Below are 110,699 nucleotides of genomic sequence, written 5' to 3'. Positions count from 1 at the left end.
GGCCGAAATGACGGGCGGCGCGCAGGCGTTGCTCTCACCGCTGCCGCTGTCGGATACTGATCCTGTCCATCGTCCGTAGCTCGCAGTTCGCGCCGCCCACGGAGCCACAAGAGGGACGAAAGCCGCGGTTCTCGCGCACCTCGGGGCCGTGATCCCTAGCGAGGTCATTGCTCTTGCAGCCAACTTGAGTCGGGGACGGGGCTAGCCATGGAGCACTCTTAAAGGTTCAGGAATAGCGCAACTGAAAACTGAAATTCAAGCTGGCCTGCGTTTTGTACACAGCTGATCCACGTTGGCCGGCTTGCACTGGTGCCGAGTGAAAGGTAGCCCGTAATGTCTAAGTGTGCGGTGGTGTTCGTAAGCGCGGCTGTGGAAGAGATCGGTGAGGAGCGCTTGCCCGAAGTCATGCGTGCAGGCCGAGAGTTCAATGCCAAGTGCGGCTCGCGTGCAGTTGTATGCTTCGACGGCAGCAGGTTTTTAACGTATTTGGAAGGCACAGCGAGTGCGGTGGCTGCGAGCTCCGTTTACACCCAGTCCTTCACCCTGCATACCGAAATCGTTGAGCTGGCGCGGGGCTCCATCCAGCAGTTGCGGTTCCCTGCGCATGCGTTGCTCTTCCTGCCAGTGTCGGAGGCCGAGATGAAAGGGTTGATGAGGTCGGACTGGGTTAACTTCTCCCAGCGCTTCGGTGGGAAGTTCGTGCCTGAAACGGGAATGGAACGGCTTGCCGAATTGGTCAACAGTCGGATGAATGACATCCCGCGATGACGGGGTAGCGGACTTGCCTGTAGGTCCCGCGGTTGAGATCGGACAAGCGGAAGCACGGGCGTTGGCAATTTGGCACAGTCGATAGGGGCCTGCCATGCGGTTGGAATTGACTCACAGCCACATCTACCCTGGGGCCGCAGCGACCCTGAACGGAGAGCAGGCCGAATCGGGCGAGGGAATCACGTGCTTGGTCGAGCTCAGCGATGGCGTGGTCCTTTCGACCAATTGTCTGGTTCAAGACGGTGAGATCATTCTTTCCATGCCGAGCTACCTGACCGCCCGTGGTGCAAAGATTCCCGCTAAGGATTGGGTGCTGCGGAAGGACTTGGAAACCGGCGCTTGGAAGGCAAAATCAAAGGGTGCCGAGTAGCGCGTGTCGCTCTCCACGACCCGGCAGTTTTTTTGGTCTAAAGCAGTCATTGGAGCATGTCATGCCAAATCGTGCGGTGGTCTTTGTGAGCGAGGCCAGCCCCTACCTCTCCGCTGGCCGACTGGTTGAGTTGATGGCCGATGCTGAGCGGTTCAACAGGCAAGCCGGGGTGACTGGTGTGACCCTCTACGACGGGGCCCGCTTCCTGTCCTACATGGAAGGCGCACCGGACGGCCTTCGCGTTGCATACGCCAGGGCATCCGAAGCGCGCAGCCACCTGAACTTGATTGAGTTGGCACGCGGACGTGTCTCGCAACGCCGGCTGCCGCGGTGGCCAATGCGATTGTTTGAGGCCAATAAGGGCCAGCTGCAGAGCATCGCGATGGCGGGCTGGGCCGGCTTCGCGCAGCGGGGCGATGCGGAAGCAATGAATGCTACGGCGATGGATCTCCTTGTGCGATTCACAGGTGGGCCGGCTGCCTCGGTCTACGTTGGGCCCCTGTCTAGGCCACTTAGCAAAGGAGGGGCGAACTGAGCATTTAGGCAAGCGGTCTGCTACACAGGAACGAAGCGACGCTCGGAGTCACATTGCCGGCCGCCAGTGAGGGATGAATTGCTAGGTTGCAGTCGTCTGAGCCTGACTTTCCGCGTCGCAGGAAGGGCAAGCGTGGAACATACGGGATTGATTGCGGCCAGCGGCGTTCGCGTGCACACTGCTTTTGAACAGTCAGGGTTCGAGGGCCATGGGTACTTCCAAGCCGGGCAAAGATTTAGAACGGGTCACCTTGTCGGTGGGAGAGCACGTTTACACCTCCGAGATCTGGCGGCTCAGTGAAAGCCGTTGGGTTCTTCTCGCTGTCGAGGTCCACGGCGTGGGAGGGCGCTCGGATTTGAGCATCAAAGCGTCGTCGTGCCTCCATGCGTTGGACGCGGGAGAGCGGATTGCGTCTGAGATTCTCAACAACCCCAATGGCTGAATTGGCGTTGGAAGGTTCAATCGACTGAATGGATCCCAAGGACGGCAGATGAGCATTTTGAACGTGTTGCTGAGTGCCGATCACTTGGCTGTGACCGTCGATACCCTTGCGCAAGATGCTCAAACCGGGGCGCACTCAGAGGGCGCCAAGTTGCTTCTGCTGCCTCAGCACAACGCCGTCTTGGCCACGCGTGGGTCGGCCCAGTTCTTCCTAAGAATCTACGAGCTCTGTCTCCAAGCCAGTTTTCGAGCAGACTTCACGATAGAGCGGCTGTCCGGCGAGCTTGGCGGCGTGATTGATCGCCTCTGGCCAAACTACGTGAGCGCGGCGGCAGCCGCTGGCATACCCATCAGCGCTATGCACACGGAGTTGGTTTTGGGCGGCTGGTCGGCGCACGCCCAGCGCATGGTTGCCACCGCTTATGCAAAGTCCGAAGATGGCCGTCCCGCCGTGGTCCAAGCGCTGGTGGGAGGCTTGGCGTCGCCAGGAGAGCCCTTGCGGAATCAGCCAGCAGGCATGGGACGGGCGGAGTTGATGGCAGCAGGACGCTTGCAAGCCGCTTACCTCAACGGCGACAGCGAGCGGCCATTAGCGGGCGGTCGTCTGTTGGCAGCAATTCTCTCAAAGGGCCAAGCAACCGTTCTCGATCTGGGAGGTCTCTAGGGGGCAGGGCAAAGCGTCGATTTGCTCGGCCACGGACCTCAGTCCATGACGCAAGCCAAGCAGAAAGTCTGCATTGGAGCGTTGGCTGGGGAGGCACATGGATGTCGACGATCATGGGCATCAGGTGGGCCCATGCAAGGCGCACCGTGGTGGGATTGGCAGAACTGGCCACCAAAGCCCTGACCGCATACTCCAAGGCATTGGTTTTGCCCTCAGCGTTGGGCAGGCGCCTCTCGCACTCGCTCAGGCGGAGCTCCAACTTGACCAACGCCTCCGTCTCAGCCTTGTGCATACCCCTCCTCCATTGGCTGGCCACCGAATCGCGGTCTGGCAGCAGGGTGGCCCCAAGCTCAAGCGTTGGAAACCGGTGAGCGTTCCGCTTGACTGCACCGTCAATCGGCCCTTTCGGGCCAGCACACAGCGGTCCACTCTTCAATCACGACTCGCCATGCGCGGATGGTTAGGTTGGGGGCAAAGCTTTTCCAACCTCGCGCGTGCCACCGCCTAGCGGTTGTCACAGAGCGGGCAAGTGAGCACGGCGGCGCCGTCCAAGTCCAGCAGGCCATGCCCTGGAACCAATCGCAGTTGGCGGCCGCATTCCAGACAAGCGCAACTGATCCGCGTGACCTGCAAGAGCGAGCCGTCGGCCCGCCGCACACCCTCAACCTGATCGATGAAGAAACGTCCAATGTTGGGCATGAAGATGAACAAAAAGCTGAACAGAGCGGAATGCACATGATGCACCGCGACAACCCCACCGGAACCAGATGAGAAAATTGGATTCTGAAGAATTCATCTACGGGGTCGTCCGCGCAGTCCGCACGCCAGATACCGCTGTCCGATTCCTCTATTGCCGTCGCAGGAGCATGATAAAGAGGCGGGCTGCACGGCGACAGCCTTAGGCACAGGGAAGTCACCGAGCGGCGCTGTTGGAAAGCGCTGAGCCAGTTCGTTAACCAGCAAAAGGCCAGACCGGCGGCCAGTCGGTTGCGACCACTGCTGAGGGTGTGTGTCGCGCGTTGCCCTAAAGAGGCCGCCTGCTAGGGGTGCCGATCACGACGATGCCCTGAACTGCCGGGGCGTCACCTAGGGCGAGGGGGAGTCACCCCGTTGGTTCGGCGGCGCCAACTGGGGTCAGCGCCATAGCGGAGATTTTCACGATTGTCGCGTCCATCGGACGCACGGACATCTTGCTAGGGCGAACGTCAAGCGCCAGTGAACGCGCTCGGGTCGACCCGTGCGCGAGGGCTACCCAACTTGGATGGCGGCAAGCGCGTCTTTGGTTGAGAGAGGGCAGCCATAGTGCCACCCTTGGCCAATAGCCTCTGGAGCAATCCGGTAGAGCAGCAAATCTTGCGCCTCTGATTCGACGCCTTCTGCGATGACATCCAGCCCAAGCTCACGTGCGATGCGATACATCCCTGGCAAAACGGGCCGCAGGGGGGAGTCCTCGTTGATAGCGGCCACGAACATGCGATCGATCTTGATTCCTCGAAATGGCGATTGGGCGAGGTGGGAGAAGTTGGCGCTGCCGGTCCCGAAGTCGTCGATCAAGAACCGGTATCCCAGAACTGAGAGGGCCTGCATGTTGCTCTTTGCGGCAGCGGACACGAGTTCTTCCCGCTCGGTGATCTCGATGCGAATTTGCTCTGGCAACACGCCAAAATCGTTGGTGACGCTGCCGATGTAGCGAACGACGCACTCTTGGGCCATGTCCACGGGCTCGGCATTGATGCTTACGTAGAGGTTCCTATGCTCCCTCAGCGCGGGGGCGAGATCATTCATGGCACGGGCCAGCACGTATCGAAAAAGATCAGGACTCAGGCCGAATCGGTGGGCGATGGGCACGAAGATGGCCGGCGGGATTTCATCGTCTCCCGGCGGGCGCCAGCGGCTGAGCGCTTCAAATCCCACGAGCTCCCGCGTGCCAATTCGACGCAGTGGCTGGTAGGCCAGTTCGATCTCGCTGCGCTTCAGTGCAAGCACCAACCGTTGCTGGATGGTTTGCCGAGCCGTGATTTGGTGTTTGATCAGCAAGAACGCGAGCAACAGCCCTACCGAGGCACCCGCTGCCAGGATGGTGGTGAGCAACGCCGAGGGCAGTTCGGACACCACGTGCCTAGGGCTGGTAACGAACGCGCAAACGTCGGCCACCCGGCTGCAATGTTGAGCTTGGACGAGAGACGGGGTGCCGACGCGGCTGGTCGGGGACAAGGTGCGGAATGTAAACGATCGGTCCTTCGTTTCGATGCTGATGGAGCTGCTGCGCGCAGGGTCCAAGCTCTCGAAGGCAGACGGGGAGGACACGGTGAACGTGTCGCCTTGGGCGATCAGATTGGACCCGGTGTAGGGGGAGCCAACGAGATCCGACGCGTGCCAAAGCCGGACAGCGCCGCTGGAGAAGCGTGGGGCGGGGAGGGTGTAGGGGCGCGAGCGCCCCCAGAGAGCGCTGCAGACAAGGCGTCCGTCTCGGATGCGACCGATGTCGCTCATGTAGATGGAGCGGAACGCGATCTCCTTTAGTGAGTCGATGTCGGTGTCGGAGCAAGGCGGCTGTCCGATGCGAGAGGCTTGTTCGGCCGCTACGCGCCGGTTACGAGATATGGCCTCCGCGCGCGTCACCGCGGCTTCCGCCACTGCCTCCGCCCCTTCCTTGTCACGCACGTAGAGGATGGCTTGGGCGACCGCGAGCATCGCCAAGAGGCACACCGCCGTGGCTCCTATTACGGTCAAGACGTAGCGACGCCGATTTTCTCGAACGCTCAAAGCAACCCCCGATCTGAAACGCGCCATCGCTTCGCTTGGCTTCTCGCCTCATTTACCTTGTTACAGGTTTATCGGCAAGCTTTCCATGAACTTCAGCCCCAGCTCCACTGGCTTGCAAGCCTCGATCGAACAACCATGCATCTGCGTCTGAACTGTACAGCAATAGGCCGTGAGCCCGGCGATCGCCAGCATGGCCACCCAGGACCTGCTGGTGGCAGCGCAGCTCCAGGCTCGATACCTCAACGCCAGCATGAGGCGGACCGTCGCCGGCGGACGGTTGCTATTGGGCTTTTTGAAGCCTGGCCAGGCGGTGGTCAAAGACTTGGGCCCGATTTAGCCCTGCCAATTTCGTCAGTCGAACCGTTCAAAGCAATGCCCCAGTCGAGCGCCGGCTGACGGGCAAGTGCAGCCGCGCCTGCAGCGTGATCGGGCTTTTCTCCCAATTTTTAGCTTTAGTCAAAATAACCCCCTTGTGGGTTTCGCGTGTCGGTGTATCCCAAACGTATGACGTTCGCGATGCGTGCGTCTGACACCGACCAACGAAACGAAAGGGGGGACATGTTCATTGGATTCAGACTGACGAAGCGGCTGGTCGTCAACGCCGTGGTTGCCCTGGTGCTGGCGCGGTTGCTGTTCATGGGCATGGACGGCTTGGACCGGTTTTCCGACACGTGGAACCGCACCTTTGGGGCGAGCATGCCCAACGCCAGCGGGTTGCGCGGCGCCGTCAACGGCGCACGCCAGGTGTTCCCGTCGGGGCTGGACGAGTATGCGCGCCAAGCCGAACGGGACGCGGCCCAAAGCACCACGCTCATGGACGTGTTTGCCAGCGTGTTCGGACGCGTGAAAAACGAGGAGGTCATGTTGCCCTCCACCATCAATTCCGCTGGAGGGGAGGGCTCGATCTATGACCGCTACGACCATTGACTTTGAGTGGCTGTCCATTCTCTCCGGGTGGTCCTTGCTCAACGACAGCGCGGCGCTGCTGCGCACCCCCGGCCAACGCTGGGCTGGCTTGGAGGGATTGCTCATCGGCTACGTCCTCATCGCTGGACAGTGGTTCGTCCTGGCCACCATGGCTGGAGCGCTGGCATGACCACCGTGGGCGCGGTATTGGCCGCCATGTTGGCTACAGCGTTCCTGGCCGCTGCCCTGGGCCTGGCCGGTATCCATTGGGTCAATGCCCGCCACGCCAGCGGGGCGCTTCGTGTGCGTTACCGCTGGCGTGCCCAGATCCTTGCCGGTTTGGCGTTGGCGTGGGTGCTTACCCTCGCGAGGCTGTCCACGTGAGCCGGCCACCTTACATGCAGATGGCCGTTCGCGTGCCACGGCAGCTGAAAGAGCGGCTGGAACAGGCGGCAGCCCGAGAGGGGCTGCATGCCAGCGAAATGGTTCGCTTGTTGCTTTGCGAGGGCTTGGCACGCCGTGCGGCGATCAATGGGCAGGGGTCCTCACGATCCGGTAGTTGAGCAGCGGCCGAACAAAGTTGGCCGGCGTGGACTTGTCCAACGGTTGGGCGCGCACCTGGTATTGCCCGCTCTCGCACAAGCGCAACAACTCAGCTTCGTCGTGGATCTCGCGCTGACCATCCTTGGTGTTGCCCATCTTGGCTACCCGGAACGCCACGTTTCCCGTGTCTCGGTCCCTCATCCGCACCGGGACGATCACCCTTCCATCGGGGCGAACCAGGTGGAAGGCTCGGGCAAAACGGTCGCCGTTGGACGCCCTAGCTGGTGAAATCGGGTCAGGCGGCGTGGCACGCTGGATCGGTGCCGGTGCCGGTGCCGGTGCCGGTGCCGGGCGAGGCGGAGCTGAAAGGGGCTGCGCTGGGGCCTTGTGACCCAACGCTTGGCGCGCCAGCTGCTTCTTGCGGCCCGGTTCAGTGGCGGTGTCACCGTCGATCCAGGCTTGAAAGGTCCCGTTGGCCGGGCTGGGGTGCGACGCAAACACCCATGTCCGGCCTTGGGCGCTGAAGGCTACCTCGTTGATTTCTTGGAAGTCGTTGAATTGCTGGCGCATGAGCGCCTTGACCCCCTTCATGTAGGCATCGGTGGTCCCCAACAAGACCACGCGCTCCACACTGTCAGGCAACGGGTCCAGGTGGCGTGCCACGCATGTTTTCATGGCTTCCAAAGGCAACGACGAACGCATGGCCTTGGGCATGATGGTGCCACTGCTGACCAGCTTGCCGTTGTCCATCACCGACAACCCGCAGCGCACCAAGGAGGCGGCGCCCATGTGGCGGCTTTCGGCGGTCAGGGCGTCGTTGATCGTTTGCCCACCCAGATCGATCCCAAGCTCGCGCAATACAGCTGCGAGGCGAGGGCGCATAGCACCCGCGAAGGCGACCCCATCGAAGCTCCCGTGTTGGGCGGCGGCAATTTGGGTGGCCCCCTTGGAAAACCCCAGGACCAAGGTTTTAGGGACGCTGGTTCCCCAGTAGCCGGGATTGGCACGGAGGTGCCAGCCTCCCTCTACACGCACATCAAGTCCTGGTGCATGGCATGCGCGGCACGCCTGCCAGCCGTGGTGAGTTGTCATGGGGCCTCCGCATGATCCTTGAAGGCCCATACAGTTAAAGCACGTGCGAGCGGTATGCAAGAGCTTTTTGTCGGCTAAATGTGGCGGAAAAATGGGATGGCATGGGATGGCGTGCAATAGCTGCGTGGCAGCACGGTGTGGAGTAGCCTGACACCATCATACGAAGGTCAATGGCATGGATGATCCGGCTGAGTTGAACATGGAAGCGTGGCCGGCTGAGGTGGCCTTCGTGCCCTACGTCGGCCGCGGCTACTGGAAGGGAGTTGAAGGGCGCCGCGTCTTGCTACTGGGCGAATCCCACTACCGGGAGGCTGGGTGGACCGACGCCCCCGTTATCACTCGTCCTTTCACCCGCAAGACGTTCGGCGACATGGAGACTTGCAACAGGAAAGGTGGTGGCAAGTTCTTTGATGAGCTGGATCGCCTGCTGACTGGTCAAAGCAGACCAAATGTTGTGGATGCCGCCAATGCATGGCAGCACGTTGCATTTTGCAACTTGTCCCAGTGCTTCGCCGGCACGAGAGCTGGCCACCGTCCGTCTGGAACCGACTTCAACCATGGGGGGGCGAGTGCTGGTAGAGGTGGTCCTACCCATTCTCCAGCCAGACGTGATACTCGTTCTTGGGCGCACTGCTTGGCGAAGATTCGATCACGGGAAGCCGTCGGACCAGCCAAGCTTCCATGCGAGCCATGCCAACTCCGAGGGCAGGAGGCGGCACTATCTGGAGGAGCGCAACGTATGGTCTCTCGATTACGGCAAGGGATGGGCGTGGATGACTTGGGTCTACCATCCATCCTGGAACGTAGACCGCTGGGAAGTTCGTGCCGCAGCTCTGAGGCATCTTTTGAAATACGCGAATGAAGGGCAAAGGATATGACGCACAATTCGTTGAAGGATGCGATCCGCGATGCGCTGGAGCCGCGTGCTGCCACGCGGCAGCCCACGGCGTTGGACATCGCACAGGAGGCCAGAGAGGCCAAGGCCAGCCTGGAATCGAACATGTCCTGCATGGCCCGCATCACTGTTCCCGCCGGCAGCGAGCGTCACCGGGCGGCTTTCCAACTGTTGAGGGCCTCGATGGACTACGGGCGTGCGTTGCTGTTCCTGTTGGAAACCCATCCCATCGATCTTCCAGCGGTGGCCTTGGCAATGCACCGCTCCCAGATTGAGCAATTCCTGCGGGCGGTGTTTGTCCAGTTCCTTGCCGACGACGAACAGCTGGCGGACTTTCTCCAGGAAGATCGGGGCCCTCGAAGGAAAAACGAGAAAGGAAAGTGGGTGGCTATTGCCCTCAAAGACCTGGCCGCGGACGTGGAGCAGGCCATTGCACGCATCGGGCAGGACGATGAGCCTCAGAAGCTGGCTCGGACGGTGACCAATTCGTGGGACCCTCTTTGCGGGCTGGTCCATGGCGGGAAGGCCATTCGGGTGATGTATCAAGATCCCAATGGACAGATCGGGGCGCACGTGCCGGCAGCCATTCTGTTTCAGACCACCGTCAACGCGGTGGCCACCACCAACTTGTGCGTCATTGCAGCACTGACGGCGGTTGGGGTTGGGGCCTTTGAGGAAAGCCCCGTTGTTGAACAGTGCGCCAGCGGGATGTTGCACTACATGCAACGGAGGAAAGCCCGCATGGAAGAGCTGGCCTGGCCGCCTTAAAGGACCGGTCGCGTATTGTCGCGCTGCTCTGTATCCCCGCCAACGATCGCTGGCGGGGAGAGTTGCAATCGGAGGTCTGCGAATCCTCGGTTTAGGCGGTGTGCCTTCTGGCCAAGGTATTCCCAGGTTGAGTCTGCGGCGTCGGATGGAGGCTTTTCGTTGAGGATCAGCTGGGCCGATGCCTTGAATCTCTCAAGAAGTGCTGCTTCATGCCCCGGTGGGTCCAGTTCAACGCGGCTGCGGGCCTCCGCTGCGTTGAGCTCCAGCATGTTCAGTTCGATCAGCGTGGCCATGGCAATGGCTGACCGGGTGGGCTCCGTCCTATTGCGGCGGCAGAGGTGGGTGATCCATGTCCACATGGGGTCAATTCGTCCTTGTTCGCCGACGCCCTAATCCTTGACGGGCGGCAACAGCTGCTCGATGAGTGCGTTGCGCTTCTTCGGTGGCAGCTCACCCAAAGCGCCCAGCAGTTCGGCAAAACGTTCCTGCTGGGCCACGCTCTGCTCGCCCAAAGCCAAGATCGCATCGGCCATCGCTGGGCTGGTCGCCAAGAGATAGGCCGGGGGCACCTCCAAGGCCTGGGCCAGCTCGAAGAGGGCTTCCAGGCTGATCGACATGCCCTCGGATTCATACCGAGAGATGCGGGCCGACGCAGCGTCCTTGTCCATCCCCATCCGCACTCCGACCTCGCGTTGGCTAAAGCCCCGCAGGACGCGGGCTTGGCGCAAACGCGCGGCAACCACGGCTCGGGGAGCGGGCGGGGCGGCAGTCACGGGCTGAACGGATGCAATGCAGGCATGCGGACAGGATGACCCAGAGGCTACGCCCCGGGTAGACTCTACGTGCCACGTAAGTTGGCCGCAAGATCCCAAATCTATTGGTGGGAACAGGGGGTTCCATGAAGAGGGTCAGAAGAACCGTGCTGATCGGGGCGTTTGCCCTGACTGCAGCGGCTGGAGCGCAGGCACAATCGAGGGCCGGATCGGACCTGCTTCGCCACATCGGCCGAGCCATCCAAGGCACGCCGAAGGTGGTCAGCGATAGGTCGCGGAGCCCTTACCTTGAGCCGCCTGGGACCTACTGGGACCTGGATCAGGAAGGCTTGGAAGGGGTTCAACACCTGCGGGCCGGAGTGACGGCTGTCGGAGGCAGGGGCGTGGACACCTGCGACATGCAGCTGCTGGCAATGGCCCATTCGGCCTATCGGATCGACGCCGACAAGCGCCAGTGGTGCCTGAGGCAATGGTGGCTGATGGACACGAAGGCCCACGGCGCCAACGGTGTCTCGGGCAATGATCCGGCTGCCATCGAGCGCCGTTATGGCCCGGCCTTCGACGCGCGCCTGCAGCGCTTCAAGGCCATCCGACGGTTTGCGATTCGTCCCACGTTCCAAGCGCTGGGCGATGTCGCCTACCGAGCCGACCGTGGGGTGCTGGAGGGATTCATCCCCATGCCTCAGGTGTCCGCGGCCGGGCAAAGCGTCACCGGCAAGGGCTTTGTGCCGTGGGTCCACCGCACCGCCGGAGGAGTGTCCAGCCCACCCAACGCCGGCCGCTTCCACCTGCTGATCCGAATGAATGCCCAAGAGGCCGCCAACTTGGCGCGACAAGGTCGCAGCTACCGAGACGACCTGGTGGTGTTCTCCGTCAACCGGGTCTGGGTGGACGGCACGGTGCCGAAGATGGACGTGACGATAGAGAAGGTTCGGCTCGGATACCGCGACGAAACGATCGACGTTGATTTGACCCATACGCAAGGAGCTCCGGCATGAAAGCAACCCTCGTTTCCCTCGGCCTGATCACCGCAGGGTTGGCTGCCTGCAGCAGCAAAGCTGATCTTCCCACCATCGAACAAGTCGCCCACGCTTACGAGGCGCATGCCAATGCCAACCTCTCCAGTGAAATGGGCCAACGAATCGAGGTCCGGGGTTGGAAAGACCTCACCGCGGATTGCACCTCAACTGGTCCCCAGCGTGCCACGTGCGTGACCGGTGGAACGTTGGACGTGGTCGGGTTCCAGGGCGGGCAGCAGTTGAAGCCCGATCCCGTCCCCGTGCCGCCGGCTTACGACTTCGTCTTTGAGAAGCAGCCCACCGGCTGGGTGCCGGCCGGAGCCCAGAAGAAGGGCTGACCTTGCCAAGGACCGGAATCGCGGTATGCATTGAGGAACACCACTTTAAGGAGGTCCCATGTCTTACAACGCTCACCACACCCCCGGCGGTCACATGCAGTGGGGCTTGTTGGCCCCCGCCACTGTGATCCTTGGGGGAGCGGGCTTGCTGTTTCTTGCCGGGGCCCAAGAGATCGGCCAGAACGAGGGCTACGGCTGGCAGGCCGGCCTGGCAGCCGCTGGTGGGGCAGCCGTGCTGCTCTTGCTGGCGATTCTCTACGTGTTGAACTGGCGAGCGGCCCGCGTGCGCGCGGCAAGGGCCAGCGGGCTCCCGGTTTCGCCGCCCAAAGGTGGCTTTGGAAAGGGCGCCCTGGTGGGCTTGCTCGTCGTCGTTGCCCTGCAGCTGGCCAGCGTTGCTGTGGGCCTGCTCTACCCGGGGTTGGAGGAGAGCGAGCGAAACTTCTTCACCTCCGTGCCCCCGATGGCTCTGACGGCGCTCATGCCGGTGGCCCTCATCGTCGGTGGCATCGCAGGCAAGCTTTGGCGCTCCACCAGCCTGTAAGATCAATCCATGTCCTTTGGGGCCCCCGCGAGGGGGCCTTTTTTTGTGCCAAGAAAAGCTCAGTGCCGCCACCGGTCGCTTCGCGCCGGCTTCTGTAAAAGCGGGGGTAGGAAAAGAGCGGATGACGCCTTCGGCGCGATAAGTGATGTTAGGAAAAGCTGCGGCCTTAGCTCCGCAGTTTTTGATTTTAGTCAATATTTTGTCCACCAGAACCGTGGACAAATTTTCAGGGCGATCTACCTTGGATACATGGGAAGGCAATAGTGCCAACCGACAAACAAGGATCTCGCCATGAACCACACGATGCTCATCACAAACGACACCATCACCGTCAAGGAAGCTCACGAAGCTGCGCATGCCGCTGCCAGCACTTTGTTTGACCAGTTGTCTGGGTATACCTATTCGACCGGCGCGGCGGGCTATCCCGCGTTCCAGTCTTCCGCTGAAGACGCATTGCTGGCTTTCCTGCTGAACCGCAATTGGGCAGAGCTGGGACGCGAAGACGACGAGCTGCTGGCTGAGCAAACCGTCTCTGTCAATGTGCAGCGTCAAGAGGACGGGGAGCTCCTCTATGAAGTGGGGCTCGACATCGAAGGGTCGGATTACGGCACCAATTGCAAGGTCAAAGACCTGGCGACGCTGAACGAATGGTTCGATGAAGAATGGATCGACGTGGAGTGCGCGGAGTGAGACGTGCTGACAAAAGAATACTCGCGTAAGAACAACCAATGTCCTTTAAGGCCCCCGCCAGGGGGCTTTTTTTTTGAAAAAAACAAAGCCCAGAGCCACTGCCGGTCGCTTCGCGCCGGCTTCTGTAAAAGCGGGGGTGGGAAAGGAGCAGGTGACGCCTTCGGCGCGAGAAGTGATGTTAGGAAAAAGTGCGGCCTCAGTGTCGCAGTTTTTGCTTTTAGTCAAGATTTTGTCCGCTACAGTCGTGGACAAAACTCCAGTGCGATCTACCTTGAATTTGTGGATGGGCAATCGCGCCTTCCGAAAACCACCAAGGAAATCGACATGAAAATTCATCACCTCGTCAGCGACGGAAACCAAGCGGTCGCCATCACGCAATCGGCATCGAGTGGTGGTGGTTACGCGCACCCGGTGAAGCTCTCCGCCATTCGCTTCAACGTGCAAGACGCTGAAGCGGCGCTTGGCGAGCTCAACAAGTCTGGCCACCGTCACGAGAAGGCGTTCGAAGTGATCGAGCGTTGGGACGTCGATGCTCGCAACCAAGGGCCAAAGTCAAAGTTCGGTCGAACCCTTGCCGCCCTTGTGGACGAAGCGCAGGGCCACTTGAAGGGGCCGGTGATCTACGAAGCCAAAAGCATGCAGGAGGACACCGCGCGTGCGCTCAACGCCGCAGCGAAGCAAGCCAGGCTTTCGCAGGTCCTTCCTGCTACAGGTGGCCCGAGCATGATCATCGGTGGGGAAGTGTGGAACCCGCGCCAAGAGGCCCAGAGCCAAGCGCCAGCTCCGGCGGCGGCCCTGGAACCTCCCCGTCAGCGCGTGCGTCTGTGACCGCCGTCCAAGGAAAGAGAAGTGCTTAAACCCGTCCGTTCCCCAGACTTGGCCACCCTTCCGTCCTCCCGGGGCTACTCCCGTGATCTGGAGCGCTTGCAGGCGGCCGCCGCGCGCGTGCAGGTCACGCGAAACGAAGCCGTGCGCCAAGTGCTCGCCATGTATGCCGCCAAACCTTACCCACTGAGCAGGCGTCGGCTGGGTGGGGAACGGGACGTGCGGCTGGCCTACCTTCCGCTGCAGCGCAGCGTCTTGGAGGCAGTGGAGCAGGGCGCGGTGAACGCGGAGATTTCCACCGCGGAGGCGGTGCGCCAGATCATCCGTGACTACGTCGAAGGACAACTGCTACGGAACCACGTTCGGGGCAGCCGCCATGGCTGACCGCCGCCCACCACCGCCTGGAAGTCCGAGCGCCGAGCTGATTCACGCGTGCGTCGAAGGAAGCCTTTTCCGTGCTCTACAGGCCCTGCGGCAGGGCGCTAACCCCAACGCGTGGCGCCTCAACGAAGGTCCTGCGCTCCATTCCGCACTTGCCCGGCCCCGCATCGTCGAAGCCCTCCTGCAAGCTGGTGCGCACCCTCAAGAGAGGAACCACTGGTGCGAGCGCCCGCTGGAAAAGCTGGCGGCGGACTACCGGTTGAGCGACAACGCCGACGAGCGCAATCGCTTTGAGCAGACGGCATTGCTGCTGTTGCGGCTGGGTGGCAACCCTCATCGGGGCAGCCCGTTCTGGAACACGCCATCGCTGAACGCGGCGATGCCGCACGTGGTGGCCGCGGTGGAAGCCGAACAACGCGCGGTGCTCCTGGAGCAGGCGTGGGCAGCCCAAGGAAGCGTCAGTGCAAAGCGGGCAAGGCTGTAGAGCCAACGGCCCAACGCCGCCACCGGTCGCTTCGCGCCGGCTTCTGTAGAAGCGGCGGTGGAAAAGAGCAGGTGACGCCTTCGGCGCGAGAAGTGATGTTAGGAATAACTGCGGCCTTAGCTCCGCAGTTCTAGAAATTAGTCAAGATTTTGTCCACTGCAACCGTGGACAAATCTCTAATGCGATCTACCTTGGGGTCAGGAAGAGCGCAACGCTTTTTCCACCGACTGGAACCGCCGACATGACCCTTTCTCTTCTCGCCATCGCTGCCCCCATCGCCCTTCCGTTTAGCGTCTGGTTGGCCCAGCGCCTCGAAAGCTGCATCGACCGTGCCCTTTGGGCGCACTGAGGGAAACGCCATGACCACGCGTGCCGCCCGACACCGCTATTACCCTTACGAGCGCAGCGATGGCTCTGTGTGTTACCTGCCAAAGCTGTTGCACGAGGGGATTCAGCGCTACCCACGAACGATTGCGCACTACCACCTGGTGCAGTGGCTGGGGGTGTCCAAGTTGCTCAGCAAAGACGAATACAAGCAAATGGCGTGGCTGGGCTCACAGCGGGGCACGCTCCGAAACACCCATGATTCAACGCAGGCTCGTCTCACCGGCTGACACCCTGGCAGGGCAAAATGGATTCATGACCCACGCTGCTGCTCCATCCACCCTTCAAGCCCCGGCCTACGGCCTGCTGCTCGCCCACACCGAGTGCCATTTCTGCCACGCGCCGACGCCCACCGCCGCGATCTGGGTGCCCTCGTTCGAGGAGCACGACGACGAGGACCTGGTGGATCAGGGGGGGGGCCGTGCTGCGCTACATCGAGCGTTTGGACAAGAACACTGCCGCTTTCGTGGCGGGCCACGCGCCCTGGCTTCGTTTCACCGCCACCCTGACGTCAGGGCAAACCTACCTGGCCATCACTGCACCTGCGGGGCCCTCCAAGGGGACCACTTCGTGTTCTCGCCGGATGGTCCCTACTGGCCCCAGAACGATGTCGAGCTTGCACGCCTGACGTTTGTCCAGGGCCTTGGCCCGCTCACCGCTCAAGCATCGGCAGGACAGAGCGCCTGGATGGACCGGGTCCCTCTGGCCTGCGCCCAGGCCTGACGGTATTCCCAAGTTCAACCCCGAATCAGTGTGCCGCTCGCGGCACGCCATTCAAGCCCCATGCGCTGCGCGCGGCCCCATCGCCCGGCTCTCCGGTCAAGGGCCATTCCAGGGCCCGTGTCCTCGCTTCGCTGCGGGCCGCGCCAGCCCTTCCATTTCCTCCCTTGACCGCGCCGAGCGGTGGGGCGGTGGGTTTCCCATTCCAGGACATCCCGACCGGATGCCCTGGGCGGGCCATCACTGACAAGAGGAACTGCGCATGTTCGAACCTTCTGATCTCATCCATTCCTACGCCCGCGCCCAGGCGATCGAGGACGGCGTCTTGGTGGACGTGTCCGACGTGGCCAAAGAAGCCGGTTTCAAGTTGCCCGTGGCCATCACCCGCGCTGCGTGGGCACGCTACGTCGAAGTGCCCAGAGGGTTGGAACTGCGCGGCCAGTCGGTGGACGGCCGGCTCTGGGACGTGCTTTTCATGCTCCACGTGGCCATCAAGCGGCAACAAGGCAACGGTTCGGAGCTCCAGTTCCAACTCCACGTGGATCTGCCCGATGCCGGTGACTGGTTGTCAAACGAAGCCCACCCGGAGGCCGGGTCTGGGCTGACGCGGTCGACCCATCGCCTTGTCAGGTTCAAGGCCTTGTGCGGGCCTGGGGATGCCCCGGAGCCGGTGGTCACTATCATGCTGCCCAACGAGGATTGAGAAAGGGAGAGGGGCGGGACACCGGCCCTCATCGTTTTCCCGTGCTGGTCCCGCCGCTACCATGGTGGGACGACAAGGGAGGGGTAGGGGATGGAAAAGTTCGATTGGTCGAAGGTGGAGTTTGCACGCACACCCTGGCGGAGCCGGGTTATCCCGGACGCGCTGCCCATCCTCATCCGGTGGGCGCAGGAGGGCGAAGCTCATTCCTACAGCGACCTGGCCCAAGAGCTGCACGACACCTTCGGACACGAGATCAAACCCCGCAAAGACCTCTACGGCACCGTCGCCGGGGGAGTGGCCCAAGCCCTGCAGTGGCTCAGCAAGCGGTGGAAGGAGCCCATCCCGCCCCTCCATGCAATCGTCGTCAACAAGAACACGAAACACCCTGGCGAGGGTGCCATAACGATTTCGCCGGCCTACTTCGCGGGCAAGAAGTTGGACACCGAGGAAGAGCGCCGCGCGCACCTGCGAGAGGCGATGGAAGACGTTTTCACCTATCCCAATTGGGACCAGGTCGCCCGCGCTCTGGGAGCCACCATGCTGACCCCGTCCGCGGGGGCGGTTGAAGAGGTGGCAGCGGATGCGCCTCTTCCCCTTCCTAAAGTCCAGGAAGGGGGGCGGCCAGAGAGCGACGAGCACAAAGCGTTGAAGGCGTGGGTGGCCAGCCATCCCGAAGAGTTCGTGGACTTTGGGTACTTCCCCATGGGGAGCAACGAGAAGTTGTTGAGCTCGGGTGACCGACTGGACGCGCATTTCGATAACGGAAGACATCGCCTGACGGTGGAAGTTAAAACCAGCAAGTGCTCGGAGGACGAACTCCAGCGAGGCGTCTATCAAGCGGTGAAATACCGCGCCGTTCTCCGGGCCGAGCAGAAGGCCATCCGCCACGTGCCCAACGGGGAGGCGGTGCTGGTGTCCACGCGCGCTCCGAACGCGGAAACCCGTGCGCTCATCAAGCGGCTGCAGGTGCGTTTCCAGCAGGTGCCGCTGGAGGCGGAGCAAGAATGAAGCCTGAGGAACTGGAACAACGTATTCGCCAAATCGATGGATTCGTTCGGGTGCTCACGCAGGAGTGCCACATCCTCGACGAGCGCCGGCACATTCTGTCCCCACTCATTCAAGATCCCGAGATTCAGGCAGGGCTGAAAGCCAAGCTGGACAAGACGCCCGGCGCCAATGCGTGGAACCACTTGGCTCCGCTTCTTGGACAAGACCTGGTGCGCGATCAGTCACGGCTTTTTCTGGACAACGATCCCAGGTCGGGTAGCCTGACCAACCTGTGGAGAAAGCTGCAAGCAGATCCAGGCATCAGGGAGCACTACCGGGAGCGCTACGGGCGCATGTTCGATCACTTCCACGACGAACCGATCAGTGACCTGCCGCCCGAAAGCTCGGCTGTTTTCCAGGAGAAGTTCAGACAGAGCGATCGGGACGAAAATTACTCGCGCTTCGATAATGGCTGGGAAAAGGTCTCCAATGAAATGGTGATCCTTTCGGCTGATCCCGTGGCAGCGAAAATCAAGACCCTACGGGACAAGCACCACGCCCACCTGGAAATGCGCAAGCTGGACGAGGAGCCTGGCGCGTTTGACATCAACACGCTTGGGTTGACCTTCAATGAGGTCTTGGCTTTTGGCGATCGCTGTCAGGCCATCGTGGCAGAGCTGGGGCTGCTGCTGACCGGGACCAGCTGGGATCCACAGCAATACGCGGCGGTTCACGAAGCCCAGGGCAAGGCGATGTGGAAAACCCTGGCTGGGGTTTGACTTCGAGGCACAACAGCGAAGAGCCCAGAAGCCGCCGCAGGTGGCCAAGCCACCTGCCTTCTGAAAAGCACGCTTGGTGCGAGGGCATTGCCTCCGGTCGGTTTTGGAGATCCGAAGCTTTGCCACTTCGAACGTGAGGGATGCCCCCCGCCTTCTTTGCCGTCAGGGGCATTTGAATTCAAAGCCCACCCAGTCGCTCGCTCCCAGGTCTTGCCAGTAGAACCGCGCGCCTAGACCCACGACGCTGCACGAGCAAGCCGCCGGCCAAACCGCGGTGCCTGGGTGGTTGACGAAGCCGTAACCTGGCATCGGAGTTAAGTTGGCGCGCAGCGCGTAGACACAGGCTTCCAAAGCCGGTGTTGGGCGGGTCACGCCAGGTGGCTCTGGCGTAAACGTGGGGGTGTCGTTCGTTTCGTATTGCCAGGTGCATGCCAACGAGGTGGCTTGAAGCTCGGCCAGGGTCCGGGGAGCGTTGCAGAAGATCGCCCAGCCGTAGTGCCCTCCGTCTCCCCACGAATGCCAAGATCGCCCGGTGTATTCGGGAAACGTCGGGGGTGGTGCGTTGGGTGTGCATGTATTGGCCTCGTTGCGACGAACCCCCGTCTCCGCCCAATTTGTCCAAGTGGTGAACGTCGGGCTGGGCAGCGACCACGTGGTGGCCGGGCAGTTGTAAGACCCCATCCTGGTCCGCCGCTGCTCGGCCTGCCACGTGTGCGATCCACTTTGGCCTGCCGGGCAAGCGGCACTCGCGGCGACCCACTGGGTTTCGGCTTGTGGGAAAGGTGCTGGGCAAGCCGCGCAGGTGGTGTTGGTTTGCGTCCAAGCGTCCCACGAACCGGTGCCCGTGCATGAGAAGGTCCGCCGCTGGCCGATCGAGCCAAACTGACCTGCAGGGCATCCCACGTTGCGGGTCTCGGGAGCAGGGCACGGAGTGCAGGTGCTGCTGGTCGTGGTCCAACTGCCGGCCGTCGTGGACCCAGCCCACGCCTCGTAAACACTCGGGTCGGTTCCGCAGTGGTGACGGCGGTGTTGGAACACCTGGCCCACCTGGCCCACTGGGCAGTTGATCGTTCGGTTCTCGCTCCACTCTCGGCACGGCATCGTGGTGCTGATCGGCGGCGGCGTGACCGGCGGTGAAGTGGGCGGAGCCGGAGGCGTCACGCTCACCGGGGGAGCGGGCGGCGTGACCGGTGGGGGCGTCGTGGGCGGAACGCTTGGTGGCGGGGCGGTTGGGGGCGACACCGGCGTGGAAGGTGGCACCGGCCCCACGGGCCCCACCGGGAATCCCACGGGCGGAGAACCGGGTGGAGTGGCCGGAGGTGTTGCTGGCGGCAATACTAGAGGCGATCCGGTCCACTCGCCTCCCAACAATCCGCTGTGGTAGACGAAGACCACGCGCGATTTGTCCGCACACGTGCGGCTCAGCAATCCGACGTCGAGTTGGCCGCCGGTGTTTCGAATCACCGACACGTCCGACACCTGCGCGTCCCACACCCCGCCCGCGTTGGCCGCGACCAGGGCCACGCACGCTTGACGAGGAAGGCCGGCGTAGCTCACGGAGAACGAATCGCCGAAGCGATCCACGGTGTAAGGCTGGACGTCCACCGCGCCGCCCCACGCGTTGGTCAAAACGTTTTCCCCGGCGCCGAGCTGGGATTCAGGGGCCAATCCATCGACCACCACGGCCGTGGTGCTCACCCCGCGGAACGTTCCCACCACCCCAAAACTGTTTTCGATACGACGGGACAGCTCGCGCAGGTTGCGCGTCTCGCTGCCCACCTTGGCCTTTGCATCGACCTGGCCAAAGAACAGGAACATCGCGCCCGTGGCGGCGGTCACGGCCCCGAGCGCAAGCAAGGCCTCGGTGAGGGTGAAGCCCAGCGCGCTGCGCACGCCCTTGGAAAGGCGGGTGAGGGTGGGCGAACAACGGGGGCGGGTTGTGTGCGTCATGCACTCAGCATGCGATGCACCTGGGATTCCGCAAGCCCCTGTTTTTAGTCAAAAAAAGGTCGATTTTTCATCTTGACATTGCTCGGCGATCTGGTTGCATGAGGTCAAGTGAGTGGGTCGACCTACTCACGAACGTAGCTCCAAACAACCCAAGAGACCGCCACCATGATTGAAAGCCCCGCCAACTTGTCCCGCCTTATTGCTGGCCTTCCTTTCGCGCACATCCCTCCCACGGTTCCCGCGTTCCTGCCCGAAGGCAAGCTTCGCCGGCAAGCCCGCCTGGCGCGCGAGCAACGCCACTTCGAGCGCCAGCTGCGCAAGGAGCTGAAATGGAAATGACCACAGACCGGCGTGCTCAACGGCTTCTGGATGCCATCGAGCACCGCAACCCACAGGCTTTGAAGAGAACCATTGCGGCCATCCGCGAGGCACGTCTGAAGGCGTGGAGGGGCCTGACGGCTTTCCCGTCCTTGGACCACCCGGTGGGGCCCAACGGAATCACCGCTTTCCACGTCGCTTGCATGGCGTGGCACGTGAACCAGGATGACCCGGCCAAGCGACAGTGCTACGACAAGATGGCTGGAATGCTGGCTGAAGCCGGAGCGGACGTGTTCGCGGAGTTCGGTCCGGCAAAACAACGCTGGACGATCATCGAAGCACTGCATGGCGCTGCGCCACCGTCTGTCAAAGCATGGATGGCCTCTCAGCCGTTCGATCTGCATTGCTCGGCGTCAAACACCGCCCACACGCTGCGGTGGGACTGCCGTCGTCCAGCCGCCTTGTCGGAAGGATAGAAAATAATCCAAGGGCTGAACGGCCCGAAAGGGTTGCAAAAACATGCACTTGCGCTATGGCAGCGTCGGAGTAGATTCGATAGGAACCCCTATCTACTCACGAAAGGATGTCCTATGCGACTGTGCAACTTCTCACTCAAGGGTGGCGTCGGCCGCACGACGCTGGCCCTGAATCTAGCCGGGTGCTATGCCCGTGACCCCAGCCTGCGTGTGCTGGTCAATGACCGGGACCCCCAAGGCGGGGCCTGCGCGCTTGCCTCACTGTCGGACGAAACACCGTTCAGTGTCGGGCGATCGCGCTCCCCTGGCTTCGACGTGGAGATCACCGACACCCCGCCGCGTCTGCCGGACAACGAGGTGATTCCCGAGGCGGACCTCTACCTGGTGCCCACGTTGCTCGACGGGGCCAGCTTTCTTATCTTTCTGCGAACCGTGGATGTGCTGGAGAAGAAGGGAAAGCGTTACCTGCCCATCGCCAACCGGGCCAACGAGAAGCGGGCAGCCCATCGACGCCGCCTGGAGCACCCCAAGATGTCGGGCGCCATTCTGGTGCGGGATCGTGCGTTGTTTGCGGACTGCTACGAGGAGGGAAAGACCGTGTTCGACGCCAACGGCCGCTGGGCCCGGGTGGCCCAGGAGGAGATCCACGCCCTGGCGGTCCGGGTGCGCGATACCTTGGCCGCTGGTGCAGGCCGGAGGGCTGCGGCATGATGGAGCTTCCCTTGGTTTCCCTCCCAGATCCACTCATGGCCACTCGCAAAGCTCCTGCCAAGAAGGCTGCCACCAAGAAGGCCGCGGCGAAGAAGGCGGCCAAGCGCACGTTGGACGACGTCAAGGACGTGACCCATACCAAGCCCCGCCGGGCCAGCAAAGCGGACAGTCTGCCTGTTGCCCGCATCCCGGAGCATCTGTTGCTGGGGCCGGGCGACTACCCGGAGCGCAAGTCCTATTTTGACTACGACGACAGCCAGAAGGCGGGCAGCGTCGGAGGAAAGCGGGTTCACATGGTCATGCCCCGATCGGTCACCCTCCACGACTACCGTCGTCGGGAGGACGGGCTGCGCCACCACCGGGCCATGGTGACGATCCCACCAAAGCTCCGCGAGAACATCGCCAAGCTGTTTGGCTTCGACGATTCGGAAGACGCCGGCAGTGAAGTCGCGTTGACCACCGCCATGGTGGCGTTGGCCGACTACGCGGCGGCTTCGCTCATCAAGGACAAGACGCTGTTGATCGTGAGCTCGCCGGTGGACGAGCACGCGGAGGACCGCAAGGCGGCCCGAGTGGCGGTGCGGAATCTGGGGATAAGCAAGAACGGGAAGATTTACTGAGCGTGGCACTTGGCCCTCTGACTGCTGATCAAGAGAACGCCATTTGGGCCACGACTTGGCGTGTCCCAGGCATGACGGCTCAGCCGTTGACCGGTTGGTTGCTTCACTCGATGGGAATCTGGGCAGACAAGCGCACGCTTTCCGATCGGTTGCTCAAGATTTTTAAGGTCTCCGCCAAGACTTGGGAGGCTGGGATTCCACGCAGGCCTAAGAAGCGCCAGCAGGTCTGCGATGGCCTGGTTGCTTACGCCCGGCAAAGCCATGCTGAGCTGATGCCGGAGTGTGCGGAGCGCCAAGCCCGTGCGATGGAGCGAGGTGCACGCGCTCTGTCCGAACATCCAACGCTCCCCCCGTGTAACTTCTTCCACCACACGCTTGGTATCGCAGGCGGAGATAGGCTGGAAGCACTGGCGGTTGCATTCGACCAGGTTTCCGCCGACGTCCTGCATGGGCGGTTGTCCAGGGACAGTCTGTCAGCGGCGGTGGTCAAAGCAGCAGCAGAAGTGGTTGGGCTACCTGCGGGAGGTATACACCCGGATAGCCGACTGGATCCCGGCCTGGATGCGTTGCTCCTGCTATTGGCTCAGATGGATCACGACCTCACCACTCCTCTGATGGCTAACGCGGGTGAGATCAACAGCTTGGTGGCACTGTTGATTGATGCGCGTGGGAGTGGGGCGAGGAAGCGGGTTCAGCACCGACTTCTGGACATCTATTACGCCTTGGCGCTTGCTGCGGCCGGGCGTAACCTGCCTGAGAGCTTGCCGAAGGTCCGAGAAATTGAAGACGTGCTCATGGGCGGCCCGCCCGAATCCGGTGGCCAGTCCTGGGTGGTGCGTTGGCGCAATGGAACCAAAGCGCTTCGAGAAGAGGACGTGCTATCGGTGATCGCGCACGTCGGACACGCTACGGGGAAAGACGTTTCATGGACCATGCGACGTCTCTATGTCGCCGCCCAAGCGTGGGGGAGGGTGGAAGAGCAGGGTGCGGAGGCAGTAGAGCTGGCCGGTGAGCGCTACCTCCAATGGTGGAATGCTCTGTGCAACCAGGGCCGGGTGAAGACCCCATGGGTCCAGCCCTACTGGTCCCAGTTTTCGACAGGCAAAAGATGAAGCGGCTCCCCTCACTTCGAGGCGGAGCCGCCATGGCTCACTTGCCGTTCCGCTTTGCAACCACCGAGGCTGCTTTGGCCTTGAACGCCCGTTGTTGAGGGGAGGGGCTGGGTTGGCGATCCACCGCGCTTTGGATACGTCGCTGGGCAGTCTGGGTCATTGGGGTCTTCTTGCTGTTGCTCATCGTGTTGTCCTTCCAAGAGATCGGGGTGAGCGGTCAGCCTAGAGGTGAGAAGCGGGGACGGTAGTTAGAAATCTTGGGAGTTTGATGAGCTCTTGAGACAGTTGGGACCAGTCAGGCGCTTACATCGGTAGGGGCGTGTTGCTCAACTTGAATGACTCCTGTTCAGTCACCCTCCTTCGCAACGCCTCCTTGGACATCTTGGCTGGAGCGTCCAGGGTGAGCTCCTTTCCGTCCAACGAACGGTAAAACGGATCGTCCACCCCCGCGCTGACGTAAACGACCAGGTCCGGCCCGATGGTCAACAGGCCTGCATCGAACAGTGCGTGGATGTCCTTTCGGAGCAATAGGCCGTTGTTCAGAGCGTTGGTGGAAGCTCCGTTGTAAGGGACGATGTGAGCGGCGTCGATGACGCTGGCCAGGGCGGTCCCGGTGACCATGCACACCGCTCCGTAGTGAGCGACTAGGCGCTTGCGAAACTCAGCCTGGCCCTCTCGGATCACCCGGAGGACCTGCTCCATTCGCTTCCCCTCTGCTGCGGCAGCATCAGGAGCGGGGGGCAGTGGCTTTTCCACCCTTAATCGCCCGCTCTCCTCAAGGACGCCCTGGAGGGCTTGGATCACTTCGTGACTGAAAAGCTCTGATGCCGGGCGCAACTGAAGGTCAATCCCGGACCGGTGCCGGATGTGCGCCAACAGAAGTGCGGCGTCCTCCACATACTTGAGTTTCTTTTCGCGCATGCTCCAAAGTTGGTTAAGCTCGCCCAAGCTCAAGACCTTCAGCGCCAACCTGAGATCGCGGCTGGTCATCCGTAGTTGACTGGTTCCCTTCTCCAAATGCTGGCGAACCAGGTATTCCTCCAACTCCGGTGGGTTTGCATCTTCGTCAGCGCGGATAGTGAACAGGCTGCTGAAAGGCTTGTTGAATTGCTCCTTCCACTTCTTCTTTCGCCGCTGAGGCTTCGACGGGCTCCGGTTAGCCTTATTGTCGCTTCCCTTGTCCTGATCCTTTTCGTCCATGTCGGTCAATTGATTGTCTGAGCTTGCCTCAATGGTAAGGGATCCCTGGTGTCCGGGCGCCCTTTCGACTGGCGCTTGCGGGCTTTCAACCACGCCGCCGCCAGATCGTCCACGTCGGCCTGCAGCGCGGCCCGTTCCCCAGGCAGCCATGCCCTCAACTTGCCACTGGCCACGCCCGCGTCGCGCTTCGTCAAACGCCGCCTTGCTTCCAACCACTGGGATTTCGTTTCCTGCTCTCGTGTGGCTTGGCGCTGGGTCCGCATGCGAACCGCGTTGGGCTTGTCGCTGTAAGCCGGGACATGGTCTTTGCCCTGGCTGGGCCAAGGGGTTTCGTGCGCGCCCTGTCGCCGCGAGCGGATCTGGCTCAGGCTTGGATATCGGACCATCCACCGGTTCTCAAAGGTGCGGTCGGGAGGGGGCGCTTCCACTTGGGGCAGGGGGGTGACCAAGGCGTGGAGGGCGATCAGTTGCCACACCGCCGATTGAAAAACATCCTCGATTAACCGGAAGGCCACCACATCGGGATGTTCCAGCCGTTGGCCCTGGTGCATGTTGCGCAAGAGCGCGGCCAAGTCGTTTCGCGTCAGATCGGCACGGTGGGCCAGTGGCCACCCCAGCATCCAGCCGTCCGAATGCCTCTGGACGTGAACGACGAACCGGGGGTGCATCCAGCGCTCTTGGAGCTGGGCAAGGACGGTGGCTGGCTTGGCAAAGCGCCCCACCTCGACAAGGTGGTTGTCGGAGCGCTGCAGGACAAACAGCCGGTCGGCCAGCAGGGCGTCCAGGGGTTCTGGTGGCAGCCGCTGGCTCAACTCCGGCCAGGCCAACAGGTCACGGCCGCTCCGCTCGGTGATGCAGCGCTTGCAAGCCATGCGCAGGTTCTCGGTGTCCCTTGGGCCGGCTAGGCTCAACGGAACGAGCGGTGAGAGCCCCCATGAATGGCGACGGTCCAAGTCCAGGGGGGCGGTGCAGAAAGCGCACACAGGGCTTTCGGAACGGCGGGCCACGTCCAGCGCCCAACGGGGAGTGGCAGGCGCACGGACGCCATGGAAGGCCAGCACGCGACGGGCAAACGCGTCCAGGTCAGCGGTGTTCATGTGAGCACTCATGAAACGACAGCAGGCGGATCGTTGATGGCCAATGGCGGTGAATGGAGGCCATGGCGCGCACCCTCGTTTGACTAAAACGAATTGGTGCGAGGGATTTGCGGCTTCCTTCCAGTGGTTCTTTGGCTGCCCACGGATGATTCGGAAAACACGGTGTCGGTGTATCCAATGGCACCGCATGCGTTTGACTAAAACCAACGTGGCTTGGGTGTCGTGGGGCAGTGCAGCGGGTGGGCGAGGGCAACCTGTCCTGGGGATCCGGGGCAATGCGAAACGGTGGGCTGAAACGCTCCGCACGGATTCCCGTGGTGGGGCATCGGTGGGCGTGAGGGGTGGAAGAGCGGGAGCGCTGCGTGGGCATGGCGTGGGCGGTGGTCCTGTGGGGCGAGGGGGCGTAGACCACCAATAGCGCAGCTGGGGCAACACGCAAGGGGCCGCCGAAAAGCAACTGCAAGAGCCCAACGTGGGTGGAAGCAATGTCGGCAGTGGCAGAGAAGCAAGAGCCCGGACGGTTCCCTAGAGTCGTCATACACATGACGCACTGAAGTGGGAGTGCGTTTTTCGCCCAAGAATCGGCGTCACGTCTGCCGAAATCCCAATCCAATCAAGGCCTGACCGTGTCTCCAGCGAATGGAGACAGTGTCGGTGCTTGTTAGCTCGTTTGGCCTTTGTTTTTCAGGCTCCTGCGGTGGGGCCTTGCCAACTCCGAGATTCGCGGTATCGGTGGAGTAATCCCGAAACGGAGTTACTCAACCAATGGCGTTCGTTCGTCACAACGTAAACCTCGACCGCGGGCAACTGAAACTTGCTCAGCGGCTTGCTCGTGAATCGGGCAGTGGGTTCAGCGCTTACATGCGAGAGGCGCTGGAGCGACACAACACCGCCACGTCCGTGGTGAGCGTGCTGGAGAACGCCAACGCTCAGCTGGAGCGCCTCATTGACGATCTGCGGGAAGAGAACGCGCTGTTCCGGAGTGCGCTCCAAGAAGACCTGCGGCGGTTGCGAGACGAAACGAAGGCGGAGCAGGACAGCGCCATTCAGCGCTACGAAGAAGCGCTTCGCAAGGTCGTGACGGCGGCCCTCTCGCAACCCTCTCCAAAAGGTCCTGGTGCGGCCAAGGTGCCCGCAACCGGACCCATGACTGCTCCACGCACCTAACTTTCCCCCACAGCAGGAGATCCATCCCATGAAACGTTTTTCCCTTCCTCTCACTCTCTGCCTGGCGGCGTTCATGCCGCTTCAGGTTTCCGCCCAGGCCGCCCCTGATGCGGTCCATGCCGCGGAGGACGATGGCAAGCCCAAGGCCGACAAGAAGCGTCTGTTCAAAGCCGGTGGCATCGGTTGTGTGGCCGGCGGAGCCATCGCCTTGCTCACGGGCAAGAAAGACAAGGCCTTGGGCGCTTGCGCCGCCGGTGCTGCCGTGGGTGCTTCGGCGTCCTACGTGAAGCAGCAGCGGGAACACGCCGAGCAGGCCGCCGACGCCGCCCGTGCGGCTGGCATGGAGGCCGAAGTGGTCACCAAGACCGAAACCGTGGAGGGCAAGCAGGAAGCAGTCCTGGATTCGTTGCGCTTGAACTACAGCCCCGCCGACATGAAGAGGTTGGACGGCGACACACGGGCCTTCCTCGACAAGTTCGCGGGTCTTTTGAACAAGTCCAGCAACGGTTTGACGGTGGTGTTCCAGGGAGCTGACAAGGCCGCCTGCCAAGTGCCCATCGTGGAGCTGGCCAAGCGTGGCGCGCTGTCCAAGGTCACGGTGGACGACCGCTGCGGCAGCGGTGAGCCCGTGATCGTCGTTACCCCGGTGCCTGACGTCCGCTGACGCCAATTGCCCGGGTGTCTTGCGATGCCCGGGCTTCCTTCCCCCATTCCCAGGAGCCCACATGACCCCAGAAGAAAGAATCCTGCAGCGCAAGCGCGAAGAATTGCTGAAGCGTGCCAACGCAACCCCAACCGCTTCGCCCACGCAGGAAGAGCGGCTGGTTTCCGATGGCGTGAAAGAAAACCTGAAAGCTGCCAGTCACTGGGCCGGGGTGATCAGCAAGCGCACTGCCGAGTTGACCCAGAAGGGCGTTGTTGCCGCTGCAGAGAAGGCGAAGCAAGCCAAGGCGCAACTGGACGCAAAGCGCACCCGAGAAGCCCAGGAACATCGTGTTGTCGAAGAGAAGCCTCAAGACGCTCCGCTCACCGTGGAGCAGGAAATGTTGGTCAGGCAACTGACGTCCGATGCAGCTGCACCGGTTCTCGTAGGAGCGGGTGATAAGGGAATGTGCACCGTTTGGGAGCTGGTTGATGAATTTGGAGAGCCCGGCGCACAGGTTGCAGATGGATTGGGTGGCCCTTCGGTGGACGCCAAGGCGTTGAGCAATGAAGATACGGCAGCCTTGGTCAATCTGTCTCAGCAGGACGCAGTGGAAGTCCTGTCCGTTTCCGCGGTGCCTGAAGGGTCCAACCGGCTCCCGGAGGCCGCGTCACCAGAGCAGCCAGTAACTCCAATCCAACCCAGCCCCCGCTCTCGTTTGCCTTGGGTCTTGGCCGGTGTGGTGGCGGTGGCATTGGTCGCGGGCGCGATCTACTTCTTGCTTGGGAAGAACAACCAGGTGCCTCCAAGCACACCGGCTCCCGTGGCACCGGTTGCTACTCCGGCTGTTCCAGAGCGGTTGCCCGAGGTGGTGGAAGCCCCCGTGGTTGTGCCTGCTCCAGCAGTGCTTCCAGAGCAGGCCGAGCCAGAGCCTGCGATCGAGAAGCCAGAGCCGGTCGCCACTCCCCCGGTAACGACGACAGCGCCAATTGCGCCCCAGCCAATGCCTTCGCCGAAACGTGCGACTGCCCCGTTGCCGAGGAAGGCCCCCGCACCCGCCGCCGAACCGCGGAACGACTGGCAGCAAAAAGCCAACGCAGACCTGGACGCTTGGGCAAAGAAGTCGGGGATCGACTGATCCCCTTGCGCATCCGCGGATTCGATCTAGAAAGAAGTGACCTACTCACGAATAGAGGAGAGACATGTTCAAGTGGCTGTTCACGCAATACCGGGAACCCGGAAAACTTCACTTCGGCTCAAAGTGGCTGAACCTGCACGGGCGCTTGTTCCTCGGCAGCCCTGAATCGTTTGGCATGGGCCACCTGAGCGAAGGCGTCCGCCGCACTTTCTACTACTTGCGCGCCGATCGCAGGCCTCCGGTCAGAGACGACGCCGCGTATGAGGCATGGACCAAGGATCGGCTCTACGCAAGCAAGGTTGAGCAGGTCGCAGAGCGCTGGGTGGCCAAAGCGGGCTTCCTGGCGTGCGCGCCGCTTTGCTTGGTGCTTGCCGTCTTGGCGCATTGGCTTCGTTGATTTGACAGGGGAGGGAAACAGAGATGGCAGCAATCAGTTTATTCAACGTGCTGGACTGGACGAGCGGCTTGGGCCGCAAGTTCCGACGGAAGAGCGGCGAGCCTTCGAGCGTGAAGGAAGAAATCATCGTCAAGTCCAACGAGGAGTATGAAAACCTCGTGGGGCGCTTTGACGTGACCGATCGCGTTCGCAGCCGAGAGCTCGATGTGCCGGAGGCTGATCGGGATTTCGCGAAGGAATGCGGCGCAGTCTGGGACGACAACGCCCAGGTGTTCAAAGTGCCCGAAGGACGCAGCGAGGACGAGTTCCAGGAGTGGTGGCCGAAGGTTCCGGAGGATTTGCGCGACACCCAATCGCGGATCATCACGACGAAGCGTGGGCGGCGTGCCGAGGGCTTCTTGCAGGGCAACGACATGGGGCAGGGCGGCGACAGCCTGGCCACTCCCTTGATGTATCTCGCCTTCCCCGTGATCGGCGTTCTGGCAACCTTCCTGGTGAGCCTGATCGTATCTATGGGTTGGACCAAGCTAGAGGCCGCCTCGACGCTGGAAAGCTTCGTCCGGATTGGTGGGGCAAGCGTGATAGCTCTCATGCTGACCATTCCTTATTTCATTGCCCTCAAGCAAGGCGAGGGCATGAAGGAGGCGCTGAAGGCATTGGTGCTGTTGCAGTGGGTTCCGATGGCGCTTCAGTTCATGGTCGGCGACAGCAAGGGCGGCACCGAGGTGGCAATGCAAGCCGGCGGCATGGCTGTGTATGCCCAGATGGCCAAGACCTACCTGTGGTGGGCCTTTGGCTTGGTCGGCATCCTGTTTGTTGTTTGCTTTGCGGCGGCAGCCTCGCGCCCGCACCGGGGCGTCATTGGCGGGACGGCCGCGCGCTTCATTCAAGCGATGAAGTGGGTGGGCCTCATCTTTGCCGCCTTGGTTGTCGCCAAGGTCCTGCCGTTTGGCTTGGGCGAGGCGGCACCTTACGTGTTGGCCTGCATGTATGCGATGCAATACGCCGAAGGCAACTTTGTCCAAAACGCCGCCCGGCTCTACCTACAGAACAACGACAACAACCTGGCCACCCAGGGGGCGTTGATCAACTCACACGTCAAGGCACGTGAACAGCAAGCCGAGGCGGCCCTGCGGGACAAAACCCCGCTGATCACCATCGGGCGCGCCACGGGGCACTTGTCGGATAAAGGTTATGGCTACTCGCCTGACTTGGGCACCGTGATGAGGCTCTCGTGGCACGATTGCAAGACGGGCCTGCTCGTGTTCGGGGCCATCGGTTCGGGCAAATCCTATGCCGCGCTGCGACCCATCGCTCGTCGGTTCCGGAAAGCCGCCTTGGCAATGGCATGTGTGGCGCCAGGCCACGCAGATGCAAGGGAGCGCTTGAAGCAGCAGAAGCTTGCAGGCGGTGGCGCGCTCATCGCCGATGGCAAAGACGGGGCGATCATCTCGGACTTGGAAGGGTTGTTCGATATCGTCGTCAAACCTGGGCTTCGGGTGGCGCCATACGAAGGGTTGGCGCCGGATCAGATCGTGCGGGCATTGCGCGGCGCATCCGGTGGGCGAGTGGACGAGAGTTCCAAGCTATGGACGGATGGTGGCGATGCGTTTCTCTACCACACCGGCATCATCCTTCGTGCGCTCGTGGATCACGAGCTGGCTTACAGATCCTGGTGCTCAGCTAAGCTGGAAGGGTTGGAGCGTGCACAGATGGACGCGGAGCTTGAGCTGGTCAAACAGCGCAAGCTGGGCGAGGACGTGGCCGAGACTGAGGCATTGCTCGAGCAGATCACTGAGCAGATCGCCATCTATCGAATCCCGGTGAGCGACGACAGGCAGTGGCAATACACGCCTTTCCACCACACCAAGTTGTTGTCTATTGTTGAGCGCGTGATTCCCGCCAGCCCCGCGCCTCGTGCCAATGCAAAACTGATGGAGGTGGTGAAATACCTGGGCCTGGAAGAGATGGACACGAGCCATGACGAAGAGGGGCGGCTGGCCTATGCGGCTTACCTGCAGCAGCACCGGCACCGTCAGGACAACGCTCCCGAAACCATCCATCCAGACCTCTTCCGTCCCATGTCTCAGCTGCAGAGCTCGCTGGAATGGGCGTTCCAGGAGATTCCCGCGATGCATCCGGAACAGCGGCAATCGTTCACGCTCAACTCGCGAGGGCTGCTGGAGAAGCTCTTGCGCGGCGAAAAGCTGCGTGACGGCAAGACTGACATGCCTTGGCACTCGATTGAGACGGGCGAGGTGGACGTGTCCGATGCGCTCTACGGTTCCATGGTAGGCCTCTTCCTGCCGCCGACGCAGTTTGGTGAGGCAGGTGAAATGATGATGCGTCTGCTCAAACAGCGGGTCATGAACGGAATCAAAGCGCGTGGTGCATTCGGTGACAACAAGTGGCGCGAAGCGTTGCCTGGGCAAACTGAAGTGATGTTGATGATGGACGAAGCCCACCTGCTGCTGACGGCCGATGACATCAACCTGTTCTCGATCTCTCGCTCGCTGGGGTTGATGCCCGTGCTGGCAACGCAAGGCTTTGAGAGCTTGGTCAACGCCTTTGGTTCGGTCAACGAGGCGGACCTGATGGCCAACACGATGCAGTCGGTGATTGCGTTGAGGTGCTCGCACAACACCCACGAATACCTGGAAAGGCGTTTCGGGCAGGCCACGTTGACCACGTTCAAGCAGCGCACCCGGGGCATCGACTACCAGGGGGGCATGAACAACTGGCGCCACTCCGTGCTCAACGACCCAGATCATGCCTACGCGTCTGCCTACGACAAGATGCGCATGGAAGGGGCGGGGCGGTTGACGGCCTCGCGCATCGACGCCGTGACGGGCCGCCGCTGGCGGATTGGATCGGAGGACACGCTGGGCCAGGACGAGATCGCGCGCGACATCGACATGCCCACCGGGGGCAAGCGCGAGGTGCAGCCGCTCTTCCTGCAAGAAGAATACACCGCTCTTCTTGAGCCCCGCGGTCACGCCATCGTGGCACTGAGCCGTGCCGGCATCAAGCGATTCGACCTGGCGGAGCTGCTGCCCGACGCGGATTGATGCGGATAGGCGAGGGGGTTCGCCCCCTTGCCAAACCTGCGGATTGATCAACGATGAACCTATTCACCCCAGCGGAGGAAACAAACATGAGCGACACCCTTTCCCAACCCATCGAAGAAATGACCGAGCTGCGAGCACTCCAGGCGCAGCGCAACGAGCGGCTTCTGGGCGATCGCCCACCGTCCAAGAAGGACAGCGCGGCGCGGGCGGACTTCGAGCAGAACGTGGCCCAAGACCAAGACGCCATCGAGCAACGCCGACAGCGCGTTCTGGATTGGGCAGAGAAGGCCTCGCCCGATCAGATCGCCGCGCTCCAGGCAAAGATCCAGGAGGCCGACAAAGCCGTTCGTGATGCAAAGCCGGACGACAAGCGCGAGCAGGTGGTTCATGCGACCGTTGCGCAGTGGCGGCAGCAACGCGGGGCCCAGCGGGAGGAGAGCCCTCCCATGTTGACCCGTGAGCAGCGGGCGGAGAACGGCCCCGGGCGCTTGGGATACGCCGATTACGCCCGCAGTTCGCTGAAGGAGGCGGCTTTCATGAAGGACTACGCTGCCAATTTCGATTGGGAGAAGCACCAGAAGCAGGCCCAGCCGAACGTCTTCCGACAGTGATTTTCACCGATGTTCAAATCTGCCCGGTTCTTCGCAGAATCGGGCATTTTTGCGTCTTGACGTCCAGTTTTGTGGTGCTTTACTGGTTCTATCAAGAGTAGGTAGACCTACTCATAAAAACCAAAAGGAGAGCTGCCATGTCCACGTTGTTCAATGCCCTCAAAGACTTCGCTTTCGAAAACGCGGTCCCACTGCTGACCGCTTTGTTCCTGCTGATCGCGGCCTTCGCAACGGCCGTCCTCGCCTATCCTCCGGCCGTTCCGGTTCTGCTCAAAGTGGTGGCCATGGCGGCGGTGGGCTTTGTGACCATCGGGGTGGTCGTCCAGAGTTCCTTCCGGTGACCAGCCGGCGCTGGCTCAGGCTGCGCGCGAGGTGCAGGAAGCGTTGGCGCCGGTTTGACTGGGAGGGGTTTGATTTCTGGTTCTATCCCGCGCTGATTTTCTACATGCTGGTTTGGATCGTCCTTGGGCCACCCGACAGGGTTTAGCGTTCGGGTCAGTAGTCCGGTAACGAAGCCGGGGCAGTCTGTAAAACTGCTGGTTCACTCCCCTGCAGGTTCAAGTCCAGCCTGACCCACCATTTCTACGTGTTGGCTTGACGGCCAGCGATTCAACGCTACAACCATGGGGATGGACACCCAAGAATTCCTGTTGCGCCTCTTGCGTCCCCTGGGCCTCCAACGAGCGGAGGCCTTGGCGGGCGCGCTCGCGCGCGAAGCCGATGCGTCCAAAGGCCTTCACGATTCGCAAGTGTTGGCGCGTGCGCACGCCCTGAGCGTTGCCCCTGTCGAGGGTCGGTTGGGCGACCTGGTCTGGCAGGTCCGCCAGCGGAAGCACGATGATGCGCCCCAAGTGGACCTGCGCTGGGGCTTGCATCGCCTGGGGTTCGACGCGCCCACGCGGGCGTCCACACGGGACCTGGTGCGTGCTTACGAGAGGCGCTTGGCAGACCGTGACGAGCCGATGGTTTACAGCACCCTGGCAGAGAGGGTGGCTGGGTTGTCCATGGCAGAGCACGCCTCGCTCTTCCAAGGCATGGCGATGGCGGTGGAGGAAGCGCGGGCTCGGCGGTCGGATGCAAACCGGTTGCGGGAGAACGCACCGTGGCAAGCCTGGCTCGTGGGGGCGTCCCGAGCGGGCCACGAAGCAGCACTGCTGGCCTGCATCGGCATGGGCGCGGACGCCCGGCTGCCCGACGCCAGCGGCAACACGCCACTGCATCATGCGGCCCGGTTTGGTCACGCCTCACTGGTCACGCCGCTGGTCGAAGCCGGCGCCGACGTGGCGGCCCTCAACACCCACGGGTGGGCGCCGCTCCACCTTGCCGCGCTTCACAGGCACGCCCGGGCCTGCCTCCACCTGATGGCCCACGGCGCCAATCCTGAGCAGCCAGGGTGGCGAGGGCGGACCCCAACGCGCATGCACCGACATGAGCAAACCCGAGCCCTTTGACGCGCTGGGTGACGTGCCCGGCAGCGTTGCGCCTTCCCAGCCGGTCCGATACTGGCACCGCGCCGTTCTTGCAGGCGCCTTCGTTTTTGGCTTGGCCTACGTGGGGAGCATGGGCGTTGCCTGGCTCGTCCCGAATCCCGATGGCTCGCTCATCCGCTTCGCCGATGCTTTGAAAGGTGGTCTGGTGACCGCTTTTCACTTCCTGACCGTCGGCATCTCGGCTCGGGCTCCGGCACGGGAGTTCATCGAACTGGTGTCCTACCACCACCCAGTGGCGACGTGGTCCCGGATCGGGGTGTCGCTTCTGCTGGCGGTGGGCCTTGGTCTTCGCATGTTCCTCAAGGCAGCTGAGCCGGTGAGCAACACCTGGCACCTGTTCGGACCGCGGTTGCTGGAAGGAAAGGAGGCCGTGGACGAAGCCCAGCACCGCTCGATGACACCCAAGGAAGCCGAGGCGGATCCTTTCGCCCTGTCCCTCCACCCCGATCTACGGTTGCCGAAGAAGCATTGGGCGCGCCACGTGCTGATCACCGGTTCGGTGGGGTCGGGCAAGAGCGTCATCCTCAAACACATCCTGGAACAACTGACGCGAAAGAAGGGCGCAAAGTTGTTCCTTTACGACATCAAGGGTGATTTCACGTCGATCTTCAAAAGGCCCATCATCGTGTCTCCTTTCGACGCGCGCTCCCACGTGTGGGACGTTGCCGCCGACGTGCGGACCCCCACCCAAGCGGCGGCGTTCGCTGCCTCGATCATCCCGGAGGGCGACGGGAACGCCAAGTTCTGGAGCATGGCCGCCCAGGACTTGTTGATTGGGTGCGTGCGCGAGCTCCAAAACACCCGGCCTGGCCAGTGGGGGTGGCCCGATCTGGCGGCCTTGGTGCGCCGCCCGGCCGCGGAGATGGCCGCAGGCATGCGCCCGCATTACCCCCGCGGCGCCGCACTGGTGCGTAACCCGGAGAGCCAAACCACGTCCAGCGTGCTGTCTTCCCTGGGGGGCTTCACCCGCCTCATCGACGATCTGGCCACCGCATGGCCCAAGGTTGGCAAGCGCCGTTTCTCCATGACCGAGTGGATACGGGACGACTACACCGGGCGCAAGCAGGTCATCGTTCAATCCGGACCCGATCCGACCCTGACGAAGGCCTACATCGCCGCCATGATCAACGTGGCCGTGCCGGATCTCATTGGGCCAGGCTTGCCGGACAACGAGGGTGGGCGCGGGCTCTACTTCGTGTTCGATGAGCTGACCAGCGCCGGGCGCTTGAACATCGATCCCTTGCTGGCGTTGGGACGCAGCAAAGGAGTGGTGGCCATCATGGCGGTCCAGGATCACTCCCAGATTGAGTTGGTCTATGGGGACAAGACCGCCCAGGCCTTCTCATCGCTGGTCGGAACCCACGTGGTGTGCCAAGTGCAGATGGGGGCGACCCGGGACAAGCTGGCCAGCCAGCTCGGCAAGCGAAAAATCGCCTGGCGTGGGCACGAGGACAAAGCCCAGGTCCACGAAGAAAGCCGCGCGTTGGTTTCCAGCGGTGAGCTCACCGACCGGCTGGGTTTCCGCAAAGGCAAGCGCTACGGTCGCGAGAGGTGGGGCATCGAGGCGATCGTGCAGATGGGCGGGGACGTGCTGTTGCTGACATGGCCCGGGAAGAGCCATTCAATGGTTCGCAAAGGGCAGGTGGCCGCTGCGTGGACCACCAAGCCGGCCGGTGTGGTGGGAGAAGCTGAATTGCCCCCTTTGACCGGTGACGCGTTGGCCTTCCCAACCACCGCAGAAGGCATCGACACGGTCCAGCGTGTGCTGACCATGACACCCGAGGAAATCGACGCGCTTTTCAAGCGGTGATCGGCCTTGCCAACTCTCCGTTTTCTGGGACCTTGGATCAGTCAACGTTTCGGAGAGCCACATGATCAACTGCACGCGAATCGACGCCCGCGGCCACAACAAGCGCAACGGCAACATGTTCGACTACATGCTGGCCACCGAGCGCCTGTCCATCGACAGCGCCGTGGCCTATTACGCCGGCAGCGGTCCCGATCCGCGGCAGACGCTCAATTGGGGCGGCAAGCTCGCCGCCGAACTCGACTTGGAAGATCAACCGGTCACCCGAAGGGTGATGGAGTTGCTGGGCAAGGGCTTTTCACCCACCGGAAGGCCGTTGTGCAAAAACGCGGGAGAGGAGCCCCAATTGGTCATCAAGACGGATCGCATGGGCAACGTGCGACTGGACGACGATGGCAAGCCAATGGAGAAGTGGGAGGGCGGCCATCGGGTCGGGTTTGATCTGACCATCTCCGCCCCGGGGGACGTGAGCGTGGCGTTTGCGCTGGCGGATGATCGCGAGAAGCTGGCCATCCTGGAGGCCCACCGCCAGGCCTGCGCCGTGGCCATGCGCTACATCGAAAGCAAAGTGGAGACCCGGCGCGGACAAGGAGGCGTAGACGTTATAGGCACGGCGGGATTGGTATGGACAGCCGCCGATCATGTCAGCAACCGGAACGTGGAACCCGACCTGCACACCCATCACCTGGTCTACGGGATCTCGATGGGCGAGGACGGTCAGTGGGGCACCTTCGACGCCATCGAAATCTACCGTCACCGGCACGCCGCGGATCACCTTTACAAAGTCGAGCTCTACGCCGCGATGAAAGCGCTGGGCTATGGGATTCAGCGGGAACGCGAGGTGGACGTGATGGGGCACGAAACGGGCCAGACTCTCACCACGATTGCCGGCATCGACCGGGAGCTGGTGCTTCAGACGAAGACCCGCCGCCAAGAAATCCTGGACTACGTCAAGGAACACCCCAACGCCAGCCACGACGAGGCCTGCAAGGCCACCCGCAAAAAAAAGGAAGAACCGCCCTTCGAGCAGGTGGTCAAGGACTGGCAGCAAACCTTCGCCAACATCGCTAAAGAGCACCCGGAGCTGGTTCCCACCATCCAGTCGCTCAAGCAGACGGAAGGCCAGCACCTGGATCCGCATACGTTTGACGAGGTTTTGCAGCGCATGCACGAAAACGAGGCGATGTTCTGCGAGCATGACCTGGTCCGGGAGTTGGGGATGGAGTTCGCAGGACAAAAAAATTCAGAAGAAATCCTCAGGATGGTGAATGAGTTCACCGAGCAGGACGATCTGGTGCGCGTGAAAGCCGAATACCTCCACGAAGACGACCGGGGCGTTCGGTTGGCGCGCAAGCACCGGGAGGATCGCTTCTGCGCCACCTGGATGGTCGAATGGGAGACCGAGATCATCCGCCGCTCGAAAGAGCGGGAGAACGAGACGGACCTCAAGCTGTTCCGCTCCACCGTGGATCGGGAGATCGCCGCTTACGAGAAGCGCAAGGGCTTTACCCTCACAGAGGAGCAGAAAGCCGCCATCGGTCACCTCACCTACGGCACGGCCGGTGTGGGGGTCATGTCGGGGTTGGCCGGCACCGGCAAGACCACCGTGGCCGAGGTCTACAAACAGTGCTTCGAAGCCGAAGGAAAGCAGTTGATGGGCTTGGCCGTGTCGGGTAAAGCCGCGACCAAGCTAGAAGAAGAGTCCGGAATGCCCTGCATGTCGGTTGCAAAGTTCTTTTCCCAGCTCCGGCAGGGCAAGGTTGCTCTGACGAAGAACGTTGTGGTGGTGCTCGATGAAGCCGGCATGGTGGCCACCGATGACACCTTGAAGCTCATGACCTACTGCCAGGGGGTGGGCGCCAAGCTTGTCATGCAGGGAGACAGTGACCAGCTTCAGCCCATCGCTGCGGGCAACGGCTTTGAGCTGGCGAAGATGGCGTTGGGGGACAAGAAACTGACCGAAATCCGCCGGCAGAAGAACGCTGATGACCTGGTCACCGCCAACAGCTTCTACGAGCGGGATGACGAGGGAGAGGTCAAGGACATCCGCCGCGGACACCGCAGCCGCAAAGGCACATTCGATATGGGCGAAGATATCCTGAACAACCTCAAGCAACGCAACTGCATCGACGACTTCGGCACGGAAAGCCAGGCCATCAAAGCGTTGGTGGAGGATTACTTGAAAGACAAGACGCCCATGGACGAGAAGCTGGTCTTGGCCCACACGCGCTCTGAAGTCAAAGCCCTTACCACGGGCATCCGAAAGGGGCTCCAGGAGCAAGGCGTGCTGGACACGGAGGAATTCACCTTCCGCTCGATCGTGAAAGGGCAGTGGGAGGACCTGACGCTCTCCCGCCGGGACCGGGTGATGTTCACCGCGACCAACAACGACTTGGGTGTCATCAACGGCACCGAGGGCACGGTGGAGAGCATTCGAAAGGACAAGTCCGGTGGCTACGACCTGGTGGTGCGCATCGACTCCTCGAACCCGAAAGAGGACGGGCGCATTTTGGAGTTCAACACCAGCGAGCACAACGCCTTGGCCCACCGGTATGCCATGACCGTTCACAAGGCGCAGGGGCAGGGGAAATCCGAGGTTTATCACTTGGCCACGAACATGGGCATGCTCGACCAGCAGTCGGCCTTGGTAGCGTTCACCCGCCTCACCAAGGGCAGCTACCGCATGTTTACAACCGACGAGATGATGGAGCGCATGGCCGAACGGCTGGGAACCGAGCGGCACAAGGAAATGGCGCTGAGCGTCGGCTTGTCCGAGACCCAGGCTGCTCCGGTGCGCAACCTGGTCCAGGACGTGGAAGAGCTGTTGGCAGGATTGAAACCGCAAACCCAGGTGCCAACCACAAACGCGGAACGGCGCGAGATGAGGCTTACCCGGTGACGCATCGGGCCAGTGTTAAAACGCTGATCACCACCACTGCCCATGGCCACCACGCCACGCGTTCGGAGGGGGCTTTCACCGGTGTTCCCAGCTGCCACCGCCGTTGGTGGGCCAGCCATCGCACGTGCGGCGTTGCCCGCCGGTGCGGGTTGACCACGATCCCCGGTGGCTTGGCGTAGATGCGCCACCCCTCTCGGGAGGCCTTCACCCGCCACGCCTGCTCATACGCTTCGGCTTCCGCCCTGGTGGCGGTCACCACTTCGAGCGCATGGAACCGGAAGGGTCGGTGCCAGCCACCTTTGGGGGAGCGGTGCTGCTTCTCCCGCTGTTGCGGGTTCGAGCTTTGACCAACGTAGCATCCCCCGTCGTCGAACAACAGGGCGTAAAGGGTGCGGGGCAGTGCGTGATACTTCTCACTGCGTCCGAGGTTGTGGCGGTGGGGCATGGTCTCTCCGTGAGTAAAACGACCCACTCACGAATAGATCAGAATTTTGAGTTGGCAAGCCTGCTGCGAAGGGTTCGAGACGCCTATAGGCATTCATGTAAGCACTTGGCAACGAACAAGGGCCCCGAAGGGCCCTTGCCGAGACACGATCACCTCCTTTTCGCTGCTGACATTCGTTACCAGCCGATGGCCCAAGCTGCGCCCATGGCCGTGTCCTGCCCGCTGCGGGAAACCCCGATCGAGAAAGCCGATGGGGATCCGCGTGGGGTGGTTACGTCACGGGTGTAGCCAATGGAAATGGCGGCTTGGCCGCTGCAGCCACCGACGCCCACGGCCAGGCGGTTTCGGTTCTCTCCGTGGATAGCCGACGTCGAGGTGGCCATCTGGGCGTTGGCTTGGGCCATGGCGCACACACCGCTCACCCGCTTGTCGAGCTGGCGGAAACGGCGGTCCGTCAGGTTCCAGCGGTCGTCTTGCTCCCGCTGGTAGTCCCACAGCTGACCACCGTTGATCGCGTCCGTGGACCCTGGAGCGATCGCTCCTGCAGCCACCCCGGTTACCCGCTGGTTGCCGGCGTTGATCCCGGATCGGGTGACCGATGGGCCGCCCTGGACGGTGAAGCCGTCGCTGTTGTGGATGGCCTTGGCCACTTGGACCGAGCCCTGCTCGGAAAGCTCAATGGTGTCTTTCAAGGCAACGGTTTGGGTGCCGTCCCCGTTGTCCGTGACCTCGATGTTTGCCCCGGCCACCGTGGTGCTGCTTCCTCCGTCCTTACCGTCCTGGCCTGCTGGGCCTTGCGGACCGGCGGGTCCCTGTGGACCGGTGGCGCCACCACCGCTGCCAGGGTTCTGCTCCAGTTGGTGAACGCGCCCATCGAGATCGTAGATGGCGCCGGCCACAGTGGTGTAGTTGTTCCCGCTGCTCAGCTGGTAGTTCGGTGCCACGATCACACCGTTCACCACGGTAGCGCCAGCGCCCAGGGTTTCCACGGCGGTGCGCAGTTGGCTGACGGCCACGGCGTCGTTGTCCGCTTTGCCCAAGGCAACCTGGGTCAAACGACGGTTGCCGAACGCTGCGGTCTCTTCTTCATCGCACGCGGTGTTGGCGCCCACGGCCACGCATCCCCTTGCGTTGGCCACGGCCCGTGGCCCCAACGCCACGCTTTCCGTGGCGTTGGCCGTGGCCAACGCGCCGAGGGCAGCAGAGTAGGGCGCAAACACCTGCGCCCATGGGCCCACGGCGGTGCCGGCCTCGCCGGCAGCGCCAGCGCCGTAACCGTAGGCGCCCGCGAAGTCGGCGGTCGCGTTGGCACCGGGCCCCACGGCGGATGCGCCTTCGCCCTCGGTCTGGGATGCGGCGCCCAGCGCCAGGTTGTTAACGCCTTGCGCAGTCGCCCCGCTGCCGAAAGCCGCTCCACCGTTTTCATCGGCTCTTGCGGTTGGGCCTACAGCGGTCCCACTAGCTCCAGGCGAACGGGCATTAGAGCCGATGGCCACACTGGAGATTCCGCTGGCTAGGCTGTGCCCGCCGATGGCCACCGCAAAGTCGCCGGTGGCTTGCGCTTGGGGGCCGACAGCGACGGCGTAAACCGCGAACGCCTTTGCGCGCGAGCCAATGGCGAGCGCATTTGAGCCCTGCGCTTCGCTCAAGAAACCCAGAGCGGTGGTGTGGCATCCGCGTGCGGTGGCGCGATTGCCCAACGCGGTGGCTCCCACGCACTCTCCCGGAACGCCATTTTCATCCACCATTATCCCGCCATCGGCGAGGGCGTCTGCCCCGATGGTCGTGGCCCCTATGGTCAACGATTGAGCGCGGTCGCCCACTGCGGTGGTATCGGGTTTGTTGGCAACGGCGCCGTTGCCCATTTGAACCTGGGCCTGCGCCGTGCCTGCAAAGAGGCCCGCCAGCAAAGCGCAGTGGATGAGGGAGCGTTTCATGGGATGGCCTCCTGGGATATGAAATGAGTGATCGTGTGCACTCACGAATAGATCAGATCCTGGAATGCGCAAGCCCCCCAACGAAACTTCCCGGCACAACGGTAGGAGGAGCCGTTGCGCCGGGAAGCGGTGGGGCCGACTTTTCCCCACCCCTGTTCTTCTACGTCAGGGAAAAGATTCCGCAAGCCCCCCTTGCGCGTTTTCGATTCTCCGCTTGCATGGGTGCATCGCTCATGTGAGTAAGGAGGCCTACTCATGTTTCAATGCTTGTTGCTAGCGCTCGCATTGGCCAGCGCCCCCATCCTGGTCCACGCTCACGTGCCAGCCACCGATTCCGTTGAGGTCCACGGGAAGAAGCCAGGGTTCTTCAAACGCCTGTTCCATCGTCACAAGGACGCCCCGCAGTGGGACGGTGTCCACCCCGAGCTTCGCTCAACGCTGGAACGGATCGCCTTGCAGATGAAGGGCGAGGGCTACGACCTGCGGCTGATGGAGGGCTACCGGTCTAAACAGCGCCAGGCCGCGCTGCTCGCCAGCCAAAAGGGCGTGACCCAGGTGGGGCCAGGCAGCAGTTGCCACAACCACGGTTGGGCCGCAGACATGGTCATCTACAAGCGCGGGCGCCCTTCTTGGGACCTGAAGGACGAGCAGGTGCGGCAGGGCTACCAACGATTCGGTGAGCTGGCCCAGCAGGCGGGATTGAGGTGGGGTGGGGCTTGGAAGAGCTTCAAGGACATGCCCCACGTCGAGATGCGCAGCGAGTGCCTGGCAGCCATTCGTGGCGGATCTGCCCCCCGCCGATCAATGCAAACAGTGATTGCCAAGGCGGAGTCGGTCTCTGACGCACCGAAGGCACCTCGGTGGGCCTGGAGCGGCGATTCCGAGCTGGCGCCGGACTGGACGTGCGAGTCCGTGCTTTGCAGTGTGTCGTGGGCGACGGTGAGCCGGCCATGGAGCTATGGCGCAAGGTTGGCGCTGAAAGGGCTCCAGGCAAAACCGTTTGCTGCGGCGTCCTGTCCCATGACCCCAATCGCCCTGAGACGCACATGAGAAAGCGGTCCACCGGATTGCTTCCCTTTTCGGCGGAGAGTGAGGGCGAGCGGGTCATCTGCCCTGATCGCGCCGGTTTGGAGGGGATCGAGAATGGCGCTTCCAAGGGCGGCAAAAATGGCTGGATCCGTTGCACCGCAAGGGGTATGCTCGTCGCGGGCACATTCCAGGGCACCTCCCAGATTGGTGAAACCCAAGCCGCCCAAGGGGTGAGGGCACTTCTCAAGGAAGTCCCACTCTCTCCGCCATAACGCGAACGCTCCGGAAGGGGCGTCTTGCATTTCGGACAAGGTCCACTTGAACGCCCGCACAGCGGGTTGCAAGAGACTCCACGGGCCCATTCCTAACGCCCACCCTTCGGCTTGTTATGGCACAACGGGTAACTGGAGCACGACCGGAAGGCCCCATGCGGCCCATTCCGGTCGACGAACACGCCGACCTTGCACACCGGGCAGCGCTCTTCGTGGATGGCCGCGCCTGAAATCGCGGTCACTTCCACTGCTCCGTCCTTCACCAGCTCGTCCAGGAACGGCGAACGCTTCCCCTGTAGGGTGAACATGGCCACTGAGCGTCGCGCACGCGTCAGCGCGACATAGAACAACCGCCGCTCTTCGCTCAGCGGGTAGGTATCACCCTCCGGCATTGCCAGGGAAAGCACCGGGTCATCCGAGCGCAGGCTCGGGAAGCTGCGGTTGACCATGCCTGGCAGGATCACATAGTCCGCCTCGCGTCCCTTCGACCGATGGACCGTGAGGAACTCCACGTCCATCGTGCTGCCGAAGACTGTCTTCCAATCCGAAGGCATCGCGCTGCGGTCCGCGCGGTAGCGGCCCAGGATGAAGACCGTCACGCGTCCCTTGCGCCCTTGCGGCACCGCCCCGGACACCAACTGGTGATGCAGCTTGGCGAGGTACTGGCGAACGCCATCCTGCAGCTCCTCGCGTCGATTCATCTGGAGCGCTTGCAGCACTGGCCCCATTGCCGGTGCGGCAGAACGAACCGCCTTGGCAATCTGCGCTGGATTCCGGCTGACGAAACGGCTGGAAGCATCGCAGAGCGCCTGGGGGCAGCGGAATGTCTGCTCCAGTTTCAGCACCTGGCCATGGCCCATCCACTCACGGAATCCGGTCATCACCGAAACGTCGGCACCGGCGAAACGATTGATCGATTGCCAGTCATCGCCCACCGCAAACAGATAGCGGCCGGGGCGGCTGACCAAGGCTCGGCAGAGCCGGGCGCGGGCGCGCGAGGCATCCTGGAATTCGTCGGCCATCACCAGTTCGTAGGGCGATTCATAGCGGCCCTGTTCCAGCAATCCGGCCGCCATGTTGAGCATGTCTTCGAAATCGATGCCGTGCTCGTCAGCCAGTGCGTTGTCCCAAGCCTGGAAAACAGGGCTGGCGATTTCCAGGAAGCGCCGATGCCGTTCCTTGAACTGGTCTTCGGGCATCTGTCGCAGGCGCTCCGCCATATCGTCCAGCGTCAGGCAGTTGCTCTTGGCATGGGCAATGAAGGTGCGCATCAGCCCGATCAGATCCGCGTCCGGCATGGGCTTTGCGCCCTGCTCGGGCAGCTCGCGGTCGGGGTTGGGGTCGAGTTCGACACCGGACTCGCCAAGCCTCTCCGCAAGTTCCTGCAGGGCATGTCCACTGCGCAGACCAAACGAAGTGGTTTCGACAAGGGCGGTGCCGCGTGCCGCATGCTGTTGACGCTTCCAATGCATACCTTCGGCGTAGTCGGGAAGCTGCTCTGGCGCCTGGCCATCCGCATCCAGTGAGAAGTGCTCGTGATACAGCCCGGCGTGCGGGTAATAGAAGTTGGGGCGATACTGGCAGTGGGTGTCTGTCGCAGTATCGAACTCGTAGCCTCGCTCGTAGTCGTACGTCACGCCGTTGTAGAACAGCCAGTCGGCGATCACGCATTCTTCCAGGCTCTTCACCCGCTCACCCTGTAGGGTGCGGATGTAGGGCGTGCCATCGCGTTCGTAGCCATCGGCCTCCATTTCCGCGCCGAATGCCGGCAGGTCGCGCCCGAACACCAGGCGGAACATGTCCCACTGGGTGCGGAAGTGGATCGAGCGATCCTTCAGGTCGTCCACCAGTTCGGCCAGCTTGTTGAAGCCCAGCGTGGCGTCAATGGTCCATTCGGGGATGTCGGGCTTGCGGCCGGTGACCTTGGCGATGATGGCCAGGCCCAGGGCGTGGAAGGTCCGCGCCTCAACCACGGTGTTGCCCATGCCGAGTCGATCGAAGGTTCGCTGCGCGCGCTCCTCCAGTTCCTTGGCAGCATCCTTGTTGAAGGCGAGCATCACGATGCGTTCGGGCTCGACAAAGCCGCGGTCAATGGCATAAGCGGCCTTGGCGACCATCGTGGAGGTCTTGCCGGAGCCGGCCGCGGCCACGACCTGCACCCGATTGTCGAAGCAGATGACGGCGCGGGCCTGTTCCTCTGTCAGCGGCTTGCTCTCGACCCGGCCCAGGAAGTCCCTGGCCAACACCAGCTCGCGCAGGGTCATGGCCTCATTGGCTTCGGCCCAGGCAGCGGGCCAATCCAGGTTCCAGTCGCGCAGGGCGTCCAGCGCTGCGTGATGGCTGTCCGCATGCAGATCTTCATGCACGTCTTCATCGCGGAACAGCTGCTCCAGCTCAGGCGGCTGCAGCGGCAGGTCTGAGCGCTTCGCCAGCAGCGCCTGCTGTTGCTCATGGGTGATCCAGCGGCGGCCGGCACTGCCACGATCGATGAGGGCATCCGCGTCGCCCAACCAGGACTGGATCTGCTCCAGAATCTTGTCGAAGAGGGCCTTGCGTCCACGCGTGGTTCGCGCAAAGAGCAGGTGCTGCAGGGCCCCCGCAAGCCGGGACGCTGGTCCGTTGGGGAGCCCGTCCACGCACAGCCCGGCAGCATCGCCGGTCTGCAGTTCGACCCGTGACCAGAAGACCCCTCGATGGACCTGCACCTGCTGATCATCATCCACGCGCAGCCGGTACTGCTGGCCGGAGACACTGAGTTCAACGTACTCGCCATCAAGCCGCAGCGACCAATGGGGCGAACGGGTCAAGCGTCGGCCCCAGCCCGAAGGGCACCATTCCATAGACATCCAGATACTGCCCCGCAAGCCTCAGTGGGGCGTACAGCGCCCCCAGGCCCACATGATAAGGGCCCTTGAAGATGCGTGCGTCCTCGCTCGCGGGCAAGGCATCACTCGTAGGCGCGATCCTGCTTCGTCGGCGGTACTTCCACCACATCACCGCGTCGGATCAGTTCATCCAGATCCACCGCCGAAGCGGCCAGGGCATCCTGCGCATCGAAATCCCACTTGTCCTTGTACTCGCGTGCCAGCAGGTCGCAGACCGCTTTGGCACGCGGATAGGCATCGTCCTTGCCCTCGTTCTGCTTCAGCGCATCGCGATGGATCTGGCACAGCATGAGCTGGTGCGCATCCTCGGCGCGCTCGCGCTCCCAGGTGATGTCGGCCAGGCCCGAAAGCGCAGCGGCAAGCGCGAATGCAGTCATTGGCATGTCGGGTGTCCAGGCAGCGATGGGAACCCGAGCGTATGCGAGCGGCAGGGGCTTGGGGACACCACCGCCCGCGTCGTTTCACTGCATGTTCACCATTCGCCGCAGCATGGAAGCTGCATCAGATGCAGTTGATCCAGACGACCTGCTCACGCATTCACATCCACGACAATCCGCCCACGCACCTTGCCCGGGATGATCTGCTCATAGACATCCAGCACCTCGGCGAGGCCGATCTGCTGCACGGTGCTTTCCAGCTTCTGCGGGTCCAGGTCGGTGGCAAGCCGATCCCAGGCGCGCTGGCGAACCTCCTGCGGCGCATTCACCGAATCCACGCCGGCAAGCGTCACGTTGCGGAGAATGAAGGGCAGCACCGAGCCATGCAGCTCATCACTCTGCGCCAGCCCGCAGGCGGTCACGGCGCCTCGATATTTCGTCTCGGCAATGGCGTTGACGAGGGTAGGGCCACCGGCCACATCCACCACCCCGGCCCAGCGCTCGGCACTCACCGGCCGCTCGCGCGGTTCTGAAAGCTGCGCGCGATCGATGATCTCGGCGGCGCCCAGGCTGTGCAGATACCCGGCGTGTTCCGGGCGCCCGGTGGCGGCCACCACGCGATAGCCCAGCTTTGAGAGGATCGCCACCGCGATCGAACCGACGCCACCGTTGGCGCCGGTCACCAGCACATCGCCCTTTTCGGGCGTCAGCCCCGCATGTTCGAGGGCCAGTACGCACAGCATGGCGGTATAGCCTGCGGTACCGATGGCCATGGCGTCGCGGGTGCTGAACTTGCCGGGAATCCGGTTGAGCCATTCGCCCCGCACGCGCGCGCGCTGGGCCAGCCCGCCGTGATGTCCCATGCTCAGGTCCCAGCCATTGAGCACAACGCGGTCGCCTGGCTGGAAGTCGGCTCTGCTGGATTCCAGCACCACACCTGCCAGATCGATGCCGGGAATGAGCGGGAACGTCCGGATGACCGGACTCTTGCCGGTCAGGGCGAGCGCATCCTTGTAGTTCAGCGTGGAGTACTCGACGTCCACCAGAACGTCGCCGTCCATCAGATCGGCTTCATCAAAATCGACCAGCTCGGTCGAAACCTGGTTGTTCGTCTTGCGGGTGAGCAGTGCTTTGAACGTCATGCTGGGCCTCACATTCAAGGAATGGGGCCATGCTAGGCTCGCACCGTTATCGCAACAAGAACGATGAATTTCCGTAGGTACTATGGTTTTCTGGAGTATGCATGCGTAGCAGGCGTTGGGATGGCAAGAGCGGTTGCGCGGTGGAAGTCACGCTGTCGGTGATGGGCGGCGTGTGGAAGCCGATCATTCTGTTTCACCTGATGACAGGCAAGCGACGTTTCATGGAGCTGACCCGGCGTGTGCCCAACGCCACCCAGTCCATGCTGACCAGCCAGCTGCGGGAACTGGAGGCTGACGGGGTGGTGATCCGCCACGTGTACCCGGAAGTGCCGCCGAAGGTGGAGTACGAGCTTTCCGAATTCGGTCGCACGCTGGTGCCGGTGCTGCTTGCCATGCGCGAGTGGGGTGAAACCTATCGCGGCCATAAAGGCACGGACAGCAACGGCTGAGACCTGGAGTGGAGTGACGAAGCAGTATCCGCAGTACTGCAGGCAGCGCATGTGGCGCGCAGCCTGGTTTCATGAAGGGCTGCGATGCGGTTCCTGTTCCGTGGACGCCCGGTTGCCTATAGTGGCGCTGGAACCCAGCAATGGAATGCCCATGCACGTGATGTCCCCCAGCCGGTGTCTGACGCTTGCACTTGCCGTTGCAGTGAGTGCCGGCGCCTGTGCGCGGCCACCGTCCAACGAACACGAAAGGAATCCCGCCATGTCCGGCGCAACCCAGACCGGCCGCACGATCAACGGCCACACCTATACCGATGCGCCCGTCGACGTGAAGCTCGGGCCGAACACTTTCCGCATTCCGGCCAACTACCTGGACAGCCAGATCGCACCGTGGCCGGGCGAGGGCGTGACGCTGGTCATCGAGTGGCCGGACATGAAGCCGACGGCGCCGGGTGCGCGGGCGAATCCGCGTACGAATGATTTCCGGAAGGAGATTGCTGTGGCGATCGATTACATCGATCGCGCGCCAATCGAAACATCATTGGAGCGATTGTCCTCTAACCAGGCATCCACCGAGGAAGGATCGGTGGAGCGAGGGGATCCTCGGGATCGGCTCGATCTGCGTATTGCGCGGCCCGACGTCATGGGCCTGACGCCTTACGCCATCGATGAAACGAGGATGGGGGTTTTCTCGAAGGAATACGAAGCACGCTATGGAAAACCGCCCACGCGCAATCCTGCCTTTGAAGATGACTGGTACATCGCGCGCGCTCCCAACGGCGGCCTGACCACATTCATCAAATGCGAAAGCCCGGCGTTCCGGGGGGATGGCGTTCGCCTGCAAGGCGATCAGGTCATCAGTGAGCAAGGACAAGCCGCCGCGGGGTGCTTCCACTATTTCTCGGATGTGGAGAACAAGCTTTCCATCTCGCTGAACTACAAGCGGGCCTTCCTGGCGGACTGGAAGCGGATGGAAGATGCGGTGCGGGATGTTCTCGCGCGGTCCCGCGTCCGGTAGTGATTGCATTCAGGAGCAGGCTATGGGTGGATTGACGCAAGAGAATCTCAAGATTTTGGCCAGCTATGCCAAGGCCGGAAACCGCGAGTTGTACTGGAACTATCTGTCGCAGCTGCAAGATGCGGATGGCTATGGCACGCTTGCGCTGGGTGTTGTTCGCAACGACAGCCTGCCAGGCCGCGTTGCAAACAGCTACGCGCAGGATTACGCCCGCGATCAGGAGGGCAAGGGCTCCGGCTTTCCCGATGCGCAGCTGAGCGAGCGCCAATGGGAGATGTTTGGGCAGACGCTTCTGCGCCAGGACCTGGAGCGACGCCTGTACTGGATGGAGCAGGGGCGTCCAGACCTGGCACTGAATCTTCCCGGCAAGGATGTAATGCTGGCTCACGACCGGGCATTTGAACGGCATGAACTTGATCCCAACTGCTGGACGCCGCGCGTGTTGCTGCAGGCGGCTGAGCAGAAGAGCGGCCCCGCGAAGCTGGAACAGATCTGGACCAACATGCTCAACAATGACTACGCCGGAGGCCCGCGTGTAGGCAACACCAGCGTCGATGCCATCAGCCAGATGGGATGGACGAAAGGCGGCCAGTACCTTACCCGGTTGAGCGTGCTGGAAGCCACCCAGGCCCTGGAAGGGCGCTCGACGGTCGATCCGAACGTCATCGGTGGCAACAGCTACTACGCGATGTACTTCGAGGCGGACAGGAAATGGGCCAGCATCAGTGCGGGCGGCGGTCACATGTCGCTGCGCGAGATCACCGATCCCTCACGTATCGCCGAACTCAACGACGCGCGCGAGGTTCGTCTGGAGCGCCTGGAGAAGCGAACCCAGTTCCACCCGGACGACCCGTATCGGACCATTACCCGCAGCCCGCTTACCGCAGCCGTGGACGACGTGGCGGATCCCTCACAGGCGCCGACCCGTCTGGCCGACATTGGTCCTGGCCACCGTGAGTACACATTGCTGCAGCAGGTGCGCGAAGGCGTGGCCGCGATCGATGCCAGCGCGGGACGTACCCACGATGAGAACAGCGAGCGTCTTGTGGCGAGCGTGATGGCCTTGGCCCGCCGCAACCAGCTTGAACGCGCCGATCACGTGCTGCTGAGCGCCCAGACGGCCGACGCTCCCGCAGGGCGGAACGTGTTCGTGGTGCAGGGCGAGATGACCGACCCCGCCCACCTGCGCGCTTCAATGCCCACGGATATAGCAGTACAGACGCCGGTTGCGCAGTCGTTGCAGCAGATGAAAGCGGTCGACCTGGATCGCCAGCAGACTGCCGCGCAACGCCAGCAGGAAATTGATGTGCAGGCGCGCGAGAACCATGCGATGCGGATGGGATGAAATCACACCGCCAGTCGCGTATGGAACCTTTTCAGTAGTAAGGCGCAGCGCCTGCCAGCCAATGCCAGCCCCCGAAATGGGGGCCGGCACGCATCACGGCAGTGCGTGGCTTACGGGATGGTGCAGCCGCTGTTCCGCAGGCAACGAGCAAACGCCGGGTAACAGACTTTCTCGCCATTACCCGCCGCCAGGCACGCGTCATACGCGGTATAGCAAGGGGTACAGCGGGACTGCGCGGAGGCACTGCCGATTCCCAGGGTCAGTGCAGCAGCCGCAATAGCAACAGACAGCTTGAATCCAATCTTCATGCTTCACTCCGTTGATAGCCCTCCTTGGGCAACGGCAACGCTACAGGCGGAGGAGATCGTGCACAAGTGACTGGAAGTGCCGACGGTTTCGGACACGCGTGGACCAGTGCCAGGCAACGATCTGCTTGCCGGCAGTGGATCAACGCTACACGTGCTTCCGGTCAGAAGCTGTAGGCCGCCTGCACATACACCCGCCGTGGATCTCCGGGGAAATGCCCGTTGCGTTCAATGAAGCCACTGGCCGCGAACACCTTGTCGAACAGGTTCTTGACGTTGGCCTGGAACTGCCACTGCCTCCACGTGGTCTTCCAGCTCAAGTCGAACACGGTGTAGGCCTTGACCGTCTGCCCATCCAGGCTGACGCGTTCGCCGACGTGATCCGCGCCAAAGCCGATGGCGGAGTTGATCGCCGGCAGGTCATAACGCGTCCACAACCCCAGCTTGTTGCGCGGCGCATTGGCGAATCGGTCGCCTGAGGCGTTGGTGATGCCATTCGGGCCGGCGTCCTTCACCCGCGCATCGTTGTAGGCGTACGTCAGATTCAGCACCCAGCGCTCGCTGAGGTCGGCCAGCAGGTCAAGCTCCATGCCGGTGCTGCGTACCAGGCCCAGCGCGGCCAACTGGTTCACGCCACCGATCACCTCGCCGGTGGCCTGCACGATGTTGCTGCGGTCGATCCGGTAGGCCGCCATGTTCAAGGCCACACGGTCGGCCAGCAGCGACTTCATGCCTACTTCCCACTGCTTGCTGCGCTCGGCATCGAACGGTCCGCCAGCGGCCGGGTTCTGGTTGGCGGCACTCTGCGGCACGAAACCACTGGCGACGTTGGCGTAGACGTTCAGGCCCTCGCGCACGGTGAACGTGCTGCCCAGCCGCCAGCTGAGATCGTTGCCATCCACACTGTTGCCAGTGATGCGATCCTCATCCTTGAAGCCATCCCAGCGCACCCCGGCCAGCACATGCCAGCGCGGGCCCAGTGCCAGTTCGTCCTGCAGGTAGCCGCCATGGCGCTTGCTGCGGGTGGATGTGCTGCGCCAGGGCAGGGCCGCCAGGTTGTAGTCGTGCCAGGTAATGGCGCCGTACACGGGATTGAACAGGTCGATGCCGCGCACCGGCCCGGCGCCACGCGCAAGGTCAGCGCTGTTCGCGGTCTGTGCGGTGAAATCCGCATCCAGCTGGTACACATCGGCGCCGAACAGCACCTTGTGCTCAACCGTGCCGGTGGTCACCCGCCAGACGGCATTGCCGTTGGCAGTGAATGCTTCGTTGTCGCGGATCTGGTTGCGCAGCTGGCGGGTCATCCACTCGGCCACGCCATCGCGGTCGCGATCGATCAGGCCCATCGGCTCGTGGTACATCTGGTGTTCGTTGTTGCTGAACCAGCGGGCGGCGAAGTCCAGGTCCAGAGAATCGAGCGGCGCGAAGCGGTACTGCGCCAGCGCCACCTTGGCGCGCATGTCGAGGAAATCACTGGCCTCGTTGTGGTTCCAGCGGCGGTCGGTCAGGAACGTGCCTGCATCGTTGACCGGCACGCCACGCAGGCGGTTGCCGCCAAGGTTCTGGGTGATGTCGGTGAACTGCAGCACCAGCTCGCCGGTCTGGCCAACGTCGAAGGCCAGCGAGGCGTCGCCGATCACGCTCTCGCTGTCGGTGTTCCAGCGCACGCCCTGTTCACTGTCGGCATAGAGCCCGGCGCGATAGCGTACGCTGCCGATGGCATTCAATGGCCCGGTACCCTCGATCGATCCGGCACGGAAGTCCTTGTCGCCGAGCTGGACCTCGATGCGGCGTTCGGCGCTGGCTTTCGGCTTGCGGGTCACGTAGTTGATGACACCGCCCGCATCACCCCCGCCATACAGCGCGCCTGCCGGCCCCTTCAGCACTTCCACGCGCTCGATGTTGAACAGTTGCGGCACCGAAAATCCTGCGTACGGGTCGCCGCGCAGGCCGTCATACAGCACGTTCTCCTGGCGGAAGCCGCGCAGGGTCACCCCGGCATAGCTGAAATAGCTGATGCCGCTGATGCTGCGATAGAGGTCGGTCACCTGGCGCGCGGCCTGGTCGTCGATCAGTTCGCGCGGGATGACCTGGATCGACTGTGGGACCAGCTCCAGGGGGGTATCGGTGCGGGTGCCGACCGCAGCATCGTCTACCCGATACAGTGTCTGTGCGCGTCCGCGGACTTCGACCTTGTCCAGATCCTTGGGTGCGGCAGCGGAGGACTCAGCTGCATGCGCAAGGGTCGCCACGTGCAGGGTCAGCGCCAGGCACAGGGTGCGTTGCAGGGGCATGGGCAGGGGCATTGGGGAGGGTCACGTGTCTTCAAATGAGAAAGATTAGCATTTGCGATACTTCGACGCCTATTCCCCGGATGCGCTATGGACGCGCGCCGGGGTCCGTATACGGGGTGCCCGCCAAGGCCACCAGTACCCCGGCGGCACCGCGCACGATCAGCTGCCGCATGGCCTCACGCGGGTCCTTGCCCTGCAGCTGGCTTGCCAGTCCTTTCTCATAGGCCGCCACCATCGACGCCAGCAGCATGGCCGCGCCCAGTCGCGCTTCGGCGTCATGTTCGGGCCGGCCGACAGCGTGGGCCATCAATCGCGCCAGATCGTCAGTCAACTGCGCCTGCAGCCGTCGCGCGTGCGCGACCAGTACCGGGCTCTCCGCCACGGTGCCCCAGAAGGCGACAGCGCCGGCATTGATGCGCAGCAGCGGATGGCCAGCCTCCAGCAGCTCACGAACGAGCGACTGGAAGGCCGCGAGCGGGGTCAGGCCGCTGCGCGCCATCATGCCCTCGCGCAGCAGCGTGCGCGCCTCCTCATCCCGGTCGAACACCAGGTCTTCCTTGCTGGCGAAGTAGTTGAAGACCGTCTTGCGTGAGACGCCCGCGGCTTCGGCGATCTCGGACATGGAGACGGCCTCGAAGCCGCGCCGGATGATCAGCTCGGTGGCGACGTCCGAAATCGTTTGTCGGGTCACGGCCTTGCGTTGTTCGCGGCGGCCAGGAGGCGGGGTCATGGGCGGTTAACTTGTGGAAACGTACACCGAGTGTAACATTTGACCCGCCAGAGCGCCGACCTGGCGCTCACAAGGAATCTCGATGCTGTACGACGTCGTCATTGCCGGTGCTGGCCCGGTTGGCCTGTTCCTGTCCTGCGAACTGGCCCTGGCCGGGTGTTCGGTGCTGGTGCTGGAGCAGGCCGGGTCCGCCGGTTCGCCGTTGAAGCGCCTGCCATTCGGGCTGCGCGGCCTCAACGCCCCCACGCTGGAGGCACTGGATCGGCGCGGCCTGTTGGACGCGGTCGCCGCGACGCAGGTGCTCAAGCCCGACAAGGGTGCGCCGCCGCCCGGCACCGCCCATTGGCTGGCGCAGCCGCGTGCGCTGGGTGGGCACTTCGCGGGTATTCCATTTGCACTGGACGATGTGGACCAGGCGCGCTGGAGCTGGCGCCTGCCGACACCGGTGGGCACCCAGATGGCGGTGGAGTTGCAGGCCCTGGAAGCGGTGTTTGCCGAACGTGCGGCTGCGCTGGGCGTGCGCATCGAACGCGGGCGTGCGGTACAGGCGGTGGATGCGCACGAGGCGCAGGTTGCCGTGCACACCGGCTCCGGCAGGGTCCACGGCCGCTGGCTGGTCGGTTGTGATGGGGCCCGCAGCACGGTACGCAAACAATCGGGCTTCCTCTTCGCTGGAACCGGGCCAGAGTTCACCGGTTACACGCTGCTGGTCGAACTGGCAGATGGGTGTGTACTCACACCAGGCCGACAGTTCACCGATCACGGGATGTGCAATTTCAACCCGCCAGGCATGCTGGCGCTGGCCGATTTCGATGGTGGCGCCGGCCATCGCACGCCACTGGACCGGCTCACCGCGCAAGCGTTGCTGCGGCGGGTGTCTGGCTGCGAGGCAACGATCACTGCATTGCACCTGGCCACGACATGGACCGATGCTGCGCGCCAGGCGACGGCCTATCGCAGCGGACGTGTGCTGTTGGCAGGTGATGCCGCGCACATGCATTCGCCGTTGGGCGGCCAGGGACTGAACCTCGGCATCGGCGATGCGATGAACCTCGGTTGGAAGCTGGCCGCCGTGGCGCGGGGCAAGGCCGATGAGGCGCTGCTGGACAGCTATCAGGCTGAGCGCCATCCGGTGGGTGCCAGGGTGCTGGACTGGTCGCGCGCGCAGGTTGCGCTGATGCGACCCGGGCCCGGGTCGCGCGCACTGGCAGCGATCATGGCCGACCTGGCCGGCACCCGCGATGGGGCCACGTATCTGGCCGAGCGGATCTGGGGTGTTTCGCAGCAGCTGGATCTTGACGGAGACCACCCGCTGGTCGGCAGGAGCGCGCCGGATTTCCGGTTGGTCGATGGCCGCCGCCTGGGCGAACTGCTGAGAGCGGGGCAGGCGGCGCTGCTTGTTTTCGACCCGGCGTCTTCGCCGCCGCAGCATGGCCAACGCTGGCAGCCATCCATCGCCTGCGCCGCAGATACCGGGGATGTGGCGTCGGGCCTGGGGGCGGTGCTGGTGCGCCCGGATGGCATCGTTGCCTGGGCCTGTGGCACACGGGGGGATATGTCCGGCCTTGATTCAGCGCTTGCTTCCTGGACCGGTCCGATCCGGTGATCTGCCCGCTAATGCGCAGTCACCATCGTCTGCGAGCGACAGCTGGCCTCGGTCATCACCAAGGCCAGCTGCTTCAGTGAGTAGGGCTTGCGCAGCAGCGTGAAACCGTGGCCTGGATCGCGGGCCAGCAGTTCGCTGTAGCCACTGGTGAGAATGATCGGAAGATCGGGCAGGCGGCTGCGGATGGTGCGGGCCAGATCCAGCCCATTGGTCCCGGGCATGACCACGTCGCTGAACACCACGTGGAAACGCGCAGCGTCGCGCTCGAGCTCCGCCAGTGCTTCGTCGGCATTGCGCGCGAGTACGACGTTGTACTCAAGCTCGCGCAGCGCACCGACTGCAAATTCGGCCACATCCACATTGTCTTCCACCACCAGCACGCACAATCCGTGACCATGCAGCAATCCCGGTTGCGCGGTCGGCAGCTCGATGGAGGCGTTAGCCTGCGCCAGCGGCAGATACAGCGTGAAGCGCGTACCGACACCGGCCTGGCTCTGTACGTCCACTTCGCCCTCGGACTGCTTGACGAAGCCGAACACCTGGCTGAGGCCAAGCCCGGTGCCCGCGCCCACTCCCTTGGTGGTGAAGAATGGCTCGAAGATCCGGTCCACCACGGACGGATCGATACCGGCACCGGTGTCGCTGACGCTGATCGCAGCGAAGTTGCCTTTCATCGGCGCCGCGAACCGCACGGAAGGCACCGATGTCAGCTGTTCCACATCGATCGTCACCTTGCCGTGGCCGTCGATGGCGTCGCGCGCGTTCACCGCGATGTTGATCAGTGCGGTGTCGAGCTGGGTCCGGTCCAGCAGCACCGGCAACGGGGCGTCGGGCAGGTTCACCGACACGGAGATGCGTGCACCCAGCACTGTGGTGATGATGTCTGAAAGCGCGCGTACGCTCTCGCAGAGGTCGAATACCTGCGGCGACAGGCTCTGCCTGCGCGAGAACGCCAGAAGCTGGGCGGTCAGGCGAGTGGCGCGGTCAGCGGCGGTTTCGATCGCCTGTACATAGCGCAGGCGCGCATCTTCGGCCGGCCAGGTATGCAGCAGCATGTCCACGGAACCGGTGATGACCTGCAGCAGATTGTTGAAGTCGTGGGCAACGCCGCCGGTCAGCTGGCCGATGGCCTCCAGCTTCTGCGACTGCCGCAGCTGTTCGCGGGCGCGTACCAGTTCAAGATGGGCCTCGCGTGCCTGCTCGGTGATGGCCGCCACCTGGCGGGTGTGCCGGTCGCGTTCGATCACCCGTTCGGTCTGCTCGCTGACCATGCAGATGATGCCGGCCACGCCTCCGCAACCGGCACGCAGCGGCGAGTAGGAGAACGTCCAGAATGTCTCGCGCAACGTGCCATCACGGTCCATCATCAACGGCATGTTCTTGAAACTGCGGCTTGTACCGCCGAAGGCGTCGTTGACAGCATCGACGACGTCGGCCCAGACGTCCGCCCAGACGTCTTCCAATCGGCTGCCCATGGCGCCGTGCAGCTTGCCGCCCAGCATCGGCAGGTAGGCATCGTTGAAGAAGAACGCCTTGTTGTCGCGGCCCCATGCGATCCACAGCGGCTCCGGAGAATCCAGGATCATCGCCAGCAGAGCGCGAAGTTCGGGAGGAGCGTTGGTCGCGTCGGCGGAACGGGCCCAGTCGCTGTCCTGCAGCAGTCGGTAGGCGAGTTGATCGGGTGCCGAGACAGGAAGGGGGAAGGGATGCATGGCCGTGCGCGAAGAAAGGTGCCGCAGCTTAGCCGAGGTGATGTCATTGCGCCCTGCACAGTTCCTTTGCCCCGGCCGTCATCGGCCCTTCGGGCGGACGAGGTGGCTCACGGGGCGGCCTCTGACTGCACCATCATCCCTGCGCCAACGGCCTGCGTCGTGGCACCGTCGTATTGCAGCCTCAGACACCCAGAAGCGAATTCACCTGCCAATCGGCAACCCGCGCATGGCTCACCGCCTGATGACTGCCGCATCCGTCGCAGCGGAACAAGGCGCCGCCCGGCAGCTGGACCAGATTGTCTTCGCTGGCCGAGCGGGTTTCAGAGCAATGCCGGCAGATGACAGTGAGCGCCGTAATGCGCTCCACCCCGCCAGACAGGTCGAACACAGCTTCAAAGGCATGGATGACAGGGTGACCAGTGGCCGGCATCGGGAAAGTCGTCGTGATGGGGAGGCCTTATCCTGCGCCCCCGATCGTGACGGGCTGGTCATCCGCATGCATTGGAACGATCAAGATGCCCGGCATGCCCGGCGGCTCAGAGATCCTTCTTCTTGCCGCTCAGGTCGATCGGCCTGTCACTGCCCTTGCGCTCGCTCGACCACACTTCCATGCTCTTGTTGCAGCGGCTCTCGCGGGCAGCCACTTCGGGTGGCAGGTCCTTCAGATGCGGCGACTCCTGGCAGGCCTGGTGCATGTTGCTGTCGTCATACGTGGCACAGGCGCTGAGCGTGGCCAGGGCAATGGCGGTGAGGGAGGCGCGAAGCAGGGGCTGCAGGGTCATGGGGGGTCTCGGGTGGTGCCGGGCTGGCCATGGAATTCAAATACGTGACCCCGGGCACGAGCAATCCGTCCAATCGCACTTGTTATTCTGTAACAGATGCGCGATAGTCCGGCGCCTGCTGCTGTCAGGCGACGCAGATCATCAGGATCATGCTCAGCGCCAGCATCAGCACGAATACGCGCCGGCTCAGCGCAAGGCAGGCCAGGCAGGCGGCCAGTGCCCAGGCAGCCAGCAGCGCGCAGGCCAGCAGCCACAGCCCGATCACGATCAAGGATCCGGTCGCCAGCGCCGACAACGCGATGGCCTTGTACAGAGCCACGCCCAACACGCTGCCGAGCACGCCCGCCTGCAGGGCGATGGCATCGTGATGTGCGGGGGCAGGCGCGTGGAGCATGGTGGCTGGATGGTTGCAAGCGTGAGCGGCGCGCGTACTGTGCCCGAACATACATCCACGCCATGTGTACTTCGCCGACGGCGCGATCAGTGACGGCGGCGCGACAGCAATAGCCCAATGCCCACCACGGGCACGATCCCAAGGATCGGTGCTTTGTACAACGGCCAGCCATGCAGTACGCCCGTGATCACCAGTGCCGCCGTCGCCAGCAACAGGCCCGCACCCCAAACGCGTGCGGGCCAGGCACCGAAGAAGTGGCGACGTTGCGGAGCCGCGGCAGCGTTGGCGGGCCGATCTGCGAGCGCCTCTGCCAGTGCGTCCCGGAAGGTTGGGAAATCATGCATCGATGCCCGCGTGCGCTGCAGCAGCACGCTCGGTCCATCGATCAGGATCAGATCGACATGATCGTCCAGGTTGTAGGACCGGATCTGCTTGAACGGGAGAGGAGGACGGTGCTGGAATACCAGACGATCCTGTTCCAGTACCACCCGGTCCCGTTGTGGGGAATAGACAACGAAGCCGAGAATCAGCGGCGACAGCGTGAAAATCGCTGCCGCGCCCAGTGCCGGAAGCGGCCCAAGTTCGGGTGCGACGGCAAACAGGAGTATTGCCAGTGGTCCGGCTCCGGCGGCAACGATGGCGTACTGGTGATAGCGCCTGAAGATGCGTACTTCGCTGCCGATTTTCCGCGGCCGGGCGGGGAGACGGGAGCGGGCGGTGGGTGACTTCATGGACTGCGTTCGATCACGGCTTTCCGGCAAGAAAGCGTGGCGTCGCGTTGCAATGAAGTCCATACAACTATTTCGAATCCACCCTTGCTGGACCCCTGTGTGAGTCCTCGTGCGCCTTCGCCCACGCATCTGCTCAGTCGAACTCGCCCTCGGCCGATTCCAACCGCTGCCGGTACGCCGCCCGATGCTGGTACAGGCGCTGGCACTCGGCGGACCGGTGGATCCGGCTGGCCGGTTCGTTGGCCACGGCGTCGCACATCCTTGCGATGTGGTTGTTGGACGCCAGTTCTGTCACGAAGAACACGGCGGTGATGCCGGTACCCAGCAGCACGACATAGAGCAGGCGGCTGAGCCAGCGCGTGCGCTTGCGCTCGAAGTGCTGCTGGAGGGTCAGGTCGAAGCGGATGATGCTGAGCACGATCCAGATGATCGCGACCAGGAAGCAGAGCGTGGGCAGCAGGCCTCGCCAGAGTCCTGCTTCGTACACCGACTCGCTGTAGTGAACTGCTGCCCCGGCACCTGCGATGGCGATCGCCAGCGCCCAGTTACGGCCCAGCGAGAGCAGGTCATCGAGCAGCTTCTCGCGGTTCCTGGTCGATCCTGCTGCCACGTGGGCTCCATCTCCATGCTGCGACCGGCGGCGGAACTGCCGCCGATCCTGCAGATGGTGGAGCATCGCTGCGGCGATGAGAAGACCGCGCGGCTCAGTGTGCGACGGCGCGGGCGCCGATCCAGCGCCGGTAGCGGCGGGTCCGACACTTTGCGGCCGCCTGTGCCAGCAGCAGTGCCCATACTGGTGAAACGGTGGGTGCGGTGGGGCGGCGCCGGCTCAACCGGCCCAGCTGATACTTCACTGCGGCCATGTGCGCGCTGGCCGCCAGCGGCTTGCTGCGCCAGTTGATGTCGCGCAGTGTCGGCACCGGATCGCGGCCCTGCTGCCAGTGCTGCGGCAGATCCGGCTCGATCGCCAGCGCGGTGGCGATGCCGACCATGGCCACGCCGCTGGCCAGCACCTGCTCTGCCACTTCGCGGCGGCGGATGCCGCCGGTGACCATCAGCGGCATCGTTGCCACCGTGGCGATCTCGCGCGCGAATTCGAGGAAGTACGCTTCGCGGGCCACGCTGCGTTCGTCGCGTGCGGCGCCGGTCATGGCCGGTGCTTCATAGCTGCCGCCGGACAGTTCGACCAGATCCACGCCGAGGGGCGCCAGCATCTCGACCACGTCGCGCGCGTCCTCGGGCGAGAAGCCGCCGCGCTGGAAATCGGCGGAGTTGAGCTTCACCGCCACCACGAACGTGGGCGCCACCGTCGCGCGCACACCCTGCACGATCTCCAGCAGCAGGCGCGCACGGTTCTGCAGGCTGCCACCCCAGCGGTCATCGCGGCGGTTCGACAGCGGCGACAGGAACTGGCTGAGCAGGTAGCCGTGCGCGGCATGGATCTCCACGCCGCTGAAACCGGCGCGCTCGGCCAGCTCGGCACTGCGGATGAAGCGAGCGATCACGTCTTCAATATCCGCCTCGGTCATCGCCCGCGGCGGCGCGAACTGTTTGGACAGTGCGCCCATGTCCAAGGGGACCGCCGAAGGCGCCAATGCCGGCTGGCCGAGCGCGGCCGGCATCTGCCGCCCGGGGTGGTTGATCTGCATCCACATCTGCACCCCGCGCGAGCGCGCGGCGTCGGCCCAGGCGATGAAACGCTCCAGGTGGCGATCGTCCTCCAGCACCACGCCGCCGGGGCCGGTCATGGCGCGGCCATCGACCATCACGTTGCCGGTGATGATCAGTCCGGCGCCGCCGTCGGCCCAGCGCTGGTACAACTGCAGCAGCGCTTCGGAGGGGGCGTGGTCGGCGTCGGCCATGTTCTCCTCCATCGCCGCCTTGGCGATGCGGTTGCGGATGAGGGCGCCGGAAGGCAGCGCCAGGGGCGAGAACAGCGACATGGGACAGCTCCAGGACAGGGGAATGGCGCTACGCTAACCTTCAAGTTTTATTGAAGGTCAATGGGTTCCGATGTCGAGGATTCAGGCAGATGAAGATCGGTGAGCTGGCCCGCCGCACGGGCCTGGCGGCGTCACGCATCCGCTTCTATGAGGAGGCAGGGTTGCTGGTCGTCCAGCGGCAGGCCAACGGCTACCGCGACTACCCGGAGCAGGCGGTGCTGCTGCTGGAGCTGATTACCGGTGCGCAGCGCGCCGGCTTCAGCCTGGAGGAGATACGCGCCTTGCTGCCACCGGACATGGGCCAGTGGCAGCACGACGCATTGATCTCAATGCTGCAGCAGAAGGTGGCCGACATCGAGGCGCTGCAGTTGCGGCTGGCAGAGAGCCGGGCGCACCTGCTGGCCCTGATCGAGGACATCCAGGCGCGGCCGGAGGGCATCGACTGCGCGGCCAACTCGCGGCGGGTGCTGGAGCGCGTCAAGCGCGGTGAGCTGGCGCGCCCGACACTTGCGGCCGGCGATACGGCGTTGCTGCGGCCGGATCGCCGCCGCCGCGCGGGCAGCAGCTGACAATCCGGCGCGAAGGTCAGTGGCTGCCCACGCCGGCTGTCTTGCGCTTCCTGTCCAGCATCACCGCCACGCACCACAGCAGCAGGCCGCCGATGGCGGTGGCGGCACCGACATAGCCGGTGCTGGCCGGGCTGAAGCCGGCACTGATCGCCATGCCGCCCAGCCACGGCCCCAGCGCATTGGCGGTATTGAAGGCGGCATGGTTGGAGGCGGCGGCCAGGGTCTGTGCTTCGCCGGCCACGTCCATCAGGCGCGTCTGCAGCACCGCCGCCAGCGCGCCCATGGTGCCGACGGTGATGATCATCGGACCGATCGTCCACACCGACTGCGCGGCCAGCGGATACAGCAGCAGCATCACGATCGACCACAGCAGCACCACCGCGGCGGCCTTGAAGTGGAACTTGTCCACCAGCCAGCCACCGGCGATGTTGCCGATGATCGCGCCGATGCCGAACACGCCCACCGCCAGCGGCATCCACGATTCGGCCACGCCGGTGACCTGCACCAGGGTCGGTGCCAGGTAGGTGAACACGCAGAACATACCAGCGAAGCCAACGGCGCCGATCGCCAGCGCCAGCCACACCTGGGTGGTGTTGAAGGCGCGCAGTTCGCGCATCGGCGAGGTACGGACCTCGTCCGGGTCCGGCAACAGGAAGCGCGCGATCATCGCCACGGTGGCGATGGCCAGCACGCTGACCAGGGCAAAGGCGGTGCGCCAGCTCAGCTGCTGGCCCAGCCAGGTGGTCAGCGGATTGCCGACCAGGATCGCGATCGACAGGCCCAGCAACACGCGCGACATCGCCTGGCCGCGCTGGCCGGCCGGGCTGATCGCGGCGGCAACCAGCATCGCCACGCCGAAGTAGGCGCCATGCGGCAGGCCGGCGACGAAACGCGCAATGAGCATCGTGCCGTAGTTCGGCGCCAGTGCGCTGGCCAGGTTGCCGACGGCATAGAAGCCCATCAGTGCCAGCAGCAGCTTGCGGCGAGGGAAGCTGGCGCCGACGAAGGCGAGGATCGGGGCGCCGACGACCACGCCGATGGCGTAGGCGCTGATCAGGTGGCCGACCTGGGTTTCGGAAATCGACAGGCCGCGGCTGATCTCCAGCATCAGGCCCATGCTGGCGAATTCACTGGTGCCGATGGCGAAGCCGCCCAGCGACAGGGCAAGGATGATCAGGGTGCGCTGACGGGGCGTCAGCCGCGCAGCCAGGGAAGAGTTGGGGCTCATGCGGGGCGCGATGGGGGCGGGGAGCCGGTCATTGTACTGCTGCACCGCAACAAGGGCAGCAGCACTCAGGGTAAATCAGCGTTTGATCGGTGACACGTTCGCCCACCCGCCACCGCGCGGCGCAATCAGATGCCCAGCGCTGTCCGGGCGTGCGCATACTTGCTGCGCAGGCGCCTGGCCGTCGCCGCGTCGAGCATCGCCAGGCGCTTCGGATCGGCGTTGTCATCCAGATCGGCCTGCTTCACCTTGAGTGCCAGCGGGTGGGCGGCAATGCGCGCGTAGTAGCTGTCCGCGTCGGGGGCCGCGTCGCGGTTGAGCAGTTGCACCGCCTCGCGCAGCGGGGCGGGAAAGACCTCGATCCGTGCGGCAAACGCCGGGCAGTCTTCGGCTACGTCATGCAGCCAGGCCACCACTTCGGCGTCATCGTCGCCGCGCACCGCGGCCGCCACCCGCGCCACATGGCAGATGTAAGGCTGGCCGGCCTTGTCCGTCTGGCCCGTGTGGGCCTCGGTGGCCAGCGTGCGTGCAAGTGCTACCCAGTCCATTGCAGTCTCCTTGGATATCCGCAGACAGTTTCGCGCAGAAACCGTAGCGCTTGTGCATACGCCGATGACACTGCGATGGGCATCATGGCGGGGCAGGGGACGCAGTGTTGCCCCGACAAGGAGGAATGCGATGCAGGAATTCAGGCATGTGCTGGAAACCCGTGGCCGCTATCAGCTGGTAGCAGTGTCCTACGAGCCGGTGTACGCTCCGGGCGATGTGGTCGGCCATGCGGTCGTCGCCGACGATGGGGATCGTCTGACCGACCTGGTATCACTGGCCGAAGCGCGCCAACTGCTGTTGCAGCGGCTGCGTGAAGAGGGCGAAGAGCCCGGGCTGGAGAACGAAAACAACCTGCGGAAGAAGGCGTCGCGCTGGCGCCGCCGCTAGGCCGTCGCGCCCTCGTGCGCATCATGGAGGATTCGGGTGTTGCCCAGTAAGAAGTATCTGCTCATCGCCATCGTCACGCTGGCGACCCTGCTGCTTGGTTTCGTGTTTTCCGGCTACCTGACCCTGTTGTTCCTGGGGTTGGACACCAAGCTGTTCACCTGGAACACGTACTACCAGTACTACCACGCCATCGGCCAGCCGCAGGTTGCGCCGTTCGTGGGCAAGATCAAGTGGGCCGGCTACGTGGGCTTCGGCCTGCCGCTGCTGGTCCTGCTGGTGACCGGTCTGGTGCTGCTGCTGAAGAAGGACAAGCGCTCGCTGCATGGCGACGCGCGCTTCGCCACCGGCGCCGACCTGTCCAGGCATGGCATGTTCAAGAAGACCGGCCAGAGCATCGTGGTCGGCAGCCATGGCGGCAAACTGGTGCGGCTGGATGGCCAGCAGTTCGTGATTCTTGCGGCACCCACCCGTTCAGGCAAGGGCGTGGGCGTGGTCATCCCGAACCTGCTGGAATACGGCGAATCGCTGGTGGTGCTGGACATCAAGCAGGAGAACTTCGACCTGACCAGCGGCTGGCGCGCCAGCCAGGGCCAGGAGATCTACCTGTTCAATCCCTTCGCCGAGGATCGGCGCACGCACCGCTGGAACCCGCTCAGCTATGTCTCCGATGATCCGGCATTCCGGGTGTCGGACCTGATGAGCATCGCCGCGATGCTGTATCCGGACGGCGCCGAGGACCAGAAGTTCTGGGTCAGCCAGGCGCGCAACGCGTTCATGGCCTTCACCCTGTACCTGTTCGAAAACTGGGACGACGAGCGCAGCAGCGGCTTCCCGGGCGGCTCGGGCACGCCGACGCTGGGTTCTGTCTACCGGTTGTCATCCGGCGATGGCACCGATCTGAAGAAGTACCTCAAGGCCTTGTCGGAGCGTTCGTTCCTCAGTGGCAACGCGCGTTCGGCGTTCGCCAACATGCTCTCCCAGGCCGACGAGACCTTCGCCTCGATCCTGGGCACCTTCAAGGAACCGCTCAACCCCTGGATCAACCCGGTGCTGGACAAGGCCACCAGCAGCAACGACTTCCTGCTGACCGACGTCCGCAAGAAGAAGATGACCATCTACATCGGCATCCAGCCGAACAAGCTGGCCGAGAGCCGCCTGATCATCAACCTGTTCTTCAGCCAGCTGATCAACCTCAACACCAAGGAACTGCCCAAGTCCAACCCGGACCTGAAGTACCAGTGCCTGCTGCTGATGGACGAATTCACCTCGATCGGCAAGGTCGAGATCATCGCCTCGGCGGTGTCCTACATGGCCGGCTACAACATCCGCCTGCTGCCGATCATCCAGAGCATGTCCCAGCTCGATGCCACCTACGGCCGGGAAGTCTCGCGAACGATCATCACCAACCACGCGCTGCAGATCCTGTACGCGCCGCGCGAGCAGCAGGACGCCAACGACTATTCGGACATGCTGGGCTACACCACCATCCGCAAGAAGAACGTCACCCACGCCCGCGAGAAGACCCACAGCTTCACCGAGGAGCGGCGGGCACTGATGCTGCCGCAGGAGCTGAAGGCGATGGGGCCGGACAAGGAAGTGTTCCTGTACGAGGGCATACCGCATCCGGTGAAGTGCGACAAGATCCGCTACTACAAGGATCGCTACTTCACCTCGCGGCTGCTGCCGAAAGTCGACGTTCCAATGCTTAACGTCTAATTCACGTCGTTAAATTTGTGACGTAGATTCATATTCACTGACGTGAAAACGTGAGTTGAGTCAAGAATTCGGCATTTGTTCATGGATTTTCAGACTTGTCTGACATGGAATTGACGCGTGGTTGTGCGACCCTGTGCATGCCGTTCAGAAATGTGTGATGGATGGCAGATGTTGTAGAGCAGGGTGGCCAGGAGTTTGTGCCATGAAACATGGATGGTTTCGACGTTGGTGAGGTATGCGGGTGTGTCGCCGGGAATGTCTGGCGGCCCCGCGACTTGGTTGGCAGCCGTTGGCTGCAGGGGAGCCGGAGTGGGTGTGCTGCCAGTCAGTGCGTCGCTCCGATTCCGGCGTGCGCGACGCAGCGCCGGACGACCAGGGGACCAATGCTCGGGACTGCTTTTTCGTACGTCAAAGTGAAGCCCGTATGAATCAGGCGTTTATCGCGAAAATGTCCATCGCCGCAGTGGCGGCGTTGATGGTGGCCGGTTGCGCCACCAAGTCCGCTCCCGATTTCGGAGGCCGCTGGAAGCCGGTGAACCGCTTTGCTGCGGCAACCACCGAGATCCCGCTGTACTCCAGCTACGTCTACCAGGCCTCGCCGATGGATGGCACGCTCAAAGCCATGCTCGAGCGCTGGGCCAAGGATTCCGGACGCACGCTGGATTACCGCCTGAGCTCGGACTTCACCCTGTACGGCGCGGTCTCCAACATCGACACCACCAACGCTCAGCAGGCCGTGATCGATCTGACGGCGGCCTATGCAGCGCAGGGCATCTCCGTCTCCATCGTTGGCAACCAGATCGTTGTGCAGAGCGCTGGCTCGACGCCGACCGCGTCGGCACAGGGCGCTGATTCCAACAGCGGCACCTGAGTCCACCTCGAAATCATCGAACGTGCCGCTCCCCGCGCCTGTCGCAGGGGTGCCACGCCCATTGATGTTTCAGCAGTACGGAAGAATCCATGTTCCGCAAGAAGGATCCCGGCAATAGTCCCAAGGTCGAGCAGTCGGTCGCCAAGGCGGTCAGCTACGAGATCACCGTGGCCGACATGGCGCGTCGCAGTGAGCGCCGCGCCTGGTGGGTCGCCACCGGCTCATTGCTGATGTCGCTGGCACTGGCGGGCGGCTACTACTACATGCTGCCGCTGAAGGAGAAGGTGCCGTTCCTGGTGATGGCCGATGCCTACACGGGTACCGCTACGGTGGCGCGCCTGAGGGGCACGTTCCAGGGCGAGACGATCACCACCAATGAAGCGGTCAACCGCAGCAATGTCGCCCAGTACGTGCTGGCGCGCGAGTCGTACGACTCCGCGGTGATGGGGTTGCGCGACTGGGAGCTGGTGTTCGTCATGTCCAGTGATGCCGTGGCCGCAAGCATGAAGCAGCGCTATGCCAGCAACAATCCGCAGAATCCGTTCGTGATGTACGGCCGGGGCAAGGCGATCAGGGTCAAGATCCTCAGCATCACCCCGCTGGGCGTGCAGGCGAACGGCAGCTTCCGTGGCGCGTCCGTGCGCATCCAGCGCAGCCTGCTCGACAAGCGCAGCGGTGTGTCGACCTATCTGGACAACCAGCTGGTCACCATGCGCTTCCAGTACAACCAGAATCTGGCGCTCTCCGAACAGGACCGCGTGCTCAACCCATTGGCGTTCCAGGTCACGGAGTACCGTGTCGACAACGACTATGCGCGCGGCGTGCCCGTGCCGGATGACGGTGCCATGCAGCAGCAGGCCCAGGATGCCGCGCAACAGGCACAGCTCGCCGCGCAGCAGGCGCAGGGCATGTACGTTCCGAACAATCCGGCCGCTGCCACCATGATCGATCCCGCCACCGGTCAGCCTGTCGCAGTGCCGGCCAATGGGCAGATGCAGCCGATGCAGGGTGCGCCCATGCAGGGGCAGCCGGTCCAGGGGCAGCCGATGCCGGGGCAGGGCGCGCCGGGACAGCCGGCAATGATGCCGGCACCGAACCATTCCACCGGAAATGCTGATGGAGCAAGCAACCGATGAGTAGTCGAAAAATCAGGGGAAGCGCGTGGGCGCTGCTGTCGTTGCTGTCGCTGGTGTTTTCCAGCGCGGCGATGGCGCAGGCAGTTGACCACTACGAGTATGAGAAGGACCGCATCTACCCGGTTCGCACCGGCCTGGGCCTCACCACCCAGATCGAGCTGAGCCCGAACGAGAAGATCCTCGACTACAGCACCGGCTTCAGCAGCGGCTGGGAACTCACCCGTCGCGAGAACGTGTTCTATCTCAAGCCGAAGAACGTCGACGTCGACACCAACATGATGGTGCGTACCGAGACCCATTCGTACATTTTCGAGCTGAAAGTCGTTGCCACCGACTGGCGCCAGCTTGAGCAGGCCCGTCGCGCCGGCGTGCAGTACAAGATCGCCTTCGTCTATCCGAATGACACTGTGTTCGGGCCTGCCCAGGCAGCGGTCGAGGAAGAGGCGCAGCCGCTGCTGAGCACCGAGTTGGCCAAGGACCGCCAATACAACTTCAACTACTCCTATTCGACCAGCAAGGCGAAGAAGATGGGGTGGCTGATCCCGGTCAACGCCTACGACGATGGCCGTTTCACCTATCTGAAACTGCCCAACTCGCCCGAATACAAGACCGGCATCTTCCCGGCCGTGTTCGGTCGCGAGAAGGAGTACGGCGAGGATTTCGTGGTCAACACCACGGTTGAGGGCAATACGCTGATCGTGCACGGGACGTACCCGTACCTGGTCATCCGCCACGGCGACTTCGTCGTCGGCCTGCGAAGGAACGTGAAGAAATGAGCCAGCAGAACACTCCCGAAAACGATCCGAATCCGTCTCCGTACGGACAGGGGCCTGCGGCTCAGGAGCCATCGGCGAACCCTTACTACGGGCACGCGCAGACAGAGGCGGCGCCGGATCTGGATGCCAGTGCCCCACAGCTTCGCTCTGCGGAAGAGCAGCGCTTGAACCGCAAGGCGCTGTTGTTCCTCGGCGGCATCCTGGTGTTGTTGCTGGCCATGGGCTTCCTGCTGCTGCGCAAGGGCAAGGAAGACGCTGAAGAAGCCAAGGCGCCGCCGCAGGTTGCACGTTCGAGCACCCCCGACCTGCCGATCATTGCACCCTCCGCGATTCGCGAGGCCGCCCGGGAAGCCGCCGAGCCCATTCCGATGCTGCCGCCACCGCCGCAGGAAACGATGGGCCCGACGTTCATTCCTCGCGCCGAACCCGAGCGCGAGGTCGAGCGTGGCCCGAGTCTGCTGGATCGCCGCATTGCCGGTAGTGGTGGCGCAGGCGTGGGCACGGGCGACGCCGGCGGCCAGGCTGCAGCAGGGGACAACGACGATCCCTACATGCAGGCCACGTTGGCTGCGCTGCAGGCGCAGAACGGCAATGCTCCGCCGGCCAAGGTGCGCCGCGGGCCAGATGTGGAGGATGTGTCCAATGCTTCCTACATCCGGAGCCCCGATGCACTGCTGGTGCGTGGCACCTATCTGCGTTGTGTACTCGAGACCCGCATCATCACCGATCTTGCAGGTTATACGTCGTGCCTGTTGACCGAACCGGTGTACTCGATCAACGGCCGCAGCCTGCTGCTGCCCAAGGGGTCCAAGATCTACGGTGCGTACGGTGGTGGTCCCAAGGGCAAGCGCGTGGAAGTGATCTGGGATCGCATCACCACGCCCAATGGCATCGACGTGGCCATGTCCAGCCCGGGCGTGGATCAGCTGGGTGGTGCCGGTCATCCTGGCCAGTACAGCGCGCACTGGGGCAGCCGCATTGCATCGGCGCTGATGATCAGCCTGATCGCCGACGCCTTCAAGTACGCCGCAGCCGAGCATGGCCCGGAGTCGACGACGGTTTCCAGTAATGGTTTTGCCGTTCGTTCGCCCTATGAAAGCGCCACCGCGCGCACGATGGAGCGTCTCGCCAACGAAGCCCTGACCAGTTCGAATCGCCCGCCGACTGTCACCATCAACCAGGGCACCGTCGTGAACGTCTACGTCGCAAAGGACGTCGACTTCACCAACGTGCTCAACCCGCGCCGGTAACCCGAAGAACAACCATGGACGCCGAAGTGTCACCCCTCGCCCTCGTTTCCAGCGACTTCCTGCGCTATCAGTACGAAGTGCTGGGCATCGCCGAGTACATGACATCCCCGGAAGTGACGGAAATCTGCATCAACCGTCCCGGTGAGCTGTACCTGGAAACCCGGGCGGGGTGGCAGCGGGTGGAGGTGCCGGGCCTGACGTTCGAGCGGGCACGGCAGTTCTGCACCGCCGTGGTGAACGAAAGCAACACCGGCCAGCGCATCACCGATGCCGATCCGGTCGTCTCGCTCACCTTCCCGACCGGGCAACGTGCGCAGTTCGTGATTCCACCTGCCTGTGATGCCGGCAAGGTCTCGATCACGATCCGCCTGCCGTCCAAGCACACCAAGTCGCTCACCCAGTACCACGAGGATGGCTTCTTCAACCAGATCCTGGAACAGGATGGCAGTCTGAGCGAGCAGGACCGCGAGCTGCTGGAACTGCGTCAGCAGCGCGAGTACGCAGAGTTCTTCCGTCGTGCGGTGATGTACCGCAAGAACATCGTGGTCTCCGGTGCGACCGGTAGCGGCAAGACCACCTTCATGAAAGCGCTGGTCAATCATATCCCGGACAACGAACGCCTGGTCACGATCGAGGACGCACGCGAGCTGTTTCTGACCCAACCCAATGTGGTGCACCTGCTGTACTCCAAGGGTGGGCAGAGCACCAGCAATGTCAGCGCAAAGAGTTGCATGGAAGCCTGCCTGCGCATGAAGCCCGAGCGCATCATCCTGGCCGAGCTGCGCGGTGACGAGGCGTTCTACTTCATCCGCAACTGCGCATCGGGCCACCCGGGCTCGATCACCAGTTGCCATGCCGGTAGCCCGGAGCAGACCTGGGACCAGCTGGCGCTGATGGTGAAGGCCTCGGCCGAGGGTTCTGGCCTGGAGTTCAACGTGATCAAGCGACTGTTGATGATGACCATCGACATCGTCGTGCATATCAAGGCACATGCCGGCTCGCGCTACATCACCGGCATCGACTTCAATCCTGGGCGTGCCCAGGGGCAGGAGGGCTGACCAATGCTGCCAGGACTGGAAATGATGGCGTGCCCGGAAATGGCCGTCTCGATGGACGTGATGCAGCACGTCATCAACGTGGAATCGTCGCGCAACCCCTATGCCATCGGCGTGGTCGGCGGCGCCCTGGTGCGCCAGCCCAAGGCCCTCGACGAGGCGCTGGCCACCGTTCGCATGCTGGAGGAGAAGGGCTACAACTTCTCCATTGGCCTGGCCCAGGTCAACCGTTACAACCTGGGCAAGTACGGGCTGGATTCCTACGAGAAGGCCTTCCAGCAGTGCCCGAACCTGCAGGCGGGTTCGCGCATCCTCGCCGATTGCTACAAGCGCTCCGGTGGTGACTGGGGCAAGTCGTTCAGCTGCTACTACTCGGGCAACTTCGAGACCGGCTTCCGTCACGGGTACGTGCAGAAGATCTACGACTCGATCCGCCGCGGTCAGCAGGTCGCAAGCAACGCCGTCGCGCCGATTGACGTGGTCAGCCGCGGCGAGCGTCGGGTGGTCAGGGTCGAACATCATCCGCAGACGGCCTCGCCGGCCCAGGCGCGCATCGTCGCCCAGGCCAGTGCGCCGGTGTACGTACCGTCCAATGACCCGGCCCGCGCCTACACCGTTTACCCATCCACCGGTGCGATGGCCCGCGGCAGCCTGCTGAACATCGCCGACCAGGCGGTATCGCGCGTGGTGCTGGGCTCGGTCGATCGAATGATGCAGCCACAGGCACAGCGTGGAAACGACATGCCGCAGCAGGCTCCGCAGCCGTATCAGCAGCCTGGTGCGGCGCAGGGCGGGGCAGCCATGCCGCAACAGCTTCCCGGGATGGCTGCCGGCGCGAACGCGCCGGTGATGCTGCGCCCGTGGAATGAGCGTAACGCGCCGGCAGCGGACACCCAGAATTTCTACAACGCACCGGCGCCCCGTGCGCCGGTGCAGCAGATTCCCGCAGGGGATGCGGCCTTCGTGTTCTGACGAAGTCGTGGTGCGACCGGTCCCCCGGCTGGTCGATTCAGTTGTGTTAGTCCATCAACAAGGAAATCAATCCATGAAGCGATTCAATCTCGACCTCGTCCAGGCCCAGCGCACGCTGAAGACCATGCTGATGGCCGTCGCATTCGCCGGTGCTGTGTTCGCTCCGCAGGCCCTGGCCGGCACTGACTTCGGTGGTACCGATGGCAAGGTCTGCGGCTTCTTCTCCAACATCAACGGTCTGCTGAACATGGCCTCGATCGCCGTGGTCACGATCGCCGTGATCTTCGCCGGTTACCAGATTGCGTTTGCCCACAAGCGCATCGGTGACGTGGCCCCGATCCTCATCGGCGGTGTGCTGATCGGCGCGGCAGGCCAGATCGCGCGCATGCTGCTCGGCAAGGAGGCTGGCAGCTGCGAAAAGGTCGGTGGTGGCGACGGCGCTGGCATGGCGTTTGAAATGATCAAGCACGCCGTCCAGTACTACAGTGCATAAGAACGTCCTGTTCCGGGGATGCACGCGCCCAGCGATGTTCCTGGGCGTTCCCTACCTGCCATTTTTCATGGTGGCGGGTGGGTTGTTGCTGCTGAGCATGTACACGAACTTCTGGTTTCTGCTGACCATCCCGGTGGCCATTTTCATCATGCGGCAGATGGCCAAGCGTGACGAGATGATCTTCCGCCTGCTGGGCCTGCGCCTGATGTTCAAGCTCAAGGTGCGCAACGTGCAGGAGCATGATGGCATGTGGGTGTTCAACCCGAATCACTACCGCAACAAGCCAGCCCCCAGGGATTGAGGGCTGGATCCGGCCAGGCGGGCGTTGAGCGCCCGCCTGGCCAACTCCGCATCTTTGTCGGCAGTACCTTTTGGAAGCAGTCGTATGTTCAACCCAGATACCTCCATCAGCGAATTCATCCCCTTGTCGTCGCACGTGGCTCCGAATGTGGTGAAGACCACGGGCGGCGACTACCTGTTGACGTGGCACCTGGAAGGGCTGCCGTTCGTGGGGCGCGAAGAATGGGAGCTTGAGCATCGGCACAACACCTTCAACCGGTTGCTGCAGACGCTGCGCGCACCGGATTTCGTCAACGTTGCCTTCTGGGTGCATGACATCCGGCGCCGTCGCACCCTGAAGGGAAAGAGCTACTACAAGCAGCGCTTCAACCAGGATGTGTCCGACCAGTACATGGGCATGCTGTCCTCCCAGCGCATCATGCAGAACGAGCTGTACCTGACGATGATCTATCGCCCGGTGGTGGCGGGAAAGCGCTTCGTGGAGAAGTCCGCGAACGTGGACAAGCTGCGCGCCGAGCAGGAGCAGGCCGTCGAGAAGCTGATGGAGCTCGCCGGCAACGTCGAGGCTGTGATCCGCGACTACGCGCCTTACCGGCTCGGTATGTACGAAGCCAAGAACGGTGTGGTGTTTTCCGAGACGCTTGAGCTGTTCGGCTACCTGATCAACCGCATCGATGAGCCGGTACCGGTGCTGTCGGCGCCTGTGAAAGACTATCTTCCGGTCAGCCGTCATATGTTCTCGGCCAAGACCGGCGATTTCGTGATCAATACGCCCAATGGCGTCAATCATTTCGGCGCGATCCTGAATATCAAGGAATATGCCGAGGGGACCTATCCGGGCATTCTCAATGGTCTGAAGTATCTGGACTATGAGTACGTCATCACCCATTCGTTCAGCCCGATGGGGCGCCAGGACGCATTGAAGGTGCTGGACCGGACCAAGGGCATGATGATCTCCTCGGGCGACAAGGCGGTCAGTCAGATCGTCGAACTCGACCAGGCGATGGATCATCTGTCGTCAGGCAACTTCGTGCTGGGCGAATACCACTTCATCATCGCGGTGTATGGCGACAGCCAGGCGAAGCTGTCGCAGAACGTGGCCTCGACCCGTGCCGAGCTGTCCAACGCCGGTTTCGTGTCGACCAAGGAGGATCTGGCAGTCACCTCGTCGTTCTATTCGCAGCTGCCGGCCAACTGGCGCTTCCGCACGCGGCTGGCCAACGTCAGCTCGCTGAATTTCCTCGGCCTGTCGCCGCTGCACAACTTCGCCACCGGCAAGCAGCACAACAACCCGTGGGGCGACTGCGTGACCACGCTGCAGACCACCAACGGCCAGCCGTACTACTTCAATTTCCATGCCACCCATCCATCCGAGAATTCGCTGGGTGAGAAGGCGATCGCCAACACCATGGTGATCGGCAAGTCCGGTACCGGCAAGACCGCGCTTATCAACTTCCTGCTCAGCCAGGTTCAGAAGTATGAGCCGTCACCGACCATCTTCTTCTTCGACAAGGACCGTGGTGCGGAGATCTTCGTGCGTGCCTGCGGTGGCAATTATCTGGCCCTGGAGAACGGTGCGCCGACCGGCTTCAACCCGTTCCAGTGCGAGAACAACGAAGCGAACGTGCAGTTCCTGGCCGAACTGATCAAGGTGCTGGCCGGCAAGCGCGAGTACAGCGCCCGCGAGGAAGAGGACATCTACCGTGCGGTGGAGAGCATGCTCGATACGCCGATGCATCTGCGCAGCATGACCAACTTCCAGAAGAGCCTGCCCAACATGGGCGACGACGGCCTCTATGCGCGCATGCGCCGTTGGACTTCGGGCAATTCGCTGGGTTGGGTCTTCGACAATCCGATCGATACGGTGGATCTGAGCAAGGCCAACATCATCGGCTTCGACTACACCGACATCATCGACAATCCCGAAGTGCGCGTGCCGGTCATCAATTACCTGCTGCACCGCCTGGAATCGCTGATCGACGGTCGACCGCTGATCTATGTGATGGACGAATTCTGGAAGATCCTGGACGGCGAGGGTGGCCTGAAGGAGTTCGCGAAGAACAAGCAGAAGACCATCCGTAAGCAGAACGGCCTGGGCATCTTCGCCACGCAGAGCCCGGAAGACGCGCTGAAGAGTGATATCTCCGCTGCCCTGATCGAGCAGACCGCCACGCTCATCCTGCTGCCGAACCCGAACGCCAGCAAGAGCGACTACATGGATGGCCTGAAGTTGACCGAGGCGGAGTTCAAGGTGGTCACGGCACTGGACGAGCGCTCGCGCTGCTTCCTGGTCAAGCAGGGCCATGCTTCCAGTGTCTGCCAGCTCAACCTGCGTGGCATGGACGACATCCTGTCGGTGATCTCGGCCTCGACCGACAACATCGACATCATGCATCGGGTGCTGCAGACGGCTGCAGTCCGCAATCGGATCACCGTGGACGAACTCACGCCGGAACAGTGGCTGGAGGACTTCTACAAGAACCGAAAGGGCTCTGGTAAAGCCAAGGCCTCTGCCGAAACCGATGCGGCTTGAAAGCCCTGGATCAGACAGCGCCGAATGAAATCCATTCCCCTGGAGAAGAACATGAGCATGACATCCCGAAATCACAAGCGCCACCGCGGTCTGCGTCAGAAGCGCCTGGCAGCCATCCTGCTGGGGAGCATGGTCATGTTCTCCACCACGTCGGTTTCGGCCGGTGGTTACCCTGTCTTCGACCTCAGTAATCTCATGCAGGCACTGAAGGACTTTGCCCAAGGGAAGGCGCAAATGAAGGCTGACGGGCTGGAGTACGCGGCTCAGGTAACTCGGTGGAGAAGGACGTTCCAGGAGTACCAAAATGCGCTTGTCCAGATCCAGGGCATGATCAACAACTTCGGCTTGCCGCCAGGCGCCACATTGGAGCGGGTTCCAGACGACTATATGGTCGCCGACCTCTGCCGTACGTCGGCGGGCTTCAGCGCTGGCAGCCTGCTGAAGAAGTTTGTGCTGGATACCTCCGGTGATCTCTACGCGCAGCAGCAGCAGCTGTGCGTCAACATCCAGATGATGGAAAACCGGAAGCGCAACGAGACGGTGGATTTCATCGAGAAGACCATTCCCAGCATCAACGCGTCGTTGTCTGAGATCATGGGCTGGCGAGGCGGCGCCGATGGCAATCTTGCGGGAACTCTTTCGGCCGTGAACAGTGACTCCCTGCGTACGGCAAACGATATTTCCAAGCTGCAGCAGGAGTGGGAGGCGCGCATGCGGTCCTACGACGCCTATCAGGAGTCAATGATGGCCAATCAGCGCGTGCTGGCGCGCGTGGCATTGAAGGGCAAGCCGGGCGTCATCTCGCAGCTGGTCAAGACGGCCGCATTGGAACGCGCTTTGCACGTCGACTGACGCCGCTTGGGGCAGGTGCATAGGCACCCGCTCCACGAGGTTGTCCGGTAGGGATACATCAAGGGATTGCGGAAATGATCAGGTCGATTGCCAATTTTGATTTCAATGGCGGATTCCAGGATTTGATGGGGCACGTTGCACGTGTCCAGTCGATCGGGGATTTCGTGTTCTTCAAGTTCATCTTCGACTTCCTGCGAAGCAAGATAAACAAGTTCGGCATCGACATGATGGGGGAAATGATGCAGTGGGTCGGCGGCATCGCCCTCACGCTCATGACCCTGTGGGTGCTGGTGCAGGGCTTCCGCATCGTGACCGGCCGCAGCCGGGACTCAATGATGGTGCTGGTGACCAATATGGCGCGTGCGGCGTTGATCGTCAGCGCGGCCACCACGATGGGCGCTTTCGGCACCAACCTTCAGAGCTTCCTCACCCACGACGTCAAGGCAGAAATCACGAAGGTCGTGACAGGCTCGAACGAGTCACCCGAAGCTCAGATCGACAAGAGCCTGGCATGGATGCAGGTGGCGCTTTCCAGTATCGACGCCATCCAGATCATGAATGACGGGGAGCTGCTGGAGGACAAGAAGCGGGCACTGTTCTTCATCGGCATGGGCACCGCAGGTCCAGCCATCACCGCTGGTGCGATGCTGATGCTGTATGAAATCGCCATGGCGCTGTTCATCGGCTTTGGCCCCCTGTTCATCCTCTGCCTGTTGTTCGACCAGACCAAGCAGTTGTTCCAACGTTGGCTGTTCTACGGCATTGGCACGATGTTCTCCATGGCCGTACTTGCAGCGATGGTTTCCATCGCACTGGACATGGTGGTACGTGTGGCGGCCACTTTCTGGACCACAGCGCTGGTGCAGGAATTCATCCTCAAGGAAAGCATGTCCGACGGCATGACCAGCCAGGCAATGCAGCAGGGAGGCATGGGCCTGATCCTCACCGCGTTGATCCTGACTACACCCCCAATGGCAGCGATGTTCTTCCAGGGCACCCTGGGCACCTTCATGGCATATTCGCAGATAGGCGGTGGTGCCAGTGCCTCGCCGAGTGCCGATGGTCGTCCGCCGGGCATGTCGGCTCCGCCGCCGGCGCCGTCGGGAGATCGTGGTTCGGTGGGGGCGCCTGTCGCAGCAACCTCCCCTGTTGTCAATAACGCGATTGCTCCGACTCAAAGCCCAGGTATGCGAGGAAATGCAACAGGTCAATGAGTTGTGAGACTGAGGCGCCGTGAATTTTCAGAGATTCAAGACAATGGCCGATTTCAAACCTTTACGCGGTAATCCGGCGTTCGTGACTCTGACGCTGCTGTTTGCTGCACTCCTCGTTGCCAATAACGCCAATGCGGAGGGCCGATGCCCGGCCGGCCAGTACCCCATCGGCGATCAAGGGGTGGGGGGGTGTGCCCCCATCCCTGGAGCGGGGGGGGGCGCCCGTGGGGCGGAACCCGCTGGCCAGTGGCATAAGACGTGGGGTGCCATTGCTTCCTCGCCCAGCACGAACGAAGCAGGCGTGGCGACAGGGAGGGCTACGAAAGAGGATGCGGAGCGTGTCGCTCTCGAGGGATGCGGCATGCGCGCTGCTCGCGACTGCCGAGTACTCATCGCGTACCGGAACCAGTGTGCGGCTTGGGTCGTTCCTCAGAGCCAAGGCAATGGGGCGCGTGGTGGCGTTGCGAGCGGTAAAGACTTGAAGGAAGCCATTGCGCAGGCACAAAAGATCTGCGTGGATCCGGCTGGAACGCAATGCAAAGTCGCCTACTCAGCGTGTTCTGAGCCGGTCTATGAGGCGTTCTAGCTAAAGGATCCTGACAGCCAGTGCTTGGAGCGTGTTGATTGCTCAGGGCAACGGCTTGGGCAAGCTTCGACATGCCGACGTGAAGGCGATATTGGTGCGACGGCGTCTATGTGATCGACAGTAACTTGCTGTGCCCCGGCTCTACTTCAACTGGGTGATTTACTTCAGTCGAGCCTGCGTTGATGCACAGTCTGACGCGATTGACCTTGAGCGTTCAGCGTGGCTGCGCCACCATCGGGCTTGCAGCGCACTCCGGTTGGAATCGCCGAGTTCTCCAATGATCTTGTACCCGGCCAGCCCGGGCCTGTGTTTGCTCTGCGAAGCCTTCCCAACCCGGGAGGCAAGTTTGGGCAACGATCATCTGCTCAGGCCGTCCCGCCTCTCACAATGGGCAGCAAAGGAATGAGTCTCCCCATGAAACGAATCCACCTCGCTTTTCTCCCGTGTCTGCTGATTGCAGGCCTGCCGCCGTTCACCGCGCTTGCCGAAGGCAACTGCCCGCAGGGCATGTATCCCATCGGTGGCCAGGGTGTACAGGGCTGTGCGCCCATTCCGGTAAGCAGCTCAGGATCCCCGTACAACAATCGCCCCAACTGGGCGCAGACCGTGCGCGGCGTGGCGATGGATGCCCGCGGCGATACCTTCATCAGCAACTCGATGCGCTCACGGGGCAAGGCCAAGCGTGCATCCATGAAGGAGTGCAGGGAGTTCGGGAAAGGCGAATGTACGTTGGCGACCCTGTTCCAGGCGCAATGCGTGGCGGTCGCCCACGCGGGCCTGGGCACTGAAACCACCAGCGTCGCCACCGCCATGTCCGAACAGGGAGCGGTCATTGTCGCGATGCAGCAATGCAACGCGAAGGCGGCATGGAAGCAGCTGCCGCAGGGACAATGCGGGATCGCCAGAACGGCCTGCACGGCGGATCTGTTCATCAGGTAAGGCGCCATTCACGCTAAGCCCCGTTTTCTGTGATCAATTCCGCTTTTCGATTTCCTCGCACTTCGACGCGGCAGAACGCCTCGCGGTAAGCTCCCCACGCGTCATGAAAATGACGCGCCAGTGCCGCCGAATGCAGGGGTTCTTCCGTCCAGTGAGGACGCTGTCAGCCCCTGCGTCGGGTGACGCTCGCCATCATCGTGGTCTTGCCGTACGCAAGGCTATGATTCCTGTCCGCGCAGGCGCGGATAAGCCGGAACGCGTTCCGGCTGGGCAGGGAGGCGGGTATCGGCATGACCACATTGAAGGAGTGGGAGGGGATGGAAGACAGGGTTGGCGCACACATGGACGATGCCCTGGCATTTGTTCCGTCCGGTGCGAACCTGCTGGAAGCCGTAAGGGGCGAACTCAACGGCGATGGCATCGAGTATCAGCTGCTGGTCATCGACCAGCCGACGCCGGAAGGGCTGGTGCCCGGCCAGCACGGGCCAAACCGGGTGCTGCTGTTGCTGCGCGGTGATGGGCGCGGGCGCTGGCAGCTGGCCGCGCGCAACGACAAGCTGGTGCCGTGTTCGACCCGAGGTGGCCTGGCCGGCGACCCTTTTGCGTATGCAATGGTCGAGAAGGGCACCTTCAGCGTGATCACCAACGGCGGTAGCCGCGAGCGCTGGAGCAGCACCTACCGGTTCCGCTATGCGCCTGCGGACAAGGCCTGCTGGGTGGATGGGGTGAGACGCAAGGTCGTGGATATCGAGACCGAAGCGACCAACATCCGGGATTACTCGGTGGCGGAGCTGGGCAGGGTGCGGTTCGAGGACTTCGACCCGTCCAGCGTCGCCGAGGTGTCGCTTCCATGAGCCAAGCTCCAACCGGCGGAAGGGAATCCGCGCTGATGAAGATTCAGGAGTTGCACTGTGTCGACCGATAGAGAGTCGCAGCTGTTGCGGCAGGCGACCAAAGCCGGCATCGACTCCCCGCTTGAACTGGCCAATTTCATGGCCCAGGCAGGGCACGAGTCGCGTGGCTTGAGCCGGCTCAACGAGAGTTTCAACTTCACCCGGGGAATCTCGCAGATCCCGGTGGAGGCTGCGTGGCGCAATGGCAACGCTGCGCTGGAGAGCGCCCGCCAGGAAGCGCTGCGTGGTCGCCCGGAAAACCTGGCTGAGCTGATGTACGGCGGGCGCATGGGCAACGACGCGCCTGGTGACGCGCTGAAGTACCACGGCCGCGGCTATCTGCCACTGGTCGGCAAGGAGAATTACGAGCGTGCCGGCAAGGCGCTGGATCTGGACCTGGTGAATCACCCGGAGCTGGCCGCGCAGCCCGAGTACGCAGGCCGTATTGCCGTATGGCAGTGGCAGACACGGGTGCCGGAGGGGGCGCGCCATGATGTGCGCGAAGCAACTTATGCGCTCAACGGCGCGCTCAATGGCATCGAGGCGCGCCGGCAACGATTTGAGGTCTGGCAGCAGAAGTTGACGCCGGACGTGATGGCGCGACTGGATCGCGGCGAAGTCGGTGCGCCGGCGCAGACCGTTGCACGCGACATGTCGCATGCCGGTGAGCCCGGCAACGCATTGTTCGAGGATGCGCGCCAGCACCTGCGGCAGATGGGGCCGCAAAGTGGACTGCGCAGTGCACAGGAGCTCGACAATACCGCTGGCGCATTGGCGCTGGGGGCGCAGAAGGCCGGCCTGTCGCGCATCGATCATCTGCTGGCGGGCAACGACGGCCGTACGCTGTTTGCAGTGCAGGGCGCGCTGGGTGATCCGGCCATGCTGCGTGCGTCTGTTGACCGGGAGCAGGCCTCCCAGCAGCCACTGGCGCAGAGCAGCCAGCAGTTGGCGGCCAGCGTTGCGCAGCAGGATCCGACGGCCGCGCTCGCCCGCGAGCAGGAGCAGCGTTCTCGATCCCTGTAGCACTTGGTGCCGGCGGGCAGGGTGCCCGCCGTTGTTTTGCGTAAGACGCATGGCGCCCTGTGGCGCCGACATGGAAACCCACCCGTAAGGACACCACATGCGAATCGTTCCCTTGAATGCCCTGCAGGCCGCTGCCCGCTGCAATGCATCCGCGCGCCGCCTGCCGCCGCTCTGGCTGCTGTCACTTGGACTTGCCGCAGCCTCGGCACAGGCTCAGGAGACAGCGCCGCCCGTCGCGGAAACGCCCGCCGCGGTACAGGCGATCGCTGATGCGCCCGCAGGAACGGCACCGCCTGCTACCGCCGAGCCAACCGTTCCGGCGGTAGCACCCGCACCGCCCGCATTGGCCATCGTGCCATTGTCGCCCGAGCGGGCGACCGAGCGGGCGCTCGGTGCGCGCTGCCCGGTGGATCTGGCCGGGCGACTGGCGACCCAGGGCGACCTGCTGACCGGCGCCTGCCAGGGCACCATGCCGGCGCATCTGGCCGCTCTGCTGGTCGCGCTGCCCGAGCAGGACATCCACCTGCCGCGCAACTGGCGCGAGCGAGAGGTACAGCAGAAGGCCTGGTTCAAGGCGGTGCCTGGGTACGGCCAGCGCCCGGACTTCATCGTGCGGATGGGCGACGTCTGGGTGCGCTCGCTGGAAGGGCGCGATGCCGACAGCACGTTCTACCTGGTGTCCGCGCCGTTCACCTGCAGCGACCAGGTCGCCAACCGCGATGAGTTCAGCGCGGAGCCGGTACGTGTGCCAGCGGGCAACTGCCGCGAGGCGTATGTGGGCCAGCGTGTCTACCAGGTGCGTGGCGATGCGCCACCGAGGGATGTTACCGCCGAGGCGATGCCGGCCATGCCACAGGTGACCGAGGCGGATCGCGCACGCCAGCTGGCGCGTGGGGGCAGGATCACGCTGGATCACAGCAAGCTGCAGTTCGGGCCGGCCATGCGTTGGTTCGTGCAGTATCCGGAGACGGTGCCGAAGGGTGGGGCGCGTGCGTTCAGTGACTGGAACCGCGAGCATCTCGCCTTCGTGGTCTGGACCGGCGATCGCTTCGAGTTGCGCGACAAGGTCCCGCGCAGCCAGTGGCCGTGTGATCCGGTCGCGCCGGGCGATCGCGCCTGCGGCGGCTTCCCGGATTCCGGGCCGGATCTGTTCGTGACCGCCAGTGCATCTGCGCCGGTCGCGGCCACCAGCCCCTGAGTCACGGTGCTGAGGCGGGAGCCGGAATGACCGGCTCCCGCGCTGTCCATCAGGCCTGCAGGCTGCGGGTCTGATGCTGCTGCTGTTCCAGCTGTTGGTCGCGCTCCAGCGCAAGGCGCTGGCCTGCAGCCTGCTGGTCGATGCGCTGGCTGCTCTGTTCCAGCGGCGTGTTCATCGCCACTGCCGTATCCACCGACACGCGAAGGTGGGCGGGGTCACCGCCCTGGCCCTGCACGGCGAAGCTGCGCGAGGCATCGGCGTTCATCACCACTTCGTCGATGCGCTTGCCGCCTGCAGCGTGCATCTCCGCCGCCAGGCTGCCCGCCAGCTGCGTACTCATCACGTCCGGCACGCGGCCAACGCGCACGTCATGTGCGTGCACGCCGCGAATCGCGTCGTTGAACAGCGGGTTGCCCAGATGGTTGGCATCGTCCATGCGCAGCATGCTGGTGTGATGGCCATTCTTCTCCGCTTCGCGGCGTGCCGGTTCACCGGGCTGCAGCGGGCCGCGGATGTGGTCGTACAGATCGATGGCGCCGCCCGGGATGCCGCGTGCAGCGCGGGTGACGCCGCGACGCAGTGACTCGACGTCGTCGCGATACTCCTCGATCATCTTGGCGTTGTCTTTCGCCAGCTTCTGCGTTTCGGGGTGCTTCAGCACCGAGCCTTCGTTGAGGAAGTTGCCCAGCTTGTGCGCACCGAACGAGCTGGTGGCCGCGATGATCGGGCGGTCCGGAATCAGATCACGCAGGGCGTGATTGCTGAAGCCGTTTGCCGCGAGCGTCTTGATCTCGTCGGGCTTGGCATAGATGCGTACCTGGCCGAAATGCGGTGACGCGGCGCTGACCGGATCGGAGGCCATGACGTGGTTGATCATGGTGTTGCCGCCTTCCGGAATGCGATAGCTGAGGCTGACCGCGCCGTAGGCATTGAAGGTCTCGCCCTTGACGTTGAAGTGGTGCGAGGTGATCTGGGCGAGGGCGCCGCCGAGGGAATGACCGGTGACGGTGACCTGGGGCGCGGGCACACCGTTCAAGCGGGATTGAAGCGCAGCGCCTTCGAGTGTCCTCTGTGTCAAAGCAATCGCGTCAGGCGCCTGCACGTTGGTGCGCGCAACCACCATGCCGCCGTCGGTCAGAATCGCATCGCGAGCGATCTGCTCGGTGCCACGATGCGCAATGACGATCTCTTTGGTGTCTACGCGCTGATAGACGGTGCCCTGATAGCCGTTGAGACGATTGTTGACATGCTCAAGTATCTTGTACTCATGGCCGTTTAACGTGACTTTTTCTTCTTGGCCGGGTTCACGTCGGCCGACGGCCCGATCCTTGTAGGCGTCATTGGATAACGCGGCGTAGTCCTGAGAGGTGATGGTCACGGCGCGACCTCACTTGCGGAGAGGGTGATCGTAAACAGCTTGTCCTGCAGATCAGCGGCGTAGTTGCTGCGATCGGGCTCGCCACTGGCTGGGAAGTTGGGAACGCGATCTGCCTTCGGATAGACCAGATCCGGATAGTAGAGCGTATGGGCGCCACCTTCGGTCAGCGGCTTGGCGTCGACGAAGGTGAGGAAGCGGGTCTCTTCTTCGGCACCCGTCGCCTTCAGCATTGCCCCGGCACCGGTGAACTCCCACTTGCAGACGCCACGACCGTAGTAGTCCTCATCCAGCATGCGGTCCACATATAGCGTGCCGCGGTACTCGCCCTCAGCGACCTTGCGCAGCTCCACCGGTTCCTGGCTGGTGATACGTGCAGCTGTGCCGGTGGCCGGCTCGATGTGGCCGCACTGATCCTCGTTGGTGACGTCGTACTGCGCTACGCCCTTGACCAGTGCGAAGTCGCCGGGTGCATCCTTCAGGCGCAATACCAGTTCATAGGCCTTGCGCGGGTTGGGGTTGAGCTTGGCGAGGCCGCGCCCACCCTGGGCGACATCGGCTTCGGCAGCGGCACGTTCCTGGTTCATGGCGGTCTCCGGGTTGCAGGCGGTCAGTAGAAGCAGAGCAAGGCACGGGATCATCTTGTGGCGCAATGTCGGCCTCCTGGTGTGTAGGGGGAAATGTGGCACTGGCAGCTCACGGCGAGAGCTGCCGCACAGTGGTTGTGGTTGAGAACAGCGCGTCGCGCAGCTCTTCGCTGTACCCCGACGGATCTTCCTTGCCACTGGCGCCAAAGTTGGCGACAGTGTCGGCGCGCGGATAGATAAGGTTTGGGTAATAAAGCGTAAGAGGTGAGTCGCTCTCCATGCGCTCCTTGTCGACGAACGTAAGGAATCGCGTATCCGCCTCGCCGGTCGTAGCGCGCAACATCGCACCGACACCCGTCAACGTCCAATGGCAGACGCCACGCCCGTAGTAATCCTCGTCCTGCATGCGGTCGAGGTAGAACATGCCGCGGTATTCGTTCTCGTCGACCTTGTGTAGTTCCACCAACTCCTGGCTGGTGATGCGGCTGGCGGTACCGGTCGCCCTCAGGACCCGGCCGCAGTCCCTGTGGTTGCTGACGTCGTACTGAGCAACGCCCTCGACCACCGCGAAGGGACCGGGGGCATCCTTCAGGGTCAGTACCAGCTCGTAGCCCTGCTGCGGTGACGGGTTGAGCTTGGCCAGGCCGCGTCCACCTGCGGCGACGTCACGCTCTGCGTCCGCGTAAGGCGAGCAGGCCGTCAGCGCCAGCAAGAGGCCCATCGGTACCAGATGGCGTCCATCGCGTGTCGGCGTGGCTACATCCATGGCGGCATCCTGCATCGTGCGTCCGTGTCCATATATCCTTCCCTGGTGACAGGTCTATCGATTATGGAGTGTTCTGGAAACCTGGCGCCAGCTGCGGCAAGGCGTGGGTGACGGAATTTTGACGCATTCAGCGTTCGGGAGCGTCACCGAATCGATTGCGGCACAGGCGATTCGGGGTTGGCCAGGCTATTGCGCTTCGCGTTCGACATTTCGCCGCCAATTTGTGACAACGGTCGCCAATTCACGCGACTCTCACGCAAGCGAGCATTACGCCATGAACTACACCATCCGTGCCGAAGCCATTGATGATCACGCCACCCTCCATGCGCTCACCGAGGCCGCATTCCGGAACGCTGCGCACAGCAGCCATACCGAGCAGTTCATCGTCGACGCCCTTCGCGCGCGCGGGGAGCTGAGCGTTTCTCTGGTGGCCGAGATGGACGGGAAGGTGATCGGCCATGTGGCGGTGTCGCCGGTGACGATCAGCGATGGCAGCACGGGCTGGTTTGGCCTGGGGCCGATCTCGGTATTGCCCGCCTGGCAGCGGCAGGGCATCGGTGCGGCCCTGATGCATGCCGCACTTGAAGCACTGCGTCAGCAGGGCGCACATGGCTGTGTATTGCTGGGCGAGCCCGCCTATTACGGTCGCTTCGGCTTCTGTGCCGAGCCGGGCCTGGTGCTGCCGGGTGTGCCGCCGGAGTACTTCCAGGCACTTTGCCTGCAGCCCCCGTTGGCACAGGGCGAGGTGCAGTACTCACCGGCCTTCGAGGCGACGGCCTGATCCGGGCCTGGCACGTTTCTGCTCAGGGCGCGCGCCAGACGGTCGGTTCGGGTTGCGGCTTCGGAATGCGGTAACCGCCGATGTGTTCAAGCAGTTCATTGGTACGGCGCTGCTCGACCAGTACTTCACGCAGCAGGTTGCGCACGGCGAAGATGGCGAACGGCACCAGGATCCAGACCAGGCTGATGCCCAGCGCAAACAGGGTCAACAGGGCTTTTGCACCATCCATGCGGCATTCCTTGGTCGAAAGCAACCACGCTAGCACGTGGCTGCTGCCGACGGATGTCAGCCGTTGTGCCGAAGGTGGATCAGCGGATACGGACGGCCTTGCGAATCCAGCGGTGAACGTCCGGTTTCGACGAAGCCCATGCGCAGGTAGAAGCCGACGGCCTGTGCGTTCTGTTCGTTGACGTCGGTACTCAGCTGCGGATGCTGGGCCAGTGCGTGCTGCAGCAGTTGCCGGCCGATGCCGGTGCCACGTACGTCCGGATCGATGAACAGCGCTTCCATGTGCGTGCCATCGATCAGCATGAAGCCCAGCGGCCGATCCTGCGCATCGACAGCAACGGTCATCGGCGCCTGCGGCAGGAAACCGGCGACTTCGGCATCGATGGCCTGGCGGTCTTCGGCACTGAGGAAGTCGTGGGTGGCGTCGACGGCGCGGCGCCAGAGGTCGACAAGAGCGGCGCCGTCGTCGGCGCGGGAGGGGCGGAGGGTGGTCATGGGTTCGCCAAGGTGCTTGCAAAGAGTGCGTAGTATGGCGCGTCCCGATCCAGCGCGCAGATGTGGATTCATCCGGCGTTGCGATGGCGGATGAAGGGGCTGTAGGCAGTGGCCTCCGCGCGCAGCGCAATGCCGTCCTCGAAATCGCTGCTGTCGTTGAAGGGCACTGTGGGCCACTGCGGCCATTGCGCCAGGCGTTCGCGGTAGTGGTGGGTTGCTGCAGCCAGTGCCTCGTCGTGGGCCTGCACACGCTCCGGTGCCAGCCCGGAACGCACGCCGTGCACCACGTGCGGTTCCATCACGTCGAAGCCGACGTAGCGCAGGCTGTACATCAAGGGCCACAGCAGCAACCGGGTATCTCCCTCGCGGCCGTCGACTGCGCAGGCCCGTGCCGATGAGCCGGTGGTGACGCTCAGCAACGCACGCTTGCCGCGCATCGCTCCGTGCTCGTGACGCAGGCGGCTGTTGTACATCGGCCCGTACACCAGTACGCGATCCAGCCAGCCCTTCAGGATGGCCGGTGCCGCGAACCACCACAGCGGGAACTGCAGGATCAGCAGGTCTGCGGCCCGCAGCAGTTGCAGGTGACGTTGCACATCGACGGGCAGCTGGCCCTGCTCGGCGCTGTGCCGCTGTTCGCGTTGGGCGTCGAAGTGGCCGGGATGCAGGCGATGCGGATGGTGTTCAGCCGCTTCCAGCGGATCGAAGCCCTCCGCATACAGGTCGACCACGTCCACCTGCAGCGCGTCATGCCGCAGTTGCTCGGCGGCCTGAGCGGCCAGATGTGCATTGAAGGAGCGGGGCTCGGGATGGGCAAGCAGGATCAGGGCGCGCATGGGGCGAGGTGTTCGACGAGTGTGCGACCATCCTCGCGGTGCCGGCATGCGCCGGCAATTACGCACCTTGAGGTAACCATGGCCTTTCCCGGGGATGTCTATGCCGCCGACTGTTCGGCACGCGATGCGCTTGCGCTGATTTCAGGCAAGTGGGTGATGCTGCTGCTGCCGGCATTGGCGCAGGGCCCGCTTCGCAACGGCGCGTTGCTGCGGAAGATCGAAGGCATCTCGCAGAAGGTGCTGACCCAGACCCTGCGCCAGCTGGAGCGCAATGGGCTGGTCGAGCGGTGTGACCGGGGCAGCAAACCACTGCATGTGGAGTACCGCCTGACCGAGGTCGCGCGCGGCCTGGTCGAGACGCTGTCCGCCCTGGATCGCTGGGCCGAGCACAACTTCCCGGCGCTCGATGCGGCCCGCGAGCGCTTCGACGCGCGCTAGCGGCGCCTGCACGGTCCCGGGCGTACAATGCGCCCCCGGCGGCCATCCTGGCCCAGTTGAAAAGCGAGAACCGCCATGACCGATGTCCTGGGTGTACCGGTGCACGACGCCGATGAACACTGGATGCGCCATGCACTGGCCCTGGCCGAGCGCGCGCAGCGTGAGTTCGACGAGATTCCGGTCGGGGCGGTGCTGGTGGGCGCCGACGGCCAGCTGCTGGGCGAGGGCTGGAACCTCAACATTGCCTCGCATGACCCCAGTGCGCATGCCGAGATCGTGGCCATGCGGGCCGGTGGAAAGCTGCTGGCCAACCATCGCCTGCTTGGCAGCACGCTGTACGTGACCTTGGAGCCGTGCGCGATGTGCGCGATGGCGATCGTGCATGCGCGCGTTTCGCGCCTGGTCTACGGCGCCAGCGACCCCAAGACCGGTGCGTGCGGCAGCGTGTTCGACCTGCTCGGCGATGCCCGCCACAACCACCGGGTCGAGATCCACGGCGGGGTGCTGGCCAAGGAAGCCAGTACGCGCCTGACCAATTATTTCCGCGCCAAGCGTGGCAAGCCGCCGCTGCTGCTGGAAGACCACGTCGGCGAGGGCTGAGGGGCGAACGGGTATGATGGGCGCCTCTTTCCTTCACCGGTAGGCCGCGCGCCTGCCCAGCAACGAGGCGACACAATGGCGGACACCGGCGCGGCCAACGAACGACTGATCTGGATCGACCTGGAAATGACCGGGTTGGACACCGACAACGATTCGATCATCGAGATCGCCACCGTGGTCACCGACGCCCAGCTGAACGTACTGGCCGAAGGTCCGGAATTCGCCATCCATCATCCGCTGGAAACGCTGGAGGCGATGGACGAGTGGAACCGCAACCAGCATCGTCGTTCGGGCCTGTGGCAGCGCGTGGTGGACAGCACCACCACCCTCGGCCAGGCCGAGGCGCAGACGGTGAACTTCCTGGCGCAGTGGATCCCGGCCGGTCTTTCGCCGATGTGCGGCAACTCGATCTGCCAGGATCGCCGCTTCCTGCACCGCCAGATGCCGCGCCTGGAGAAGTACTTCCATTACCGCAACCTGGACGTGTCCACGGTGAAGGAACTGGCCAAGCGCTGGGCGCCGAGCGTGGCCGCCGGCGTCGGCAAGAACAGCAACCACACCGCACTGAGCGACGTGCACGACTCGATCGCCGAGCTGCGCCATTACCGCCAGTTCATGGGCACGCTGTCGGGCTTGCCCACGGCCTGAACAACAACGCCGGGCATGGCCCGGCGCGACCGGGTGACACGCGAACTGGTAGTGCCGGCCGCTGGCCGGCAAGGCGTCGGGGTCGGATCCCTTTCCCGCGGCAAGGGCTCCGACCCCTCTGTCGTGCCTCGCGACGAACCGTTCAACTCCCCGGCGCTAAGATCGGCGCCATGAACGAGCCCATCCTGCTTCCCCGCGACATTGCCCACGACGCCCGCGACTGGTCCGACCTGCAGCGGGCGGTGGCCCTGCTGGAAGCGCCGACCCTCACCGCGCGCATGGCCAACCTGGTCGGCACGCCGCTGGAGTTCGCGGTGAAAGCGCTGCCCAAGGCGGTCTCCGGTCGCATACACGGAGCGGTGCAGGCGGCGCTGTCCAAGTCCGCACAGGCGGCGCTGTGGAGCATGGACAACACCCCAGGCAAAGGCGCCTCCACCCGTTGGCACAAACTGGCGGCTGCCACCTCCGGCGCGTTCGGCGGCGCGTTCGGCTTTGCGGCCTTGTTCATCGAGCTGCCGGTGTCGACCACCATCATGATGCGCGCGGTGGCCGACGTGGCCCGCAGCGAGGGCTTCGACCTGTCCGAGTTCAGCACCCGGCAGGCGTGCCTGGAGGTGTTCGCGCTCGGTGGCAACTCGCCGCGCGACGACGCCAGCGAGACCGGCTACTACCTGGCCCGAGGCTTCACCACCGACGTGATGCGGCATCTTTCGGCCGAACTGGCTGGGCGTGTGGTGACCGGCCGCGACCTGACCCTGGGCGTGGCACCGAAAGAAGCTGGAAAGCTGCTGGCGAAGATGGTGGAGAAGGTGGCGGCGCGCTTCGGCGTGGTGGTCACCGAGAAATTCGCCGCACAGGCGGTGCCGATCGTCGGTGCTGCCGCCGGTGCAACGCTGAATACCATGTTCACCGACTACTACCAGGACATGGCGCGCGGCCACTTCATCGTGCGCCGGCTGGAGCGCAAGTACGGGGAAGACGTGGTGCGCGCCTGCTATGACCGCGTGGCGCATGGTGCGGTAAAGATCGAGCCAAGGCTGGAGTAGAAGAGCCACGCCATGCGTGGATGAGCCCTCGTGGCGGGTGATCCTTGCCTCGAGGGAACAATTGTTTTGCCAGTGCATGCCTGTTGCCTGGCAGCCGGCATCCCCATCCTTTGCGGCACTCCCCCCGCAAGAGATTGCCGCCATGATGTTCACCTCCCACCGCCTGGGCGCGTTGACGCTGCCCAACCGCATCGTGATGCCGCCGATGACCCGCTCGCGCGCCGCCGATGGCAACGTCGCCACCGCGGAAATGGCCGCCTACTATGCGCAACGCGCCAGCGCCGGCCTGATCGTCAGCGAAGGTACCCAGATCAGCCAGCAGGGCCAGGGCTATGCCTGGACCCCGGGCATCCACAGCGTCGAGCAGGTGCAGGGCTGGCGGCAGGTGACCGATGCGGTGCACGCCGCCGGTGGCCGCATCTACGCCCAGCTGTGGCACGTCGGCCGTGTCTCGCATGTGGCCCTGCAGCCCGATGGCGCGGCGCCGGTGTCTTCCTCGGCATTGCTCGCCGAAGGCGTGAAAGTGTTCGTCGACCCGACTGGGGCGGGTCCCGAAGCCGGTGTGGGCGAGATGATCCAGCACTCGATGCCGCGCGCGCTGCGCGAGGACGAGATTCCGGGCATCGTCGCCGATTACGCGCAGGCTGCGCGCAATGCGCTGGCCGCGGGATTTGATGGTGTGGAACTGCACGGCGCCAACGGCTACCTGATCAACCAGTTCATCGATTCGCAGGCCAACCAGCGCACCGATGCCTACGGCGGCTCACTGCAGAATCGCCTGCGCTTCCTGCGCGAGGTGGTGCAGGCGGTGGTCGAGGTTGCCGGTGGCGAGCGTGTGGGCGTGCGCCTGGCGCCGCTGACTACGCTGCAGGGGGCGGTGGACGATACGCCGCAGGCGACCTATCTGGCTGCCGCACACCTGCTCGGTGAGATGGGGGTGGGCTACCTGCACATTGCCGAGGCCGACTGGGACGATGCACCGCCGATGCCGGTGGCGTTCAAGCAGGCGCTGCGCATGGTCTACCCGGGCACGCTGATCTACGCCGGCAAGTACACCGCCGAGCGCGCCGAGCAGGCACTGGCCGAAGGCTGGGCTGACCTGATCGGCTTCGGCCGGCCGTTCATCGCCAACCCGGATCTGCCCGAGCGCCTGCGTACGGGTGCGACGCTGAATCCGCCGGATCGCGCGACGTTCTTTGGCGGTGGCGCGGTCGGCTTCACCGATTACCCGACGCTGGAAGAGAGTGTCGCGGCCTGATCCTGGGCGCTGCCGGCCAGCGGCCGGCACTACCAGTGGCGAGGGGTAGTGCCGGCCGCTGGCCGGCATTTCAGTCAGGCGGCGAGGGGTAGTGCCGGCCGCTGGCCGGCATTTCAGTCAGGCGGCGAGGGGTAGTGCCGGCCGCTGGCCGGCATTTCAGTCAGGCGGCGAGGGGGGTAGTGCCGGCCGCTGGCCGGCATTTCAGTCAGGCGGTAGTGCCGGCCGCTGGCCGGCATTCCACTGCCGGATCACGGCTTGTCGCGCACCAGCGCGTCGGCTTCAACCACGCCGCCATCCTTGCCATGCAGGTACAGGTGCATGTCCTGCTGCGGGTACGGGATGTTGATGCCGGCCTTGTCATAGCCCAGCTTCAGCTGCTCCAGCAGCGTGACCTTGGTGCCGAACCAGTCGGCCGACTTCACGTAGCAGCGGATGCCGAGGTTGATGGCGTGTGCGCCCAGCTCGTAGACCACCACGTCCGGTGCGGGGGTCTGCAGCACGCGCGGGTCGGCCTTCATCAGCGCCAGCGCGGTGTCGCGTGCCAGCTGGATGTTGTCCTCGTAGCCGATGCCGATCACCAGTTCGACGCGGCGTGTCGGTTCGGCGGTGAGGTTGATGATCGGTGCGGCGGTGATCAGCGTGTTCGGAATGGTGGTGTGCTGGTTGTCGGCGCCAGTCAGAACGGTCTGGAAGATGCGCACTTCGCGCACCGTGCCGGTCTGGCCGGCCACGGTGACCACATCGCCCACGCGGAACGGACGCAGCGTCACCAGCATCACGCCCGAGGCGATGTTGGACAGCGAATCCTTCAATGCCAGACCGACCGCCAGGCCAGCGGTGCCGAGCACGGCCAGCAGCGGGGTGATCTGCACGCCCAGCGTGCCGATGGCCAGCACCACCACGATCACCAGTGAGGCGGCGTACACCACATTGCGAAGGAAGCTGCCCAGCATCGGGTCCACACCCATGCGCGCAGTGGCGCGCGGCATTGCATTGGACAAGCGACGTGCCACCCACAGGCCCACCAGCAGCACCACGATCGCGGCCAGCAACGGCACGCCGTAGGTTTCCAGCAGGCGTTCCCAGTCGAGCGAGTGGAACCAGGGCGTTGCGGCGGGGGCGGCGGGTGCTGCTGCGGCGATCATGCGGAAGTCCTTTGCTGAGAAACGGTGTCTGCGTGGGGCAGGGCGTGCGTGCACGCCAGAAACACGAAGCCCCGCAGAGGCGGGGCTTGCATGCAGCAGCAGTATCGGCCGACGCCGATGAACACGACGTCAGCCTGTAGCCATCACGGCATCAGCCGTTGGCCTTCAGCTTGGCCAGGCGCAGCCAGGTATCGACCACGGTGTCCGGGTTCAGCGACACCGACTCGATGCCTTCCTGCATCAGCCATTCGGCCAGATCCGGGTGATCGGACGGACCCTGGCCGCAGATGCCAACGTACTTGCCCTTGGCACGTGCTGCCTTGATCGCCATCGACAGCAGCTTCTTCACTGCCGGGTTCCGCTCGTCGAACAGGTGCGCAACGATCGAAGAGTCGCGGTCCAGGCCCAGGCTCAGCTGGGTCAGGTCGTTGGAGCCGATCGAGAAGCCGTCGAAGATCTCCAGGAACTCATCGGCGAGCAGTGCGTTGGACGGCACTTCGCACATCATGATGATCTTCAGGCCGTTCTCGCCCTGCTTCAGGCCGTTCTGTTCCAGCACCTCGACGACCTTGCGGCCTTCTTCCAGGGTGCGCACGAACGGAATCATGACCCACAGGTTGTCCAGGCCCATTTCGTTGCGCACGCGCAGCACGGCCTTGCACTCCAGCGCGAAGGCGGCCGAGAAGCTCGGGTCGACGTAACGGCTGGCGCCGCGGAAGCCGATCATCGGGTTCTCTTCGTGCGGCTCGTAGTTGCTGCCGCCGATCAGGTTGGCGTACTCGTTGGACTTGAAGTCCGACAGGCGCACGATCACCGGGTTCGGTGCAACCGAGGCGGTGAGGGTGGCGATGCCTTCAGCCAGGCGGTCGACGTAGAAGCTGACCGGATCACCGTAGCCGGCGATCTTCTCGTCGATCTTCTTCTTGGTCGCCGCGTCCTGGCGGTCGTATTCCAGCAGCGCGTTCGGGTGGATGCCGATGTGGCTGGCGATGATCATTTCCAGGCGGGCCAGGCCGATGCCGGCGTTCGGCAGCTGGCCGAAGTCGAAGGCACGTTCCGGGTTGGCCACGTTCATCATGATCTTCAGCGGGGCCGGCGGCATGTTGCCCAGATCGGTGGTGGTGCGCTCGAAGCCGAGCTTGCCTTCGTAGATGAAGCCGGTATCGCCTTCAGCGCAGCTGACGGTGACCAGCTGGCCATCTTCAATGACCTTGGTGGCGTTGCCCGAACCGACCACGGCGGGCACGCCCAGCTCGCGCGCGATGATCGCGGCGTGGCAGGTGCGGCCACCACGGTTGGTGACGATGGCCGAAGCGCGCTTCATCACCGGTTCCCAGTCCGGGTCGGTCATGTCGGCGATCAGCACGTCGCCCGGCTGCACGCGGTTCATGTCGTCCAGCGTCTTGACCACGCGGGCCACGCCCGAACCGATCTTGGCGCCGACGGCGCGGCCTTCGGCCAGCACGTTGCCGCCCTTTTCGGTCAGCGCGAAGCGCTCGATCTGGGTGGCGTGGCTGCGCGACTTCACCGTTTCCGGGCGCGCCTGCACGATGAACAGCTTGCCGCTGACACCGTCCTTGGCCCACTCGATGTCCATCGGGCGGCCGTAGTGCTTTTCGATGACCAGCGCCTGCTTGGACAGTTCCTGCACGTCCTCGTCGCTGATCGAGAAGGTGTTGCGCAGTTCGACCGGAGTGTCCTCGATCCTGACGCGCTCACCCGGGACATCCGAATACACCATGCGGATCGCCTTGCTGCCGAGCGAGCGGCGCAGGATCGCCGGCTTGCCGGCCTGCAGGGTGGGCTTGTAGACGTAGTACTCGTCCGGATTGACCGCACCCTGCACGACCATTTCGCCCAGGCCGAACGAAGAGGTGACGAACACCACGTCGCGGAAGCCGGACTCGGTGTCCAGGGTGAACAGCACGCCGGAGGAACCGACGCCCGAACGCACCATCAGCTGCACGCCGGCGGACAGGAACACGTCCTCATGCTTGAAGCCGTGGTGGACGCGGTAGGCGATGGCACGGTCGTTGTACAGCGAGGCGAACACTTCCTTGACCTTGTGCACGACATCGTCGGCACCGGTGACGTTGAGGAAGGTTTCCTGCTGGCCGGCGAAGGAGGCATCCGGCAGATCCTCGGCGGTGGCCGAGGAACGCACGGCCACGGCCACGTCGCCGCCGCCGTTGTCGGCGCTCAGCTTGGCGTAGGCGGTGCGGATGTCCTGGTCCAGCTGCGGCTGCAGCGGCGCATCGATCACCCAGCTGCGGATTTCCTTGCCGGCGGCGGTCAGCGCGTTGACGTCCTCGACGTCCAGCGTGGCCAGCTTGTCGAAGATGCGCTTGGACAGGTCGTTGTGCGCGATGAAGTCCTTGAAGGCTTCAGCGGTGGTTGCATAACCGCCCGGCACCGAAACGCCCAGACCGGCCAGGTTGCCGATCATCTCGCCCAGGGACGAATTCTTGCCGCCTACGCGGGCCAGATCGGCCAGACGCAGTTCGTGCAACCACAGGATGTTCTCGTTCAAGCGCGATGCTCCGTTTGGCCATCGCCCGAGGCGGGCTGAGTGGCCGCGTCCGTAGGAAGAAGCCGATATGATGCCGGGCAGACCACTGTCGGCACAAGCTTGTGCTGGCGGCCTTTTTAAGCTTCGTAGGGGGTAAAAGCGCGCATGTCGACCATCCGCCCGGTGTTCTACGTTTCCGATGGAACCGGTATCACCGCTGAAACCATTGGGCATAGCCTGCTCACCCAGTTCTCCGGGTTCAGCTTCATTACCGACCGCATGTCGTTTGTCGACGACCCCGAAAAAGCGCGTGAAGCCTGTGCCCGGATCCAGGCGGCAGGGGAGCGGTACCAGGTCCGGCCGATCGTGGTGAACTCCTGCGTGGACCAGAGCCTGAGCCTGATCCTGGCCGACAGCGGGGCGCTGATGCTGGATGTGTTCGCGCCGTTCATCGAGCCGCTGGAGCGTGAACTGGCCAGCCCGCGCCTGGCCCGGGTCGGCCAGGCCCACGGCATGGTCGACTTCGACACCTACCACCGTCGCATCAACGCGATGAACTTCGCCCTGACCCACGATGACGGTATCGCGGTGAACTACGACGATGCCGACGTGATCCTGGTGGCGGTGTCGCGCGCCGGCAAGACGCCCACCTGCATCTACCTGGCCCTGCATTACGGCGTGCGTGCGGCCAACTACCCGCTGACCGACGAGGACCTGGAAAGCGATCGCCTGCCGCCACGCCTGCGCAATTACCGGCGCAAGCTGTTCGGCCTGACCATCGACCCGGACCGCCTGCAGCAGATCCGCCAGGAGCGCCGCCCGAACTCGCGCTACGCCAACCTGGAGACCTGCAAGCGCGAGGTGGCCGCGGCCGAGGCGATGTTCCAGATGGAGCGGATCCCGACGCTGAGCACCACCCATACCTCGATCGAGGAGATTTCCAGCAAGGTGCTGGCCACGCTGGGGCTTCAGCGCGAGTTGTATTGATTCCGGTAGAGCCGGCCGCTGGCCGGCTGATCGATGGACCCTCGGCCGCGATATTGCGCTGCCGGCCAGCGGCCGGCACTACCCAGGGCTTGGCTTGCGCATGTACGCCCCCACGTTGAAGCACCAACGTGTAGGATCGACCCATGGCCCGAGCCTTGCCCCGTACCGAACGCATTCCCCGCCTGAGCCGGTTGAGCTGGCTCATGGGCCTGTACGCGGAGAACTATCGCCACCTGGTGCGCCTGTTCGAACCGGCCGGACTGGTGGCGGGCAGCTACATCTCCTCGATCGGCGACGGCCTGGATGTCCGCCTGGACGTGATCGAGTGCCACCGCTACACGGTGGAACTTCGCCTGACCTACGACCTGGCCGACCCGGTCACCGGCGAGCCTGATCCGTCGGCCTACGTGCGCCTGTACCGTGACGCGCGCCAGGCCGAGACCACCCATTGCTATGTCGGCCGCCGCTGGCAGGACACCATGGGCCTGTACCCGCCGCCGGCGGAACTGATCAGCCACCGCATGCGCATGAACACCTTCCTCGGCAAGTGGCTGGAATACCTCGCCGAGCGCGGCCACGGCGTGGCCACCCTGCGCCGCGATCCTGATGGCGCCACTGCGGCTGCCGAACGCCGCCTGTCGCTGGTGCGCTGATCGGCCATAATCCACGGCTGACCTGCCGCTGGATGCTGCCCATGCCGTACACCCCGATCGTCGCCACCCTGGGCTACGTGCTGTCGCCCGATCGTCGCCAGGTGCTGATGATCCACCGCAACACCCGGCCCGGTGACCACCACCTGGGCAAGTACAACGGGCTGGGCGGCAAGATCGAACCAACCGAAGACGTTGCGGCAGGCATGCGCCGCGAGATCGCCGAGGAAGCCGGCATCGACTGCACCGGCATGCGCCTGCGCGGCACCATCAGCTGGCCGGGTTTCGGCAAGCACGGCGAGGACTGGCTGGGCTTCGTGTTCGTCATCGACAGTTTCGAAGGCACCCCGCACGGCGGCAACCATGAAGGCACGCTGGAGTGGGTGGACCTGGACAAGCTGGACACGCTGCCGATGTGGGAGGGCGACCGCAACTTCCTGCCGCTGGTATTCGACGCCGACCCGCGCCCGTTCCACGGCGTGATGCCGTACCAGGACGGCCGCATGGTCAGCTGGTCCTACAGCCGGCTGTAAACCGGCGAATCGGGAGGGGGGCGATCTTTCGAGTGGGGATCAACCTTCCAGGTGGGTGCCAACCTTGGTTGGCACGCTCTTCCGGTTGATTAATGTCCGGGCAATATTGACGAACGCAAATTACCCGGGCAATATTCGTGCATCACCTCCGATGCCATTGCCATGCCTGCGTCCCGACTCCCTCCCTTCAGTTGCTTCGACGGCCACCGGCTGGTCGCCTCCGGTACCCCGGAAGTGGCTGCGCTGGCGCTGAAGCAGCTGCGTGCCGGCAACGCTGCCGGTCCGCTGCTTGTGTTCGACAACGCTACCGGCCGCACCCGTGATTTCGATACGCGCGGCAGTGACGCAGAACTGCTGGCGCGGGTCGTCGAAGCCTTTCCCGCCGCCGTCGAGGCGGATGCCGACGTTACTGCCGAAGAGGCGCCGGCAACTCCGCGTGGCCGCGGCCGCCCCAAGCTGGGCGTGGTCGCACGCGAAGTGACCCTGCTGCCGCGCCACTGGGCGTGGCTGGCCGAGCAGCCCGGCGGGGCCTCGGTAGTGCTGCGCAAGCTGGTGGAGGCGGCCAGCCGTGCTGGTGCCGACAAGGACCGGCAGCGCCGCCACAGCGAGCGTGCCTATCACTTCCTGCAGACCATCGCCGGAGACCTGCCGGGTTTCGAGGAGGCCATCCGTGTCCTGTTCGCGCACGACCGGGCGGGCCTGGAAATGGCGTTGCGCAGCTGGCCCGAGGATGTGCGCAATCACGCCCTGCGCCTGGCCTTCGATGATTCTTCGGACCACGCAGACGGCTGAGCCATTGCGCCGTTGCTGAGCGGCGGCGCCACCTGATCGCGGGCCACGGCCGCCCGCTCCCTTTGCTTTGCTGGCGGAAACGCCGGGCAGGGCAGCGCCTTGCCCAGAGAACCCCATGGACACCCCCGCACATCCCATCCCCCCGGTCGCGCCGCCCCTCTGGCACACCTATCTGAACCTGCTGCTGCCGATGCTGCTGACCAACGCATTGCAGCTGGCCGCAGGCACGCTGGACAACATCTACCTCGGCCATCTGCTGGGTACGCAGGCGGTGGCCGCCGCCGCAGCGTTCTTCCCTGTCTTCTTCCTGCTGCTGGCCTTGGTAATGGGTCTGGCGACCGGTGCGATGGTGCTGATCGGCCAGGCCTGGGGAGCGGGCCGGCCGCAACAGGCTCGCGCGGTGGCCGGCAGTGCGGTGGCACTGATTCTGCTGTTGTCAGTGCTGGTGATGGCGGTCGGCGGCGGTTTCGCGCCACCGCTGCTGGCGGCACTGGGCACGCCCGCGCCGATCCTCGGCGAATCCATCGTCTATGCCCGTGTCCTGCTGCTGGCGGCACCGGCGTTCTTCCTGCTGTGGCTGGCCACTGCGGTGAGCCGTGCGGTGGGCGATGCCAGAACGCCGCTGCATGCGCTGCTGCTGGCCACGGTGGTCGGCCTGCTGTGCACGCCGCTGCTGATCCTGGGCTGGGCCGGCCTGCCGCAGCTGGGCGCGGCCAGTGCGGCAGTCTCGGCGGCGCTCGCCTCGCTGCTGGCCCTGGCCTGGCTGATGTGGCGGTGGCAGCGGATGGGGCACCCGTTGGCCCCGGGGCATGAGTTGCTGCAAGCCATCCGCTTTGATGGAGCGCTGATCCGTTCGATGCTGCGCATCGGCATACCGTCTTCGTTGCAGATGCTCAGCCTGGCCATTGCCGAAATCGTGCTGCTGGGCTGGATCAACCGCTATGGCTACACGGCCACGGCCGCCTACGGTGCGGTCAACCAGTTGATGAGCTGGGTGCAGCTGCCGGCGATGTCGCTGGGCATCACTGCCACCATCCTCGCGGCGCATGCGATGGGCGCGGGGCGTACGGCACGGCTGCCGGCCATCGCACGCACAGGCGTGCTGCTTGGACTGGCGATGCTGAGCGGGGTGGTGGTGCTGGTTGTGGCGCTGGCGCCCTGGCTGACCGGCCTGATCCTGGCGGCGACCGACGTGCGCGAACTGGCCGCGTTGCAGTTGCGCACCGTGGTGCGGGGCGTGCTGGCGATGGGAGGCAGTGCGGTGCTGGTCGGAGTGATGCGCGGCAGCGGCACGGTGCTGTTGCCGGCATTGCTGGGCATGGCTGCCGTGTTGCTGCTGGAGCTGCCGTTGGCGATGTGGCTGCAGTCCCGGCACGGTCTGGCCGGGCTGTGGTGGGCATGGCCGCTGGGGTTGCTGGCCATGCTGGTGATGCAGGTGTTCTGTTTCGCGCATTGGCGGCGCCGGGTGCAGGCTGGGTAGTGCCGGCCGCTGGCCGGCAATCCGCAATGGCCGGAGCAGCCGGCCAGCGGCCGGCTCTACCACTCGATCGGATCGCATCCGGCGCGGATGCAGGTGTTCTGCTTTGTTCGCTGGCGGCCGGGCGCAGGCAGGGTAGTGCCGGCCGCTGGCCGGCAATCCGCAATGGACGGAGCAGCCGGCCAGCGGCCGGCTCTACCACTCGGACGGATCGCATCCGCCGCGGATGCAGGTGTTCTGTTTTGCTCGTTGGCGGCCGGGTGCAGGCCGGGTAGTGCCGGCCGCTGGCCGGCAATCCGCAATGGACGGAGCAGCCGGCCAGCGGCCGGCTCTACCACTCGGTCGGATCGCATCCGGCGCGGATGCGGGTGTTCTGTTTTGCTCGCTGGCGACCGGTGCAGGCCGGGTAGTGCCGGCCGCTGGCCGGCAATCCGCAATGGCCGGAGCAGCCGGCCAGCGGCCGGCGCTACCACTCGGACGGATCGCATCCGGCGCGGATGCAGGTGTTCTGTTTTGCTCGCTGGCGGCCGGGTGCAGGCAGGGTAGTGCCGGCCGCTGGCCGGCAATCCGCAATGGCCGGGGCAGCCGGCCAGCGGCCGGCTCTACCACTTCAGTGCCGCTGTGCCAGCAGCAGGTGGAAGTGCTTTTCTCGGGTCTGGCCGTCATTGCCGGCCGCGGATTCGCGGTGGCTGCGCCAGGCCGAGACGCGGAAGCCCGATACCCGCAGCGCCAGCTCCACCGTGTCCAGCTCATGCAGCTGGAAGTCGGCGGCGAATGGCAGGCTGCGCATGAAGCTGGCATCGCCGAAGGCCAGGCACAGGCGGCCGCCCCGGCGCAGCACCCGCGCCAGTTCGTCCAGCACCGGGGCCAGGTTCGGCCAGAAGTACAGGGTGTTGACCGCCAGCGCGGCATCCATCGCGGCATCGGCGACCGGCAGTGCATGGGCGTCGCCGTGTCGCATCGCCGCACGTTCGGCCACCCCGGCGTCGGCCAGCCGCTGGTTGCCGGCCTCGACCATGGCCGTGGACAGCTCGATGCCCAGATAGTGGCTGCCGGTGGCCTGCAGCATCAGTGGCGCGAAGGCCGCATTGCCCGGGCCGACCTCCAGGACCCGTTCGCCGGCGCCGACGGCCAGCAGCCCGATTGCGGCCAGGTTGAGTGCGCCGTTGCTGCGGTTCATCGAGTCGGCCACTGCCAGCGCGGCCTCGCCGTGGGGCTGCCGCAGCTGTGCGGCCAGGGTGGGAGCATCCAGCATCATCATCGTCCGTTGCAGAGTTTCGGACGTGGCGGCGGCGGGTCCGCCGGTGACCATAGCGCCGACCTTGTGGCTTGGGAAGTAGGGAAACCCCGCTTCCGGGTGATGAGGAAATGTCCAGCGTCGCAGTCGGTGAGATCTGGTTGTCCACAGGGGGTGTGGATTACGCGTGGGCAACTTTGTGGATAAGCCGCGACAGGCGCCACCCCCCTAGGCTGTCAAGATGGGTGGCGAAAAATTCACCGTCGGTGAGGGCAGGTGAGGGAGCGGTGAAGGCGGGGCCTGCCAGCGCTGTCGCCAGCGGCGGCGCTCGCGGTAACCTGTGGGCCTTGATGCTCCGTGAGACCCCATGAAACGTCACTTCTCGATGCTGCGCGAATTCCAGCTGGCCGACTGGTTCACCCTGGCCAATGCTTTCTGCGGCACCGGTGCGGTCTTTGCCGCGATGCGCTTCCTGCAGGACGGCGAGCGCGGCTACCTGCTGTTCGGCATGGCGCTGATCCCGCTGGCCTTCATCTTCGACGCGCTCGACGGGCGCATCGCGCGCTGGCGCAAGTCCAGCTCCACCCTCGGCCGCGAGCTGGACTCGCTGTCGGACGTGATCTCCTTCGGCGTGGCGCCGGCGGCGCTGGCCTATGCCTGCGGCATGCAGGGCGGCTGGGACTGGCTGGTGCTGAGCTACTTCGTCTGCTGCGGTGTCAGCCGCCTGGCACGCTACAACGTCACTGCCGAGGCGCTGGCCGGCGACGAGGGCAAGGTCACGTATTTCGAGGGCACCCCGATCCCGACCAGCCTGGTGCTGGTGATCGTACTGGCGATTGCCGCCGGTACCGATGCCATCGGCCAGAACATCTGGTTCGGCCAGTGGCAGATCGGCCCGTGGCAGCTGCACCCGATGGTGCTGTTGTTCGCCTTGTCCGGGTCGCTGATGATCAGCAAGACCCTGCGTATCCCCAAGCCATGAGCCAGCCCTGCGGAGGCCTGCGATGACCAGCTCGGCCCACGACGCCGGCAGCAGCGATTTCGAAACGCTGGCGCGGCAGTACTTCGGTGCCTGGGGCGATGCCCTGCGCCACGCGAGCACGTCCGGCGCACCCGCCGGCGGCGACCCCGGCAGCTGGCAACGGCTGTTCGACTGGTGGAGCCAGCTGTTGCCTGAACAGGGGCAGGGCGCGCCGGAGGATGCCGTGCGCCGTTTCCGCGAACAGGCCGGCAGCTGGTACGGCACCATGCAGGAAGTGGCTGCGCGTTTCGCCGGCCGCGATGCCAGCAGCGCCGAGGTGGCCCAGGCCTGGCGCGAGGCGGTGCAGGGGCAGGGCGATGGCATGCTGCAGTGGATGCTGCAGGGCGCCCGTGGCAGCACCCACGCCGGCGCCACCGTGCCCGAATTCGCCGCATGGCTGCAGCAGTTCCAGCTGCAGGCGGGCCCGTGGCTGCAGAGCCCGGCGTTCGGCCCCGGCCGCGAGCACCAGGCGCGCTGGCAGGCGCTGCTGCGGGCGCAGGAGGAGTACCAGCAGCATTCGCGCGCCTACGTTGATCAGATCAGGCAGGCGTTGGACGAGGCCTTCGCGTTGTTCGAGCAGCGTCTGGCCGAGCACGAACAGCCCGGCAGCCAGTTGACCAGCGCCCGCGCGATGTTCGACCTGTGGATCGAAGTGGCCGAGGAGGCCTACGCCAAGGTCGCCATGTCCGAACCGTTCCAGCAGGTGTACGCCTCGCTGGGCAACGCGCAGATGCGCCTGCGCGCCGGCCTGCAGCGCGAGGTGGAACAGATGAGTGAGCGAATCGGCCTGCCGACCCGCAGCGAGATGGACGCCGCGCATCGCCGTATTGCCGAACTGGAGCGCAGCCTTCGCCGCCTGCAGGCACAGGTGGCGGTGCTGGCGGGGACCGCCGCGGTCGATCCGGTGTCGCAGCCGGCACCGGCGAAGGTGAAGCCGGCCGCGCGCAAAGCCGCGAAGAAGGCCGCGCCGGCGAAGAAGGCGCCTGCAAAGAAGGTGTCTGCGAAGAAGGCTGCGTCTCGCGCGTCCACTCGGGCGCGTGACCGATGAAAGGACCGCTGGGCTTCAACGCCGATGACCTGATGCAGGAAACCCTGGCCATGCAGCGCAAGCTGATGGAAGGGCTGAAGCTGCTGCCGCAGGTGGAAGACGTGGACTATGGCGTGACCGCGCGCGAGGAAGTCTGGCGTGACGGCAAGGTGGTGCTGTACCGCTTCGTCGGCGAACAGGCACCGACCCGGCGCACGCCGCTGCTGATCGTCTACGCGCTGGTCAACCGGCCGTACATGGTCGACCTGCAGGCCGACCGTTCGCTGGTGCAGAAGCTGCTGGCGCTGGGCCAGGACGTGTACGTGCTGGACTGGGGCTACCCGGATAGGTCCGAACGCTTCCAGACCCTGGAGGACTACCTGCTGCGCTATATCGATGGTGCGGTGGACGCGCTGCGCACCCGCAGTGGCGGCCCGGTCGACCTGCTCGGTATCTGCCAGGGCGGGGTGTTCGCGCTGTGCTACGCCGCGCTGCGCCGGCAGAAGCTGGGCAAGCTGATCACCATGGTCACCCCGGTCGACTTCCAGACGGCTGACAACATGCTCTCGCATTGGGCGCGGCAGGTGGACGTGGACCTGCTGGTCGACACGCTGGGCAACATCCCGGCCGACCTGATGAATGCCAGTTACCTGATGCTCAAGCCATTCCGCCTGAACGTGCAGAAGTACGTCGGCCTGCTCGACATCCTCGATGACAAGGCCGCGCTGGAGGATTTCCTGCGCATGGAGAAGTGGATCTTCGATTCACCGGACCTGGCGGGCGAGGCGTTCCGCGATTTCATCAAGCAGTTCTACCAGGGCAATGGGCTGGTGAACGGCACGGTGCGGATCGGCGAGGAAGCGGTGGATCTGTCGCAGGTGACGCTGCCGGTGCTGAACATCTATGCCGAGCAGGACCATCTGGTGCCACCGGATGCCTCTCGCGCGATGCGCGGGCGTTTGGGCACGGACGACTACACCGAGTCCAGTTTCCGTGGTGGGCATATTGGTATCTACGTGTCCGGCCGCGCGCAGCGCGAAGTACCGGCCACGATCAATGGCTGGTTGAAAGCGCGCGATCTGTAGAGTCGAGCCATGCTCGACTGACTTGGGGGTGATGATGTACCGGATTTTGTTGATTCTTGCGGCACTGCTGACAGCACCACTTGCCCACGCTGCACCCAGTACGGATGCACGCCGGGAGATCGCCCAGCTGATCGCCAGCCTGGATGGCTCCCAATGCCGTTTCCAGCGCAATGGCAGCTGGTACGACGGCAGCGACGCGCGCGCGCACCTGCAGCGCAAGTACGATTACCTGCTGAAAAAGGGCATGGTGGACAGCGCCGAGCAGTTCATCGAGCGCGCTGCCAGCCAGAGCAGCATGAGTGGCAAACCCTACCGCATCCAGTGTCCGGGGCAGCCTGAACAGACCGCAGCCGCCTGGTTCGGCGCACGCCTGCAGGCCCTGCGCCACCGCACGCCGTAGACATGGGGGCGGTGTAGAGTCGAGCCATGTTCGACTGCCTTGTCCGTTTCCCGGAGCTGCCGCCATGAACACCACGCCCAAAACGCTGTCGCGCTCATTGAACGACCGCATGATTGCCGGCGTGATGGGCGGCATTGCCCATCGCTTCGGCTGGAATGCAACTTTGCTGCGGGTGATCTACGTGCTGGTTTCGCTGGCCTCCGCCGCCTTCCCTGGCATCCTGGTCTACCTGATCCTGTGGCTCCTGATCCCCAACGAGGCCGATTGAAGACTGGAGCAACGCCCTGGCCGATCTGGCTGCGCGCGCTGCAGGTGCTGGGCGCGGTGTGGACGTCACCCAATTCCCTGCTCGGCGTGATCGGCGGCCTGGCCGGCATGCTCGGCGGCGCGACATTGCGCTGGAGCGGCCGTGACTGCGCGCTGGTGTTCGACCACTGGCCGTGGGGGCCAGGCGGGGCGATCACCCTGGGGAACGTGATCCTGCACACCGGCCATGACCTGGGCATTTCCTGCCGCACCTATGCGCATCAGGCAGGGTGGGGCGTGGAGCCGCTGATCCGGCTGGATGATCACGAACGGGCGCACGTGTACCAGTACATGGTGCTGGGCCCGCTGTACCTGCCGGTGTACCTGCTGTGCGGCGGGGTGAGTGCGCGCAATCCGTTCGAACGGGCGGCCGATCATTTCGCCCGGTTCGGGCGTGGCTGGTGGCCGTAGTTTCCAGCCAACGGCGCAGCCCCTCGTGGGTGGTCGCGGAATGCGTTTCATGCGATTGGGCCGGGCGGGGTGGGTTCGCGGGACACGCCGTGAACCCGTCCCTGGGGGCTCGATGGCGCCTTGCTCGTGTGCGCAGTCCTGCGCACACGGCAAGACCGGGGTTGGGCGTCCTGCCCAACCCGCCCGAGGCATGCCTCGGGCCCATGGCGCCAACGGTCCCGCGAACCCACCCCGCCCGGCCCCTGACAGTTTCCGTGCGCGTCCAGCCACGGAGAAGAAATAGAACAGCAGAAGCGGGTCGCGCGCTGCGCTTGCTCGCCAGCGGGGCATGGCTTGGCTTGGCTCTACAGGAAGCAACAAATCAGCCGGCCAAGCTGTTTTGCTTTTGATCTTCTTTTTTCTTTTCCGTGGGGGGGCATCAGGAACCTGTCAGCGGCCGGGAGGGTGGGTGGGGCGGGGTGTCCGCGGCATGGATGCCGCGGCCAAGCCCCCAAGGACGGGTTCACGGCGTCCCCGCACTACCCACCCTTCCGGCCAGCCCCCGGGAAACCAGCTTTCCGCGAACAACCACACCACCCACGAGGGGCTGCGCCGTTGGCGGGAATCCCCCCACGGATTCGTTAGCCGGAAGTTAAAGATCCGTAAGCATTCTGCTGCGATCCCGCAGTCATTTGCATGCAACCGATCGTCATTAGCCTTCGTGACGTTCCAGTCAGGTTCGACGCGGTAAGCTCTCCCTCGATGAGCTCGCAGCATCGTTCATCGAGTGCAGTACGCAGTAGCAATTTGGAGGAATACATCACATGGCAATCGTTCTTTATGTCGGTGGTAGCAAGGATGGCGAGAAGGGCGTGGTGCCCTACGGCTTCAGCAAATCCCGCGCCGACACCGCGCTGGGGCCGGAGTTCTACACGGAGCGGTTCATGGAACTGCAGGGTGTCGGCAAGGTCCGCCTGATGGCCCTGGAAGGCATGCGTGACGAGATCGTCATGCAGCGCGCCGCCCGCCACTACCGCTGACCTTTGCAACACGCGGCAGGGCGCGCCCACCATCGCGCGCCCGCGCCGGCATCCCAGCCCAGGGCCAGTCCGAGCCCTCTCTCCGCCAGGATGCCGGCGTCCACTCCGGCCCCGCCGCTGAACCTCACCCCCTGTCAATGCCTTGTCCGGCTCCGTCGTGGATTGCCAGAATGGGATCTTCCCGTACCGCGGCACAGACCTGAAGCAATGCACGACGCCAAGAACGCCCAGAGCGCGCTCGCCCAGCAGATCGCCCAGACCATCGCCGACGAGATCGGTGCCCAGTCCGCCCAGGTGCGCGCCGCCGTCGGCCTGCTCGACGAGGGCGCCAGCGTTCCGTTCATCGCGCGCTACCGCAAGGAAGTGACCGGGGGCCTGGACGACACCCAGCTGCGCAACCTGGAAACCCGGCTGACCTACCTGCGCGAGCTGGAGGAGCGCCGTGCGGCGGTGCTGGCCAGCATCGGCGAGCAGGGCAAGCTCAGCGACGAGCTGCGCAACGACATCCTGGCCGCCGACACCAAGAGCCGGCTGGAAGACCTGTACCTGCCGTACAAGCCCAAGCGCCGTACCCGCGCCCAGATCGCCCGCGAGGCCGGTCTCGAGCCGCTGGCCGATGGCCTCCTAGCCGATCCCACGCAGGACCCGCAGGCCTTCGCGGCCGCCTTCGTCAACACCGACAAGGGCGTGGCCGACACCAAGGCCGCGCTGGAAGGTGCGCGCGCGATCCTGATGGAGCGCTGGGGCGAGGACGCCGCGCTGGTCGGCGAGCTGCGCACCTGGCTGGGAGAGACCGGCGTGATCCGTGCCAGCGTGGCCGAGGGCAAGGAAACCGAAGGCGCCAAGTACCGTGACTATTTCGAACATGCCGAATCTCTGGCGAAGATTCCTTCGCACCGGTTGCTGGCGCTGTTCCGCGCGCGCCGCGAAGAGATCCTGTTCCTGGAACTGGACCCGGGCAGCGATGCCGAGGCCGGCCACCAGTACGCCGAAGGCCGCGTGGCGCGCAGGGCCGGCATCGCCGACCGGGGCCGCGCCGCCGATCGCTGGCTGCTGGACGCCTGCCGCCTGACCTGGCGCGCCAAGCTGCACACCCATCTGCTGCTGGACCTGTTCAACCAGGCCCGCGAGAAGGCCGAGGCTGAGGCCATCGCGGTGTTCGGCGACAACCTGAAGGATCTGCTTCTGGCCGCACCGGCGGGCCCGAAGACCGTGCTTGGGCTGGACCCGGGCATCCGCACCGGCTGCAAGATCGCCGTGGTCGATGCCACAGGCAAGCTGGTGGCCACCGACACCATCTACCCGCATGAGCCACGTCGCCAGTGGGACCAGTCGGTGCAGACGATCAAGCAACTGTGCGCCAAGCACAACGTTGAACTGATCGCGATCGGCAACGGCACCGCCAGCCGCGAAACCGACAAGCTGGCCGGCGAAGCGATCAAGGCTGCCGCCAACCCGAAGCTGCAGAAGGTCGTGGTCAGCGAGGCGGGCGCCTCGGTGTACTCGGCCTCCGAGTTCGCGGCCAAGGAGTTCCCGGGGCTGGACGTGTCGCTGCGTGGCGCGGTGTCGATCGCGCGTCGCCTGCAGGACCCGCTGGCCGAACTGGTCAAGATCGAACCCAAGGCGATCGGTGTCGGCCAGTACCAGCACGATGTGGACCAGTACCGGCTGGCACGGGCGCTGGACGCGCGCGTGGAGGACTGCGTGAACGCCGTGGGCGTGTACGTGAACACCGCATCGGCCGCGCTGCTGTCGCGGGTGTCCGGCCTGTCGGCCACGGTGGCCGAGAACATCGTGCGCCATCGTGACGAGAACGGCCCGTTCAAGCGCCGCAAGGATCTGCTGAAGGTCGCGCGCCTGGGCGAGAAGACCTTCGAACAGTGCGCCGGCTTCCTGCGCATCGCCGACGGCGACCAGCCGCTGGATGCTTCGGCGGTGCACCCCGAAGCCTATCCGGTGGTCGAGCGCATCGTGGCCAGCACCGCACGCCCGATCAAGGCGCTGATCGGTGATGGCAGCTTCCTGCGTGGCCTGAAGGCCGAGCAGTTCACCGATGACACCTTCGGCTTGCCGACCGTGCGCGACATCCTGAAGGAACTGGAGAAGCCGGGCCGCGACCCGCGTCCGGAGTTCAAGGCTGCGCGCTTCGCCGAAGGCGTGGAGGACATCAAGGACCTGCGCGAGGGCATGGTGCTGGAAGGCGTGGTGAGCAACGTGGCGGCCTTCGGTGCCTTCGTCGATATCGGCGTGCACCAAGACGGCCTGATCCACATTTCGGCGCTGTCCGACACCTTCGTGAAGGACCCGCGTGACGTGGTCAAGGCTGGCGATATCGTCAAGGTGAAGGTGCTGGAGGTGGACGTGGCGCGCAAGCGCATCGCCCTGACCCGGCGCCTGGACGATACCCCCGGGCAGGCCACCAGCCGCCCGGGCCAGCGTGATGAGCGCGGCCATGGGCAGGGTCCGCGCCGGGATGCAGGCGGCCAGAACCGCGGGCCGAACCGGGGCCAGGGCAATGGTGGCCGTCCCGCCGCGTCCGCGCCCCCGGCCAACAACGCCCTGGCCGAGGCCTTCGCCCGCGCCAAGCGTAGTTGAGGACCGTGTTCCCCGTCACGCTTGATTCGTGGCGGGGGACTTGTCGATTTTCCCCGTGATTGCGCACACTTGCGCTTGAGGGGAGGCGTCCGGCCACCCCGCTGTCGCTGGGGAGGGCCATGACGCCAGCAGGACCCGTCGTCTTCGTTGAGGTCTGCAGCGTCGCGCTGCGGCCGCTGCCTGCCTGCGCGGGCCGGGGGCAGCGGTGATGGCGGGCCAGGGCACCAACGGCAACGGGTTGCTGGAGCGCCGCCTGCAGGCGCTGGCCGAAGAGCGTCGGCGGCTGGCGATGATCATCGATGGCACCGCCGCGGGCACCTGGGAATGGAACGTGCAGAACGGCGAGATGCGGGTCAACGCGCGCTGGGCCGAGATTGTCGGTTACCGCCTGGAAGAGCTGGAGCCGGTCTGCCAGAAGACCTTCCTGAAGCTGGTCCATCCCGATGACATAGCGCTGTCGGACGCGGCACTGGACGAGCATTTCGAGGGGCGCACCGACAACTACGCGTGCCTGCTGCGGATGCGCCACAAGAATGGCCAGTGGATATGGATCCAGGACCGTGGCCGCGTCTTCGAATGGGACGCGCAGGGCAAGCCATTGTGGATGGCCGGCGCGCATGCCGACGTGACCGAGCTGCAGCAGGCCCGACAGGATGCGGCCGAAACACGGCAACGCCTGCAGGCCGTGGTCGATGCCTCCGACGAGGTGGCGGTGATCGCCACCGATATCGATGGCACCATCACCCTGTTCAACACGGGCGCGCAACGCCTGCTGGGCTACAGCGCGGCGGATGTGGTCGGCCAGCGCCGGCTGGATGCCTTCCACGATCCGCAGGAACTGAATGCCTGGCTGCGACCGCTGGCCGATGCCGATGGCCAACTGCCAGATGTGTTCGAGGCACTCAGTGCGCGTGCCGATGGCCAGACCTATTCGCGGCAATGGACGCTGCTGCGCAAGGACGGCCAGCCACGCCAGGTACGCCTCTCGATCAGCCGCATGGACGGTGCCGACGGTGTACGCATCGGCTATGTCGGGATGGCCATCGACATCACCGAGATCCTGCAGGCGAGGGCCGAAGCGCGCTTGTCCGCGGAGAAGTTCGCCGGTGCATTCACCTCGGCTGCGCTGGGCATGGCGCTGGTGTCACTGGAAGGGCGATGGCTGGACGTCAACGATGCGCTGTGCCGGATCCTCGGCTATCCGCGGGAAGAACTGCTGCAGGTGGATTTCCAGCGTCTCACCCATCCTGATGACCTGCAGACCGACCTGGCCCTGGTGCAGGACCTGCTGGCCGGGCGTCGCAGCCACTACCACCTGGAAAAGCGCTATCTCGATCGCGATGGCAAGGTCATCTGGGCCCGATTGTCGGTCTCGCTGGTGCGCAACGAGCATGGCGAGCCGTTGCATTTCGTGTCGCAGATCCAGGACATCACCGCCCAGCGCAGCAGCGAGCAGCGGCTGTTCGAGAGCGAACAGCGCAGCCGCATCACCCTGGATGCCGTGGCCGACCTGGTGCTGAGCGTCAGCCTCGATGGCCGTATCGATTACGCCAATGCCGCTGCAGTACGCATGTTGGCCGGCGATGGCGCGTTGTCGCTGGCCGGACACAAGGTGCAGGATGTGCTGGCGCTGACCACCGAATACGCGCCGGGTTCGGTGCTGGACGTGTCGGTACTGCTGGATCCGGACAGCAATGCGGTCGACCTGCATGCCGACCTGCTGCTGCGCCTGGGTGCCGCCACGGTGCCGGTGGACCTGACCCGCGCCTGGTTGCGCGATGACGAGGGCCACGTGCGAGGCGCGGTCTGGGTGCTGCGCGACGATACCCAGCAGCGTGCCCGCCAGCGCGAGGCGCGTCATCTGGCCGAGATCGATCCGCTGACCGAACTGAGCAACCGCCGTGGCTTCGAGGTGCATCTGCAGCAGGCGATCACCCGCGTCGAACGTACCGGCCAGGCCGCGTCGCTGATGTACATCGATCTGGACCGGTTCAAGCCGATCAACGATACCTGGGGCCATCTGGCTGGCGATGCGGTGCTCTGGGCAGTGGCCAGTGTTCTGCGTCACGGGGTGCGCGATTCGGATGTGGTGGCGCGGCTGGGCGGCGATGAGTTCGCGGTGATCCTGTCCGGTTGCACGCCGCGTCGTGCAGCGCGCATTGGCGGCGAGCTGCTGCATACCCTGGCGTCGCTGTCGATTCCGTGGGACCAGGACCGGTTGCGGGTAGGGGCCAGCATCGGCATCGCGCCGCTGGCCGGAGGGATGAGCGTGGACCAGGCGGTGGCCGCGGCCGATGCCCAGTGTTACCGGGCCAAGGCGATGGGCCGCAACAACGTGCAGGTGCAGGGCGAGGCCAGTGAGCTGCCGGGCGATGATTCCGAGGTCGTCGAGGGCTGATCTCAGCCTGTGAGAGGGCGGGCGCAAATACTCCGCGCACCTCCTCTCTTACAGGTGATCCCATGAATGTCTGCAACCCGATGGCGGTGCGTGCCTTCGCCCCGGCCCTGGTCGGCTGGTGCCTCGCGCTGGCCGCCTGCCTGCGTACGGAACAGCTGCGCGGCGACCTGCACGCGCAGGCCTTGCTGCCGGTGCTACAGGGCGGGGCGGTCGCCCTGCTGGTGTTCACGCTGTCCTGCATCGGTGCCGCCAGCATCGTGCTGTGGCGGGCGGGCAGGAAGGAAGTACCGCCTCATGCTTTTGATGCTCAGGCCCATGCTTCACGGGAAGGCGCAGAGATCACCTGAAGGGAAAGAGATGTTACCTGTCGATATAACGCCTGCAACACCACCCTTTGCATTGATGCCGTTGCAGTTTCCAACACCCAAGCGACGATTCTGAATGAACCGGTTGGAGCGGAATGTTGCCGTGGTACCGCCCGATGTCTCAAACACCGCCCCACCATAGTTCGCACCGCTTACAGCATTGTTTTCTGCAAGAAAGCGCTGTGAACCCTGTACGACGTCGATACCCCATTCGCCAGGGCGTTCAATCACCGAGTTCTTGATGGTGCAGTCGACGCAGTTCACCAGATAGATGGCGCTGGCGCCGGAGTCGATGACGCGGGCGCCATCAATCATGACGTTGCTCGAGTTGTAGATGGCCATCTCGCCATCGCCCCCCGGGCCATCCTTGCGGCCGGTCAGCTGCCCATAGAGGATGGTGACGTCGCGGGAATCGGTGATCCACAGATTCGGGTCTGCCACATTGTTGCCCGCTATGCCGTTGGCACGCATGAAGGTGTCCCATATATCCACACCTTTCCCGCCCACGACACCAGTGCTGATCTGGAAGCCGACGATATCGAGGCTCCAGATGATGATGCGGTCCTGATGATAGGCCAGTACACCGAAGTTTCCGCCTGTACCTTTGGACAATGTGAAGTTGTGCAGCATGGTGCCGCTGCCGAGCCCGATTGCCTTCTGTGGGGAGCCATGGGCGGA

Annotated in this window: 116 protein-coding genes and 1 tRNA gene (1 of these 117 running past the window's edge); 82 read left to right on the top strand and 35 right to left on the bottom strand. The window is 64.0% G+C overall.

Annotated features, from left to right (window positions below; all coding sequences use genetic code 11):
• Positions 1-333: 333 nt before the first annotated feature.
• From H4O10_RS10310 to H4O10_RS10285, 6 genes are all read left to right on the top strand, one after another.
• The gene (locus H4O10_RS10310; protein WP_049430714.1) at positions 334-768 is read left to right on the top strand and encodes a BLUF domain-containing protein; all 435 of its coding nucleotides are present in this window, start codon (positions 334-336) and stop codon (positions 766-768) included.
• A gap of 187 nt (positions 769-955) precedes the next feature.
• On the top strand, positions 956-1,138 hold the full coding sequence (locus tag H4O10_RS10305; RefSeq protein WP_138927470.1) for a hypothetical protein: 183 nt from the start codon (positions 956-958) through the stop codon (positions 1,136-1,138).
• Between the two features lie 61 nt (positions 1,139-1,199).
• Positions 1,200-1,673 carry a BLUF domain-containing protein gene (locus H4O10_RS10300; RefSeq protein WP_111118675.1) on the top strand — a complete coding sequence of 158 codons (474 nt, stop codon included), beginning with the start codon at positions 1,200-1,202 and terminating at the stop codon, positions 1,671-1,673.
• A gap of 208 nt (positions 1,674-1,881) precedes the next feature.
• Positions 1,882-2,115 carry a hypothetical protein gene (locus tag H4O10_RS10295; RefSeq protein WP_071227533.1) on the top strand — a complete coding sequence of 78 codons (234 nt, stop codon included), beginning with the start codon at positions 1,882-1,884 and terminating at the stop codon, positions 2,113-2,115.
• A 48-nt stretch (positions 2,116-2,163) separates the two neighbouring features.
• Positions 2,164-2,778, top strand: a complete 615-nt coding sequence (locus H4O10_RS10290) for a hypothetical protein (RefSeq protein WP_032971128.1) — start codon at positions 2,164-2,166, stop codon at positions 2,776-2,778.
• A gap of 564 nt (positions 2,779-3,342) precedes the next feature.
• Positions 3,343-3,549 (top strand): hypothetical protein, encoded by a 207-nt coding sequence (locus H4O10_RS10285; protein ID WP_153643642.1) that lies wholly within the window; start codon positions 3,343-3,345, stop codon positions 3,547-3,549.
• Between the two features lie 477 nt (positions 3,550-4,026).
• Here H4O10_RS10285 and H4O10_RS10280 read toward each other — a convergent pair whose 3' ends face one another.
• Positions 4,027-5,472 (bottom strand): EAL domain-containing protein, encoded by a 1,446-nt coding sequence (locus tag H4O10_RS10280; protein WP_049430810.1) that lies wholly within the window; start codon positions 5,470-5,472, stop codon positions 4,027-4,029.
• A gap of 241 nt (positions 5,473-5,713) precedes the next feature.
• On the opposite strand from H4O10_RS10280, the gene H4O10_RS10275 reads away from it, so the two are divergent.
• The 4 genes from H4O10_RS10275 to H4O10_RS10260 all read left to right on the top strand — a co-directional run bounded on the left by H4O10_RS10275 (position 5,714) and on the right by H4O10_RS10260 (position 6,834).
• Complete coding sequence (locus H4O10_RS10275) at positions 5,714-5,881, top strand: hypothetical protein (RefSeq protein WP_161770784.1); 168 nt, start codon at positions 5,714-5,716, stop codon at positions 5,879-5,881.
• A 221-nt stretch (positions 5,882-6,102) separates the two neighbouring features.
• On the top strand, positions 6,103-6,471 hold the full coding sequence (locus H4O10_RS10270) for a hypothetical protein (RefSeq protein WP_049430712.1): 369 nt from the start codon (positions 6,103-6,105) through the stop codon (positions 6,469-6,471).
• The gene (locus tag H4O10_RS10265; protein ID WP_104920664.1) at positions 6,452-6,640 is read left to right on the top strand and encodes a hypothetical protein; all 189 of its coding nucleotides are present in this window, start codon (positions 6,452-6,454) and stop codon (positions 6,638-6,640) included. Before H4O10_RS10270 ends, H4O10_RS10265 begins: the two co-directional genes overlap by 20 nt.
• Positions 6,637-6,834, top strand: a complete 198-nt coding sequence (locus tag H4O10_RS10260; RefSeq protein WP_107432809.1) for a hypothetical protein — start codon at positions 6,637-6,639, stop codon at positions 6,832-6,834. The genes H4O10_RS10265 and H4O10_RS10260 overlap by 4 nt, the downstream gene beginning before the upstream one ends.
• A gap of 144 nt (positions 6,835-6,978) precedes the next feature.
• Here the strand turns inward: H4O10_RS10260 and H4O10_RS10255 are convergent, their stop codons facing one another.
• Complete coding sequence (locus tag H4O10_RS10255) at positions 6,979-8,085, bottom strand: hypothetical protein (RefSeq protein ID WP_146256930.1); 1,107 nt, start codon at positions 8,083-8,085, stop codon at positions 6,979-6,981.
• A gap of 874 nt (positions 8,086-8,959) precedes the next feature.
• Here H4O10_RS10255 and H4O10_RS10250 point away from each other — a divergent pair.
• Positions 8,960-9,748 (top strand): hypothetical protein, encoded by a 789-nt coding sequence (locus H4O10_RS10250; RefSeq protein WP_054172066.1) that lies wholly within the window; start codon positions 8,960-8,962, stop codon positions 9,746-9,748.
• On the opposite strand, the gene H4O10_RS10245 is transcribed toward H4O10_RS10250, so the two are convergent.
• Together H4O10_RS10245 and H4O10_RS10240 are read right to left on the bottom strand one after the other, a co-directional pair.
• Positions 9,745-10,041, bottom strand: coding sequence for a hypothetical protein (locus H4O10_RS10245; protein WP_146256931.1), 297 nt, complete (start codon positions 10,039-10,041; stop codon positions 9,745-9,747). The genes H4O10_RS10250 and H4O10_RS10245 overlap by 4 nt on opposite strands.
• Positions 10,042-10,137: 96 nt before the next feature.
• Complete coding sequence (locus H4O10_RS10240) at positions 10,138-10,491, bottom strand: helix-turn-helix transcriptional regulator (RefSeq protein WP_257960225.1); 354 nt, start codon at positions 10,489-10,491, stop codon at positions 10,138-10,140.
• 413 nt (positions 10,492-10,904) lie between these two features.
• Here H4O10_RS10240 and H4O10_RS10235 point away from each other — a divergent pair, with 413 nt between their 5' ends.
• The 11 genes from H4O10_RS10235 to H4O10_RS10185 all read left to right on the top strand — a co-directional run bounded on the left by H4O10_RS10235 (position 10,905) and on the right by H4O10_RS10185 (position 18,372).
• The gene (locus tag H4O10_RS10235; protein WP_257960224.1) at positions 10,905-11,519 is read left to right on the top strand and encodes a hypothetical protein; all 615 of its coding nucleotides are present in this window, start codon (positions 10,905-10,907) and stop codon (positions 11,517-11,519) included.
• A complete protein-coding gene (locus H4O10_RS10230; protein ID WP_061478925.1) occupies positions 11,516-11,878 on the top strand; it encodes a hypothetical protein in 363 nt (120 codons plus the stop codon). Before H4O10_RS10235 ends, H4O10_RS10230 begins: the two co-directional genes overlap by 4 nt.
• Before the next feature lie 58 nt (positions 11,879-11,936).
• Positions 11,937-12,419, top strand: coding sequence for a hypothetical protein (locus H4O10_RS10225; protein WP_061478924.1), 483 nt, complete (start codon positions 11,937-11,939; stop codon positions 12,417-12,419).
• A 291-nt stretch (positions 12,420-12,710) separates the two neighbouring features.
• Complete coding sequence (locus H4O10_RS10220; RefSeq protein ID WP_111008242.1) at positions 12,711-13,109, top strand: hypothetical protein; 399 nt, start codon at positions 12,711-12,713, stop codon at positions 13,107-13,109.
• Between the two features lie 3 nt (positions 13,110-13,112).
• A complete protein-coding gene (locus tag H4O10_RS10215; RefSeq protein WP_125895663.1) occupies positions 13,113-13,937 on the top strand; it encodes a hypothetical protein in 825 nt (274 codons plus the stop codon).
• 21 nt (positions 13,938-13,958) lie between these two features.
• Positions 13,959-14,318, top strand: coding sequence for a hypothetical protein (locus tag H4O10_RS10210; RefSeq protein ID WP_146256932.1), 360 nt, complete (start codon positions 13,959-13,961; stop codon positions 14,316-14,318).
• The gene (locus H4O10_RS10205) at positions 14,311-14,799 is read left to right on the top strand and encodes a hypothetical protein (RefSeq protein WP_146256933.1); all 489 of its coding nucleotides are present in this window, start codon (positions 14,311-14,313) and stop codon (positions 14,797-14,799) included. The genes H4O10_RS10210 and H4O10_RS10205 overlap by 8 nt, the downstream gene beginning before the upstream one ends.
• Before the next feature lie 359 nt (positions 14,800-15,158).
• The gene (locus H4O10_RS10200; protein ID WP_088470576.1) at positions 15,159-15,413 is read left to right on the top strand and encodes a hypothetical protein; all 255 of its coding nucleotides are present in this window, start codon (positions 15,159-15,161) and stop codon (positions 15,411-15,413) included.
• 752 nt (positions 15,414-16,165) lie between these two features.
• Entirely contained in the window at positions 16,166-16,606 is a 441-nt protein-coding gene (locus H4O10_RS10195; protein WP_111118680.1) for a DUF6573 family protein, read from the top strand.
• Between the two features lie 90 nt (positions 16,607-16,696).
• Positions 16,697-17,614, top strand: coding sequence for a hypothetical protein (locus H4O10_RS10190; RefSeq protein WP_111118681.1), 918 nt, complete (start codon positions 16,697-16,699; stop codon positions 17,612-17,614).
• Positions 17,611-18,372, top strand: coding sequence for a hypothetical protein (locus H4O10_RS10185; protein WP_088470579.1), 762 nt, complete (start codon positions 17,611-17,613; stop codon positions 18,370-18,372). Before H4O10_RS10190 ends, H4O10_RS10185 begins: the two co-directional genes overlap by 4 nt.
• Before the next feature lie 162 nt (positions 18,373-18,534).
• Here H4O10_RS10185 and H4O10_RS10180 read toward each other — a convergent pair whose 3' ends face one another.
• Complete coding sequence (locus H4O10_RS10180) at positions 18,535-20,322, bottom strand: type 4 pilus major pilin (RefSeq protein ID WP_164227174.1); 1,788 nt, start codon at positions 20,320-20,322, stop codon at positions 18,535-18,537.
• 165 nt (positions 20,323-20,487) lie between these two features.
• Here H4O10_RS10180 and H4O10_RS10175 point away from each other — a divergent pair, with 165 nt between their 5' ends.
• The 5 genes from H4O10_RS10175 to H4O10_RS10155 all read left to right on the top strand — a co-directional run bounded on the left by H4O10_RS10175 (position 20,488) and on the right by H4O10_RS10155 (position 23,559).
• A complete protein-coding gene (locus tag H4O10_RS10175) occupies positions 20,488-20,661 on the top strand; it encodes a hypothetical protein (protein ID WP_156476632.1) in 174 nt (57 codons plus the stop codon).
• Positions 20,652-21,116, top strand: a complete 465-nt coding sequence (locus tag H4O10_RS10170; RefSeq protein WP_049430686.1) for a hypothetical protein — start codon at positions 20,652-20,654, stop codon at positions 21,114-21,116. Before H4O10_RS10175 ends, H4O10_RS10170 begins: the two co-directional genes overlap by 10 nt.
• A 114-nt stretch (positions 21,117-21,230) precedes the next feature.
• On the top strand, positions 21,231-21,827 hold the full coding sequence (locus H4O10_RS10165; protein WP_111118652.1) for a ParA family protein: 597 nt from the start codon (positions 21,231-21,233) through the stop codon (positions 21,825-21,827).
• 35 nt (positions 21,828-21,862) lie between these two features.
• Positions 21,863-22,447 carry a hypothetical protein gene (locus H4O10_RS10160; protein ID WP_239501099.1) on the top strand — a complete coding sequence of 195 codons (585 nt, stop codon included), beginning with the start codon at positions 21,863-21,865 and terminating at the stop codon, positions 22,445-22,447.
• Positions 22,448-22,518: 71 nt separating this feature from the next.
• Complete coding sequence (locus H4O10_RS10155; protein ID WP_239502937.1) at positions 22,519-23,559, top strand: hypothetical protein; 1,041 nt, start codon at positions 22,519-22,521, stop codon at positions 23,557-23,559.
• A 37-nt stretch (positions 23,560-23,596) separates the two neighbouring features.
• Here H4O10_RS10155 and H4O10_RS10150 read toward each other — a convergent pair whose 3' ends face one another.
• From H4O10_RS10150 to H4O10_RS10140, 3 genes are all read right to left on the bottom strand, one after another.
• Complete coding sequence (locus H4O10_RS10150; protein ID WP_161770786.1) at positions 23,597-23,743, bottom strand: hypothetical protein; 147 nt, start codon at positions 23,741-23,743, stop codon at positions 23,597-23,599.
• A 119-nt stretch (positions 23,744-23,862) separates the two neighbouring features.
• Positions 23,863-24,759, bottom strand: a complete 897-nt coding sequence (locus H4O10_RS10145) for an HNH endonuclease (RefSeq protein WP_111118653.1) — start codon at positions 24,757-24,759, stop codon at positions 23,863-23,865.
• A gap of 5 nt (positions 24,760-24,764) precedes the next feature.
• Positions 24,765-25,856 carry a hypothetical protein gene (locus tag H4O10_RS10140; protein ID WP_049430681.1) on the bottom strand — a complete coding sequence of 364 codons (1,092 nt, stop codon included), beginning with the start codon at positions 25,854-25,856 and terminating at the stop codon, positions 24,765-24,767.
• Positions 25,857-26,621: 765 nt separating this feature from the next.
• Between H4O10_RS10140 and H4O10_RS10135 the strand changes: the two genes are divergently transcribed.
• The 11 genes from H4O10_RS10135 (at position 26,622) to mobF (ending at position 39,076) form a co-directional block, all read left to right on the top strand.
• Positions 26,622-27,023: a hypothetical protein gene (locus H4O10_RS10135; protein ID WP_005410165.1), complete on the top strand. Its 402-nt coding sequence runs from the start codon at positions 26,622-26,624 to the stop codon at positions 27,021-27,023.
• A 28-nt stretch (positions 27,024-27,051) separates the two neighbouring features.
• Positions 27,052-27,687 (top strand): hypothetical protein, encoded by a 636-nt coding sequence (locus H4O10_RS10130; protein ID WP_049430679.1) that lies wholly within the window; start codon positions 27,052-27,054, stop codon positions 27,685-27,687.
• A gap of 61 nt (positions 27,688-27,748) precedes the next feature.
• Positions 27,749-28,804 (top strand): hypothetical protein, encoded by a 1,056-nt coding sequence (locus tag H4O10_RS10125; protein WP_049430677.1) that lies wholly within the window; start codon positions 27,749-27,751, stop codon positions 28,802-28,804.
• Between the two features lie 64 nt (positions 28,805-28,868).
• Positions 28,869-29,201, top strand: a complete 333-nt coding sequence (locus H4O10_RS10120; protein ID WP_006375352.1) for a hypothetical protein — start codon at positions 28,869-28,871, stop codon at positions 29,199-29,201.
• A gap of 23 nt (positions 29,202-29,224) precedes the next feature.
• Positions 29,225-32,269 (top strand): TraM recognition domain-containing protein, encoded by a 3,045-nt coding sequence (locus H4O10_RS10115; RefSeq protein WP_111118722.1) that lies wholly within the window; start codon positions 29,225-29,227, stop codon positions 32,267-32,269.
• An 86-nt stretch (positions 32,270-32,355) separates the two neighbouring features.
• The gene (locus H4O10_RS10110) at positions 32,356-32,880 is read left to right on the top strand and encodes a hypothetical protein (protein ID WP_049430806.1); all 525 of its coding nucleotides are present in this window, start codon (positions 32,356-32,358) and stop codon (positions 32,878-32,880) included.
• A 137-nt stretch (positions 32,881-33,017) separates the two neighbouring features.
• Positions 33,018-33,221: a hypothetical protein gene (locus H4O10_RS10105; RefSeq protein ID WP_049430674.1), complete on the top strand. Its 204-nt coding sequence runs from the start codon at positions 33,018-33,020 to the stop codon at positions 33,219-33,221.
• A gap of 151 nt (positions 33,222-33,372) precedes the next feature.
• Positions 33,373-33,459 (top strand) — tRNA-Tyr (locus tag H4O10_RS10100).
• Positions 33,460-33,509: 50 nt separating this feature from the next.
• The gene (locus H4O10_RS10095; RefSeq protein WP_239501101.1) at positions 33,510-34,331 is read left to right on the top strand and encodes an ankyrin repeat domain-containing protein; all 822 of its coding nucleotides are present in this window, start codon (positions 33,510-33,512) and stop codon (positions 34,329-34,331) included.
• Positions 34,309-36,180, top strand: a complete 1,872-nt coding sequence (locus H4O10_RS10090; protein WP_049430671.1) for a helicase HerA-like domain-containing protein — start codon at positions 34,309-34,311, stop codon at positions 36,178-36,180. Before H4O10_RS10095 ends, H4O10_RS10090 begins: the two co-directional genes overlap by 23 nt.
• Positions 36,181-36,241: 61 nt before the next feature.
• A complete protein-coding gene (gene mobF / locus H4O10_RS10085) occupies positions 36,242-39,076 on the top strand; it encodes a MobF family relaxase (RefSeq protein WP_164235911.1) in 2,835 nt (944 codons plus the stop codon).
• Here the strand turns inward: mobF and H4O10_RS10080 are convergent.
• Positions 39,066-39,521, bottom strand: coding sequence for a GIY-YIG nuclease family protein (locus tag H4O10_RS10080; RefSeq protein WP_104920688.1), 456 nt, complete (start codon positions 39,519-39,521; stop codon positions 39,066-39,068). The genes mobF and H4O10_RS10080 overlap by 11 nt on opposite strands.
• Before the next feature lie 176 nt (positions 39,522-39,697).
• Positions 39,698-41,458: an adhesin gene (locus H4O10_RS10075; protein ID WP_111118720.1), complete on the bottom strand. Its 1,761-nt coding sequence runs from the start codon at positions 41,456-41,458 to the stop codon at positions 39,698-39,700.
• A 255-nt stretch (positions 41,459-41,713) separates the two neighbouring features.
• Here H4O10_RS10075 and H4O10_RS10070 point away from each other — a divergent pair, with 255 nt between their 5' ends.
• Positions 41,714-42,508: a M15 family metallopeptidase gene (locus H4O10_RS10070; protein WP_049463014.1), complete on the top strand. Its 795-nt coding sequence runs from the start codon at positions 41,714-41,716 to the stop codon at positions 42,506-42,508.
• Positions 42,509-42,851: 343 nt separating this feature from the next.
• On the opposite strand, the gene H4O10_RS10065 is transcribed toward H4O10_RS10070, so the two are convergent.
• From H4O10_RS10065 to H4O10_RS10055, 3 genes are all read right to left on the bottom strand, one after another.
• Positions 42,852-45,599, bottom strand: coding sequence for a UvrD-helicase domain-containing protein (locus tag H4O10_RS10065; RefSeq protein ID WP_049452194.1), 2,748 nt, complete (start codon positions 45,597-45,599; stop codon positions 42,852-42,854).
• A gap of 107 nt (positions 45,600-45,706) precedes the next feature.
• Positions 45,707-46,027 carry a hypothetical protein gene (locus H4O10_RS10060; protein ID WP_033833183.1) on the bottom strand — a complete coding sequence of 107 codons (321 nt, stop codon included), beginning with the start codon at positions 46,025-46,027 and terminating at the stop codon, positions 45,707-45,709.
• 146 nt (positions 46,028-46,173) lie between these two features.
• Positions 46,174-47,163: an MDR family oxidoreductase gene (locus H4O10_RS10055; RefSeq protein WP_049452193.1), complete on the bottom strand. Its 990-nt coding sequence runs from the start codon at positions 47,161-47,163 to the stop codon at positions 46,174-46,176.
• A 101-nt stretch (positions 47,164-47,264) separates the two neighbouring features.
• Between H4O10_RS10055 and H4O10_RS10050 the strand changes: the two genes are divergently transcribed.
• The 3 genes from H4O10_RS10050 to H4O10_RS10040 all read left to right on the top strand — a co-directional run bounded on the left by H4O10_RS10050 (position 47,265) and on the right by H4O10_RS10040 (position 49,972).
• Positions 47,265-47,612, top strand: coding sequence for a helix-turn-helix domain-containing protein (locus tag H4O10_RS10050; protein WP_005410145.1), 348 nt, complete (start codon positions 47,265-47,267; stop codon positions 47,610-47,612).
• Positions 47,613-47,763: 151 nt separating this feature from the next.
• The gene (locus H4O10_RS10045; protein ID WP_033833181.1) at positions 47,764-48,627 is read left to right on the top strand and encodes a hypothetical protein; all 864 of its coding nucleotides are present in this window, start codon (positions 47,764-47,766) and stop codon (positions 48,625-48,627) included.
• A 22-nt stretch (positions 48,628-48,649) separates the two neighbouring features.
• Positions 48,650-49,972, top strand: coding sequence for an XVIPCD domain-containing protein (locus H4O10_RS10040; RefSeq protein ID WP_033833180.1), 1,323 nt, complete (start codon positions 48,650-48,652; stop codon positions 49,970-49,972).
• A 110-nt stretch (positions 49,973-50,082) separates the two neighbouring features.
• Here H4O10_RS10040 and H4O10_RS10035 read toward each other — a convergent pair whose 3' ends face one another.
• The 3 genes from H4O10_RS10035 to H4O10_RS10025 all read right to left on the bottom strand — a co-directional run bounded on the left by H4O10_RS10035 (position 50,083) and on the right by H4O10_RS10025 (position 53,301).
• A complete protein-coding gene (locus tag H4O10_RS10035; protein WP_005410142.1) occupies positions 50,083-50,280 on the bottom strand; it encodes a hypothetical protein in 198 nt (65 codons plus the stop codon).
• A 161-nt stretch (positions 50,281-50,441) separates the two neighbouring features.
• The gene (locus tag H4O10_RS10030) at positions 50,442-52,583 is read right to left on the bottom strand and encodes a TonB-dependent receptor (RefSeq protein ID WP_049452192.1); all 2,142 of its coding nucleotides are present in this window, start codon (positions 52,581-52,583) and stop codon (positions 50,442-50,444) included.
• 73 nt (positions 52,584-52,656) lie between these two features.
• Positions 52,657-53,301 (bottom strand): TetR/AcrR family transcriptional regulator, encoded by a 645-nt coding sequence (locus tag H4O10_RS10025; protein ID WP_033833178.1) that lies wholly within the window; start codon positions 53,299-53,301, stop codon positions 52,657-52,659.
• An 82-nt stretch (positions 53,302-53,383) separates the two neighbouring features.
• On the opposite strand from H4O10_RS10025, the gene H4O10_RS10020 reads away from it, so the two are divergent.
• Positions 53,384-54,907, top strand: a complete 1,524-nt coding sequence (locus H4O10_RS10020; RefSeq protein ID WP_012480654.1) for an FAD-dependent monooxygenase — start codon at positions 53,384-53,386, stop codon at positions 54,905-54,907.
• An 8-nt stretch (positions 54,908-54,915) separates the two neighbouring features.
• Here H4O10_RS10020 and H4O10_RS10015 read toward each other — a convergent pair whose 3' ends face one another.
• The 7 genes from H4O10_RS10015 to H4O10_RS09985 all read right to left on the bottom strand — a co-directional run bounded on the left by H4O10_RS10015 (position 54,916) and on the right by H4O10_RS09985 (position 60,469).
• On the bottom strand, positions 54,916-56,619 hold the full coding sequence (locus H4O10_RS10015) for a PAS domain-containing sensor histidine kinase (RefSeq protein ID WP_062607313.1): 1,704 nt from the start codon (positions 56,617-56,619) through the stop codon (positions 54,916-54,918).
• A gap of 181 nt (positions 56,620-56,800) precedes the next feature.
• Positions 56,801-57,049: a hypothetical protein gene (locus H4O10_RS10010; protein WP_005410137.1), complete on the bottom strand. Its 249-nt coding sequence runs from the start codon at positions 57,047-57,049 to the stop codon at positions 56,801-56,803.
• Between the two features lie 106 nt (positions 57,050-57,155).
• On the bottom strand, positions 57,156-57,401 hold the full coding sequence (locus H4O10_RS10005; protein ID WP_044570470.1) for a hypothetical protein: 246 nt from the start codon (positions 57,399-57,401) through the stop codon (positions 57,156-57,158).
• 124 nt (positions 57,402-57,525) lie between these two features.
• The gene (locus H4O10_RS10000; protein ID WP_005410135.1) at positions 57,526-57,795 is read right to left on the bottom strand and encodes a hypothetical protein; all 270 of its coding nucleotides are present in this window, start codon (positions 57,793-57,795) and stop codon (positions 57,526-57,528) included.
• A gap of 86 nt (positions 57,796-57,881) precedes the next feature.
• Complete coding sequence (locus tag H4O10_RS09995) at positions 57,882-58,526, bottom strand: hypothetical protein (protein WP_012480650.1); 645 nt, start codon at positions 58,524-58,526, stop codon at positions 57,882-57,884.
• 133 nt (positions 58,527-58,659) lie between these two features.
• On the bottom strand, positions 58,660-59,136 hold the full coding sequence (locus tag H4O10_RS09990) for a membrane protein (protein WP_005410133.1): 477 nt from the start codon (positions 59,134-59,136) through the stop codon (positions 58,660-58,662).
• Between the two features lie 94 nt (positions 59,137-59,230).
• Positions 59,231-60,469, bottom strand: coding sequence for an NADH:flavin oxidoreductase/NADH oxidase family protein (locus H4O10_RS09985; protein ID WP_012480648.1), 1,239 nt, complete (start codon positions 60,467-60,469; stop codon positions 59,231-59,233).
• Positions 60,470-60,558: 89 nt separating this feature from the next.
• On the opposite strand from H4O10_RS09985, the gene H4O10_RS09980 reads away from it, so the two are divergent.
• Positions 60,559-61,038 carry a MerR family transcriptional regulator gene (locus H4O10_RS09980; protein ID WP_005410131.1) on the top strand — a complete coding sequence of 160 codons (480 nt, stop codon included), beginning with the start codon at positions 60,559-60,561 and terminating at the stop codon, positions 61,036-61,038.
• Positions 61,039-61,054: 16 nt separating this feature from the next.
• Here the strand turns inward: H4O10_RS09980 and H4O10_RS09975 are convergent, their stop codons facing one another.
• Both H4O10_RS09975 and H4O10_RS09970 read right to left on the bottom strand, forming a co-directional pair.
• Positions 61,055-62,266, bottom strand: a complete 1,212-nt coding sequence (locus H4O10_RS09975; RefSeq protein WP_005410130.1) for an MFS transporter — start codon at positions 62,264-62,266, stop codon at positions 61,055-61,057.
• A gap of 125 nt (positions 62,267-62,391) precedes the next feature.
• Entirely contained in the window at positions 62,392-62,811 is a 420-nt protein-coding gene (locus H4O10_RS09970) for an HD domain-containing protein (protein ID WP_033833169.1), read from the bottom strand.
• A 130-nt stretch (positions 62,812-62,941) separates the two neighbouring features.
• Here H4O10_RS09970 and H4O10_RS09965 point away from each other — a divergent pair, with 130 nt between their 5' ends.
• The 17 genes from H4O10_RS09965 (at position 62,942) to H4O10_RS09880 (ending at position 81,006) form a co-directional block, all read left to right on the top strand.
• Positions 62,942-63,199 (top strand): hypothetical protein, encoded by a 258-nt coding sequence (locus tag H4O10_RS09965; protein WP_033833168.1) that lies wholly within the window; start codon positions 62,942-62,944, stop codon positions 63,197-63,199.
• Between the two features lie 36 nt (positions 63,200-63,235).
• A complete protein-coding gene (locus tag H4O10_RS09960) occupies positions 63,236-64,915 on the top strand; it encodes a type IV secretory system conjugative DNA transfer family protein (RefSeq protein ID WP_005410127.1) in 1,680 nt (559 codons plus the stop codon).
• A gap of 424 nt (positions 64,916-65,339) precedes the next feature.
• Positions 65,340-65,786, top strand: a complete 447-nt coding sequence (locus H4O10_RS09955; protein ID WP_012480646.1) for a hypothetical protein — start codon at positions 65,340-65,342, stop codon at positions 65,784-65,786.
• Between the two features lie 89 nt (positions 65,787-65,875).
• Positions 65,876-66,922 carry a type IV secretion system protein gene (locus H4O10_RS09950; RefSeq protein ID WP_012480645.1) on the top strand — a complete coding sequence of 349 codons (1,047 nt, stop codon included), beginning with the start codon at positions 65,876-65,878 and terminating at the stop codon, positions 66,920-66,922.
• Positions 66,919-67,698 (top strand): TrbG/VirB9 family P-type conjugative transfer protein, encoded by a 780-nt coding sequence (locus H4O10_RS09945; RefSeq protein WP_033833167.1) that lies wholly within the window; start codon positions 66,919-66,921, stop codon positions 67,696-67,698. The genes H4O10_RS09950 and H4O10_RS09945 overlap by 4 nt, the downstream gene beginning before the upstream one ends.
• On the top strand, positions 67,695-68,948 hold the full coding sequence (locus H4O10_RS09940; RefSeq protein ID WP_033833166.1) for a TrbI/VirB10 family protein: 1,254 nt from the start codon (positions 67,695-67,697) through the stop codon (positions 68,946-68,948). The genes H4O10_RS09945 and H4O10_RS09940 overlap by 4 nt, the downstream gene beginning before the upstream one ends.
• A gap of 14 nt (positions 68,949-68,962) precedes the next feature.
• The gene (gene virB11, locus H4O10_RS09935) at positions 68,963-70,006 is read left to right on the top strand and encodes a P-type DNA transfer ATPase VirB11 (protein ID WP_033833165.1); all 1,044 of its coding nucleotides are present in this window, start codon (positions 68,963-68,965) and stop codon (positions 70,004-70,006) included.
• Positions 70,007-70,009: 3 nt separating this feature from the next.
• Positions 70,010-70,975, top strand: coding sequence for a lytic transglycosylase domain-containing protein (locus tag H4O10_RS09930; RefSeq protein ID WP_180845633.1), 966 nt, complete (start codon positions 70,010-70,012; stop codon positions 70,973-70,975).
• 73 nt (positions 70,976-71,048) lie between these two features.
• Positions 71,049-71,468 (top strand): TrbC/VirB2 family protein, encoded by a 420-nt coding sequence (locus tag H4O10_RS09925; protein WP_012480640.1) that lies wholly within the window; start codon positions 71,049-71,051, stop codon positions 71,466-71,468.
• Positions 71,461-71,769 carry a VirB3 family type IV secretion system protein gene (locus H4O10_RS09920; RefSeq protein WP_012480639.1) on the top strand — a complete coding sequence of 103 codons (309 nt, stop codon included), beginning with the start codon at positions 71,461-71,463 and terminating at the stop codon, positions 71,767-71,769. The genes H4O10_RS09925 and H4O10_RS09920 overlap by 8 nt, the downstream gene beginning before the upstream one ends.
• Before the next feature lie 84 nt (positions 71,770-71,853).
• Positions 71,854-74,301: a VirB4 family type IV secretion/conjugal transfer ATPase gene (locus H4O10_RS09915; protein ID WP_033833162.1), complete on the top strand. Its 2,448-nt coding sequence runs from the start codon at positions 71,854-71,856 to the stop codon at positions 74,299-74,301.
• Between the two features lie 24 nt (positions 74,302-74,325).
• Complete coding sequence (locus H4O10_RS09910; protein ID WP_024958425.1) at positions 74,326-75,153, top strand: hypothetical protein; 828 nt, start codon at positions 74,326-74,328, stop codon at positions 75,151-75,153.
• A gap of 74 nt (positions 75,154-75,227) precedes the next feature.
• The gene (locus tag H4O10_RS09905) at positions 75,228-76,367 is read left to right on the top strand and encodes a type IV secretion system protein (protein ID WP_049402204.1); all 1,140 of its coding nucleotides are present in this window, start codon (positions 75,228-75,230) and stop codon (positions 76,365-76,367) included.
• A 973-nt stretch (positions 76,368-77,340) separates the two neighbouring features.
• Positions 77,341-77,892 carry a DUF4189 domain-containing protein gene (locus H4O10_RS09895; RefSeq protein ID WP_229295628.1) on the top strand — a complete coding sequence of 184 codons (552 nt, stop codon included), beginning with the start codon at positions 77,341-77,343 and terminating at the stop codon, positions 77,890-77,892.
• Positions 77,893-78,209: 317 nt separating this feature from the next.
• Positions 78,210-78,746, top strand: a complete 537-nt coding sequence (locus H4O10_RS09890; protein WP_033833160.1) for a hypothetical protein — start codon at positions 78,210-78,212, stop codon at positions 78,744-78,746.
• 57 nt (positions 78,747-78,803) lie between these two features.
• Positions 78,804-79,808: an XVIPCD domain-containing protein gene (locus H4O10_RS09885; RefSeq protein WP_033833159.1), complete on the top strand. Its 1,005-nt coding sequence runs from the start codon at positions 78,804-78,806 to the stop codon at positions 79,806-79,808.
• 97 nt (positions 79,809-79,905) lie between these two features.
• Positions 79,906-81,006, top strand: a complete 1,101-nt coding sequence (locus tag H4O10_RS09880) for a hypothetical protein (RefSeq protein ID WP_033833158.1) — start codon at positions 79,906-79,908, stop codon at positions 81,004-81,006.
• Positions 81,007-81,055: 49 nt separating this feature from the next.
• On the opposite strand, the gene H4O10_RS09875 is transcribed toward H4O10_RS09880, so the two are convergent.
• Genes H4O10_RS09875 through H4O10_RS09865 form a run of 3 tightly spaced genes read right to left on the bottom strand, consistent with a single transcriptional unit; the run spans position 81,056 to position 83,734 of the window.
• Positions 81,056-82,384, bottom strand: coding sequence for an XVIPCD domain-containing protein (locus H4O10_RS09875; RefSeq protein WP_005410111.1), 1,329 nt, complete (start codon positions 82,382-82,384; stop codon positions 81,056-81,058).
• On the bottom strand, positions 82,381-83,034 hold the full coding sequence (locus H4O10_RS09870; RefSeq protein WP_033833157.1) for a hypothetical protein: 654 nt from the start codon (positions 83,032-83,034) through the stop codon (positions 82,381-82,383). The genes H4O10_RS09875 and H4O10_RS09870 overlap by 4 nt, the downstream gene beginning before the upstream one ends.
• Positions 83,035-83,077: 43 nt before the next feature.
• Positions 83,078-83,734, bottom strand: a complete 657-nt coding sequence (locus tag H4O10_RS09865) for a hypothetical protein (RefSeq protein WP_033833188.1) — start codon at positions 83,732-83,734, stop codon at positions 83,078-83,080.
• 223 nt (positions 83,735-83,957) lie between these two features.
• On the opposite strand from H4O10_RS09865, the gene H4O10_RS09860 reads away from it, so the two are divergent.
• Entirely contained in the window at positions 83,958-84,515 is a 558-nt protein-coding gene (locus tag H4O10_RS09860; protein WP_323145451.1) for an N-acetyltransferase, read from the top strand.
• A gap of 22 nt (positions 84,516-84,537) precedes the next feature.
• Here the strand turns inward: H4O10_RS09860 and H4O10_RS09855 are convergent, their stop codons facing one another.
• The 3 genes from H4O10_RS09855 to H4O10_RS09845 form a co-directional block, all read right to left on the bottom strand.
• Complete coding sequence (locus tag H4O10_RS09855; protein WP_005410107.1) at positions 84,538-84,744, bottom strand: hypothetical protein; 207 nt, start codon at positions 84,742-84,744, stop codon at positions 84,538-84,540.
• 56 nt (positions 84,745-84,800) lie between these two features.
• Complete coding sequence (locus tag H4O10_RS09850) at positions 84,801-85,238, bottom strand: acetyltransferase (RefSeq protein ID WP_005410106.1); 438 nt, start codon at positions 85,236-85,238, stop codon at positions 84,801-84,803.
• Positions 85,239-85,306: 68 nt separating this feature from the next.
• A complete protein-coding gene (locus tag H4O10_RS09845; RefSeq protein ID WP_033833155.1) occupies positions 85,307-86,074 on the bottom strand; it encodes an NAD(P)H-dependent oxidoreductase in 768 nt (255 codons plus the stop codon).
• A gap of 78 nt (positions 86,075-86,152) precedes the next feature.
• Between H4O10_RS09845 and H4O10_RS09840 the strand changes: the two genes are divergently transcribed.
• The 5 genes from H4O10_RS09840 (at position 86,153) to H4O10_RS09820 (ending at position 90,064) form a co-directional block, all read left to right on the top strand.
• Complete coding sequence (locus H4O10_RS09840) at positions 86,153-86,512, top strand: helix-turn-helix domain-containing protein (RefSeq protein ID WP_005410104.1); 360 nt, start codon at positions 86,153-86,155, stop codon at positions 86,510-86,512.
• Between the two features lie 75 nt (positions 86,513-86,587).
• Positions 86,588-87,112, top strand: a complete 525-nt coding sequence (tadA, locus tag H4O10_RS09835; protein WP_005410103.1) for a tRNA adenosine(34) deaminase TadA — start codon at positions 86,588-86,590, stop codon at positions 87,110-87,112.
• Between the two features lie 75 nt (positions 87,113-87,187).
• Positions 87,188-87,760: an oligoribonuclease gene (gene orn, locus H4O10_RS09830; RefSeq protein ID WP_033833154.1), complete on the top strand. Its 573-nt coding sequence runs from the start codon at positions 87,188-87,190 to the stop codon at positions 87,758-87,760.
• A 170-nt stretch (positions 87,761-87,930) separates the two neighbouring features.
• Complete coding sequence (locus H4O10_RS09825) at positions 87,931-88,806, top strand: EcsC family protein (RefSeq protein ID WP_049452190.1); 876 nt, start codon at positions 87,931-87,933, stop codon at positions 88,804-88,806.
• Positions 88,807-88,948: 142 nt separating this feature from the next.
• Positions 88,949-90,064, top strand: coding sequence for an alkene reductase (locus tag H4O10_RS09820; RefSeq protein WP_049430247.1), 1,116 nt, complete (start codon positions 88,949-88,951; stop codon positions 90,062-90,064).
• Between the two features lie 248 nt (positions 90,065-90,312).
• Here H4O10_RS09820 and H4O10_RS09815 read toward each other — a convergent pair whose 3' ends face one another.
• Together H4O10_RS09815 and ppsA are read right to left on the bottom strand one after the other, a co-directional pair.
• The gene (locus H4O10_RS09815; protein WP_005410099.1) at positions 90,313-91,209 is read right to left on the bottom strand and encodes a mechanosensitive ion channel domain-containing protein; all 897 of its coding nucleotides are present in this window, start codon (positions 91,207-91,209) and stop codon (positions 90,313-90,315) included.
• Between the two features lie 151 nt (positions 91,210-91,360).
• The gene (gene ppsA, locus H4O10_RS09810) at positions 91,361-93,739 is read right to left on the bottom strand and encodes a phosphoenolpyruvate synthase (protein ID WP_044570462.1); all 2,379 of its coding nucleotides are present in this window, start codon (positions 93,737-93,739) and stop codon (positions 91,361-91,363) included.
• A 144-nt stretch (positions 93,740-93,883) separates the two neighbouring features.
• Here ppsA and H4O10_RS09805 point away from each other — a divergent pair, with 144 nt between their 5' ends.
• The 5 genes from H4O10_RS09805 (at position 93,884) to H4O10_RS09785 (ending at position 98,160) form a co-directional block, all read left to right on the top strand.
• A complete protein-coding gene (locus H4O10_RS09805) occupies positions 93,884-94,705 on the top strand; it encodes a pyruvate, water dikinase regulatory protein (RefSeq protein ID WP_111118777.1) in 822 nt (273 codons plus the stop codon).
• A 143-nt stretch (positions 94,706-94,848) separates the two neighbouring features.
• Positions 94,849-95,358: a DUF1249 domain-containing protein gene (locus H4O10_RS09800; RefSeq protein WP_032966899.1), complete on the top strand. Its 510-nt coding sequence runs from the start codon at positions 94,849-94,851 to the stop codon at positions 95,356-95,358.
• 41 nt (positions 95,359-95,399) lie between these two features.
• The gene (locus H4O10_RS09795; protein ID WP_005413820.1) at positions 95,400-95,888 is read left to right on the top strand and encodes an 8-oxo-dGTP diphosphatase; all 489 of its coding nucleotides are present in this window, start codon (positions 95,400-95,402) and stop codon (positions 95,886-95,888) included.
• A 162-nt stretch (positions 95,889-96,050) separates the two neighbouring features.
• Positions 96,051-96,680 carry a DUF2239 family protein gene (locus H4O10_RS09790; RefSeq protein WP_049453673.1) on the top strand — a complete coding sequence of 210 codons (630 nt, stop codon included), beginning with the start codon at positions 96,051-96,053 and terminating at the stop codon, positions 96,678-96,680.
• 115 nt (positions 96,681-96,795) lie between these two features.
• Entirely contained in the window at positions 96,796-98,160 is a 1,365-nt protein-coding gene (locus H4O10_RS09785; protein ID WP_049453675.1) for an MATE family efflux transporter, read from the top strand.
• Between the two features lie 607 nt (positions 98,161-98,767).
• On the opposite strand, the gene H4O10_RS09780 is transcribed toward H4O10_RS09785, so the two are convergent.
• Positions 98,768-99,418 (bottom strand): class I SAM-dependent methyltransferase, encoded by a 651-nt coding sequence (locus tag H4O10_RS09780; RefSeq protein ID WP_049454806.1) that lies wholly within the window; start codon positions 99,416-99,418, stop codon positions 98,768-98,770.
• 343 nt (positions 99,419-99,761) lie between these two features.
• On the opposite strand from H4O10_RS09780, the gene H4O10_RS09775 reads away from it, so the two are divergent.
• The 10 genes from H4O10_RS09775 (at position 99,762) to H4O10_RS09730 (ending at position 110,003) form a co-directional block, all read left to right on the top strand.
• Positions 99,762-100,376, top strand: coding sequence for a phosphatidylcholine/phosphatidylserine synthase (locus tag H4O10_RS09775; protein ID WP_014647547.1), 615 nt, complete (start codon positions 99,762-99,764; stop codon positions 100,374-100,376).
• 22 nt (positions 100,377-100,398) lie between these two features.
• The gene (phaE, locus tag H4O10_RS09770; RefSeq protein ID WP_049454804.1) at positions 100,399-101,463 is read left to right on the top strand and encodes a class III poly(R)-hydroxyalkanoic acid synthase subunit PhaE; all 1,065 of its coding nucleotides are present in this window, start codon (positions 100,399-100,401) and stop codon (positions 101,461-101,463) included.
• Positions 101,460-102,527 (top strand): class III poly(R)-hydroxyalkanoic acid synthase subunit PhaC, encoded by a 1,068-nt coding sequence (gene phaC / locus H4O10_RS09765; protein ID WP_049454802.1) that lies wholly within the window; start codon positions 101,460-101,462, stop codon positions 102,525-102,527. Before phaE ends, phaC begins: the two co-directional genes overlap by 4 nt.
• Before the next feature lie 31 nt (positions 102,528-102,558).
• The gene (locus tag H4O10_RS09760) at positions 102,559-102,927 is read left to right on the top strand and encodes a YfeK family protein (RefSeq protein ID WP_005413813.1); all 369 of its coding nucleotides are present in this window, start codon (positions 102,559-102,561) and stop codon (positions 102,925-102,927) included.
• A 64-nt stretch (positions 102,928-102,991) separates the two neighbouring features.
• Entirely contained in the window at positions 102,992-103,195 is a 204-nt protein-coding gene (locus tag H4O10_RS09755) for a PspC domain-containing protein (protein ID WP_005410087.1), read from the top strand.
• Positions 103,192-103,644, top strand: coding sequence for a hypothetical protein (locus tag H4O10_RS09750; protein ID WP_033833143.1), 453 nt, complete (start codon positions 103,192-103,194; stop codon positions 103,642-103,644). The genes H4O10_RS09755 and H4O10_RS09750 overlap by 4 nt, the downstream gene beginning before the upstream one ends.
• An 803-nt stretch (positions 103,645-104,447) precedes the next feature.
• Positions 104,448-104,663 (top strand): hypothetical protein, encoded by a 216-nt coding sequence (locus tag H4O10_RS09745; RefSeq protein ID WP_005410085.1) that lies wholly within the window; start codon positions 104,448-104,450, stop codon positions 104,661-104,663.
• A 207-nt stretch (positions 104,664-104,870) separates the two neighbouring features.
• Positions 104,871-107,258, top strand: a complete 2,388-nt coding sequence (locus tag H4O10_RS09740; protein ID WP_033833940.1) for a Tex family protein — start codon at positions 104,871-104,873, stop codon at positions 107,256-107,258.
• A gap of 208 nt (positions 107,259-107,466) precedes the next feature.
• Positions 107,467-109,656, top strand: coding sequence for a PAS domain S-box protein (locus H4O10_RS09735; protein ID WP_005410083.1), 2,190 nt, complete (start codon positions 107,467-107,469; stop codon positions 109,654-109,656).
• Between the two features lie 62 nt (positions 109,657-109,718).
• Positions 109,719-110,003: a hypothetical protein gene (locus tag H4O10_RS09730; RefSeq protein ID WP_049453095.1), complete on the top strand. Its 285-nt coding sequence runs from the start codon at positions 109,719-109,721 to the stop codon at positions 110,001-110,003.
• On the opposite strand, the gene H4O10_RS09725 is transcribed toward H4O10_RS09730, so the two are convergent.
• Positions 109,977-110,699 carry the 3' portion of a right-handed parallel beta-helix repeat-containing protein gene (locus H4O10_RS09725; RefSeq protein ID WP_161801836.1) on the bottom strand. Its footprint extends 237 nt past the window's final position, so 723 of the gene's 960 nt are visible here — the last part of the coding sequence; its start codon lies beyond the right edge, outside the window — the gene reads right to left on this strand; the stop codon is at positions 109,977-109,979. The genes H4O10_RS09730 and H4O10_RS09725 overlap by 27 nt on opposite strands.

The organism is Stenotrophomonas sp. I18B00994 (assembly GCF_014145825.1).
Taxonomy (GTDB): domain Bacteria; phylum Pseudomonadota; class Gammaproteobacteria; order Xanthomonadales; family Xanthomonadaceae; genus Stenotrophomonas; species Stenotrophomonas maltophilia.
The sequence above is the reverse complement of the archived record's forward strand: the minus strand, read 5'-3'. Positions and strand labels throughout refer to the sequence as shown.

What these genes read in the sequence shown, in the direction of transcription:
- H4O10_RS10310 (WP_049430714.1), top strand. Translation starts at nt 334, where the DNA reads ATGTCTAAGTGTGCGGTGGTGTTCGTAAGCGCGGCTGTGGAAGAGATC.
- H4O10_RS10300 (WP_111118675.1), top strand. Translation starts at nt 1,200, where the DNA reads ATGCCAAATCGTGCGGTGGTCTTTGTGAGCGAGGCCAGCCCCTACCTC.
- H4O10_RS10295 (WP_071227533.1), top strand. Translation starts at nt 1,882, where the DNA reads ATGGGTACTTCCAAGCCGGGCAAAGATTTAGAACGGGTCACCTTGTCG.
- H4O10_RS10290 (WP_032971128.1), top strand. Translation starts at nt 2,164, where the DNA reads ATGAGCATTTTGAACGTGTTGCTGAGTGCCGATCACTTGGCTGTGACC.
- H4O10_RS10285 (WP_153643642.1), top strand. Translation starts at nt 3,343, where the DNA reads ATGCCCTGGAACCAATCGCAGTTGGCGGCCGCATTCCAGACAAGCGCA.
- H4O10_RS10280 (WP_049430810.1), bottom strand. Translation starts at nt 5,472, where the DNA reads ATGCTCGCGGTCGCCCAAGCCATCCTCTACGTGCGTGACAAGGAAGGG.
- H4O10_RS10270 (WP_049430712.1), top strand. Translation starts at nt 6,103, where the DNA reads ATGTTCATTGGATTCAGACTGACGAAGCGGCTGGTCGTCAACGCCGTG.
- H4O10_RS10265 (WP_104920664.1), top strand. Translation starts at nt 6,452, where the DNA reads ATGACCGCTACGACCATTGACTTTGAGTGGCTGTCCATTCTCTCCGGG.
- H4O10_RS10260 (WP_107432809.1), top strand. Translation starts at nt 6,637, where the DNA reads ATGACCACCGTGGGCGCGGTATTGGCCGCCATGTTGGCTACAGCGTTC.
- H4O10_RS10255 (WP_146256930.1), bottom strand. Translation starts at nt 8,085, where the DNA reads ATGACAACTCACCACGGCTGGCAGGCGTGCCGCGCATGCCATGCACCA.
- H4O10_RS10250 (WP_054172066.1), top strand. Translation starts at nt 8,960, where the DNA reads ATGACGCACAATTCGTTGAAGGATGCGATCCGCGATGCGCTGGAGCCG.
- H4O10_RS10245 (WP_146256931.1), bottom strand. Translation starts at nt 10,041, where the DNA reads ATGGCCACGCTGATCGAACTGAACATGCTGGAGCTCAACGCAGCGGAG.
- H4O10_RS10230 (WP_061478925.1), top strand. Translation starts at nt 11,516, where the DNA reads ATGAAAGCAACCCTCGTTTCCCTCGGCCTGATCACCGCAGGGTTGGCT.
- H4O10_RS10225 (WP_061478924.1), top strand. Translation starts at nt 11,937, where the DNA reads ATGTCTTACAACGCTCACCACACCCCCGGCGGTCACATGCAGTGGGGC.
- H4O10_RS10220 (WP_111008242.1), top strand. Translation starts at nt 12,711, where the DNA reads ATGAACCACACGATGCTCATCACAAACGACACCATCACCGTCAAGGAA.
- H4O10_RS10205 (WP_146256933.1), top strand. Translation starts at nt 14,311, where the DNA reads ATGGCTGACCGCCGCCCACCACCGCCTGGAAGTCCGAGCGCCGAGCTG.
- H4O10_RS10200 (WP_088470576.1), top strand. Translation starts at nt 15,159, where the DNA reads ATGACCACGCGTGCCGCCCGACACCGCTATTACCCTTACGAGCGCAGC.
- H4O10_RS10195 (WP_111118680.1), top strand. Translation starts at nt 16,166, where the DNA reads ATGTTCGAACCTTCTGATCTCATCCATTCCTACGCCCGCGCCCAGGCG.
- H4O10_RS10190 (WP_111118681.1), top strand. Translation starts at nt 16,697, where the DNA reads ATGGAAAAGTTCGATTGGTCGAAGGTGGAGTTTGCACGCACACCCTGG.
- H4O10_RS10185 (WP_088470579.1), top strand. Translation starts at nt 17,611, where the DNA reads ATGAAGCCTGAGGAACTGGAACAACGTATTCGCCAAATCGATGGATTC.
- H4O10_RS10180 (WP_164227174.1), bottom strand. Translation starts at nt 20,322, where the DNA reads ATGACGCACACAACCCGCCCCCGTTGTTCGCCCACCCTCACCCGCCTT.
- H4O10_RS10175 (WP_156476632.1), top strand. Translation starts at nt 20,488, where the DNA reads ATGATTGAAAGCCCCGCCAACTTGTCCCGCCTTATTGCTGGCCTTCCT.
- H4O10_RS10170 (WP_049430686.1), top strand. Translation starts at nt 20,652, where the DNA reads ATGGAAATGACCACAGACCGGCGTGCTCAACGGCTTCTGGATGCCATC.
- H4O10_RS10165 (WP_111118652.1), top strand. Translation starts at nt 21,231, where the DNA reads ATGCGACTGTGCAACTTCTCACTCAAGGGTGGCGTCGGCCGCACGACG.
- H4O10_RS10160 (WP_239501099.1), top strand. Translation starts at nt 21,863, where the DNA reads ATGGCCACTCGCAAAGCTCCTGCCAAGAAGGCTGCCACCAAGAAGGCC.
- H4O10_RS10155 (WP_239502937.1), top strand. Translation starts at nt 22,519, where the DNA reads ATGACGGCTCAGCCGTTGACCGGTTGGTTGCTTCACTCGATGGGAATC.
- H4O10_RS10150 (WP_161770786.1), bottom strand. Translation starts at nt 23,743, where the DNA reads ATGAGCAACAGCAAGAAGACCCCAATGACCCAGACTGCCCAGCGACGT.
- H4O10_RS10145 (WP_111118653.1), bottom strand. Translation starts at nt 24,759, where the DNA reads ATGGACGAAAAGGATCAGGACAAGGGAAGCGACAATAAGGCTAACCGG.
- H4O10_RS10140 (WP_049430681.1), bottom strand. Translation starts at nt 25,856, where the DNA reads ATGAACACCGCTGACCTGGACGCGTTTGCCCGTCGCGTGCTGGCCTTC.
- H4O10_RS10135 (WP_005410165.1), top strand. Translation starts at nt 26,622, where the DNA reads ATGGCGTTCGTTCGTCACAACGTAAACCTCGACCGCGGGCAACTGAAA.
- H4O10_RS10130 (WP_049430679.1), top strand. Translation starts at nt 27,052, where the DNA reads ATGAAACGTTTTTCCCTTCCTCTCACTCTCTGCCTGGCGGCGTTCATG.
- H4O10_RS10125 (WP_049430677.1), top strand. Translation starts at nt 27,749, where the DNA reads ATGACCCCAGAAGAAAGAATCCTGCAGCGCAAGCGCGAAGAATTGCTG.
- H4O10_RS10120 (WP_006375352.1), top strand. Translation starts at nt 28,869, where the DNA reads ATGTTCAAGTGGCTGTTCACGCAATACCGGGAACCCGGAAAACTTCAC.
- H4O10_RS10115 (WP_111118722.1), top strand. Translation starts at nt 29,225, where the DNA reads ATGGCAGCAATCAGTTTATTCAACGTGCTGGACTGGACGAGCGGCTTG.
- H4O10_RS10110 (WP_049430806.1), top strand. Translation starts at nt 32,356, where the DNA reads ATGAGCGACACCCTTTCCCAACCCATCGAAGAAATGACCGAGCTGCGA.
- H4O10_RS10105 (WP_049430674.1), top strand. Translation starts at nt 33,018, where the DNA reads ATGTCCACGTTGTTCAATGCCCTCAAAGACTTCGCTTTCGAAAACGCG.
- H4O10_RS10095 (WP_239501101.1), top strand. Translation starts at nt 33,510, where the DNA reads ATGGACACCCAAGAATTCCTGTTGCGCCTCTTGCGTCCCCTGGGCCTC.
- H4O10_RS10090 (WP_049430671.1), top strand. Translation starts at nt 34,309, where the DNA reads ATGAGCAAACCCGAGCCCTTTGACGCGCTGGGTGACGTGCCCGGCAGC.
- mobF (WP_164235911.1), top strand. Translation starts at nt 36,242, where the DNA reads ATGATCAACTGCACGCGAATCGACGCCCGCGGCCACAACAAGCGCAAC.
- H4O10_RS10080 (WP_104920688.1), bottom strand. Translation starts at nt 39,521, where the DNA reads ATGCCCCACCGCCACAACCTCGGACGCAGTGAGAAGTATCACGCACTG.
- H4O10_RS10075 (WP_111118720.1), bottom strand. Translation starts at nt 41,458, where the DNA reads ATGAAACGCTCCCTCATCCACTGCGCTTTGCTGGCGGGCCTCTTTGCA.
- H4O10_RS10070 (WP_049463014.1), top strand. Translation starts at nt 41,714, where the DNA reads ATGTTTCAATGCTTGTTGCTAGCGCTCGCATTGGCCAGCGCCCCCATC.
- H4O10_RS10065 (WP_049452194.1), bottom strand. Translation starts at nt 45,599, where the DNA reads ATGGAATGGTGCCCTTCGGGCTGGGGCCGACGCTTGACCCGTTCGCCC.
- H4O10_RS10060 (WP_033833183.1), bottom strand. Translation starts at nt 46,027, where the DNA reads ATGCCAATGACTGCATTCGCGCTTGCCGCTGCGCTTTCGGGCCTGGCC.
- H4O10_RS10055 (WP_049452193.1), bottom strand. Translation starts at nt 47,163, where the DNA reads ATGACGTTCAAAGCACTGCTCACCCGCAAGACGAACAACCAGGTTTCG.
- H4O10_RS10050 (WP_005410145.1), top strand. Translation starts at nt 47,265, where the DNA reads ATGCGTAGCAGGCGTTGGGATGGCAAGAGCGGTTGCGCGGTGGAAGTC.
- H4O10_RS10045 (WP_033833181.1), top strand. Translation starts at nt 47,764, where the DNA reads ATGCACGTGATGTCCCCCAGCCGGTGTCTGACGCTTGCACTTGCCGTT.
- H4O10_RS10040 (WP_033833180.1), top strand. Translation starts at nt 48,650, where the DNA reads ATGGGTGGATTGACGCAAGAGAATCTCAAGATTTTGGCCAGCTATGCC.
- H4O10_RS10035 (WP_005410142.1), bottom strand. Translation starts at nt 50,280, where the DNA reads ATGAAGATTGGATTCAAGCTGTCTGTTGCTATTGCGGCTGCTGCACTG.
- H4O10_RS10030 (WP_049452192.1), bottom strand. Translation starts at nt 52,583, where the DNA reads ATGCCCCTGCCCATGCCCCTGCAACGCACCCTGTGCCTGGCGCTGACC.
- H4O10_RS10025 (WP_033833178.1), bottom strand. Translation starts at nt 53,301, where the DNA reads ATGACCCCGCCTCCTGGCCGCCGCGAACAACGCAAGGCCGTGACCCGA.
- H4O10_RS10020 (WP_012480654.1), top strand. Translation starts at nt 53,384, where the DNA reads ATGCTGTACGACGTCGTCATTGCCGGTGCTGGCCCGGTTGGCCTGTTC.
- H4O10_RS10015 (WP_062607313.1), bottom strand. Translation starts at nt 56,619, where the DNA reads ATGCATCCCTTCCCCCTTCCTGTCTCGGCACCCGATCAACTCGCCTAC.
- H4O10_RS10010 (WP_005410137.1), bottom strand. Translation starts at nt 57,049, where the DNA reads ATGCCGGCCACTGGTCACCCTGTCATCCATGCCTTTGAAGCTGTGTTC.
- H4O10_RS10005 (WP_044570470.1), bottom strand. Translation starts at nt 57,401, where the DNA reads ATGACCCTGCAGCCCCTGCTTCGCGCCTCCCTCACCGCCATTGCCCTG.
- H4O10_RS10000 (WP_005410135.1), bottom strand. Translation starts at nt 57,795, where the DNA reads ATGCTCCACGCGCCTGCCCCCGCACATCACGATGCCATCGCCCTGCAG.
- H4O10_RS09995 (WP_012480650.1), bottom strand. Translation starts at nt 58,526, where the DNA reads ATGAAGTCACCCACCGCCCGCTCCCGTCTCCCCGCCCGGCCGCGGAAA.
- H4O10_RS09985 (WP_012480648.1), bottom strand. Translation starts at nt 60,469, where the DNA reads ATGTCGCTGTTCTCGCCCCTGGCGCTGCCTTCCGGCGCCCTCATCCGC.
- H4O10_RS09980 (WP_005410131.1), top strand. Translation starts at nt 60,559, where the DNA reads ATGAAGATCGGTGAGCTGGCCCGCCGCACGGGCCTGGCGGCGTCACGC.
- H4O10_RS09975 (WP_005410130.1), bottom strand. Translation starts at nt 62,266, where the DNA reads ATGAGCCCCAACTCTTCCCTGGCTGCGCGGCTGACGCCCCGTCAGCGC.
- H4O10_RS09970 (WP_033833169.1), bottom strand. Translation starts at nt 62,811, where the DNA reads ATGGACTGGGTAGCACTTGCACGCACGCTGGCCACCGAGGCCCACACG.
- H4O10_RS09965 (WP_033833168.1), top strand. Translation starts at nt 62,942, where the DNA reads ATGCAGGAATTCAGGCATGTGCTGGAAACCCGTGGCCGCTATCAGCTG.
- H4O10_RS09955 (WP_012480646.1), top strand. Translation starts at nt 65,340, where the DNA reads ATGAATCAGGCGTTTATCGCGAAAATGTCCATCGCCGCAGTGGCGGCG.
- H4O10_RS09950 (WP_012480645.1), top strand. Translation starts at nt 65,876, where the DNA reads ATGTTCCGCAAGAAGGATCCCGGCAATAGTCCCAAGGTCGAGCAGTCG.
- H4O10_RS09945 (WP_033833167.1), top strand. Translation starts at nt 66,919, where the DNA reads ATGAGTAGTCGAAAAATCAGGGGAAGCGCGTGGGCGCTGCTGTCGTTG.
- H4O10_RS09940 (WP_033833166.1), top strand. Translation starts at nt 67,695, where the DNA reads ATGAGCCAGCAGAACACTCCCGAAAACGATCCGAATCCGTCTCCGTAC.
- virB11 (WP_033833165.1), top strand. Translation starts at nt 68,963, where the DNA reads ATGGACGCCGAAGTGTCACCCCTCGCCCTCGTTTCCAGCGACTTCCTG.
- H4O10_RS09930 (WP_180845633.1), top strand. Translation starts at nt 70,010, where the DNA reads ATGCTGCCAGGACTGGAAATGATGGCGTGCCCGGAAATGGCCGTCTCG.
- H4O10_RS09925 (WP_012480640.1), top strand. Translation starts at nt 71,049, where the DNA reads ATGAAGCGATTCAATCTCGACCTCGTCCAGGCCCAGCGCACGCTGAAG.
- H4O10_RS09915 (WP_033833162.1), top strand. Translation starts at nt 71,854, where the DNA reads ATGTTCAACCCAGATACCTCCATCAGCGAATTCATCCCCTTGTCGTCG.
- H4O10_RS09910 (WP_024958425.1), top strand. Translation starts at nt 74,326, where the DNA reads ATGAAATCCATTCCCCTGGAGAAGAACATGAGCATGACATCCCGAAAT.
- H4O10_RS09905 (WP_049402204.1), top strand. Translation starts at nt 75,228, where the DNA reads ATGATCAGGTCGATTGCCAATTTTGATTTCAATGGCGGATTCCAGGAT.
- H4O10_RS09895 (WP_229295628.1), top strand. Translation starts at nt 77,341, where the DNA reads ATGGGCAGCAAAGGAATGAGTCTCCCCATGAAACGAATCCACCTCGCT.
- H4O10_RS09890 (WP_033833160.1), top strand. Translation starts at nt 78,210, where the DNA reads ATGGAAGACAGGGTTGGCGCACACATGGACGATGCCCTGGCATTTGTT.
- H4O10_RS09880 (WP_033833158.1), top strand. Translation starts at nt 79,906, where the DNA reads ATGCGAATCGTTCCCTTGAATGCCCTGCAGGCCGCTGCCCGCTGCAAT.
- H4O10_RS09865 (WP_033833188.1), bottom strand. Translation starts at nt 83,734, where the DNA reads ATGGATGTAGCCACGCCGACACGCGATGGACGCCATCTGGTACCGATG.
- H4O10_RS09855 (WP_005410107.1), bottom strand. Translation starts at nt 84,744, where the DNA reads ATGGATGGTGCAAAAGCCCTGTTGACCCTGTTTGCGCTGGGCATCAGC.
- H4O10_RS09850 (WP_005410106.1), bottom strand. Translation starts at nt 85,238, where the DNA reads ATGACCACCCTCCGCCCCTCCCGCGCCGACGACGGCGCCGCTCTTGTC.
- H4O10_RS09845 (WP_033833155.1), bottom strand. Translation starts at nt 86,074, where the DNA reads ATGCGCGCCCTGATCCTGCTTGCCCATCCCGAGCCCCGCTCCTTCAAT.
- H4O10_RS09840 (WP_005410104.1), top strand. Translation starts at nt 86,153, where the DNA reads ATGGCCTTTCCCGGGGATGTCTATGCCGCCGACTGTTCGGCACGCGAT.
- tadA (WP_005410103.1), top strand. Translation starts at nt 86,588, where the DNA reads ATGACCGATGTCCTGGGTGTACCGGTGCACGACGCCGATGAACACTGG.
- orn (WP_033833154.1), top strand. Translation starts at nt 87,188, where the DNA reads ATGGCGGACACCGGCGCGGCCAACGAACGACTGATCTGGATCGACCTG.
- H4O10_RS09825 (WP_049452190.1), top strand. Translation starts at nt 87,931, where the DNA reads ATGAACGAGCCCATCCTGCTTCCCCGCGACATTGCCCACGACGCCCGC.
- H4O10_RS09820 (WP_049430247.1), top strand. Translation starts at nt 88,949, where the DNA reads ATGATGTTCACCTCCCACCGCCTGGGCGCGTTGACGCTGCCCAACCGC.
- H4O10_RS09815 (WP_005410099.1), bottom strand. Translation starts at nt 91,209, where the DNA reads ATGATCGCCGCAGCAGCACCCGCCGCCCCCGCCGCAACGCCCTGGTTC.
- H4O10_RS09805 (WP_111118777.1), top strand. Translation starts at nt 93,884, where the DNA reads ATGTCGACCATCCGCCCGGTGTTCTACGTTTCCGATGGAACCGGTATC.
- H4O10_RS09800 (WP_032966899.1), top strand. Translation starts at nt 94,849, where the DNA reads ATGGCCCGAGCCTTGCCCCGTACCGAACGCATTCCCCGCCTGAGCCGG.
- H4O10_RS09795 (WP_005413820.1), top strand. Translation starts at nt 95,400, where the DNA reads ATGCCGTACACCCCGATCGTCGCCACCCTGGGCTACGTGCTGTCGCCC.
- H4O10_RS09790 (WP_049453673.1), top strand. Translation starts at nt 96,051, where the DNA reads ATGCCTGCGTCCCGACTCCCTCCCTTCAGTTGCTTCGACGGCCACCGG.
- H4O10_RS09785 (WP_049453675.1), top strand. Translation starts at nt 96,796, where the DNA reads ATGGACACCCCCGCACATCCCATCCCCCCGGTCGCGCCGCCCCTCTGG.
- H4O10_RS09780 (WP_049454806.1), bottom strand. Translation starts at nt 99,418, where the DNA reads ATGATGATGCTGGATGCTCCCACCCTGGCCGCACAGCTGCGGCAGCCC.
- H4O10_RS09775 (WP_014647547.1), top strand. Translation starts at nt 99,762, where the DNA reads ATGAAACGTCACTTCTCGATGCTGCGCGAATTCCAGCTGGCCGACTGG.
- phaE (WP_049454804.1), top strand. Translation starts at nt 100,399, where the DNA reads ATGACCAGCTCGGCCCACGACGCCGGCAGCAGCGATTTCGAAACGCTG.
- phaC (WP_049454802.1), top strand. Translation starts at nt 101,460, where the DNA reads ATGAAAGGACCGCTGGGCTTCAACGCCGATGACCTGATGCAGGAAACC.
- H4O10_RS09760 (WP_005413813.1), top strand. Translation starts at nt 102,559, where the DNA reads ATGATGTACCGGATTTTGTTGATTCTTGCGGCACTGCTGACAGCACCA.
- H4O10_RS09755 (WP_005410087.1), top strand. Translation starts at nt 102,992, where the DNA reads ATGAACACCACGCCCAAAACGCTGTCGCGCTCATTGAACGACCGCATG.
- H4O10_RS09745 (WP_005410085.1), top strand. Translation starts at nt 104,448, where the DNA reads ATGGCAATCGTTCTTTATGTCGGTGGTAGCAAGGATGGCGAGAAGGGC.
- H4O10_RS09740 (WP_033833940.1), top strand. Translation starts at nt 104,871, where the DNA reads ATGCACGACGCCAAGAACGCCCAGAGCGCGCTCGCCCAGCAGATCGCC.
- H4O10_RS09735 (WP_005410083.1), top strand. Translation starts at nt 107,467, where the DNA reads ATGGCGGGCCAGGGCACCAACGGCAACGGGTTGCTGGAGCGCCGCCTG.
- H4O10_RS09730 (WP_049453095.1), top strand. Translation starts at nt 109,719, where the DNA reads ATGAATGTCTGCAACCCGATGGCGGTGCGTGCCTTCGCCCCGGCCCTG.